This is a genomic window from Nocardia mikamii NBRC 108933 (assembly GCF_001613505.1).
Classification (GTDB): Bacteria; Actinomycetota; Actinomycetes; order Mycobacteriales; family Mycobacteriaceae; genus Nocardia; species Nocardia mikamii.
The window spans coordinates 286391-399594 of sequence record NZ_BDCM01000014.1; the positions used below are offsets into that span (position 1 = coordinate 286391).

Sequence of the window (113204 nt, forward strand, 5' to 3'; positions counted from 1 at the left end):
CGAAGTTGCGGTTCGATGTCGAAGCACACCGCTGACCGGGAGAAAGCTGATCCGGATTCATTCCCAGGCACATCGAGCAGCCCGCCTGACGCCATTCCGCGCCGGCGGCGGTGAAAATCTCGCCCAAACCCTCGGATTCGGCCTGGGCGCGCACCCGCATCGAGCCCGGAACGATCAACATCCGCACGCTGTCGGCCACCTTACGGCCCTTCAGAACGTCCGCCACGGCCCGCAAATCCTCGATCCGGCCGTTGGTGCACGACCCCACGAAAACCGTATCGACGGACACCTCACGAAGCGGAGTACCCGGCTCCAAATCCATATAAGTCAGCGCCTTCTCAGCGGCCGCTCGCTCGTTTTCGTCGGCGAAATCCTCCGGATTCGGCACCGCATCGCCCAACGGGGCGCCCTGACCGGGGTTCGTGCCCCAGGTGACGAACGGCGTCAGCGACGAGGCGTCCAGGTGCACCTCGGCGTCGAAGGTGGCGTCGGGATCGGTCTTCAGCGCCTCCCAGGCGGCCACGGCCGCATCCCAGTCCGCGCCGGTGGGAGCATGTTCGCGGCCCTTCAGGAATTCGTAGGTGACCTCGTCGGGGGCCACCATGCCCGCCCGGGCGCCGGCCTCGATCGACATGTTGCACATCGTCATCCGCGCCTCCATGGACATGGCGCGCACGGCCTCGCCGCGGTATTCGAGCACATAGCCCTGCCCGCCGCCGGTGCCGATCTTCGCGATGACCGCCAGAATCACGTCCTTGCTCGTGACGCCGGGCGGCAACTCGCCGTCGATATTGATCGCCATGGTCTTGAACGGCCGCAGCGACAACGTCTGCGTCGCCATCACATGTTCGACCTCGCTGGTACCGATACCCATCGCCAGCGCGCCGAATGCGCCGTGGGTCGAGGTGTGCGAATCACCACACACCACGGTCATGCCCGGCTGGGTCAAACCCAGCTGCGGGCCGACCACGTGCACGATGCCCTGTTCGATATCACCCATCGGATACAGCCGGACGCCGAATTCCTCGCAATTGCGCCGCAGGGTTTCCACCTGGGTGCGCGAGATCGGATCCGCGATCGGCTTATCGATATCGACCGTGGGCACATTGTGGTCCTCGGTCGCGATGGTCAGATCCGGCCGGCGCACCGGACGGCCCGCCGCCCGCAACCCGTCGAAGGCCTGCGGGCTCGTGACCTCGTGCACCAGGTGCAGATCGATATAGATGAGATCGGGTTCGCGCTGCGCACCCTCCCCCGCACCCCGCGCGACGACATGCTGGTCCCAGACCTTCTCCGCCAGCGTGCGTGGCCGTTCGGCCATGGCAATCACCTCTCTGTGTCATCTGCGACGGCTTCGCCGTCGCGAACTCGCAGGTGAACCTCTTGTCAGAGGTCCACCGGAGGCGCGTACTCGCACTGTCCGATCAGACTTGCCAATCTCACTATGCGAGACGCTAATATCGTTCTATGAGACAGCATAGCGGTATCGGGGTGCTCGACAAAGCCATGGCCGTGCTTTACGCCGTGGCCGAACAACCGTGTGGGCTCAACGAGCTGTGCACCCGCACCGGGCTGCCCCGGGCCACCGCGCATCGGCTGGCCGTGGGGCTCGAGACCCATCGCATGCTGGCCCGCGACGCCGCCGGTTCGTGGCGGCCCGGCCCGGCGCTGTCGGAGCTGGCCACCACCGCCGAGGACCCGCTGCTCGACGCCGCCGCCGTCATCCTGCCCCGGCTGCGCGAGATCACCGGCGAGAGCGTGCAGCTCTACCGGCTCGACGGGCACTCCCGCATCTGTGTGGCCGCGCTCGAACCCACGTCCGGCCTGCGCGACACCGTCCCGGTCGGTGCCCGCCTGCCGCTGACCGCCGGTTCGGCCGCGAAGGTCCTGCTGGCCTGGGCCGACCCGGAACTGCAGCGCGGCGTCTTGGCCGACGCGGTCTTCGGCGAGCGGGCCCTGGCCGAGGTCCGCCGCCGCGGCTGGGCGCAGAGCGCCGCCGAACGGTCCGCGGGTGTGGCCAGTGTCTCCGCGCCGGTCCGCGACGGGTCGTCCCAGGTGATCGCGGCGGTCTCGGTATCCGGCCCGATCGATCGCATGGGCCGGCGCCCGGGTGCGCGCTGGGCCGCCGACCTCGTGGCCGCCGCCGACGCCCTGCACAAGCGACTCTGATCAGCCCGCTCCCGAGCTGTGATGCCGGCCATACGCCGTAAAGTATCGTGACCGCATGGGAGTGAACCAACGCGCGCAGATCGTGATGTCCGAGACGGAGATCACCGAATTCCTGGAACGCAGCCGCATCATCACGCTGGCGACCCTGGGCAAGAACGGAACGCCGCATCTCACGGCGATGTGGTACGGCCTGGTCGACGGTGAGATCTGGTTCGAGACGAAGGGCAAGTCGCAGAAGGCGGTGAATATGCGGCGCGATCCGCGCGTCACCGTCCTGGTCGAGTCGGGCGATACCTACGACCAGCTGCGCGGCGTCTCCTTCGAGGGCCGAGCGGAGATCGTCGAGGACCCGGAGGCGCTGTTCAAGGTCGGCGTCAGCGTCTGGGAACGCTACACCGGGCCCTACACCGAGGAACTGCGCCCGATGGTGGAGGCGATGCTGAACAAGCGCGTCGCGATCCGCGTGGTGCCGGAACGGGTGCGCAGCTGGGATCACCGCAAGCTCGGTATGCCCGCGATGCCGCCGGGTGGATCCACCTGGCCGGTGCAGGACTGACCGCCCGCCGAGAACGAGAACCCGGAAACGAGAAAAGCCCTCCAGCAAGCGCTGGAGGGCTTTCGAATGTAGCCCCGACGGGATTTGAACCCGCGCTACCGCCTTGAGAGGGCGGCGTCCTAGGCCGCTAGACGACGGGGCCAGAGGACTTCCCCGAAGGGAGATCTCCATAGATCTTTCGATCGAGGAGGCTCGGCAAGCTTAACCGGCCGAGTCCCGGCGACCAAATCGCCGGGATGCTGTTCCGTCTCGACCGAACGAAGCGAATCAACATTCTCCGCTGGGGTACCAGGACTCGAACCTAGAATGGCTGAACCAGAATCAGCTGTGTTGCCAATTACACCATACCCCAATGACCTGGGCTTTCAGCCTCTCCCCTGCCGGTTCGAGGCCCTCGTTCCGGGCCGAGAAGAAGAGTACCAAACCCCTCCCCGATATATACAAATCGTCTGGTCAGAGCCACTTTTCAGCGCCGGTGCGGCCCGCCGGGCGGTCACGAAGCCGCGACCGCCCGGCGCACCGGCCGATTCGGGGAGCACCCGGCGCGACTACTGCGCCAGGGCGGCCCGCAGCCGCTGCATGGTCACCTCGCGGCCGAGCAGCTCCAGCGATTCGTACAGCGGCGGGCTGATGTGCGATCCGGTGACGGCCACCCGTACCGGACCGAAGGCCTTCCGCGGTTTGAGCCCCAGATCGTCCACCAGAGCCTTTTTCAGCGCCTCCTCGAGCGTGGGTGGCGTCCATTCGGAAACACCGTCCAGCGCCGCCACGGCGGCCTGCACCACCGGCATCGCGTCGGGGCCCAGATTCTTTTGCGCCGCGGCCTCGTCGACAGCAAACTCCTCGGCGGGCACGAACAGAAACTTCAATAGATCCCACGCATCACCGAGAACCACGATCCGGGTCTGTACCAACTCGGCCGCCGCGGCGAAAACCGCGTCGTCCACTTCGGCGCCGATGTGCCCCTGCGCGGTGAGGAACTCCCGCAACCTGTGGGCGAAATCCCCGGTATCCAGCAAACGAATGTGTTCGGCGTTGATCGCATCCGCCTTCTTCTGGTCGAAGCGCGCCGGATTCGAATTTACTTTCGATATCTCGAACGCATCGACCATCTCCGCCATCGAGAAGACATCGCGGTCCTCGGCGAGGCTCCATCCGAGCAAAGCCAGGTAATTCAGCAAACCTTCAGGAATGAATCCGCGATCCCGATGCGCGAAGAGATTCGATTCCGGATCACGTTTGGACAACTTCTTGTTGCCCTGGCCCATCACGAAGGGCAGATGACCGAACTCCGGGGTGAACTCCGCCACCCCGATCCGCTGCAATGCGGCATACAGCGCAAGCTGCCGCGGGGTGGAGGAAAGCAGATCTTCCCCGCGCAACACGTGTGTGATTTTCATCAGTGCGTCGTCGACCGGATTCACCAGCGTATAGAGCGGATCTCCGGTGCCGCGGGTGAGCGCGAAATCGGGCACCGTCCCCGCCTTGGCAGTGATCTCCCCGCGAACCAGATCGTTCCACACCAGATCGGTGGCGGGCATCCGCAGCCGCACCACCGCCGGGCGGCCCTCGGCCTTGTAGGCGGCGATCTGCTCGGGGGTCAGATCGCGGTCGAAGTTGTCGTAGCCGAGCTTCGGATCGCGTCCGGCGGCGCGGTGACGGGCCTCGACTTCGTCTGGGGTGGAGAAGGATTCATAGGCCTCACCGGCCGCCAGCAACCTCTGGACGACATCGAGATGAAGCTCACGCCGCAGCGACTGACGGTAGGGACCGTAGGGCCCGCCGACCTCCGGCCCCTCGTCCCAGGTCAGTCCCAGCCACCGCAACGCGTCCAGAATCGCGTGGTACGACTCCTCGGAATCGCGTGCGGCATCGGTATCTTCGATACGGAACACGAAGGTGCCGCCGTGGTGGCGAGCGAACGCCCAGTTGAACAGCGCGGTGCGGATCAGGCCGACATGCGGTGTGCCGGTGGGTGACGGGCAGAATCGGACCCGTACGTCAGTCATATTCCTTCTCTCGATCAACGTTTGGCGGCAACAGGATTGGTGAGGGTGCCGATACCCTGAACCGTCACGGATACGGTTTGCCCATCCGTCATCGGTCCTACACCTTCCGGCGTTCCGGTGAGAATGACATCACCGGGCAGCAACGTCATCACCCTGGTGACCCACTCGATCACCGTCGGAATGTCGTGCAGCAGAAGTGAAGTCCGGCTGCGCTGGCGCACCTCACCGTCGAGTTCGGTGGTGATCTCGAGATCGCCCGGATCGAGTTCGGTTTCGATCCAGGGTCCCAGCGGGCAGAAGGTGTCGTAGCCCTTGGCGCGCGTCCACTGTCCGTCGTGGCGCTGCTGGTCACGCGCGGTGACGTCGTTGGCGACGGTGTAGCCGAGGATGACGTCGGCGGCCCGGGCGGCCGGCACGTCCTTGCACGGGCGGCCGATCACCACCGCCAGCTCGCCCTCGTATTCGACCTGAGAGGAATTGGGCGGCAACAGGATCGGCAGGTTCGGCCCGACGATGGCGGTGTTCGGCTTGAGGAAGATCACGGGATCCTCCGGCGCCGGGCCGCCCATCTCCGCGGCGTGCGCGGCGTAGTTCTTTCCGACGCACACCACCTTGCTGGCCAGAATGGGAGCCAGCAGTCGCACATCGGCCAGCGGCCAGGTACGGCCGGTGAATGTCGGGGTACCGAACGGATGCTCGGCGATTTCACGAGCGATCTCGTCGGAACCGTCGGTTTCGATACTCACGAACGCGACCCCATCGGGGCTGGCAACACGACCTAGACGCATGGCGAAGAGTCTATCCACCTGCCCGAACACGGCCGACCACCCGGTCTGCGACGGGCGAATGTGACGAATTTCGAGTTGCCTACCGGGCACATCCTGGGTGTACGGTAGGACTCTGTTCACAGAGTAAGACAGTAATCCCACAATATGAGATTCGAGGTGAGGGTGATGACCACCGTGACACAGGTGCGCACGAACCGGCGGTGGACCATGCTCGCCCTCGGAGTCTTCGCCCAGAGCTCGAGCGCGGTCATCGTGCACGGCACCCCGTTTCTGCTGCCGGCGCTGACCGATCGCGGAATGCCCTTGGCCACAGCGGGTCTGCTGGTCGCGATGCCGACGGTCGGCCTGGTATGCACGCTGATCGCCTGGGGATACATCGTCGACCGCGTCGGTGAGCGCTCGGTCCTGGTCGCCGGTCCGGTCGTGATGTGTGTGGCAGGTGTGGCTGCTGCGACGGTGACCAACTACGGTGCGCTGGGGGCGTTGCTCTTTCTGGCCGGTATGGGCGCTGCCAGCACCAATGGCGCGAGCGGGCGGGTGATCGTCGGCTGGTTCCCGGTCGATCAGCGCGGGCTGGCGATGGGTATCCGGCAGACCGCACAACCGTTGGGTGTCGCGATCGCGGCGATGTCGATACCGGCTGTCGCTGCCGCACACGGGTTTTCCACGGCGATTCTGGTCCCGGCGGCGATGGCGGGCGTCGCGGCGATCGGCTGCCTGATCGGAATCGTCGACCCGCCGCGCCCCGCGAGCAACGGCGAGCATCCCGACAATCCGTATCGCGGCGATTCCACGCTGTGGCGCATCCACGCGGTGTCGGTGCTGCTGGTGATTCCGCAGGCCACCCTGTGGACGTTCGCGCTGCTGTGGCTGCATCGCGACGCCGGGTTGTCGCTGCCGGTGGCCGGGGCGATCGTCACCGCGACCCAGATCCTGGGCGCCGCCGGGCGCATCGGCGCCGGTGTCTGGTCCGACCGCGTCGGCAGCCGCCTGCGTCCGCTGCACACCGTGGCGATCGCGGCCGTGGTCTCGATGGCGGGCCTGGCCGGCGCGGCCTGGTTGCACTGGTGGTGGGCGGCGATCCCGATCCTGTTCGCCGCGTCGGTGATCACCGTGGCCGACAACGGCCTGGCCTTCACCGCCGTCGCCGAGATCGCCGGTCCGTACTGGAGCGGCCGCGGCTTGGGCATCCAGAACACCGGCCAGAACCTGGCATCCGCCGCTGTCGCACCGATTTTCGGCGCCCTCATCACCGCCGCAGGCTTCCCGGCGACCTATCTGGTCGCCGCGATCATCGCCGCAGCCGCCGTCCCCATGGTGCCGATCGCCCGCAACCGCTGACCCCCGGGTTACCCACGGCCGCACCTCTTTCCGTCACAGTACGGAGCGCGCCCGTGGGGAAACCCTACGCCGCCAACGTTTTTCGAGGTTGTACCTACAACCTTAGGTGGCTGATCATTGCTCGGGACGACGCCGGAAAGACATAATCGAACCGTCCTGGGTCGATGCCGCCCCTTGATGCGGATGGCCTTGATCAGAACTCGATCAGCGCCGCGGGATCGAACTCGACCCGAAACACCTTGTCCCCCTCGATATCCGCGCTGAACCGGTTTCCCTCGGCGACCGTCGGCTCCCATCGGTAGCCGTCATCGCCGAGTACGGAACGATGGATTCGGATATGCGGCTGATGTTCGATGATCCAATACTGTCGGATCCCGGCTGCCACGTACTCGTGGACTTTGCGCACCCGATCGGTGCGCTCGCTACCGCTTCCTCGCGACACGACTTCGACTACGAGTAGCAGCTCGGTGCCCGGAATCAGCTTCGGCGTCTCGTCCACCACCGCCGCTCACGCCGCCTCACGCGAGATGATGAAGACATCGGGTTTACGCACGCCACTGGGCGTGCTGATCTCCCACTCCCCGCCGTCCAGCACTATGACCTCAGCGTCACGCGCTGCGGATTCGACGAATCGCGCCAAGGTGCGCGCAATCCAGTTGTGCCGAGCCCCCCCTCGCGACTTCGATCAGCCACCCGTCCTCGAGTTCAGCCCTTTGCCGTCTTCCGGTTGTTCGTGCAAGTCGAGCACAGGGTACGGACCGAATCCGACGGCACCGGTGATGTGGTCCCCCGCCATATCGCCTCCGAGTCTCTGCACACATCGACGGCCTGCATCGGTAGCGATCAATGCCAGCCGGTGGCGATCGACAGCAACCAGCGCGATCCCCGAGCCACCGGGGTCATGTCCGGCCCCTCTGCGCCAACGAGAACTGCGCACGTGTGTGAAGAAGTCGTGGCGCGCATCGCGTAGGAGCCGCACACGCGACAATCCCCCTGTCGCGCAATTCTTTACGCGGCAGGGGGATCGACTGGAGAGCTCAGATCGACGCGGCGATGCGGTCGCCGATTTCGACCGTGGACGCGGTGCCGGTGCGGGCGGCGAGGTCCTTGGCTACCGCCGCTTCGATGCGGGCGGCTTCCTCGGAGCGGCCGAGGTGGTTCAGCAGCAGCGAAACCGAGAGGATGGCTGCGGTCGGGTCGGCCTTGGACTGGCCGGCGATATCGGGGGCGCTGCCGTGGACCGGTTCGAACATGCTCGGGTTGGTGCCGGAGGCGTCGATGTTGCCCGAGGCGGCCAGGCCGATGCCACCGGACACCGCCGCGGCGAGGTCGGTGATGATGTCGCCGAACAGGTTGTCGGTGACGATCACGTCGAAGCGGCCCGGATCGTTGACCATGTGAATGGTGGCGGCGTCGATGTGCTGGTAGGCGACCTCGACCTCAGGGTATTCCGCGCCGATCTCGGTGACGGTGCGCTGCCACAGCGAACCGGCGAAGCTCAGCACATTGGTCTTGTGGACCAGCGTGAGGTGCTTGCGGCGCTGCTGGGCCTTGTCGAAGGCATAGCGCACCACGCGCTCGATGCCGAAGCGGGTGTTGGTGGAGACCTCGGTGGCCACCTCGTGCGGGGTGTTCACGCGGATCGCGCCGCCGGTACCGGTGTAGGGGCCCTCGGTGCCCTCGCGCACGACGACGAAGTCGATCTCCGGGTCACCGGACAGCGGGCTGGTGACGCCCGGGTACAACTTCGACGGACGCAGGTTCACGTGATGGTCGAGCGCGAAGCGGGTGTGCAGCAGCAGACCGCGCTCGAGCAGGCCGCTGGGAACCGACGGATCGCCGATCGCGCCCAGCAGGATGGCGTCGTGCTGCTTCAGCTCCGGCAGCACCGACTCCGGCAGCACCTCGCCGGTCGCGTGGTAGCGCTTGGCGCCCAGGTCGTACTCGGTCTTCTCGACCCCGGGCACGACCACGTCGAGTACCTTGAGCGCCTCGGCGATGACCTCGGGCCCGATACCGTCACCGGCGATGACAGCCAGCTTCATATGACAACGCTCCGTTCGTTCCTGCTCGCGGCTCGCAACGCGTATGCGGCCGAATCAGCCAAGGGCGGTCGATCGGCGGCGTAACGCCCGGCCGGATCGCCGACACCGCCACACTATCGGTCCCCTGGATCACCCCGATAACCAGGGCGAGCAGCTCCCAATGAGTGAGACGGACCGAAAAGCACAGTGCGCGCGAATCCGGTTCCGTGCCGTCACGGATGGATTCGCGCGCACTGTAACGTGCCGCGGCCGAGCCGATTACGGCCGGCCGACTCAGCTCAGGTCGACCTGGGTCACCTTCGCGGCACCGACGGCCTCGGCGATCGCGGACTGCACATCGGCGGGGACGGACTCGTTGACGCGGAGGATGACGGTCGCGCCTTCCTTGTCGACGTCCTGGCTCAGCTGCGCGGCCTGGATGTCGATGGATGCCTCGCCCAGCTTGGTGCCGATCTTGCCCAGGGCGCCGGGACGGTCGTCGTAGTTGAGGATCGCCAGGTTGAGCCCCTCGGCACGCATGTCGTAGTTGCGGCCGTTGATGTTGACGATCTTCTCGACCTGAGCGGGCTCGGTCAGCGTGCCGGCGACGTTCAGGGTGCGGCCGTCGCCGAAGACGGCGCGCAGGTCGACCAGGCTGCGGTGGGTCGGGCTCTCGCTGTGGCTGGTGACGGAGGCCTCGAGGCCCCGCTCCTCGGCCAGCGACGGGGCGTTGACGAAGGTGACCGCATCCTCGATGTGCGCGGAGAACACGCCACGCAGCGCCGAGAGTTCCAGCACCGCAACCTCTTCCGAGGACAGCTCGCCACGCACCTGGATCTCGAGGGAGACCGGCAGCTCGTCGGCGAGGGCGCCCAGCAGCACACCCTGCTTGCGGACGATGTCCAGCCAGGGCGCGACGATCTCGCTGACCGCGCCACCGGCGACGTTCACCGCACCGGGCACGAACTCGCCGGCCAGGGCGAGCTGCACCGACTTGGCGACATCGGTGCCGGCGCGGTCCTGGGCCTCGGCGGTGGAGGCGCCCAGGTGCGGGGTGACGACGACCTGCGGCAGCTCGAACAGCGGGCTGTCGGTGGACGGCTCGGTCTCGAACACGTCGATGCCGGCGGCGCGCACATGGCCGGAGGTGATGGCGTCGGCCAAGGCCTGCTCGTCGATCAGACCGCCGCGGGCGGCGTTGACGATGATGACGCCCTTCTTGGTCTTGGCCAGGGTCTCCTTGTTCAGCATGCCCTTGGTCTCGGGGGTCTTGGGCAGGTGAATGGAGATGAAGTCGGCGCGCTCGAGCACCTCGTCCAGGCTCAGCAGCTCGATGCCCAGCTGGGCGGCGCGGGCCGGGGAGGTGTAGGGGTCGTAGGCGATGACCTTGGTCTCGAAGGCGGCGAGGCGCTGCGCGAACAGCTGGCCGATGCGGCCCAGGCCGATGACGCCGACGGTCTTGCCGAAGATCTCGACACCGTTGAACTTGCTGCGCTGCCAGGTGTGCTCGCGCAGGGTGGCGTCGGCGGCCGGGATCTGGCGGGCGGCCGACAGCAACAGGGTGACGGCGTGCTCGGCGGCGGTGTGGATGTTGGAGGTCGGCGCGTTGACGACCATGACACCGCGCTCGGTGGCCGCGGGCACGTCGACGTTGTCGAGGCCGACGCCGGCGCGGGCGACGATCTTCAGGTTCTTACCGGCCTCGAGCACCTCGGCGTCGACGGTGGTGGCCGAACGGACCAGCAGCGCGTCGGCCTCGGGCACGGCGGCCAGCAGCTCGGGTCGATTGGGGCCGTCGACCCAGCGAACCTCGACACCGTCACCGAGCGCATCGACGGTCGACTGGGCGAGCTTGTCGGCGATCAGAACAACAGGACGGCCATTTTGGCTCACTGTGGGGCACTCCTGGGGAAAGAGGTCGGCATTTACCGCGAACCAGCTTAGTGGTCGCGCTTCGGCGCCGGTGTACCGCCCGGTAGGCAGGCGCCCTCACACCGCGGCCGAACCTCCGCCGCACCGCATACGGGCCCGGACGCGGAAGGGCCCCGCATCTCCAAAGATGCGGGGCCCCAATGTAAGTCGCGGACAGTTCACGCTACGTAAAGTGGCGCGCAGTCAGCGGACTCGATCAGATAACGCTGACGTTCTGAGCCTGCGGACCCTTCTGGCCCTGCCCGATCTCGAACTCCACGCGCTGCCCCTCGTCGAGGGACCGGAATCCACTACCGCTCACAGCCGAGTAGTGCACGAACACATCGGGACCACCGTCATCCTGAGCGATGAACCCGAAGCCCTTCTCGCTGTTGAACCACTTCACTACGCCTTGCGCCATTTCATACCTTCTGTAGACGAGCCGAACCGACCAACTTCACGGTCGGGCCGGTCTCGATGTTCAAGCCTGCCATGGACCGCGCCCTCGCGCCACCACAGCGGTCCTCCCGCGGGCTGGAAACCGCGCGTGAACCGGAAATACCGCTTTTCGAACGATGCCCGCCGTGATTGTCCCGTGATAGCTCGGACGGAACCGCTCGTCGCGCCGCCCCGGGCGCCCGGAATCGCGCGAGCGGGCCGTCCGGCCGGAGAAATGGGTCGACCCCGGACACCGCGGTCCGGGGTCGACCCGAGGTCGCGTCGAGCGACCGAAATCAGTGATCAGCCACCGAAAGAGCCGGTCCACAGGGTGTTGACCAGGCCGTGGAAGGCCGCACCCAGGGTGTCGAACAGGCCGTTCACAGCAGCACTACCGGTGTCGATGATAACGGGGATCATAAATACCTCTTCGTTGTTTCAATTCAGTCGTACAAACTGACGATCAACATATCGAGTGCTCATAAAGGCGCGTTAACCCGATTCGGGAAAAGTGATCTGCCCGACAGGTCACAGTTCGTGTGGGTCGGGCCACAGTCGGCGCATCGGCTCGATTCGGACGCCCTTGGCTTCCGGGCCCGCCTTGGTGTGGCGCACGTCGAACTCGACCCGCTGGCCCTGGACCAGTCGCCGGAAACCATCGCCGTGAACCTCGGTGTATTCGACGAACACTTCGGCGCCGCCACCATCCGGGATTATGAAACCGAAGCCTTTCTCACTGTCGAACCACTTCACCGTGCCGTTCAACTACGCTTCTCACTCACTTCTCGACGTCGGGGCAGGCAGAGGGTAACCGGACCCTCACCGACAGTCCAGCGCCGGCGGCCGGCTCGCACACCGGCGTTCACTCGGGCGGCGGACGACGCAATTCATGTTGCAGCGCTTCCAGTTCCGCGCCACCGGCCATCTGCCGGGTGAGCTCGTGAAGATCGATCTGCGACTTGTCGTAGCCGCCGAGTGCGCGCCCCCGCCGCAGCAGCAGGAATCGGTCGCCGACGGGGTAGGCGTGATGTGGATTGTGCGTGATCAGCACGACTCCGAGACCGCGATCCCGGGCCTGCGCGACGTAGCGCAGCACCACGCCGGACTGTTTGACGCCGAGCGCGGCGGTCGGTTCGTCGAGAATGAGGACCTTCGCGCCGTAGTGGACCGCGCGGGCGATCGCGACACATTGCCGCTGGCCACCCGACAGCGTGCCGACGGGCTGTTCCAGATCGCGAATCTCGATTCCCATGTCCGACAACGCCGTCCGCGTGATGTCGCGCGCGGTCGCACGGTCCAGCAGGCGACAGGGGCCGGCGCCCCGGGTCGGTTCCGAGCCGAGGACGAAATTGCGCCACACACTCATCAGCGGCACGACCGCCAGATCCTGGTAGACGGTGGCGATACCGCGGTCCAACGCCTCGAGTGGCGAGGAGAACCGGGTCGGTTCACCGCCGATGCGCAGTTCACCGGCATCGTGGCGGTGAACGCCCGCGAGAATCTTGATCAGCGTCGACTTCCCGGCGCCGTTGTCGCCGAGCACGCAGGTGACCTCCCCCGCCCGGACGACCATCGAGATGTCGGCGAGGGCGACGACGCCGCCGTAGCTCTTCCCGATGCCGATCGTTTCGATCAGCGGCGCGGAGGCGGGCCGTTCGGTTTCGCTCTGTCGAGTGGTCATCGGCGCAACCTTTCCGCACGCTTGGCGAAGGCGTTGTTGACCAGTACCGCGGCGAGCAGCAGCACACCGAGGAACAGCATGAACCAGTCGCTGTCCCAGCGGGCGAACACGATTCCCTGCCGGGCCATGCCGAAGATCAGCGCGCCGATGGCCGCGCCCAGGACCGATCCGAATCCTCCGGTGAGCAGGCAACCGCCGACGACCGCGGCGATGATGTACTGAAATTCCAGTCCCACACCCTGATTCGCCTGCACACTGGCGAACCGCAGCAGATTACAGGAGCCGACGATCCAGCCGGCGAAGGCGGTGCCCATGAACAGCAGAATCTTGGTCCGTGCCGCCGGTACGCCGACGGCACGAGCGCTGGGCAACGAACCGCCGACCGCGTAGATCCAGTTGCCGAAGCGGGTGCGCACCAGCACGAGCGTCGCCACCGCGGTGACCGCGATCCACCACAGCACCGAGGCCTGGATGCGGGCGTCGCCGAGATTCGTCGTCGCCGCGAAAACCCAACCGGCCGAGGCGTATCCGGGCGCAGACCGGATGCCCGACACCTGCACGGTCCCCGTGACCAGCCGGGTGACGCCGAGGTTGAGACCTTGCAGCGCCAGAAACGTGCCCAGGGTGACGATGAAGCTGGGCAGGCCCGTTCGCATGACCACCCATCCGTTCAGCGCGCCGATCGCGAGGGCGAAGAGCAACGAGGCACACAGCGCGAACCACACGTTCCATCCCGCGTGCACCGCGAGCATGGCGGTCACCAACGCCGTCGACGCGGTCATCACGCCCGCGGACAGGTCGAATTCGCCGCCGATCATCAGCAGTGCCACCGCGACGGCCATGATGCCGAGTGTCGAGGCGTCGTCGAGCCAGGTGGCCACGCCGAGGGGACTGAGGAACCGTTCGGTGATCACGGCGAAGAAGACGAAAACCACCAGCGCGCCCAGACCGGCGCCGATCTCGGGCCGGACGATCAGCCGGTTCAACAGAGACGGCCTGATCGCGGCGGGTGCGGTGGATTCGGAAACCGTTGCGGTGTCGGTCATGACAGCTCCCTGCTCAGCGCGTGCCCTGCGCCACCAGGGCGGCGATGGCGTCGACGTTGTTCTTGTCCACGAAGGCGGGCCCGGTCTGCACCGGCATCCCGCCACCGACCGTGTTGAGATTGCGCCGGTACAGCTGCAGCATCACCACCGGCAGATATCCCTGTTCGTACTGCTGCTGGTCGACCGCGAACAGCAGGGTCCCGGCCCGGATCGCGTCCACCACATCGGAATTGAGGTCGAAGGTGGCGACGGCGGCGCGGGAGTGGGATTCGCGGACCCCGTCGACGGCGCGGGCGGCGATCTGCGAATTGAGGGTCAGCACGGCGTCGATCGAGCGATCGGCCTCCAGGGCTCCCTTGATCCGTGACTGCGCATCGGCCGGATTGTTGATGTCGACCTGCAGGGTGGTGGCGTTGTCACCGAATCCGCCGATCGCGCCGGCGCAGCGGTCGTTGGCGCCGATATTGCCGGCCTCGTGAACGACGCAGAGCATCCTGGTCCTGCCGGCATCTCGCAGGCGCTTCCCGGCGGCCGCCCCGGCCTGGCGCTCACTCTGCCCGACGTGCCCGATCGCGCCGGCGGCCGCGCTGTCGGCTTCACCGGAATTGATGGTGACGACCGGGATTCCCGCCGCGACGGCGTGCTCGATGGACGGGCGCAGCGCCTGCGGATTGGCCATCGACACCACCAGGCCGTCCACATGCTGTGCGACCGCGTTGTCCACCAGTTTGGCCTGCTCCCCGGGGTCGCCCGAGGAGTTGTAGTCGACCCGGATTCCCAGATCCTTCCCGGCCGCCTCGGCACCGTTCTTCACCACATTCCAGAACGCGTCGCCGGGGCTGCCGTGCGTGACCACGGCGACCGCGCTCAGCGGAGCGGTCGAAACCGTTGCGGGAGCGTGTGATTCGGTGACATCGGCGCCGGGACCACTGCACGCCGCCACTATCGTGGTGAGAGCCAGCCACGGCGCGAGCCGATGCACGATTCCGCGACGACGTCGCGGCGCGCGAGGTTGGTCGGGAATCCGGTGTGGCCGGGTGGTCATCGCGCCTCCGGGCATTCGACAGAGCAAAGCGGGCTCGTTTCCGAGCACTCCAGGTGTATTGAACACCACCGGACCGGCCGCGACCGGTGACACGCGCCCACGGACGGCGTCGGCATACCCTTCTCCGCCGCTGGACTACCCTCGTCAACATGGTTGTCGGAAAGCGCGGGACGGCCCCGATCGACAGCCCCGGATTCGAGCTGCCGTTGCTGCTGTTCGCGGGGTTCCGCTCGCTCATCGACGAATTGCACGCCGAACTGGCGCGGCAGGGACACCCCGATATGCGTCCGGCCCACGGATTCGCGATGCAGGCGATCGGCGTACAGGGCGCGACGGCCAGCGATATCGGCCGCAAGCTGGGCGTATCCAAACAGGCGGCGGGTAAGACGGTGGAGCGGCTGACCGCGCTGGGCTATGCCGAACGCGTCGAGGATCCCGAGGATGCCCGGCGCAAGATCGTCCGCCTGACCCCGCACGGGATCGACGCACTCCGGCAGTCGGCCCAGATCTTCGAGCGGCTGCGACGCCGCTGGGTCGACGAGCTCGGCGCCCGGCGCGTGCGGGAAATGGAGTCGGCGTTGCGCACGATGATCCCGCCGGAATCGTTCCGGCTCGATGTGGCGGGGTGGTTCGGAAGCTGACCGGCTTCGCCCCAGCGGTCCCGAGGCTTGCCCTATTAGACAACCAGGTTTACTATTTAGACAACTTGGTTGTCTACATTGAACGGATCGCCCCATGCATTTCCCCACCCACACCCTCGACTCCGCACCCGCCGAAGCCCGGCGCACCATGACCGCGAGCGCCGCCCACTTCGGCTACCTCCCGGCCGCATTGGCGAAGATGGCGACATCACCACGACTGCTCGACGGCTTCATGAAACTCAACGCTCTGTTCGAAGGCGGCGCACTCGACGAACTGTCGCGCGAAGTACTGGTCATGACGATGGCTACACGCAACGAATGCCACCTGTGCGTCGCCATGCACACCGCGAAGCTGACCGCGATCGGCGCCGACCCGGAACTGATCGCCGCGCTGCGCGACCAGCGCCCCCTCCCCGACCCGCGCCTGGCCGCACTCCAGGAGTTCACTCTCACCGTCGTCGAAACGGCCGGCAATGTCCCCGACGAGCGCGCGAGCGATTTCCTGTCCCACGGCTACACCCCCGAACAAGCCCTCGAGGTGGTGCTGGGTATCGGCACCTACACGCTGTCCACACTGGGCAATCGACTCACCGCGGCACCGTTGGACCCCACCCTCACCGCATTCGCCTGGTCGGCGGGCCGGCACACGACCCGGACAACTGATTGCAATTAACAAGCACCGCGGTTAGAGTGCTGAGCAATTGCAAACAGCAAGCACTCCGTGAAAGGACCCGTCATGCCCCGTCTCCGCGTCCACAACTTCTCGATCTCGCTGGACGGGTACGTCGCGGGTCCCGGCCAAGGTCCCGATCATCCGCTCGGCGTCGGCGGTGAACGCCTGCACGAATGGGTTTTCGCCACCCGCTTCGGCCGGCGGATGATCGGCCAGGAAGGCGGCAGCACCGGAATCGACGACGAACATCTCGCCGCCGGTGAAGCGAATATCGGCGCGACCATCATGGGCCGCAACATGTTCGGGCCCGTACGCGGGGAATGGCCCGACCATTCCTGGACCGGCTGGTGGGGCCCCAACCCGCCCTATCACCACCCGGTCTTCGTGCTCACCCACCACCCGCGCCCGTCACTCGAGATGGACGGGGGCACCACCTTCCACTTCGTCGACGACACGTCCGAAAACGTTCTGGAACAAGCCTTCTCCGCTGCCGGTGGCAAGGACGTCCGTCTCGGCGGCGGCGCCGCGACAGTCCGCCGCTTCCTGCGCGCCGGCCTCGTCGACGACCTCCACCTGGCCCTCGTCCCCACCCTCCTCGGCACGGGCGAACACCTCTACGACGACCTCGGCGCCCTTCCGGGCTACACCGTTGCCCCCGCCCGTCCGGGCGACAAGGTCACCCACATTCACCTCACGAAAGTGGCCGCCTGACCGGACGGCGCGGCGTTTGACCTCAACCGCACTCGAGCTCTTAGCGTGGCGGCATGACTTTCACCGCGGCCGAACACGCATATCTGACTTCCCAATCGCTGGGCCGGCTGGCCACCGTGACGGCGGACGGACGGCCCCAGTTGGTGCCGGTCGGGTTCCGGGTGAACGAGGACGGCACGATCGATATCGGCGGCCCGAGCCCGAATGCGCAGCGGTACCGCAACGTGCGAGGTAACCCGAATGTGAGCCTGGTGGTCGACGATATGACACCGGACGATCCGGCCGAGGTGAAGCCCGGCTGGGGGCGCGGGGTCGAGATCCGCGGCGTCGGCGAGATTCTCGATGTCGATACGCCTCCGGTGGCGCCGGACTGGTTCGCGCACACCATCATTCGCATCCATCCGCGTCGGATCCGCAGCTGGCATATCGATCCCGCGAATCCGGAGGGCGGGGCGCGGGATGTGAGCTGAGTCTCTTCTCAGCCCTGGGCGTATCGCGGCCGTGACGTTCGCGCCGATATCGGCGAGGGTTGCGGGACAGGCGAGTTGAAAGGGGCTGGTCGTGTTCGCGACTGCCGCATCCGTCCGGGTACGCCGAATCCTGGCGAGGACGGTGATAGCGGGACTGATCCTGATCGGGATGGTCACCGCGACCGCCGGGCAGAGTTCGGCGCAGACGCCGGCAAGCGAGCCGAGCTCGGTCGGCTGGTACTACCCGGGAATCACACCGTTCGATCCGATGCCGCTGGAGCTCTGGTACGGCTGGAATCCGTGGTATCGGCCGTACCACTCCTGGTATAGGCCGGTTTACCCGCCGGGATGGTTCGGCAGCAGCTGAATCGCAGGACTCAGGGGTAACCCCGAGTTCCCGTCATCCGCGCGGCCGATTCGGCCCTGAACCTCGTGCCACCACCCGTGACGCGGTGTCCGATTTGCGAGAGACTGCGTTCGGTGTAACTGATTGGAAGGATTCACCGTGATTGCCAGAACCGAACATCGCACCAAGCGCACGGCGGCGCGAATCGCCGTTGCCGGCGCCATCGTCGCGGCGCCGCTGGCCGCGCTTGCCATTCCGGCCCAGGCCGACGTGGTGAGCGCCCCGGCGGCCACCGACATCGCACACCCGGGCCACGGGCACGGCCCCGGCGACTGGGACCGTCGCGGCGACTGGGACCACCGCGGCGACTGGGACCGTCATCGCCGCGGCAACGACTGCAACCCGTGGGACCGGCACGGCAACGGCTGGAACGGTTTCCGCCAGGTCGTTCCTCCGGGCTGGTTCGGCAGCAGCTGATCCGATGAAGTTCACGGCCCGGCGCCTAGCACGGCGCCGGGCCGTTCGTCGTCACCGGCCGTTTGCGGCTATCGTCGCCGCCACACCGTCGAGGATCAGGTCGAGGCCGAAAGCGAAGTCCGAGTCTGGTTCCGCCTCGGCGGGTTCGATGGCGTCGAACAGCCCCGAGGCCAGCAGTGCGGCCATATCCGGCAGCCGCTCTCGATCCACCAGCGCACGCAGATGACGGCTGTAGTCGTGCAGGGCGGCGGCAGGATCGAGATCGGCTGCCGCCATAGCGTGTTCGAGTTGGCGAGCGGTGACGAAGGCCTCGCGGACGTATCCGCTGACCACCATGATGGCCCCGACCTTCGCCGGCCAGTCCAGGGAGGTTTCACGCACCGCGCGCAGCCCCGCGTCCATCCAGGCCACGGTGTTCGGCCCACTCGGCGGCCCGGTGACCGGCAGCTGGGTCAGCCAGGGGCGGGCGCGATGCACCTCGAGTTGTGCGAGTGCCCAAGCACGCAGCATCGAACGCCATGGGCCGCTGGGTAATTCGGGGGGTGCGCCCATTCCGGCATCCGACATCAGGCCCAGTAGTTCATCTTTCGACCCGATGTGACGGTAGAGCGACATCGGCGTAACCCGCAGCGCGGCAGCGATTTTCGGCAGTGTGGCGGCGGCGAGACCATCGCGGTCGGCCAGCTCGACCGCCGTCGCGACCACCCGATCGACATCGAGCGCGGCCGGGCGGCCCAGCTTGACGTCCACCGGCAGCCGCCACAGCCGGCCCAGATGGTCGGGCACCTCCCGATCGGTCATCAGTGCGCATCCCGTCGTCGACAATTCGTCCTTCCGCAGTTTAGTATGGTCAGTATAGTATAAGTCATATACTTACTGTTGCCGCCGATCGGAAGGACGATCCGTGCACACCGAAACCCTCCGCCGGACCGCGGGTATCGCCGCGGTCTGCGGCGCCGCGCTCATGCTCGTCGAACTGCCGCTCTACTTCGTCTACGAAGGACCGCCGCCGGACTGGAACATCCTGACTCGCGGCCTGATCGGTCTCGTCGGGCTCCTCGGGACGGTGGTGTTCATGTCCGCCTTCGGGCACCTGGTGAAGGCCGCCGACCGACGCTACGAATGGCTCGGTTCACTGGCATCGACCGCCGGTTTGATGTGGGCCACAGTCGCTTTCGTGTCCATGGGCCTCGAGATCGGCGCCACGATCCAGGCGCCCGAGCCGATCGATCCCACCGTCACCGTGTCCGGTACCTATGTGCTGTACGGAACGGTCACCCGGCTCCTGACCGCTTTGTTCATGACCACGGCCGCGGTCACGATCCTGCGCACGCGGATTCTGCCCACGTGGGCGGGGCGCTCGGCCGCGGTCCTGGCAGTGGTGAACGTGGCGTTCGCGCCGTCGTTGTTCTTCGGGAACACTCCGGCGAACTTCTACGCGGCGAACGGATGGGGCACTACCGCAACGGTTTCCGGATTCACGATCATCTGGTTGCTCGCGGCGGGAATCGCGCTGCTCACCTCGGCATCGCCGCGAGCGGTTCCCGGCAGTTCCCGAGCGGTGGCACCACAGTTGATCGACTGACGACCCCGCCGAGACACCCGGATCGGCTCTATGCCGACAGGCGCTGCGGGAGAGGCTAGTTCACTGCCGGAGATAGTCGGCCGCCGTAACACCGATCGTCTGCGCGACGAGCGCGAGGGCCGGTACATCCAACTTCCACTGCTGCCAGTAGAGCGGCACATCGACCCACTGCTCCGGCGCGAAATTCCGCAACGCGCCCGTCCGCAGCAGTGGGTCGGCGTGCGTTTCGGGCACGAGCCCCCACCCGAGCCCGGCGACGATGGTGTCGCGGAACCCTTCCGAGGTGGGTACGTAATGGCGGAGCCGGCTCGCTCCCGCCTTGCCGGAGGTGACCGTGCGGACGTAGCGATCCTGCAATTCGTCCCGGCGATCGAAAACGATGACCGGCGCGTCGGGAAGCGACTTTTCCAGAGGTCCGGCCGCGAGATGACGCTCGACGAATTGCGGACTCGCGACCGGCAGGTACCGCGCCAGGCCCAACGGCCGTGCGGTACATCCGGTCACCGGCTCGGCCAGCGACGTCACCGCCGCCATCACCGTGCCCTCCCGCAGCAGTGTGGCGGTGTGGGATTCGTCCTCGCGATGCAGATCGAAGCAGACCGGCGGATCCTGCGGCACCCGCGACAGCGCGGGCAGAAACCAGGTCGCCAGCGAATCGGCGTTGACCGCGATGGACAGCGTGGTGGACTCGGAATCTCCGGCGATCCCCAACTCTCGTTGCGCCGCCTCCTGCAGCGCGGCCAGTTGGCGCGCGAAACGCACGACCGCCCGGCCGGATTCGGTCGGCCGGACGGGTTTCGTGCGCATCAGCAGGACACGGCCGGTGCGTTGCTCGAGCGCCTTGATCCGCTGACTCACCGCCGAGGGCGTCAGATGCATCGCGGCCGCGGCGGCGTCGAATGTGCCTTCGTCCACGACGGCGAGCAATGTGCGGACCTGGTCGACCGGAAGTTCGGACATCACGGTCGCTAATGATAGTTAAGGAACTTTAGCTGTACTGATTCTGTCAGGGCCCATACCGTCGGCGGCGTGAACAGCGGTATCTTCTCGGCTGCCCTGGCCGGATTCGGTGCCGGCTTATCCCTGATAGTCGCCATCGGCGCGCAGAACGCCTTCGTCCTGCGCCAAGGCGCACGCCGGCAAGCCGTTGCGGCGGTGGTCGCCATCTGCGTGATCACCTGCGGCGCCGTCGCGGCCCGCCGCGCACTGCGCCCCGCCACCGCCGCCCTCGAGACCACCGGCGACGCCACCGCGTCCATCCGCACCGCGATCCTGGTCTGTCTAGCGATGACCTGGCTCAACCCTCACGTCTACCTCGACACCGTGCTGCTGCTCGGCTCGGTCGCCGCCGGACACGGATCCTTGCGGTGGGCCTTCGGCGTCGGCGCGATGGTCGCGAGCGGAGTGTGGTTCGCCGGGCTGGGATACGGGGCTCGGCTGCTCGCGCCGGTCCTGTCGCTGCCCGCGGCGTGGCGAGTGCTCGACGTCTTCGTGGCGGCGACGATGTTCACGCTGGGGGTGGTGCTGATGGCGCAGCTTGCTCGAGGACCGGGCTCGATTCGCCGAGCGGCTCGCCACGTGCGCCGCAGTACGCTCGATACCTGAATCCCGAGGCGAAACGGATGAGCTCGCGCGGGTGATCGCCGGCTACGATCTCGCCCACCTCATCAGCACCGGCGACAATTCCCTTCCGCGCGTAGTGCCGGGTCCACCCGGTCCCGCACTCCGGCCGCCCGGCAGCCACACCCGGGACAACGTCTCGGCCCGCCCGGCGGTCAGTCCGGTGTGGGCCGCGAGAACCGACGGATTACTCGTTGATCGTGGACGGTCTCGGCACGCTGGAAAACGACCGGCTCGTCATCGCGCCCACGCGGGCGATCCCGCACCGCGTCGCCGCGCCCGGGCAGGTCTTCGCCGATGGCGGGCGCAGTGACGACTGCCGCGCGATTCCGCTCTGAGCAACGTAGAACTCGGCCGAGTTCACCCAGCACGTAGGCCGGTCCGGTCTGCACCGGCGAATTCGCCTGCGACACAATTTCTTTCGGTCGCTTGTTCAAAATGGGTTTCACAATTCGAACAGACCGAAGGGGTGCACACCACCACCCCTTCTTGGTAGAATTCGAACATGCATTCGAACAGTGGAGAGGGCGCGGAGCAGGTCGCGAGACCGCTCCTCGCTGCGGTCTCCGAGCTGTTCGAACGATCGCTGACACCGCTGTCGGATGAGCAACTGGTAGAGGCGATGCGTGATGTGGAGAGTTGCACGCGCCGACTGACTGCGATGCAGCATCGACTGCTGATCGAGGCCGAGGAGCGATCCCTGCCGTCACGGACCGGCGCGAAGACGATCAAGCGGTTCCTGATGGAGACACTGCGCATATCGAGCGCCGACGCGGGCAGCCGCGTGAACTCGGCGCGCTGGGTGGGGACGTTCCACGATCTGGACGGTGAGGTCCGCGACCCGCAATTGCCCCGCACCGCAACCGCTTTGACCCACGGCGAGATTTCCGCCGACCACGTCCGCGGAATCGCGCAGATCATGAACCGCGTGCCGCGAGGCGTATCCCACGCGGATCGCGAAGCCGCCGAACAACTGTTGGCGGAGTTCGCACGATCGGGCTCACCGGACGACATCGGCAAGGTCGGCGATCGAATCCTGGCCCACCTGGACCCCGACGGCCGCCTCACCACCGAGCAGGACCGCGCCCGAATGCGAGGCATCGTCGTAGGCCGGCAACGCCCGGACGGCATGTCCCCCGTGCGCGGCGACATCGACCCGGTACTCCGTGCCCTACTGGACCCACTCCTGGCCAAGTACGCACGCCCCGGCGTCTGCAACCCGGACGACCCGAACAGCCCCGCCGTCGATATCGACACCACCGACCCTGCGATGCTCGCCGAGGCAGCGCGAGCCGATCACCGCAGCGCCGCGCAACGCAACCACGACGCACTCACCGCGATCCTGCGCTCGGGCCTGATCGCGGAGGACCTCGGCCGCCACCGCGGCATGCCGGTAACCACCGTGCTGACGATGAAACTCGAAGACCTGGAAAAGGATTCGGGCGCCGCGACTACCGCCACCGGCGGCGTCGTCCCGATCCGCGAGGCGCTGCGACTGGCCGAACGATCCCGCCCCTATCTGGCGATCTTCGACCAGGCCGGCCTCCCCCTGCACCTCGGCCGCATGAAACGGCTCGCCTCCCCAGCGCAACGCCTGGCACTCATCGCCGCCCTCCGCGGCTGCTCTCGCCCCGGCTGCGACGCCCCCGCCAGCCTCTGCGCCGCCCACCACATCCGCGACTACGCCAAAGGCGGCCCCACCGACATCACCAACCTCGTCCTGGCCTGCGACGCCTGCCACTCGTTGATTCACGACGGCCCGGGTGGCTGGAAAACCGTTGCACAGAACGAGCTTTCCCCGTTCGCCGGCCGCACCGCCTGGATCGCACCCGAACACATCGACCCCAGTCGGACACCCCGCATCAACCACCGCCATCACCCCGACGAACTCCTGGCAGCGATACTCACGCGCATCCACCTACGCGACGAACAGGAACGACTGCAACGCCGACAACGCGAACGCGAACAGCACGAGCGCTGGTTGCAGTCGCATTCGCATCCACCCGACACCAGCGCAGCCTGACACCCGACCACCGGCCGGGCGCACCGCCGTGCGCGAAGCAAGACGCCGACTCTCACAGCCGCCGGGATCGGTCCGGCCTCACCCGCCCGGCGGCCACGAGAGTCCTCATCGCTACCGCCTTCGCAGCGCACAGGGCGGGATCACATTCCAAGTGCAGCTGCATATCCTCGTGCGCCTCCACCACCGTCGGCACCGGCGACCGAGCGGCGTGCGTCAGCGAGAGCGACAGAAGACGCGGGCGCACAACGGCTTTCACAGCAGGACGTGCGACTTCGCCGAACCTCTGATCGCCCCCCACATCCGGCCAAGCACAGGAAACACCTGCCACCGCCAACGCCGCCACACCGACAACCGTCACCACCGAAGCGACCAGCCCCCAGCCAGACATCTCAATCACCCGCCTCGACCCTCGGATCACGCGGAGCCGAGGCGGGATCCGAAGGAATAGTGGGCCGCGCCCGCGCATAGGTTGCCTCCGGCTCAACCGCCTCCACATCGCATGCCGCGCAAACAATTCGGAGCCGCTCCCCGAGATGCTCGACGCTCGGAACCACAACCGCCGCCACGTTGTACCCACCGATCCGATCGAGCAGCCGCATGATCGGATCATCGATATCCCCAGCCGTCCGAAACACCACCCGCACCAACGCGTACCCCAACTTCACCGCATGCGCGAGCACACGCTGCTCATTCGCCGGCCACCCCGGTAAGGTCCGGTCGATATATCCGAGAGCGCGAGGCGGCCCCTTCGGCAGTTCACCCGGCGCAACATAAGCGGTAGGAAGCGTCATAGCGACCTCCCAGTCGTCACAATGAGATACATTCGGCTCCTTCAGTTTTCGTTGGCAGGCACCCGCCGCCGAGAATTACTGACGTTGTGGATGGCGTCACAGATATCCGGGCATCGACCCGGCGGCGGGGCCGATTCGAGCTTCACGGAGAAACGACGCAAACCGAAGGCATGGAACCGCTACGGCGCCGCTACGCTGCAGGTACGGACCGTCGAGCCAAAGCGAGGGGGATCGCAGTGAGGGTGACGAAGTGGACCGGACGGGAGGTACGCGCCTTGCGTACCGAGGCGCTGCGGATTACTCAGCGCGAATTCGCCGAGCGGCTGGGATTCAGTGAAGCTGTCGTCCGGAAATGGGAAAGCCGCGGAGAGACAATCACTCTCGTTCGGCAGTTTGCAGACGCCATGGACACCATCTTTCGGCGTCTCGACGACAACCAAGCCGCTCGCTTCCACGACGCGCTGCCGACCCGTCCGCCCGTAGTCGGTGCGACAGAGACTGCGGCAACAGCGGTACAAATCCGCCTTCCTGATCTACGGAAGGCGCTCGACACTCACGACGCCCCGCCCGATGGACCGATCCGTTCGCTCGATCTGCTGCACGCGGCTGTGGCGTCGGCTGTCCGCGACCGCCTCGATTCGAACTATCTCCGCCTAGCCATCGAGCTCCCGGCCCTGCTGGACGAGCTGCACCGAGCCCGCCTCTCCCCAGAACTACTCCGAAACGATGTGAATAGTCTTCTCGTCCAGGCTTATCGAGCAGCCGACGCGATCGCGGACAAGTATGGATTCGCGGATCTGTCCGCCCGCATCATCGGCATGATGGAGACCACCGCACGCGACGGCGACGACCCACTACTCGCTGCGGCGACCGCCTACGTCCGCACCGAACTCTTCTTCAACAACATGGACCTCGCGACCGGCCGGAAGCTACTCGAACGGGCAGCAGATCAAATCGACCCGTCCCAATCGTTCCGCGCCGCCGCAACCTACGGCTCACTACACATGCGCGCCGCTGTCGTCGCCAGCTGCGAGTTCCGCGCAGACACGGCTCACGACCACCTTGCGGAAGCAACCCGCGCTGCGCGAATGGTCCCGGAATCGACCTATTTGGGTACAGCGTTCGGGCGCTCGTCCGTCCGTATTCACCAGGTTTCCTTGGGCGTGGAACTCGGTGACATCGGTGGGGCGCTCAGAACCGCCCAGAACTGGACCCCGCCCGACGACATCCCCGCCGAGCGCCGATCGCACTTCCACATCGACCTCGCACGGGCACGCATGCAAGCCGGAGATCGGGACGGCGCCATGCAGTCCATCCACACTGCCCACTCCATCGCACCCCAACACACCAACTGTCATCCCCACGTGAAGGAAATGCTTGCGCGCCTTAGTGTTTAGGTGATCGCTTCCACCAACTCGGTGAGGGAGCCGACAACCCAGTCGGCCTCCCCCGCCGCGATGACATCATCTGCCCACAGATATCCCCACGGCCCGCGCCGGATCAGCGCACACCGCATGCCGGCCCGGCGTGCTGGAATCAGATCGCTGTCGCGGTGATCACCGACGTAAAGAATCTCCTGCCGGCGGCCGGGCGCGAACTCGGCGACCCGATCGAAGAAACTCGAGTCAGGCTTAGCGACTCCCCATTCCCCTGACGTGGCGATCTCGTCGCACGGAAGATTCAGCGAGCGCAGCAACTGCGCCGCTCGCCCGGTCTGATTGCCGGCGATACCGACCCAAATCCCACGCTCCTGCAAGGCAGACAACGCCGGTCGCACGTCCGGATACAGATCGCTTTCCTCGATGTCCTCTCCACGGCCCGCGGCCTCTCGCAACTGGCGTTCACGTTCGAGATCGAACCCTGGCCGGAAGTACTGGAACGTCTCGGCATTGTTCCGCCCAGCTGCAGTCACCGCTCCCAGCACTGCGGAAAAGGTGTGCCGTGGAACGCCAATCCAATCAGCCCACGCAGCGTACTCGCGAGTGTCATCTAAGAGTGTCTCGCCTACATCGAAAACGACGGATTGGATCAATCGGCTCCTCCATGTACCCAGCCCGGCTGCGTCGGATTAGTCAATCAGATTCTCGCCGCAATCCGACGATCAGTCTCAATCTGCCCTAACTTGTGCGGTTTGTTCGCCAGCGCTCGGTAACCGCAATCTCGCCGAGCTGGATCCGATCGTTTGTAATCACATTACATTAGCCGTCAGGTAATCTACCGCCCCGTTCTTCCGATTCCGCTCGTCAGCCTCATTCAAAACCTTGATAATAGATTCCCCTACAGCCTTGGCAACCGGCGGCGGAAACGCGTTTCCTACCTGACGATATTGCGCAGTCTTACCGCCCGAAAACTCCCACTCGTCAGGGAATCCTTGAACAATGGCCGCCTGCCGAACAGTGAGCATAGGGCCATCCGGCCGAAAAAGATCACGCTCTTCGGTACCCTTCTTCAAACAGGTTTCAATGTCATTGGCAACACCGATGCCTGAGATCCCGAGTTGCTTCCATGCCGCTCTTGCCCGGCTCGGACCAAGGTCTGCGCCGCCATGCTTCTTCGACCCCCCGACCAGGGTAGGCGCAACTCCGCCCCCCTTGCCCTTGAGCTCCGAGGCACGATTGCGCGCGGTATCACGCCACCGTTCAAATGCTTGACGGGCGCGCTCCGAGTTTTCTGCGTCGACGTTGTCGAAGCGCTCCCGCATCGAAGGCTCCAATATTTCCGCAATACTAACAGGATCATCGCAGGTTTTTTTAGGCATTTTATATGCAATATCACGGATCACGTCGTTACGAAACGCCACTAGAATCGCCCTCGGCCGGAGTTGCGGTACCCCGAAATTACTGGCTTCGAGTATCTCCCATGCACCGAGATTGTATCCGAGATCCGCAATCTGGGACTTAATCCAAGCGCGGTAGGTAGAGAATTTCGGATCCATAAGCCCGCGCACATTTTCGATCAAAACTGCTCGCGGATTCAGGATATCAACAAGCTCCAACATTCGCGGAAATAGATCTCGTTCATCGCGCTCTCCGAGCTGCTTACCGGCGTGCGAAAATGGAGGACACGGAACACCCCCCGCAAGAAGATCCAAACCGCTCTCTTTCAGAATTTTAGAACTCTTATCGAGGCCATTAACTGGATCGAACTCTTTGACATCCGCCGAAATAATGTCGCAATTATCTCTTTCCCATGCCCACAACTCGTGCTTTTCGATATTGAGCCTCAACGTACCGACCGCGTACTCGTCGATCTCGATCAATGCCAGATGACGAAAGCCAGCCTGGTGAAGTCCTACTGCTTGGCCGCCGGCCCCGGCACAGATCTCGATCGACGTGAAGTCGCGCTCAGCCGTGACCAGGCCGGCACTGCGCAAGTCGGTCGTCTTCCGTGTGCCGCGCGCACGCTTGCTGCCACCAGAACGGCGTTTGGAGCCAGCACCGCTTCTCATCGGTGCCGCGCTTGGCGTATCGGGTTCCACCAAGTCGAAGAGCGCCCCGGACTCCAACGAACTCGCCCCTGCCTGCACTTCATCGTCTGAAGTGGTCTCGATGACACGAAGCTCGGTCACGCGGTTACCTTTCGATGCAGAGGCCGAGGCCGGGCCGACGTGGGTGCGGGAGTATTTTTCCGTATGCCATGCCCCAACTTCGAACTGGGACCGCCGTGACCGGAAGCCGATCGGAAGACGCCCGTCGAAAAGCCCACGAGCTGGGCTTGTACCCTGCCCCTCTCAACGAAGGGCGCTCTCGGAACATGCGAGCGAACCGCCGATCGGATACGAAGCCCGAAGTTGCTTTGCGGAGTGCGTTGCACAGACTTGGGTATCGCTACCGGAAAGATCACAGACTGGATCTCGGTTCGCTCAAGGTCAGGCCGGACATCGTCTTCACGAAACGAAAAGTGGCTGTCTTCGTGGACGGCTGCTTCTGGCACGTCTGCCCCCAACATGGCCGCCAGCCGACGACGAACGAGTGGTACTGGACACCCAAACTCCGCAGGAACATGGAACGCGACCGAGCTACAGATGCCGCTTTGACAGCTGCAGGCTGGCGGGTGATTCGCCTGTGGGAACACGAGCACCTGGACAGCGCCCTCGCCACTGTAACCGGCGTCCTGAACGACAGCCTCGAACATGTGAGCGATACTAGGGGAAACTCGTGAAGCTCGCTGTCAGGCGCACCGAACAGACTAGATTTGGCGAACGTGACGACTCCGTTTCGGACCGAACTGCTGGGCTGGAGGCCGAGCAAGAAGAACAAGCTCGGCTGGAAGTGGGTTCCGAACTCCGCCGATACTGACAACGTGACAAGCCTTTTGATGGCAGCGCACATCCTCGAGCAGATCCGTCAACCCAACCCGAACCCGGGTTCCGAACCTGTTGCGGCGCCTGATAATCCGGGTGCTTTGCTCGAAACCCTGGTGCTTACAGACTTGGCCAGCCAGCTCCCAGATCTGGACCCGCGCCGGCAGTGGGACTTCGACAGAGGAAAGAGCATCGTCGGATACGCGCAGTACCAGCACCTGGCCGGCATAGAAGCCGCTATCTCCAAGGATCCGAATCTGCGGGTGACGCTTGGCACCGACTACCTGATCAAGCCCGATGTGCTGGTCGGTCTACGCGGGACACCCACTAGCACGTCGCATCCCTGGCTCCACGCCGCAATTGCATGCAAATGGACCATCCGCTCCGATCGAGTCCAAAATATCCGTCACGAGAACGGGAACATGATCAGGCACAGACGGGGTCGGCTGCCGCACCTCGTGACAGTCACCGCCGAACCCCTTCCGACACGCCTCGCGTCCATCGCTCGTGGGACCGGCGAGGTTGACGCGACCTACCACATCGCCTACGAAGAACTCACGAAAGCCGTTGCAATACATGGAAGTTCAGAACAGCACAACGCCTGGGAGGAGGTCACGAAGCAGGGTCGGCTCCTCGATTACAAGAATCTCGCGCAGTCACTGGTGGACTGGTGAGCCCGCTCATCGCCCCCCCGCATCTCGCTGAACGTTCCTGGCTATCAAGCGAAGTCAAAGCAAGCTAAGAAACCCTGTTCTGAAGCGCGTGCACGAGCAGCGCGTCGCTATCCGCACGTCTGTCCCGCTCGTTGAGCGACTTCAGGATCTGCATGACATCAAGCAGCTCTTCTCTTGCGCCGGCGTGGCTGATGATCGTGTCGACCGCATCAGGCAAGTCCACATCTCTGCACGCCACGATGGCGTCAGCGGTCTCCAGAGGCTCGGCCTCGGTACCGACGTGACGCATCAAGCTATTCGCGTTCTCAAGCTCGCCGGTGGAAACGTAACCGACCAACTGGCTGACCGGGCGCCACACCACCTCATCTGTAGACGGCCATGCCACGTCGAGTCGGTTGTTGCGCCGGTCCCCCAGCAAGGGGGGGACCGGCGCGTTGTCCAGCGCCCTCGCGGTTCCACTTTCGGCCGGCTTGCTGTTCGTAACGCTCTCGCTCGGTAGCCTCGTCGCGCCGAAGCTTGGGCGCACGGTCACTGGTTCCGCTACCAGCCGCCCAGCAAGGGCGCGATTAACTCTCTTCAGCTCCTCCCACCCCTCGTCGGACCCGCCACCGCCATGCGCTACGTCATATAGCCCCTTGAGCGCGACCTCCGCGAAGGGGACCTTGCGGCCCCTTACTACTACACGCTGAAGAGCCGACTTGCTGAGAACCGTCCCGGGCTTGGGCCGCTTCATGGGCCCGGACAGTTCCAACGCACGAAACTCGTGCATTTCCTCCTCCGTGAGCCCCCGCTCAACCTTGAGTTTCTCCAGTTCAGCTTGCCGACGCCACATCCATCTCTCTAGCTCCTCAGCGATGGGCCTTAGCCCGCAAGTACGGCTCCCACCATCTAACAAACGTTCAGCAGCCAGTTGGATCAGCTCACGCACATGATCGGCAAGGTCTCGGCTGGCATTGATGTCAATGCTGCCACCGTTTTGGCCGGTTCTTACCACGTCTGCCCGCCCCGTCGGAGTAGAGATGCCACGAATCCAGTAATTCTGACCGTCACAGGCTGAACCTGTACAGGAGAAGACTGTCCCGCACTGTCCCGGATAGGCCCAAGAGATGGATGCAGAGTCGCTGTGCCCCAAGCCGATCCGGGACAGTGGCGGGACAGCAAGGCACTTCCCATCGCCGACCTTCTGGTGTTCTCTGGACTCCCGACCGGGCCGATGCATTTGGCACCCAGCAACGCTCGGATAAGCATGCCTTACCTGAAATGGCCGGAGAAAGGAAAGCCATATGACCACCCCAGCTTGGACAGACAGAGCACTCGGAGGTAAGAAGCGCGTGGCACTGTGGCTTTTGCAGGAGGTCGGCGAAGGGGAATGCTTCACTAAAACGCAGCTCCGGAACGCGTTCCCCGACACCCAGCAAATCGACCGCCGGATGCGGGAACTCCGTGACGCCGGCTGGCGCATCGATACCAACCGCGAGGATCCCTCCCTCGAGATGCATGAACATCGGTTCGTCAGCCGTGGGAAGCCGGTCTGGGAACCAGGGCAGTCATCGAGAGCGGACATCGCCGTCACGGCTACGGAGCGGTATGCGCTCATGACGCGGGACGGGCACAAATGCCGGTCCTGCGGAATCGGACCGGGTGAGAAGTATGCCGGCACCTCCGTAACATCACAGCTCGATGTAGCCCGGCGCGCGGTGCGAATGCCGAACGGCGACACGAGGACACAGCTGGTCATCGAGTGCAATCGCTGCCGGGTCGGGAGTCGCGACCTGACGGCCAGCTTGGCGGAGGTCATGGCACGGATCGAGCGCCTGCCCGTTTACGAACGGAAGATGCTCGCTTCGTGGGTGCAACAAGATGCCCGAAGCTTCAGCGAAGTCGAGGAGCTGTGGGCGCACTACCGGACCCTGCCGGCCGAGTCTCGGCATGAGGTTCGTATGGCACTGCAGTAGCTACTCCGGTTCGCCCTCCAAGGGGATTGGGGCCGTTGGCAACAGGGCCCCCTCCCGTACACACCTGACTTCCTTCGAGGAGGATCTCCCATATGTTCACCGATTTCGGGACGCCCCCGACAGCCGAGACCACGCGATCGCTGGTTGAAGAGCGATTGAAGGAGCAACTCGAAAGCCGCGGCGTTGCCGAGACTTTAACGGTCGAATGGCGCGACCGGCCCCTCCACGTGCCAGTCATCGATGTACCGCTCGAAGTCTTGTTCTATAACCCTGGCACACACCGCATCCGGGCACAGCGCAGTCTGGATCCAGCACGGGATGCCGCGCTCACAGAGGACCCTTGGTCGCCTAAAAGTCAAGACTATCTTCAGCATTTGCTGACAATCCGGCCCTCAGAGCCCGACCATCGGGACCCTGACTTCGACAAATTGAAAGACAGCCTCGAAGAATACAAACAAATCGAGGCCGGCCTGATCACCCGTGATGGGATCCTCGTCAACGGGAACACCCGCTGCGCCGCGCTGCGAGAACTTAAGACCGGCACGACGATGCGTGTCGGCGTCCTACCGGAATCATGTACTTGGACCGACATCAACGACGTCGAACTGGCGTTGCAGCTCCGTCCCGATGAACGGCGCAAGTACTCCTACATCAATAGGTTGCTCGCAATCGAGGAACAGCGGGTTCAGCTCAACCGCACCCCCGCGGTTATCGCAAAAGCCTTCCACACCAACACGAAATCCTGCGAGCGTGACCTTTGGGTTCTCGCCCAGCTACGAGAACTGATCGACCGCAGCACCACTGCTGACGGCACCTCCCTGCGGCTCGTCGACTTTGAGGACTCTCAAGAAAAGCTCGCAGAGCTGTATCGCGTCTACATCAATGAGCATTCCAAGAGCCGGGAACGAGCAGATCTGCTGAAAGAGGCTCGGCTGGCCGCGATCGTACTGGACTTCTCGAAAACCGATGTCCGGTACATCGAAGCTGATTTTCAGAATCGATACCTGGACAAGGCATTGCCCGATGATCTCAAGCTAGGCGAGCCCGCCGCTGCGCCGGCCGCGGTCACCATCCCCGGCTTGAACCGGTCAGTGAAGGGCGCCGGAGCGAGTGTCGCATCCGCCCGCGCCATGACCGATCGAGTGCTTCAAGCCAAAGCGATCGGGTCTGACCGCAATACCGCTTCTCCTGCCGACAAAACTGCTGCCTCGTCAACGATCGCCTCCTATAAAGAGGCTTTCGAGGACGCGATCGATGTCGCCGGCCGTACTGCCCGGCTGAAGAAGAAGCGGCAGGCCGCCCCGGACCGGATCAACGATGCCTGCAAAGACCTCGAACAATCCATCACTGATCTGGTGCTGTCACGCGGCAGTTCGAGCCTCGACGAGGGGGCCCTGGACGACGCACTCGAGAAGCTGCGCGACGTCCTCGGCAGGCTGGAAGCAGAAGCGCAGCGCACAATCGAGTTGCCAGGAGACGGCCTGGCCTGGCTCAGTGCCGCTGTCCACGTGATGTGGGCGCAGCCATGAGCACTACCGATAGCACGCCATCGCTCCGACTGGGGCTTGCGGCAAACCGTACTCATGTGGAGCTTCACACGACCCCAGCTTTTCAGCGCGACTTCGCGCAATTGTCAGCCCGAATGTCTGCCAATGGCCGGAATGGCCCACTGTCAGCGGAAATTGATCTCGACGACTTCTTGGTCAATCTCGATCAACTCGCCAGTTGGCCACATCCAGACGTCGACTGGGGGGCAGACCTTGCAGCCCTGGTCAACGGCGTGCTCGACGACGCGGAATCAGTGGACCGCTCGCTTCAGGACACGGTTCCCGGCGGCACAGCCGAGGATGTACGGCCTTCCGATGTCTACAGTTTGCTGGGTTCGGACTGGATCGCCGATCTGACCTCATTCCAGCAGCGCGATATCGCCAAACTCCTTTCCCTGCGCCACGGCGCCAACTTCAGCGTCCCCGGTGCAGGTAAAACCCGCGTCGCACTCGCGGTGTATGCCGCGATGCGCAACCGCGGAGAAGCAAAGCGGCTCTTGGTAATTGGACCCAAATCGGCCTACGAAGCATGGCAGTACGAAAGTTCGGTCTGTTTCGAGGAGCCGCTGGTTGCAGATGTGCTGGGTCAGTCCACGCATCCGCTCGCAGAGCTGCGAATCGCGAACTATGAGCGGCTGGACCGATCGCTGAGTACATTGGCGGACTGGCTGAAGGCGGGACCGTCGATGATTGTGCTGGATGAGGCCCATCGTATGAAGCTCGGGGCTCGCGGCACCTACGGGGCAGCTTGCTTGGCATTGGGCCCCCTGGCAGCCAGACGGCTTATCCTGACTGGTACGCCCGCTCCGAACGGGGCACGAGACTTGGAGAGTCTTCTATCGTTCGTCTGGCCTGGCCACGGCAAAAGGGCAGTCACCGAGGCTGTCGCCGGCGGCGATCTGGCGCATGCAAGCACTGTGCTACGTCCTCTCTTCACTCGCACAACCAAGCACGAGCTTGGGCTACCGCCGTTCGAACCTAAGGTCCGTTACTTGGAGATGCCCCCTGTTCACGCCGAGGTCTACCAGGCGCTCAAAGGCAACTTCTCCGCTCGCGCAGAAAGCTCACGCAGTAGTATCGAGGCGCTCGGTCGCGCGATGCTGCGCCTGCTGATGGCTGCCATCAGTCCCGCCTTGCTGCTCGAGGGGGCCAGCCCATATGAGCCACTGGAATATCAACTGCCGCCGTTGGACCCGCCTCCTGGCGATTCACTGTTCGAGCTCCTACAGAAGCTTCCAAGCCTGGAGCTTTCCCCGAAATACCAAGAGACTGCAAAGATCGTTGCCGACAATGTCGCTGCAGGTCGAAAGACATTGGTGTGGACCACATTCGTTCGCAGCCTCACGACACTGGACAGGTTGCTAGAGGGCTACAACCCAGCGATGGTTCACGGCGGAACACCCGATCGCGACGAGCAACTGCGCCGGTTCCGCCAAGATCCCGACTGCCACGTCCTGATCTCCAACCCCGCGACACTCGGCGAGGGGATCAGCCTTCATCAGGTCTGTCACGACGCCGTATATGTCGACCGTGATTTCATGGCCGGGCGGTTTCTGCAGAGCCTGGATCGCATTCACCGGCTCGGCCTGGCGCCAGGCACCGAAACCAGGGTCACCGTACTCGCGACTCGCGGCACCGTGGACGAGGTGGTCAGCATGCGGCTCGAGCAGAAATTGGAATTCATGGGGCGCATCCTCGATGACCCTGGCGTCCAACAACTTGCGGATCTGCAAGAGGAACCGGCAGCCGGCGTCGGCATGGACGCCGCGGACGTACGTGCATTATTGCGACATATCGATGCATCAGCTGTCCAAGCATAGCGTCAGCCACCATGTGTATTGCGCAGAGGTGGGCGCCAAGTTCGTTTCGTTGTTGCGTAATGCGTTTCGGCTGCCGAAGCACCGGAGACTCGCGATGATTCCTCGGCGGCAAACGCCATCGGGCTGTCTGCGCCCCGATGGAGTTCGCGAGGCACGCGTGGGACCTGAGCTCTATGCGATGCGCGGGCGCAACACCACAATGCCCGGGACACTCTGCAAATACTCGGCCAGCGGGGTGTCCACAACCTTGCGGTTGGCGGCGAGGGACGACGCGTTTCGGAAGACTGGGCCGCTCGGCGTGGTGATGAGGATTCCGACATGGGTGACGTCCAGTCCGGGCTGGTCGGCGTAGGCGCCGATGTAGTCGCCGGTTCGTAGGCCGTTGATGACACTCTGGTCTACCGAGGCACTGGGGATGTAGGTGATGTCGCGGTCGACAACTGGGATGCCCGGTAGATAGACGCCGCCGTCACCCTGTGCGTTGAGGTGTTTCGGAACGGTGGCTGCGGCGGGCGACAAACTCGCGGTGATGTCTGTGGCGGCGGTGTCGGCGACTTGCGCCCAGTCGGTGAAGAAGTGTTTGCGGTGGGTGTAGTCGACTTGGGCGGCGGCGTAGCGGGTGTCGATCAGGTTGGCTTCGAAGCGGTTTCGGTCGGTGGTTCGGCTCAGGGCTTCTACGTAGTCGAGGAAGGTGAAGCAGTCCACCTGGCGGAAGTCGGCGACGAGTTGTTCGGGCTGGGTTGCCGAGCCGATGAGGGTGTTCGCGGCGTAGGGGGTGCCCAGGAATTGTCGGGACAGCAGGTCCAGGAGTTCGCCTTTGCTCGCTCCGGTCGCGCCGGCGCGCAATGCGACGAGTTCGTCGATGCGGTGCGATGTGGTGTCGTCGATGGCGGCGTCGGCGCTTGCGCGCGTGGGCAGCAGGAGTGCTGCGGCGACCAGGACGAGCAGGACCGGCAGTATGCGGGTGGAGCGCAAGGACACCTCCCGGGTGCGGAGTGGAATGGCCGGTATCCACCGTAGACCAGGGGGCTGCCGCTCCGGGCTGCTGTTCTGCTCAGGCGATGCCAAACGGAATGGGGCTCGTCACCGCACGGGAGTAGAGCCTGGCTCGCCCGCGGCGGCGGCTCTGCGTCTCCACGTTTCGGCCGCGTCGACACGGCCGGCCATCGCGAGTAGGTAGGCCAGGCCGGACATCGCCGCGGGGTGGCCGGCGTCGGCCGCTCTGCGCCACCAGGTTTCGGCCTCGTCGGTTCGTCCTCGATGCTCGAGGATGCCGCCGAGGAGAAACATCGCTCCGGGATGACCGGACTCGGCGGCGCGGCGGTACCACGTTTCGGCTTCCGTCATACGGCCGGTCTTTTCCATCGCTACGGCCAAGCCGCACATCGCGACGGGGCGTCCCGCCTCGGCGGCTTTGCGGTACCACCACTCGGCCTCCTCGGGCCGGTCCGATTCCATCAGCAGTGCGCCCAGGTTGGTCATCGCAACGGCTTTGCCCGCCTCGGCGGCTTTGCGGTACCACGACTCGGCCACCCCTACCTCGCCAGAGGCTTCGAGTAACGAGCCCAGGTTGAACATCGCGGACACGTTCCCGGCATCAGCGGCCTTTCGATACCAGGTCTCGGCCTCTCCTTGCCTGCCCGCCTGCTGCAATGTGCAGGCCAGATTGAACATCGAGGCCGGATGTCCGGCTTCACCGGCCCGCCGAAACCAGGTTGCGGCGTCCTCCGACCTACCCGCCTCCTCCAATGTGATCGCCAGGTTGAACATCGCCTTGGGGTGCCCGGCGTCGGCGGCCTTGCGCCACCAGATTTCTGCCTCTTGCGTCCGGCCCGAGTCGGCCGCGAGCACGCCCAGGTTGAACATGGCAGCGGCGTGGCCGGCGTCGGCGGCGCGGCGCATCCACAGTTCGGCCGGCTCGACCTTGCCGGCGTCCTCCAGAAGCAACCCCAGGTTGAACATCGCTATGGGCTCGCCGATGTCGGCGGCTCGGCGGTACCAGGCCTCGCCTTCCTCGACCTGTCCCCGCTTCTCCAGCAGAACTCCCAGCGTGGTCATCGCGCCGGTGTGCCCGGCGTCGGCGGCCTTGCGGAACCACTCCTCGGCACATTCCGGACGTTCCGTCGCCTCGAGGAGTAGTGCAAGGTTGTTCATCGCCATCACGTGGCCGAGGTCTGCGGCGCGGCGAAACCACCTCTCGGCATCCGACATCTGCCCGGCATCACGCAACCCCACCCCCAGGTTCGACATGGCGTTGGCGTTCCCGAGGTCGGCGGCGCGGCGAAACCACGCCTCGGCCTCGGACGCCCGACCCGTATCGTCCAGAAGTAGCCCGAGGTTGTTCATCGCACCGGGGTGCTCATTGTCGGCGGCGCATCGGTACAGGGCTTCTGCCTCCTCTACATGCCCCGCGTCTTCAGCCGCGACGGCCCGCGCGAACAGAGCGGCGGCATCGGATGCTGCCGACTCCTCTGCTCCGGCGAGCGCTGTACCCGGAAGTTGCGGGGGCGCCGCCTCCGACCCGTGCACCGCGCGCAGAACGCGCAGGGCCGCTGACGCCAACGCACGATCATCCGACGCACCGGCGTCGCCGAGATCTTCGGCCAGCGACGCCTTCTTGGCTTCGGAATCCGGCTTGCGCTCCAGCGCCGAAACGTCGACGTCCGGATATCTGTCGGCGAGCAACCGCTTCAAATCGCTGTACGCTTCGGTGACCCGTTGTGCCACAACATCTTTAAAGCTCACCGACGCGATCACCGAGACCACGAGTGTAATTACGAAGTTCATGTCGAGTCCTCCCGCCTCACCCCACGATCAGTATTGCCGAGCCCACCGACAACTCCGCGGGCGCGAGTCGCCCGACGTCGGTCTGCCGAAGGTGCCCGGAAACTCGGACGGGGGCCGACAGGGCGAGAACGTGGTCCTGGGCGGCGAGCCCTCTCGTTCGGAACACACCGCGCGACTCGCCTGATAGAACTGACTGCGACCGTTGTCAGTTCTGCTCGGCAGAGCGACACCAGCAGAGAGGCTCATCCCGTGGACCGCGACTCATTCCAGAAACTCTTCGACCTCAGCGGGCGGACCGCGATCGTCACCGGGGGCACTCGGGGTATCGGGCTGGCACTGGCCGAGGGGTTGGCGTGTGCGGGGGCGAATGTTGTTGTGGCCAGTCGGAAGCCGGAGGCTTGTGAGAAGGCGGCGGAGCGGTTGCGGGAGTTGGAGGTCGAGGCTCTCGGGGTGCCGACTCATCTCGGGGAGATCGACGCGTTGCAGGCGTTGGTCGCGAAGACGGTGGAGACGTTCGGCGGGGTCGACATCGTGATCAACAACGCCGCGAATGCGCTGGCCCAGCCGTTGGAAGTCATGCAGAAGGCGGCGGTGGACAAGTCGTTCGCGGTGAATGTGCAGGGGCCGTTGTTCCTGGTGCAGGCGGCGTTGCCGTATCTGCGGGCGAGCAAGCATGCGGCGGTGTTGAATTTCGCGTCGATCGGGGCGTTCGGGTTCTCCGGCGGACTGGCGATGTATTCGGCGGGGAAGGCGGCGTTGCTGTCGTTCACTCGCTCGATGGCCGCCGAATTCGCCGGCGACGGGATTCGCGTCAATGCCATCGCTCCGGGAGCGGTCGATACCGATATGGTGCGCAACAATCCGCAGGAAGTGGTGGACGCGATGGCCGCGGCACCATTGCTGCGGCGGCTCGGTGAGCCGGACGAGCTGGTCGGGCCCGCACTGCTGTTGTGTTCGGACGCAGGCAGTTTCATTACCGGACAGACGTTCGTCATCGACGGTGGCACCGTTCCGCGCTGAGGAGGAGGCAGGCATGTCCGCGCTGAATATCGAATACCGGCCCTCGGGTGTCGTGGTGTTGACCATCGACCGGCCGCACCGGCGCAATGCGCTGGACAATCAGACGGTCGCCGAATTGCATCGGGTGCTCGACGAGATCAACGGGAAGCCGGAGGTGCGGGCGCTGGTCATCACCGGTGCGGGGGCCGGGTTCTCCTCCGGTGCCGATCTGAAGTCGAAGCCCGAAGATTTCACTGCCACCGATGCGAGTCCCACCGCGGCGCTGCTCGGTGCGGTGCAGTCGCCGGTCGCACGGATCTATGCGAGCCAGGAATTGATGGCCTCGGCGTTCGAGAAGATCCATCGGTTGCGGCAGCCGGTGATCGCGGCGGTGCACGGGGCCGCGGTCGGTGGTGGGTTCGCGCTGGCGCTGGCCTGCGATATCCGGTACGCGAGTCGTAGTGCCCGCTTCGGTGCGGTGTTCATCCGGCACGGGATCTCGGCCTGCGATATGGGTACCAGCTATCACCTGCCACGATTGGTGGGTGCGTCCCGGTCGGCTGAATTGCTGCTCACCGGAAGGGTTTTCGACGCCGACGAGGCCGAGCGGATCGGGCTCGTCCTCGAGGTCGTCGACGAGGACGAGCTGCTGGACCGGGCGATCGCCAAGGCCGAGGAGATCGCCGCCCACTCCCCGCTCGCGGTGTGGATGACCAAGGAGACGATGTGGCAGACGGTGGATGCGCCGAGCCTGCGCCACGCTCTCGACATCGAGAACCGGACGCAGGTGATGTGCAGCGCTACCGGAGAGCTCGCGGAATCGTTCGGAGCGTTCCGGGACGGGGACGAGTTCCGTTGGCGCCCATTGTGAATCGGCGGCGACCAGTCACTACGAGCGCCTGAGAGCGAGGTTCTCACCGGCGGTTGGGCGACGTCCGAGGTTTCCGCCATTGTCGCGGAGGTTCGCACGGAAAGTTCAGGATGAGCGACGCCACCGCGGGCTACCGCATCGGCGTTCCCGGACTCAGCAGCGACTCGGCGTGATCCGGAAATGGTTCGGCTCGGCGTCCTCCGGAACCGCATCGGCGGGCGTGAAATCCTCTACCAGCGAACGTAATCCGATCAGGTGGCGGGCGTGGGCGTCCAGGGCGATGTCCTCGTCGGAGGCCGGGATCCACTGCCGGATCGAGCGCGCTTTGGCGTCCGGGTCCAGGGCCACGACCACGGCCAATCCGTGGGCCGCCAGCTCCGGTTCGCCGGAATGCGGGTCGGTGGAGGTGACGTGCACGCTGATGTGCATGCTGCGGGGGCCGGTGTGGATCAGCCGGGCCGTCGCCTCCACGGCGTGGCCGATGACGATCGGGCGGTAGAAGCGGATGCCGCCGAAGTACGAGGTCAGGACGTGCTGGCCGGCCCACTTCGCGCCGCAGACGTAGGCCGCCTCGTCGATCCACTGCATGGTGCGGCCGCCGTGGACCTTGCCGCCCCAGTTGATGTCGGAGGGGGCGGCGAGGAAGCGCAGGGTCGCGCTGGGCGCTGTGCCTTCCGCCGTGTAGCGCTGGGCGGCCATCGCGGCTTCGATTTCCTTGCGGACGGCGATCCTGACCTTCGCCTGCCGGTGCCGCCGCAATTCCAGAGCGGTCGTCGGATGCCATTGCGGCACTTCGACCGTGCGGCGCTCGTCGTCGACGGCGACGAAGATGGTCAGGCATTGGGCGCTCTGGACCGGCTTCACACGGGTCGGGTCGGTCGAATAGACGGTGACCAGGATGTGCATGCTCGTGCGGCCGGTGTGAACCAGGTTGGCGTGCAATTCCACCAACTCGCCGACCTCGATGGGACGGTCGAGGTGGATATTGCCGACATAGGCGGTGACGCAGTAATGACCGCTCCACTGGGCAGCGCCCGCGTAGGCGACCTTGTCGATCCATTCGAGCAGCTTGCCGCCGTCCACCGTGCCGACGATGCCGGCGTCGGCGGGTTTGACCAGGAAGCGGTGGATGACCTCGGCGCGAGATCCGATCGAGTGGGCGGCGGGCGCGGGAGCGGTGAGTGTGTCGGGCACAGCGACAATTCCGTTCGGGGATATGCGGTCGATTCGCTGACACCGTTGTCCTGGAGCACAGTAGAGGCCACATGCCATACGGGCGAGTAACCGGCTTCCCAGGCGAAACACACACCGACGGCCCACGTCGGCCGCGCTGGGACCTCGAACAACCCCCGATCAACACAGCCGGGCGCGCCGTCTCAATACGGATTCGCCGCCGCTCGCACCCGTCCGGAGTCGATGGCGCGCAACAGTTCTCGATGGTCGGCGGCGGTCTGATCGGCATAGGTCAGGGCGAATTGCGTCATCGCCTTGTCGAAGGCCTCTCCCCCGCCGAGGTAGTCGGCGATGGCGATGCGGTCGCCCGAACGGGCGTGGGCGCGGGCGAGGGTGTGGCCGCAGATTCCGGCGTAGTCGCGCAGGGCGGCCTTCGACAGCTGGGTGATGTCGGCGGCGCCCTTCATATCGCGCAGCTGCCGGAAGTAGTAGTTCCGGTCGTACGGGCCCGAGACCCAGCCCAGGAAGATGTCGCTGGAGGTCTGCAGCAGACGCTGGCCGTGGACGACGCGGTGGCCCTGGTGCTGGAAGCGGCTCGGCGCGAGATACGGCTCGAGCACCGACTTCTCGGCTTCCTTCATCTGCAGGAACAGTGGGCCGCCGGTGTCGCGGTCGACGGTCAGGATCACGTAGCAGCGGGTGCCGACGCTGCCCACGCCGACCACCTTGTGCGCGTAGTCGACGATGCGGTAGCGATCGGCCAGCACCCGCCGCTCCTCGGGCAGCGACCGCCGGTAGGCGAGGAACACCTCTTCGACGGTCTGCGCGTCGACGTAATCGACCGGTGTCAGCAGCGGTGGCTGATGCTGGATGCGCAGCGCTCCTTCGGCGTCGGTGTAGGTGAGTTTGCGCAGCGCGCCGAGGCTGGTGCGTTTGCGGGCCGCCTCGAAGGTGCGGTCCACGCCCTCGCGAAACTTGGGGCGGCTCACCATATTCGCCACCGTGTCCTCGTCCACCTGCTCGTACCAGACGTCGAGGGAGTCCATGCCGGCCAGACGCCGCATACATTCCCGGTAGGCCGTGGCGGCGGTCCGGGCGGACGCGGTGGCCTCCTCGTCGGTGTAGCCCTTCTCCCTGGCCGCCACGGCCACACTCGCCACCAGCCGCTTGACGTCCCATTCGAACGGGCCGGACAGGGTTTCGTCGAAATCGTTGAGATCGAACACCAGCGACCGTTCCGCTGAGGCGAAGATGCCGAAATTCGACAGGTGCGCGTCCCCGCACAACTGAACGGTCAACCCGGTGTGCGGGATCGTGGCGAGGTCGGCCGCCATGATCGCGGGAGCGCCGCGCAGGAACGGGAACTGCCCCGCCGCCATTCGGGCATAGCGAATCGGGACCAGGTCGGGCAGCCGGGTCTCGGCCTGCCGCTCCAGAATCGCGATGGGATCGCGATCGGCGGCGGGGCGGAATTCGCCGAGCGACGAGCGGGGGACGGCGGCGCGCACCGCACGCCCCGTGGAGAGGGGTTCGCCGGGAACGGGGTCGGCCACTGTTTTCGTCATGCCCCAAGTTTTGCCCCGGCACACGTATGCGGCAACCATCTGGCGAACAACGTGATCCGCTTGCCGCCGACACGACAGTGCCGCCCTTCGCAGCGCAGGTCCTGCGAAGAGCGGCATACCGGTGTCGTTCATGCGTTGAGCGGGATCGCGATGACCACCTCCTGCTCGTTCTCCGGAAGGTAGTGCACCTGCACGATCCGTCCGACCTGCACGTTCGAGACGCTGGCCGGTGGGAGGAACTTCTCCGCGTGAGTGCTGAAGGTGCTGCCGTCGGGCCGGGTGATCGCGAGTCGGAGATCGATCTTCGCGTAGCCGTTGCGGATTTCACCGGGCACCGACAGCGACTGCACCACCGCCTGCGCGGCCACGCCACGGCCGGCGATGTCGATCTTGGCCCGCGTGGTCACTCCCTTGCGAATCAACGATTCGTTCATCGCCTGCTGCGCCGACGCGCTGTCGCCGGACCGATCGACCTCCACCTTGTCGGTCCGTCCGGGCACGTAGCGCACCGGAAGGACGACGCCGGGGCGCAGCAGGGCCAGTTCGGCGAGGGGCACGATCATCTTGGCGCTCGAATCGAAGACCTCGCCGTGGGCGCCCTCGACACTGAACTCGATGCGCAGCTGCGGCTGATCGTTGACGGTGAGCCCGGTTTCGCGAGCCGACTTGACGGTCCCGAGACCGAGCAGGCCGTTGCGGAACTCCGCGCTGTTGCGGCCGGTGAGCGCCGACAGCACGCCCTCACCGGTGAACGCGAACACCATCACCACCGTGGTGAGCGCGATGATCGGCAGTGCGAGAAAACCGTTGAGCCAGGCCACGAAACCGGGCTCCCATGGGCTGTCCGCCCGATAGGTGAAGCCGTGCCAGAGGTAGGCGCCGACCGCGAGGGCGGCGAAGGCGACGGCCCCGGTACGTACTGTGGTGCGCATGACGGTTGCTCCCGGCTCAGCCGTTGACGATGGTGGGGCAGGCGAAGGTGATCTCGAACTTCGCGGTGGCGGGGCCGGCCATCGGGTTGGTCATATCCGGGGCGGCGACACCCTCCCCGGTGACCTTGTAGGTCTTGCCGTCCTTGGTCACGGTGGCCGAGCCGCCGGGCTGGCCGTTGCCGAAGCCGACGGCATACGGCATACCGGAGGCGCCGCCCTTGCTACCGCCGATGGCGACCGCCTGCACGGTGCCCCCCTGTGCGGTGAGGGTGGCGCTGACGCTCAGCTGTCCGTAGGTGGGGTTGGCGGTATCGGTCAAGGCCAGCGCGAGGGTGCCGCCGCGCTGGGCGCAGGTGGTGTCGAAGTTCGCGCTCAGCGCCTTGCCGTCCACGAGGGCCGCCGACTTACCGCCCGACGGGGCCTGGGTCGCCGGTGCCTCGGTGGTCGATGCCGGGGCGGCGGTGCCGGAGTCGTCGCCGCAGGCGCCGAGGGCCAGGGTCAGGCCGGCGGCGGCGAGGGTGGCGGCGGCGATCCGGATCTGCTTGGTGCGCATGGTGTTCGTTCCTTCGTTCTCGGTGAGTCCGGCCCTGTGATCGGGCCGTTGTTCACAAGGTAGGAACGGTTCATCGCCTACCGATCCCAGGTTTTCGGGCGCCGGCGCGGCGGCATTCGGGCGCAGGCCGCGGTGGTGGCGTTCGGGCCCAGGCCGCGGTGGTGGCATCGAGCCCCGGCCACGGTGGTGGTATTCGAGCCCCGGCCATGGTGGTGGTATTCGAGCCCCGGCCACGGTGGCGGTATTCGAGCCCGGCCACGGGGGCGGCAGTCGGTTAATCTGACCGAATGCGACGACCGCGCGCCATGGTGCTCGACGAGGTGTGGCGCGGTATCGAGGGCGTCGAGGCGCTCAGCGGCGCCCAAGGCGGACCGTTGCGCCGCACCGTGAAACTGATCCTCGACCCCCTGGTGATCCGGCCTGTCCAGCATCCCGCCTGCGCGGGGCCGATACTCACCGCGGACGGCGCCACGCTGCTCGCGGCCCGCGTCCATGCCGCCGCCGACGTCCTGCGGGCGACCGCGGCGTGGTTCACCCTCCTCAAACAGGTCCGACGGGCACTGCGCATCACCGACGGCAATCCGCAGGACCTGTATTTCCAGCGCTGTTTCGAACTCGCGACGGTGTCCGGAGCACCGGACCCGGTACGCGACCGGCCCACCGCCACAGCCACATTGCACGACATCCATCACCTCGCGGCCGGGCGCACCACGCAGGCGTTGAAGGACCATCTCACCGATCGCTCCACGGCCGGCGAACTCGCGGCGCTGATCGATACCGCGTGGCGCCGGCGACCGCAACGCGCGCCCGCGATCGCCGGCCACACCACCGCCCTCGCCGCACTACTCGATTCATGCGCCACCGGCCGAGCCGGTGACGCCGCCCGGGAACTGCGCACCCTGATCACGGAGCGCGCCGGAACTCATTCGGGAATTATGCTGTGGCACAACACTTCCGCGGATTCAGCACAGGAGCTGGGCCTGACTGTGCACCCCCTGCCGGTCGCTCCCGCACTCGGCGCCGGGGCATCGACCGCGACGCTGGCACTGCCGTTCGACCGCACCATCTACGAACGCGTCTTCACGGTGTTGCAGGCGTCCACCGAGCGCTCGGACCTGCCCACGATCCCCGAATTGGTGACCGAGGAGATCGCCCGCAGTTGCGCGCCGTGGGCGCTGCTCGACGAATCGATGCGGGTGACAGCGGCAGCGGGAGCGGAACTGGCACGGGGTCTCGCACCGGTCGCCGGATCCGGTCGGTCGCCCGCGAGCGAACCGGTGACCTCGAGCCACGGCGACTGCGTCCGTGAGATGAAAAGTTCCGCACACCAAGGTAGTTCCGTTCCGCACCGCAGCACCGCCGCGCATCGGGCGATCAACGGGAGGTGGCGGCGCGAGGCCTATGTACTGCAGGCACGCCGGCTCGCCGTGCACGACACCGGGGAGCCGTCCGATCCACTCGCCATGATCGCGGCCGAGCTTCGCCGACCCTGGCGTTCGTATCTGCGGCGGCTGTGGGTTCGCCTGCACGGGCGCGATGTTCGCGGCGCGTCCATATCGCCGACCGCGCCGGAGACAGCCGAGCTGTGGGATCTGCTCGACGGGGTCGCCCGCTCGGTCATCCTCGATCACCGAGCCCGGGTGCGGAAGGCACTGACCGCCAATTCCTTTGCGACAATGGCCGATTCGCTGGAATCGAGGGCCGGGTGATGCCCGAGACCGTATTCCTGCACCGTGACGACGAGACCGTGATCGTCGCACCGGCCGGTGCTCCCACCGTTCACGACGCGATGCCCGGACTCGATACGCTGGTTCTCGAGGTGATCGGCGGTCACCTGTCGTGGGGTTTGCTGTCCGAGCGGACAGCTCCGGCGGCGGTGCTGCACGATCCGGACACCGCACAGCAGTGGCTGTGGGCCGTGTACGGCGAACCTGTCGCGCTCGCTGTCACCGACGGGCGGTCGGGAGAGCTGTTCGCGACGCCCGCGCGTCCCGAATTGACCGACGCGGCACGGCAACTCGGCTATGCGCACTGGGCCGCGCACTGGTGGCCCGCCTCCACCATCGACGGCATTCCCGCGCTCGATCCGGAGGTGCTCGGCAGCGATATCGCGTCGCTCACCGAAGTCTGCGAATCGATCGTCGACGGGGCCGATGCACAACCGTCGCCGGTGGGTCCCCCGTTCGATGTGGCGGAGGCGCGCCGGCGGGACTATGCCTTGGCGGCCGGTCCCGCCGACGCCGGGCGCACCGGATTGGTGCTGGCCACGGGCACGTCGGGCTGGGACTGGCGCCGGTGTCCTCCGGGCGTGGTGGATGCCTCGGAGTTCGCCGTTTCGTGGCGGCTCACCCGAGAGTCCGGGAGCACGTCGGTCGAGGTGCGCGCGGCGGCGGCTCCGCATCTCGATGCCGGTCTGCCGGTGTATCTGTGGCCGCACGCTCGTGTCGTGACCGACTCCGTACCAACGCATCTCGCGCTGCAGCCCGGCGGCGATACCTGGGTCGGTGCGGCGCTGATCGACGCCGACAATGTTGTGCGCGTGGATATCTACGTGCCCGGGGTGGGGCCGGTTCTGGACGAGACATCGGCATCGGAGAACACTTACGGGCCGAGGCAACGGCAGCGGATCAGGGAATTCGTGATCGACCGATTGCGGTCGCCCCAGCCGGCCATGCCGCTGCTCGAGGCCGAGAGCGCGGCTGCCGCATCGGATACGGACTTCTGATGGCCGACGCCGTTCCTCCCGGCCTCGAACTGCTCCACGAGGGCGCCGCGGCCCACGCTCGCGGCGACGTCACCGAGGCACTGCGGATATTCGAGCATGCCGCGCACACCACCACCGGAGGCGTGCGGGTCAGCGCCCTGATCAATGCGGCGAGTATGCGCGACGAACTCGGCGATCACACCGGCGCGATCACCGGATTCCGCGCCGCGCTCACCGAAATACCCGACGACGCAACCGCAAAGCGCGCATCCACACTCGTCAACTATTCGCAGGCACTACAACACGTGGGCGATCTCGACGCCGCGCAGACGGCGCTGGAGCAGGCGCGTGATCTTCTCGCCGGCCACAGCGAGTTGTCGACATTGCGGGTGTCGTGCCTGATCTCGCTGACCGCCGTCGCAATGCATCGCAGCCAGTGGGCGCGGGCCATCGAGCTGGCCACCGAATCATTGGAGTTCACCACGCGATTCGCGCCGCCGTTGCGCGGCCACCCGCTCGCCAATCTCGCTGCCGCCCACTTCGAGTCCGGGCGTGGTGAGCTCGGACTCGACTTCGGCCATCAGGCCCTGACCGCATTCGAGGCAGCGGGCGACGGGAACGGCGCGGCCGAATCCCAGCAGACGCTCGCGATGATGTACGCCCGGTTGGGCCGTCCCGACGAGGCCGAGCCGTATCTGCGTGCCAGCCAGCAGTATTTCGCCCAGGCCGGTCTCGGCTACCGCGCCGGGCTCGGGCTACAGCTGACGGCATATCTCGGCGAACGACACGGCGACCTCGACCACGTCGAACAGCTGTATCGCCGCGCGCTGACGTCTTTCGAGGAATCCGGTGCGGCGCTCGAATCGGCCGGAGTTCGAATCCGTTTGGCGACACTGGATTTCGTACACGGCCGCGTCGGGGACGGGCAAGCACAGCTGGCGGCCGCCTACGAGATCTATGCGGCGCGCGGTCTCGGCCTGCAGTGCGCGCGGGTCGACTATTGGCATGCCGCGCTGTGGGAGTCGGTCATCGCCGACATGGTCGCGCCGCCGCCCGCGGAGGTACTCGCCCTGGCTCGGGATCTGGCCGTCACCTCCGCCCTGGCCATCGATGCGGTGCGCTACAGCTTCACCAACGGGACCCAGCGTGAACAGTGGAACCGCGAGATCGCCACACCCGCCGTGCGGCTGGCGTTCCGCTTCGCCCACGTGTGCGGTAACGTCGGCCTGATCGCCGATCTTGTCGAGACTGTGTGTGCTGGAACAGCTTTCGACACCGATGCGGCAATCGGAAGTGAACCGCCGCGGCTTCCGTTCGACCCGGTACCGACACCCGACGCCGCTCTCGACATTCCCGACGCCGGTTCCCTGCAACTCGGGTCGGCGCTGGCCCAGGTCGCCGCGGCGGCCGGACTGCCCGTCGCCCCGCCGCCGCGGCTGTCGGTGTCCCCGGACGGCCACATCGCCTTGGATGCGTACATCACCGCCGCCGAACAACGCTACGGCCGGACCGTCCGGGAGGATCGGGTGCTGGCGGTATGAGCGAGACGGCACCCGGCGCACAACCGACGGTGATCGTGCGCATGGCCGACGCGGGCGACCTGTACATGTCGTGGCGCTGGGTCGGGGATACCGCGAGCCCCGGCGTGGCCGCGCTGCCCGGCGCCGACATCGACGCCGTGGTGCGGCGGCTCGCGGCGGCACTGCCCGACCCCACCCGTCCGGGCGGTCTCGAAACAGCGCTCACCACAGGGGATTTCGCCGCGCGCGAATCGGAATACGCACTGGCGCAGGCACTCAGCCGCGCACTGCTCCCCCAGGCCCTAGCGGTCCAACTGCACGACCTGCTCGTACGCGGTGTCCGTCCGCATATCCGGTTACAGCCGTCGCCGCGAGTCGCGCAGGTGCCGTGGGAGATCATCGCCCCCGATCCGGACCTGCGGCTGATCGATATCGCGGATCTCAGTCTGCTCGCACCGGCGAGCATCGTCCACGCGCCCGGCCGCACCGCGCGCAGGTGGGCCGACGACCGCGAGCTGCCGGTGGTCGCGGTGCTCGATCCGCGCGTGCCCGGATTCCGGGCCGATTCGGAACTCGGATCGGTGCTCGGGCGGATGAGCTCCAGCTCGCCACTTACCGAGAGAGTATCCGAATACATTGCGCAGCAGCGGCTTCGACCGCTCGTAGACGATCCGCTACACGCATTCCGGCGCACCGATCTAGATAGGTCCCGCCTGGGCACGCTGCTACGGGACGGGGCCGCCCGGCTGGTCTACGTCGGCCACGTCACCGCCGAACGCCCGGAATCCGGTCTGAGCGAGAACGCCGAACTGCACCTCGCCTGCACCGCCGACACCACCGGTTTCGCCCGGCCGCTACGCACCCATCGCCCGCTGTCGGCCAAGGATCTACTGCTGGGCACCCACACCTTGGAGCCCGAACCCGTTGCCGGACCGCAACTCTGGCCGATCCCGAGCCGAGTCGCGCTCATCGCCTGCGAAAGCGGAGGCGATCTGCGCTTCACCGAAGCGCTGGGGTTGGTGGCGGCGATGATCCACGGCGGCGCCGAACTGGTCACCGCCACCCGCTGGCCACTACCCACCGATCTGGCATTCCAGCGATTCGCCGGCGCCACCGACGCGGCGCCGCTGCAAGAGGTAATCTGCGCGGTCGACGAAGGGCACGAAATGACCGATCCCGTTGCCGCCCTGGCGAAGTGGCAAAGGGGGCGGCTTGCCGTCTGGCGGGAGACGGGTGCTGTGGCGGATTCACCGGTCTTGTGGGCGGCCTTGGCCACCATCGACGCCGGGAGCTGAGCGGGCAGTACGACGAACCGCGCCGGAACTGGCGATGCGGCGCCGCCGTAGAACGTCACCCACGCACCGGCCGATTGCACCGCGGGCAGAGCACCGCACAGACGCAACGACCCGCCGGACAAGAGTGCCCGGCGGGTCGTTCCGCAGCGTGAAACCTTACGCGGTTTCGGTGATCGGCCGGTCGACCCAGCTCATCAGGTCGCGCAGCTTCTTGCCGGTGACCTCGATGGGGTGCTCGGCGTTCTGCTTGCGCAGGCCCTCGAGCTCCTTGTTGCCGCCCTCGACGTTGGCGACCAGGCGCTTGACGAAGGTGCCGTCCTGGATGTCGCGAAGGATTGCGCGCATCCGTTCTTTGGTGTCGGCGTCGATGACCCGCGGGCCCGACAGGTAACCACCGAACTCGGCGGTGTCGGAGACCGAGTAGTTCATGCGGGCGATGCCGCCCTCGTACATCAGGTCGACGATCAGCTTCAGCTCGTGCAGCACCTCGAAGTAGGCCATCTCCGGCGCGTAGCCGGCCTCGACCATGACCTCGAAACCGGTCTTGACCAGCTCTTCGGTACCACCGCAGAGGACGGCCTGCTCACCGAACAGGTCGGTCTCGGTCTCCTCCTTGAAGGTGGTCTTGATGACGCCGGCGCGGGTGCCGCCGATGCCCTTGGCGTAGGACAGCGCCAGGGCCTGGCCCTCACCCTTCGGGTCCTGGTCGATGGCGATCAGGGCCGGGACGCCCTTGCCGTCGACGAACTGGCGGCGCACCAGGTGGCCGGGGCCCTTGGGGGCGACCATGCCGATGGTGACGTTGGCCGGAGCCTTGATCAGGCCGAAGTGGATGTTCAGGCCGTGGCCGAAGAACAGGGCGTCGCCGTCCTTCAGGTTCGGCTCGATGTCCTCGGTGAAGATCTTCGCCTGCGCGGTGTCGGGGGCGAGCAGCATGATGACGTCCGCCCACTCCGAGACCTCGGCGGGAGTGCCGACGGTCAGGCCGGCCTCTTCGGCCTTGGCCCGCGACTTGGAGCCTTCCTTGAGGCCGATGCGCACCTCGACGCCGGAGTCACGCAGGCTCAGCGAGTGTGCGTGGCCCTGGGAGCCGTAGCCGATCACGGCGACCTTGCGGCCCTGGATGATCGACAGATCGGCGTCGTCGTCGTAGAACATCTCGACTGCCACTGTGGTTGTGTCCCTTCGTTGATTCTTCTGAATAAGTGTTAGCGGGTCGCGGTGATGGACTTCGGCCCGCGGCCGACGGCCACCACGCCGGACTGCACGATCTCACGGATGCCGTACGGTTCCAGCATCCGCAGCAGCGCCTCGAGCTTGGACCGGGTGCCGGTCGCCTCGATGGTCAGCGCGTCGGGCGACACGTCGATGACCTTAGCCCGGAACAGGTTGGCCGATTCGATCACCTGGGTGCGCACGCTGGCGTCGGCGCGCACCTTCACCAGGATCAGCTCGCGGGCCACCGAGGCGTCGGCGTCCTGCTCCACGATCTTGATGACGTTCACCAGCTTGTTGAGCTGCTTGGTCACCTGCTCCAGCGGCAGATCCTCCACGGTGACGACGATGGTCATCCGCGAGATCTCCGGAACTTCGGTGCCACCCACGGCCAGGGATTCGATGTTGAATCCACGCCGGGAGAACAGACTCGCCACCCGGGCCAGCACGCCGGGTTTGTCCTCCACCAGCACGCTGAGGGTATGGGTCGTGCTCACAGGTTGGTCTCCTTCTGCGAGGCCCGTTCGTGCGCCGACAGGGTCGCCTTGTCGTGGGACATGGCCTCATGGATGACGGCGGGCTCGGCGGCCTGCTCGTCCTCGTCGAACAGCGGGCGGATGCCGCGGGCGGCCATGATCTCGTCGTTGGAGGTGCCGGCGGCGACCATCGGCCACACCTGCGCGTCCTTGCCGACGATGAAGTCGATCACCACGGGGCGGTCGTTGATCGACTGCGCCTCGCGGATGGCGGCCTCGACGTCCTCCTCCTTCTCCACCCGGATGCCGTGGCAGCCCAGCGCTTCGGCGAGCTTCACGAAATCGGGGATGCGCAGAGTGTGGGTGCCCAGGTCGGTGTTGGAATAGCGCTTCTCGTAGAACAGGGTCTGCCACTGCCGGACCATGCCCAGGTTGCCGTTGTTGATCAGCGCGACCTTGATCGGCACGCCCTCGACGGCACAGGTCGCGAGCTCCTGGTTGGTCATCTGGAAGCAGCCGTCACCGTCGACCGCCCACACCTCTTTGTCCGGCGCGCCCATCTTGGCGCCCATCGCCGCGGGCACGGCGTAGCCCATGGTGCCCAGGCCACCGGAGTTGAGCCAGGTGCGCGGCTTCTCGTACTTGACGAACTGCGCGGCCCACATCTGGTGCTGGCCGACGCCGGCGACGTAGATCGCATCCGGTCCGGCGAGGCGGCCCAGGGTCTCGATGACGTACTCCGGCGAGAGCGAGCCGTCGGAGGTCGGGCCGTAGCCGAGCGGGTACTGCTTGCGCACACCGTCGAGGTAGGTCCACCAGGACGCCAGATCCAGCAGCGGAGCCTCGGCATTGGTGAAGGCCGGATCGGACTTGAGGGTCTCGATCAGTTCGGTGATGACCTCACGGCAGTCACCCACGATCGGCACATCGGCGTGGCGGTTCTTGCCGATCTCGGCCGGGTCGATATCGGCGTGGATCACCTTCGCGTGCGGGGCGAAGGAATCCAGCTGGCCGGTGACGCGGTCGTCGAAACGGGCGCCGAGGGTGATCAGCAGGTCCGACTTCTGCAGGGCCGCAACGGCTCCCACGGTGCCGTGCATACCGGGCATACCCATGTTGAGGGTGTGGCTGTCGGGAAACGCGCCGCGCGCCATCAGGGTGGTGACCACCGGGATGCCGGTCAGCTCGGCCAGTTCCAGCAGCTCCGGCGAGGCGTCGGCCTTGATCACGCCGCCGCCGACGTAGAGCACGGGAGCCTTGGCCTCGGCGATCATCCGGGCCGCCTCGCGCACCTGCTTGCCGTGCGGCTTGGTCACCGGGCGATAGCCGGGCAGCCGCATCTCCGGCGGCCAGCTGAAGGTGGTCTGCGCCTGCAGCACATCCTTCGGGATGTCGACCAGCACCGCGCCCGGACGGCCCGACGATGCCAGGTGGAATGCCTCGGCGATGATGCGCGGAATGTCGATGGCGTCGTTGACCAGGAAGTTGTGCTTGGTGCACGCCATGGTGATGCCGGAGATGTCGGCTTCCTGGAAGGCGTCGGTACCGATCAGGCCGCGGCCGACCTGGCCGGTGATCGCCACCAGTGGCACCGAATCCATCTGCGCGTCCGCGATCGGGGTCACCAGGTTGGTCGCACCCGGACCGGATGTGGCCATACACACACCGACCTTGCCGGTGGCCTGGGCGTAACCGGTCGCCGCGTGTCCGGCGCCCTGCTCGTGCCGGACCAGGACGTGGCGCACGCGCGTGGAGTCGAAGAGCGGGTCGTAGACGGGGAGAATCGCACCACCCGGAATGCCGAATACCGTGTCGACGCCGAGCTCCTCGAGGGAGCGGACGACGGACTGGGCGCCGGTCACCTTCTCGGGCGGGACCTGGCGGCGGTTTCCGGTCGCGGCGGCAGCCGCAGGGGTCGGCTGGGAGGCCGAGGGCGCTGGCCTGCGAGCCGAGGGCCCGGGCCGTGCAGTTGGTGCGCTCACCGTCTTTTTCCTTACTGCTTGTCGTTCACCGCTTCGCTCTCACGCGGCGCCTACGCGGCGCTCGAGCGAACATCGAAGCCGTGAACACAACTTGTCCGAACACAAAAAAGCCCCCGTCAGCCGATGGCTGAGCGAGGGTGGCGCGTCGCAGTTGCGAGCTGACGTAGTCGACCTCGAGTCGTCAGGCTCAGCGCTGGACGCGCCGGCCGATTACGAGAAGCTCGTTTCGATTCACGCGCTCGACGGTATGCGCGCGAGAGTCGATGAGTCAAATTACTTGACGTGCGGTGTCTCATTATGTGAGACGGGGCGGTTCGAGTGTCGCTTCACCATGATGCGAGGATGGAGGTGTGTCATCGCCGCAGCAGTCCGTGCCACCAGCTCAATCGTCCCACACCGCCGAGGGCGGAACCGATACGGGGCGTGTGATCCGTATCCCCCGGCTGGCGCATCTCGGGGTGTTCATCCTGCTGTTCTGCGCGGCGTTCCCGTTCTTCGGCTGGCCCGCGGTGCTGTGGATCCTGTTCCTCATTCCGATCGCGGCCGCGTGGTGGGTCGAACGCTCCCGCACCACGGTCTCGGCCGGCGGGCTCGATCTGCGGACGATCTTCGGTTCCCGGCACGTCGACTGGTCGCAGATTCAGGGGCTGCGGATCCCCAAGCGCGGCTGGGTGCGCGCGCATCTGAGCGACGACTCCGAGGTGGCCCTGCCGGCTGTGGGCTACGACCGGTTGAAGGATCTGGTCGCGGCCTCGGACGGGCGGATTCCGGATCCGTTCGCGCGACCGGAGAAGAGTGCGGCGAGCACGGAGGAGAAGAGCGAGCAGGACCCGGGCGCCGGCGCGGGCACCGCGGACAGCTCGTCGAGCGAAGCGGAAGACAAGCCGGAGGCCTCCCCGCAGGACTGAAGGGCTCGCTCCTGGGTTCAGCTCCCGCGCATCGGACAGGCTGCTCACCTCGCGCACGATGTCACGTCACGGCCGGACCTCGGAACCGATCGGGTGTGGGGCGCGTCCGAGCCACTCCCGCAGGTTGTTTCGGTCTGCCGGGCGACGATCGAGTGGGATGTTTCACACTCTCGCGCCGACCCCGAACGGCGGGAACAAATCCGCGCTTTCGCGGCGCTGCCCTGAGGACGTCCCCACTCGGGGCGCAGTCGCCGCGATCATCGCGTCGCGGTGCGGGTCCGTGGTCGAGACCCCATCCGGTGACGGCCGCTCGGACCGGCTCGACGTGCGTCGTGCTGCCGCGCCACCCCGCGGCCGCACGACCACCCGCCTCCGGTGAGCACGCTCCGGTGGCGGGAGTAACGTTGAAGCGCCGAACAGACACTCTGCTCTTGCGAACAGACACCTCTGCCGACGACACCACTCGCCGAAGAGACGCTCCGCACGGCGGCCGAACAGCCCTCGGGCCCGGCCCCGGCGACCCACCGGACGATGAGCACCGACGAGCAGAGCCCTGCCCGAGTAGAGCCGCTCCGGCCACCGCGCCGACCACCGAGGACCGAATTCATGCCACCGCTTCGCTCACGCACCACCACCGCCGGACGCAATGCCGCAGGCGCCCGCGCACTCTGGCGGGCCACCGGCCTGACCGACTCCGATTTCGGTAAGCCGATCGTCGCGATCGCGAACTCCTACACCCAATTCGTGCCCGGCCACGTGCATCTCAAGGACGTCGGCGAGATCGTCGCCGACGCGGTGCGCGCCGCCGGTGGTGTGCCGCGCGAATTCCACACCATCGCCGTCGACGACGGTATCGCGATGGGTCACGGCGGCATGCTCTACTCGCTGCCCAGCCGCGAAATCATCGCGGACTCGGTCGAATACATGGTCAACGCGCACACCGCCGACGCGCTGGTGTGTATCTCCAACTGCGACAAGATCACTCCCGGCATGCTCAACGCGGCCATGCGGCTCAACATCCCGACCGTGTTCGTCTCCGGCGGTCCGATGGAGGCCGGTAAGGCCGTGGTCGTCGGCGGTGTGGCCCAGGCGCCCACCGATCTGATCACCGCCATCGCCGCCAGCGCCTCCACCGAGGTCAGCGACGAGGGCCTCGGCGAGGTCGAGCGCAGCGCCTGCCCGACCTGCGGTTCCTGTTCCGGTATGTTCACCGCGAACTCCATGAACTGCCTCACCGAGGCGCTGGGGCTGGCGCTGCCCGGCAACGGCTCCACCCTCGCCACTCACGCGGCGCGGCGGGCCCTGTTCGAGCGCGCCGGCAGCACCGTCGTCGACATCGCCAACCGCTGGTACCGCGAGGACGACGAATCCGTCCTGCCGCGAAACGTCGCCAACGCCAAGGCCTTCCGCAACGCGATGGCTCTCGACGTCGCGATGGGCGGTTCCACCAACACGGTGCTGCACACCCTGGCCGCCGCGCAGGAAGGCGAGATCGATTTCGACCTCGCCACCATCGACGAGATCTCGCGCCGGGTGCCCTGCCTGTCGAAGGTCTCCCCCAATTCCGACTACCACATGGAGGATGTGCACCGGGCCGGTGGCATCCCCGCCATCCTGGGCGAACTGCGCCGCGGCGGACTGTTGGACACCGATGTGACCACCGTGCACACCGCCTCCTTCGACGAGTGGCTCGACACCTGGGACATCCGCTCCGGCAAGGCGTCCGACGAAGCGATCGAACTGTTCCACGCCGCGCCCGGCGGCGTGCGGACCACCGTGCCGTTCTCCACCGAGAACCGCTGGTCCTCGCTCGACACCGATGCCGAGGGCGGCTGCATCCGCGATATCGCGCACGCCTACACCGTCGAGGGCGGGCTGTGCGTGCTGCGGGGCAATATCGCCCTCGACGGTGCCATCCTGAAAACCGCCGGTATCGACGAGGATCTGTTCACCTTCGAAGGACCGGCCGTGGTGCTGGAATCGCAGGAAGACGCGGTCTCGGCGATCCTCGGCAAGAAGATCACCCCCGGCGACGTCGTCGTGATCCGGTACGAAGGCCCCGCCGGCGGGCCCGGTATGCAGGAGATGCTGCACCCCACCTCGTTCCTCAAGGGCCTCGGCTTGGGCAAGGTGTGCGCGCTGATCACCGACGGCCGCTTCTCCGGCGGCACCTCCGGCCTGTCCATCGGGCACATCTCCCCCGAGGCGGCCAGCGGCGGCGCCATCGGCCTGATCGAGAACGGCGACCGCATCCGCATCGACGTGCATACCCGCGCACTCGAACTGCTGGTCGACGACGAGGTGCTCGCCGAGCGCCGCGCCAAGATGGAAGCGCGGGAGCGGCCGTGGCAGCCGGTTCAGCGCGACCGGCCGATCACCACCGCGCTGCGGGCGTACGCCGCACTGGCGACCTCCGCCGACAAGGGCGCAGTCCGCCGCGTGCCGTGACCGCCTCTCCGGGCCTCTGTGTGTCGTTGGGCGCGGGGAGGATTGGGCGTCGGTCTTGCGTCAGGTGATGGGCTGAGTTCCGGCCGTGCCCGGTGAGTTACCCAAGTTCATCCGAAATCAGTTGTCGCTTCGGGTAAACGAGCAGGGCGCGTAGGTGATGGATGGGTCCGGCACACGAGAACGGCCGCTCCGATCGGAGCGGCCGTTTCCGTTCGAGGGCCGATGGGGCGCGGAGTCAGATGGGGCGCGGAGTTATCTGCGTAGGTGATGGCTCACGTCGCCGATGAGGTCCATGGTGACCGCGCGTTCGGCGAATGCCCACTGTCCGCCGGCGCGGTGGAAGCGGTCGTCGTAGCGGCCGCTCACGATGGGTTGCAGTGGCAGGTCGGGGGTGGCCTGCAGGACTGTGAAGTACGACCTGCCGGTCGCGGCGCCCTCGTCCTCGTCGACCTCGATCACCAGGTTGGTGACCAGGTGTTTCGTGCGGGGAGTGCCGTCGTCGTAGCGGATCACGGTGGCGGACAGCATCTTCTCCACGGCGGCACTGCCCTCGATCATTCCGGCGCTGCCGCCGAAGGAGCCGGTGGCGAACAGGGCGCCGACGCGTGCGAAATCGCCCTGGTCGACCAGGAGGGCGTAGTCGGCGATCAGGCGTTCGATCGCGCGGTAACTCGGTAGTGCGGAATCAGGCACGGTTCAGAAGATTCCCACGAACGGGTTGCCGCCGTGCAGGAAAATCCACCCGGCGGCCGCTGCACCGAATGCCAGGACCAGGCAGACGAACGAACCCCAGGACGGGCGGACGGCCCAGCCGCGGTTGCGGTCGAACGACAGGCGGCCGGGGCCGGTGAGGATCAACGAAGCCGCCGCGCCGGCGAGGATCGACTCCAATTCGACCGGGCGGTACTGGAAGTCGGGAGCCATGCCCTGCTTCCACAGCCACGCGGTCGAGATCGAGGCCAGGACCGCGCCGGCCGCCAGCGGGGTGGCCAGGCCGAGGATGATCAGCGCGCCGCCACCGACCTCGGAAACGGTGAGCATCGCGGTGGACAGTTCGATGTGTTTCCAGCCGCCCTGCTCGAGCATGTGCCGGGTGCCGTCCAGACCGGGGCCGTGGAACCAGCCCGCCAGCTTCTGCAGGCCGTGGTACAGGAAGGTGAGTCCGACGGTCAGGCGCAGCCCCAGCAGACCCAGATCCAGTGTGCCGCGGCGATATTCGCGCGGGCGACGGAGACGTTCGGTCTCGCCGTTGGCCCGAGCGGGCGGGATCGTGGCGAAAGCGTAGGTGGGCGCTTCCGCATCGGCCGGCGCGGCGCCGGCCGGCACAGTGCCGGGATGCTCGGCGCCGGAGTGCTCGGGGGCGATGTGCTCGGAACCAGGGTGCTCGGTGCCGGAGTGTTCGGCGCCGGTGGGCTCGGCGCCGAGGTGTTCGGTGCCCCGGGCAGCACCGGGATGCGCAGCGGCAGCGCCGGCGGTGCCGGCGGCAGCGGTGCCGGTGGGTCCCTTCGCCGCCTTCGTGGCTCCGGTGTGCTCGGCACCCGCGGCCGGTACGTCCGGGGCCAGGCCCAAATCGTCCTCGGTCCGCGGAACATCCTTGCCCACCGCGGGTTTCACCGAGGGAAATTCGCCGGTCGGATTGTCGTAGGGGCTGCCCGCCGTCGGTCCGGAGCCCGACGGCCGCCCCGACGGCTGATTCGATTCCGGTGTTTGATTCGGCTTGTCCGTCACGGGCACAGAGTATGACGTCGAACGAGCGGGCGCGTGGTCTGTTCCCGGCGTGTCAGCCGCACCCGGCAGGTCCTGCGGCGCGCCCCGCCAGCGCGAACCGCGCGTGCCGGGACGGCTCGCGCGATGCGGCCCGGACCCCTGCGAGCGCGCGCGGCGGTATTTCCGTAACGTTTGGGCAATGAGTGTGGTTGTCGTCGGCCGTGTCGCGTCGATCCTCGCCGTCACCGCCGGCCTGGTGGTCGGCTGTGCCCGCTTCGACGATTCCGCGTCCAAACCGTTCACTCCCGCGCCGACCATCGAACCCGAGGGGCAGGGCCCCACCAGCGAACCGAAAACGCCGCCGCCGACCGGGCAGCGCCCCACGGGGCCGTGTATCGATCCCGATCCGGCGGTCGTGGTGTCGTGCCTGGACACCACCGGCGGGCTGACGGTGCTGCCGGACGGGCAGCAGGCATTGGTCACCGAGCGCACCACCGGGCGCGTCCTGAAGGTCACCGCCGTCGATCCGAGCCAGGCGCCGCCGCAGCCGCTCGAGGTCACCCGGGTCGATGTCGACGCGGCCGGCGACGGCGGGCTCAGCGATGTCGCGCTCTCACCGAGTTACGGCGAGGACGGGCTGGTCTACGCCTACATCACCACCGCCTCGGACAATCGCGTCGTACGCATCGGCGCGGGCGGCGATCCGAAACCGATCCTCACCGGAATTCCCAAGGGCGCCAACGGAAATCACGGTTCACTCGCGTTCGTCTCACCGACCAAACTGGCGGTGCTGACCGGTGATGCCGGTAATCCGGGCGCGGCCAACGATCCCGGATCGCTGGCGGGCAAGCTGCTCGAGATCGATGATCCGGCGCCGGGCAACGCCAATCCGAAGGTGGTGGCGTCGGGCATCGGCACCGCGGGCGGGGTGTGCCCCGACCACAAGGACACCATCTGGTTCACCGACCGCACCGCCACCGAGGACCGGCTGCAGCGCCTGGGACCCGACGGCGCCGTCGCCACCGCGTGGACGTGGCCGGACAAGCCGGGTGCGGGTGGCTGCGCGGCCGCGGTCGACGGCGTCGCGGTCTCGATGTCGGGCGCCAAGGCGCTGGCCTTCGCCGACGCCGACCCGACCACCCACGCGGTGACCACCGCCCCGACGATGGTGGCGCAGGACAAGTACGGCTCCCTCGGCGGCGCCGCGCTGGGCGCCGACGGCAACGTCTGGGTGGGGACGGTCAACAAGCCCGCCGCTGCGGGCCCGCTGGACGACCGCATCGTGCGCATTCCGCCGCCGAAGGGCGGCGCGGGCGGCGGACCGGACTGATCAGCGGGGCCTTCCCGGCCCGGCCGTGCACATCCGGCCGAGTGCGTGTTGCGGCTGCGCGAACCCCGAGGCCCGGCCGCAGTGGACCGGGCCTCGGGGTTCGCGAACTCAGGCGGCGCCGCAGGCGGCGAGGACCAGTTCGCGGACGCGGGCAGCGTCGGCCTGGCCTCGGGTGGCCTTCATGACGTCGCCGACGATCTTGCCGGCGGCCTGGACCTTGCCGGAGCGGATCTTGTCGGCGATGTCCGGGTTGGCGGCCAGGGCCTTGTCGACCTCGGACTGCAGGGCGGAGTCGTCGGACACCATGCCCAGCCCCTTGGCCTCCACGATCTGCCCCGGATCGCCCTCACCGGCCAGCACGAAATCGACGACCTGGCGCGCCACCTTGGAGTTGACGGTCTTGGCGTCGACCAGCGCGACCACCTCGGCGACCTGCTTCGGTGTGATCGGCAGGTCCTCGAGTGCGACCTCACGCTCCTTGGCCTGCTCGGTGAGGTAGTTGACCCACCACGCGCGGGCGGCGTCGACCGTGGTGCCGGCGTCGACGGTGGCGATGATCAGGTCCAGCGCGCCGGCGTTGATCAGATCGCGGAACACCTCGTCGGACAGACCCCATTCGGCCTGGATGCGGGCGCGGCGCAGCCACGGGTATTCGGGGATGGTGCCGCGCAACTTCTCGACCCAGTCGGCGTCGGGCGCGATCGGCTCGAGGTCGGGCTCCGGGAAGTAGCGGTAGTCCTCGGCGGTTTCCTTGACCCGGCCCGGGGAGGTGGAACCGTCGCCCTCGTGGAAGTGCCGGGTCTCCTGGATCACGGTGCCCCCGGAGCTGAGCACCGCGCCCTGGCGGCGCATCTCGTAGCGCACCGCGACCTCGACGCTGCGCAGCGAGTTCACGTTCTTGGTCTCGGTGCGGGTGCCGAATTGCTTGGCGCCCTTGGCCATCAACGACACGTTGGCGTCGCAGCGCAGCGAACCCTGCTCCATCTTCACGTCGGAGACGTCGAGCGCCTTCAGCAGATCGCGCAGTGCGGTCACGTAGGCGCGGGCCACCTCGGGGGCGCGTTCCCCGGCGCCGGTGATCGGCTTGGTGACGATCTCGATCAGCGGCACGCCGGCCCGGTTGTAGTCCAGCAGCGAATGGCTCGCGCCGTGGATGCGGCCGGTGGCGCCGCCCACGTGCAGGGACTTACCGGTGTCCTCCTCCATGTGGGCACGTTCGATGTCGACCCGGAAGACGGAGCCGTCGTCGAGCACCACATCGAGGTAGCCGTCGGTGGCGATCGGCTCGTCGTACTGGCTGATCTGGTAGTTCTTCGGCTGATCCGGGTAGAAGTAGTTCTTGCGCGCGAACCGGCCCCACGGGGTGATCGAGCAGTTCAGCGCGAGACCGATGCGGATCGCCGACTCCACGGCCTGCTGATTGACCACCGGCAGTGAACCCGGCAGGCCCAGACATACCGGGCAGACCTGCGTGTTCGGCTCGGCACCGAAGGCCGTCGGGCACCCGCAGAACATCTTGGTTTCGGTGCCCAGTTCGACGTGCACCTCCATGCCCAGCACCGGCTCGTACCGGTCGATGACGTCGGCATAGTCCATCAAGTCCACCGTGGGTGCAGTCATGGCCACCAGTTTATGTAAGGGCACCGACGACGCTGCGCCGACCCGAGTCACGTCCGCCAGACCACGGTGAACTCATACCACGGTCCGCCCAGGTGCGTCGCCGAGAAATCGTCGAAGCCCAACGTTCACCGGCCGCCGCGCCGACCGACTTTCGGCCCGAAAGCGAGTAGTCCCACGCGCCCGGCCGCGTGGGACTTCCCCTCCTGATTCGATCAATCGACGGCGATGGCCTCGACGATCGGCATGCGGGCCGCGCGCAGCGACGGCGGAATCGAGCCGAGCAGCGCCAGCACCAGCGCGGCGACGGCGTAGACCAGCAACATGGGGCTCGGGCGGTACACCACGTCGATGGTCATCGCGTGACCCATCGCCATGGTGGCCAGGTATTGCACCGCCGCCCCGGTCACCAGCCCCAGTGCGGCACCGGCCAATCCGATGCCCGCCGCCTCTGTGAGCACCGTGCGCAACAGGAATCGGCGGCTGGTGCCCATGGCGCGCAGCACGCCGAGTTCGCGGCGGCGTTCCAGGACCGACAGCATCAGCGTGTTCAGCAGCGCGGCGGTGGAGACCAGCACCACGATCCACAGGATCGAACCGGACAGCGACGTACCCTGCTGCACCCCTTGCGATACCGCCGCGAGCGCCTGCGCCCCGGTGTCCACGTGCAGACCGGACGGAACCACCGCGCGGATCGCGTCGATCACCTGGGCTTTGTCGGCATCGGGTGCGCAGTTGACGCCGAGGATCGTCTCTCCCGGGCGGTCGTACCACTGCCGCAGGACATCCAGATCCATCAGCACGATTCCCGACAGCGCCGAGAAGTACGGGATCACCCGCAGGACCCGCACCGAATGGATGCCCGTCGGTGTGGGCAGTTCGAGCCGCGCGCCCGCGCCGACGTCCAGTGAGCGTGCCACATCCCGCGAGAGCACCACGCCCTCGCCGGTCGACATCTGCTGCAACACATCGGGTCCCAGATCCGCGAGGATCGACGACCGGATATTGGACTGATAGGCCTGCAACATCACCCGATCGCTGCCCACGGTGGCGAAGGCCATCTGCGCCGATCCCACATCCGCGACCCCGGGAATCCTCCGCACGGCCTCCTTCAGATCGGCCGGAAGTAATGGCCCCGTGGGGAATTCGGCCAGTGAGGTGGGGCTGATGTAGGCGTCGCGGCGGCCGAGATCGGAGAACGAGTCCGTCGCCGAATCGACCAGATTGCTCGACGCGCCGCCCATCGCGACGGTCGCGGTGACGCCGATCATCACCGTCATCGCTGTCGCCCAGACGCGACGCGGAGCCCGCTCGATGGTGGTGGCCCCCAGCGCGCCGGGCGCTCCGAAGATCCGGGCGACCGCCGCCGCCAGGCGCACGATCGGGCCCATGGCGGCGAAACACAGCCCGACCGCGCCCGCGATGGACAGCGAGATCGCGGCGAGCGAGGCCCGCCCCAGATCGGCGCGGGCGATGAAGATCGCCCCACCGACCATGGCCAGGCCGCCCGCCAGCGCACCCCAGCGCAGCCACGGCCCGACCGCGTCGGCCTTCGACACTCCGACCGGCGCGAGAGCTTCGATGGGTTGCACCTTGTAGACCTGGCGAGCCGCGATCGCCGCGGCGGCGACGCTGGCGAGCACGCAGGCCGCGATCGCGAACGGAATCGCGTATCCGGGCACCATGTATTCGGTGCGGGTGTCCACCGCCGCCACCATGGCCGAGGGAATCGTGTCGATCGACATGCGGCCGGCGAAGATTCCGACCACCGAACCGATCGCGCCGCCGATCAGCCCGATGACGGCCGCCTCCACGATGAGATCACGCACCATCGGGCGCCGCCGCCCGCCGATGGCGCGCAGCAGCGACAGTGTCGGGCGGCGTTGTGCCACTGCCATACTCATCGCGTTGTAGATCAGGAAGCCCGAAACGATCAGCGCCGCAGCCGAAGCCATCGTCGTGGAGAAGCGGACGAGCTGGATCGCGCCGCTCGCCTGGGCGGTGCGCAGACTCGGGTCGGCCACGACGGCACGGCCGTTCACCAGTGTGGTCAGCGCCGAACGCAGCTGTCCGACATCGGTTCCCGGCTTCGGCACGATCTGGATGGAGTCGAGCATGCCCGCCCGGCCGGCGAGTTGCTGGGCGACGGGCAGAGTGGCGATGACGATGTGCCCGCTGTTGAGTTTGTGCGAGGTGGCGTCGTCGAGCACCCCGGCCACGGTCACCTGCCGGTTGCCCAGCGTGAAGGTGTCGCCCTCGTGCCGGCCCAGCCCCGCGCCGACGAGAACTCCGCCGGGGACCGACAGCAGTTTCGCCGCCTGCGCGCTCATCGCCCCGTTGAGATCGCTGCCGAGTGCGGAAACCGATGCGTCGGCGCCGATGAGCAGCGTGCGGTCGGCCGGATTGCCGACCCCGGTGCGGATCATCGGCACCGCGGCCTCGACGCCGGGCACCGCCCGCACCTGCGGTACCAGGTCCTGTCCGAATCCGCTCTCGGTGACGCCGGAGATCTCGAGTTGCGCCTTGCCGCCCAGCGCCGAGGTCAGCCGGTCCACCGAACCGGTCACCGAGCCGGAAATGCTGAGCACCGCCACCAGCAGTCCCGCCGAAACCCCCATGACCGCCATCGACATGGCGGTGCGGCCCTTGTGGGTGAACAGCTCTCCGATATTGAACAGCCGCAACCGATCCCAGCCGGCTGTGATCACGCGCGCACCACCTCGTCACCGTCGTGCACCTCGCGGCCGCGTGCGGAAACCAGTTCGTCGGAGCCGATGCGCCCGTCCCGCAGGGTGATCACGCGATCGCAGTATTCGACGGCCCCCATGTCGTGGGTCACCATCACCACCGAATTGCCCGCGCCGGAGATGTCGCCGAGCAGCTCCAGAATCGAGGCGCCGGTCTTGGAATCCAGATTGCCGGTGGGTTCGTCGGCCAGGATCAGCGGCGGGTCCATGATCAGCGCGCGAGCGACGGCCACCCGCTGCATCTGGCCGCCGGACAGTTCGGCGGGGCGATGGTCGGCGCGATCGGCCAGGCCGACCCGGTCGAGCAGTTCCAGCGCCCGCGGCTTGGCCTTGCGTAATCCGGTGCCGTCCAGCAGTTTCGGGACCGCGACGTTCTCCCACGCCGAGAGAGTGGGCAGCAGGTTGAAGAACTGGAAGACGAAACCCACACGGTGGCGGCGGAATTCGGATTGCCGGTTGTCGTCGAGGGAGCCGATCTCCTCACCCCGGAAGGTGATGGAGCCCGAATCCGGTGAATCCAGCGCGCCGAGCAGATGCAGCAACGTGCTCTTGCCGGAGCCCGACGGGCCGATGATGGAGGTGAATTCACCCGCCTCGATGCGCAGGCTGATGGCATCGAGGGCGCGAACCCGCTGTTCACCCACCCGGTATTCCTTGACTACGTCGGTCAATTCCAACATGGCGGTCGCCCCACCCTCTTTCTGCTGTCGGTCGCGGTGACGGCGCGGGTCCGACTGCGCCGCAACCGGGTCGGATCGTCGCTCAGCGTGCCAGGGCCGGCTCGCGATGCCAATGCCGGACTTCGTGTGCGTCGAGCACGGCGCGCAGTACCGGTTGCTCGGCGGCCAATTCCAGGTAGGCCTCGCTCGGGGACTGTCCCTGCAGCTGGGCCTGGTCGAGTTTGGCGTGCAGGTGGTTGTCCCACCGATACCGCAGGGCGGCAAGCACTCCGGCGGGCCCGCCGAAGAGCCGATCGCACTCGGGCAGGTCGTAGAACAGGCCCGGAGTGGCCGGATCGACGGCCGCGCGGGCGAGCACCTCGTGCAGGATTTCGGTACGAGCGTGCTGGTCTTGCCAAGTCATCGCACCCATCTCCTCGGGCCGGGTGTCCGAACCTCTCCGCCGGACACTGTGCGACTCACGCTACGGAGGCGCCGCCGCGGATACGTCGTGCCGCAGACGAGACTTCGCGTCCTACCACGGTAGGAGCGTCGGCCCGTTCCGGGAACGATGCAGCGACCACCCGCCGGCGACTAGCCTGACTGTTATGGACCTGACCAGCGCCGACGACCGTGCGGAGGTATCGCCGCACGTACCGCGGCGCCCGGGGCGGGCACGCCTTGCGCTGGGACGGGTCGCCCGGCGACTCTTGGACCTCGCGCACGATCCGGCCGGCACGCTGCGGCAGCGGGTCGAGGAGATGTCCTACGGCTATCCCGTCTCGGTGGTCGTCACCGCGGATGTCGCCGTCGTGGTCTCGGCGGTCGCGGCCGCGTCGCTGCGCAGCCAGTACTTCTCGACGGGGGTGCCCTTCCTCGCGGTGGCGCTGCTGTTCGCCTGCTATCCGCTGCTGTTCTTCTTCGATCTGCCCCCGAAGCCGGCGGTGTTCGGCCTGTCCGCGCTCACCGCCCAGGCGCTGTTCCTGCTGCAGCCGGTCTCGCCCGACTGTTCACCCCTGGTGTTGACCGTGATGGTCGGCATGATCGGGGCGATCGCGCCGAAACGGGTCAGCCTGTTCTGGATGATCGCCGCGGTCGCGGAGATGCTGATCTTCTACGCCCTGGGCTACGGCGAACTGGTGCAGGTGTACGTCGTCGCGATCGTGCTGGGCTGGATGGTCGGTCTGATGCTGCAGTTCCAGCGGCAATCGCTGGATCAGGAACGCGAGAATCAGGCCATCCGCTCCGCGCAGGCGGCCGACGACGAACGCCGCCGGATCGCCCGCGAGGTCCACGACGTGATCGCCCATTCCCTCAGCGTCACCCTGCTGCACCTGACCGCGGCCCGGCACGCGCTCGAGACCGATCGCGATGTCGACGAGGCCATCGACGCACTCGGCGATGCCGAACGCCTCGGCCGCCAGGCGATGGCCGATATCCGGCACACCGTCGGCCTGCTCGATCAGCGCCCCTCCGCGCTGACGCCCGAACCGGGGCTCGAGGACATCGCCGATCTGGTCTCCGATTTCGTCGGCGCCGGGCTGCCGGTGACCTACCACCTCACCGGCGACACCACGGCGGTGTCCGCGTCGACGGGTCTGGCGCTGTATCGGATCAGCCAGGAATCGCTGTCGAATATCGCCAAACATGCTCCCGGCGCGCAAGCGTCCCTCGATATCGCCGTGACTCCGGGCGAAGTGACCGTGCGCGTGCGCAATACGCTGCCGCAGGGCCCGGCCCCGCGCACCGGCCGCGGGATGGGGATCAACGGCATGCGCCAGCGCACGGCCACCCTGAACGGCAATCTCTCGGCCGGCCGATCGGGCGAGTACTGGCAGGTGCGCGCTCGCATCCCGCTCGCTCCCGACGAGGTGTGCCCGGTGAGCGGACTCGACGATCCTTTGGCGATGGTGCGCGATGCGATCACCTCGCTCACCCGCAAACGCCAGGAGGACCGGTGAGAGATGCCCGCGCCGGCCGGGTGCGGACGTCCCGCAGAACACAGGAGGGCTTGTGAACCCGGGTCAGACCCCGCTCACCGAGACCGATACCGCCACCACCACTGTGCTCGTCGTCGACGACCAGGAACTCGTGCGGGGCGGACTGCGCAGGATCCTGCGCCGCCGCGACGGCTTCGTGGTCGCCGAATGCGGCGACGGCGACGAGGTGCCGGCCGCCTTGACCGAACACCGTCCGGACGTGGTGCTGATGGATCTGCGGATGAAGCGGGTCGGCGGCATCGATGCGACGCGACGGCTGCGGTCCCGTCCGGACGCGCCGCCGGTGCTGGTGCTCACCACCTTCGACGACGACCATCTGCTCTCGGGTGCGCTGCGGGCCGGTGCGGCGGGATTCATCCTCAAGGACTCCCCCGCCGAGGATCTGATCCGCGCGGTGCGCACCGTGGCCGAGGGCGGCTCCTGGCTCGATCCGTCCGTCACCGGCCGGGTGCTCTCGGCCTATCGGACGGCGCGGCCGGTCCCCGCGGACACTCGCTCGCGCATGGCGGAGCTGACCGCCCGCGAACTCGAGGTGCTGAAACTGATCGGCCGCGGGCGGGTCAACTCCGAGATCGCCGGCGAACTCGGCATCTCCGAAGTAACGGTAAAGAGCCACGTCGGACACATTTTCGGCAAGCTCGGGTTACGGGACAGGGCCGCCGCGATCGTGTTCGCGTTTGACCACGGCGTGGTCGCACCCGGAGAATCGGCGTTCTGAGGGGCAGGCAACCCGGTGCGGCGCCGGGCAGGTTGGCCACCTTGCCCAGGAGTTGGAGGTTCACCGGTGGATGTGCCGAGGTCACGGGTCGGCACCAGATTCGGCCCGTACGAGGTGCGCTCGCTGCTCGGTCGCGGTGGTATGGGCGAGGTGTACGAGGCGTTCGATACCGGTAGGGATCGCGTCGTCGCGCTCAAGATCCTGCCCGAACAGCTCGCACAGGACGCGACATATCAGGAACGCTTCCGCCGCGAATCGCAGGCGGCGGCGCGGCTGGCCGAACCGCACATCATCCCGATCCACGACTGGGGTGAGACCGGCGGGTCCCTCTTCCTGGATATGCGGCTGGTGCGCGGTGAGAACCTGCGCACCCTGCTGCGCCGGCAGGGCAAGCTCGATACCGACCGCGCGGTGGGAATCGTCGAGCAGCTGGCCGCCGCGCTGGATGCGGCCCATGCCGCCGGGCTGGTCCATCGGGATGTGAAACCGGGCAATATTCTCGTCACCCCGGCCGACTTCGCGTATCTCACCGACTTCGGCATCGCCCGCGACGAGGGTGACAACCCGCACACCACGGGCAGCCACGCCGCCGGTTCCTACACCTACATGGCGCCGGAGCGATTCGACTCCGGGCCCGTGACCGCCCGCGCCGACATCTATTCGCTGGCCTGTGTCCTGTACGAATGCCTGACCGGTGCGACGCCGTTCCCCGCCGAGAGCGTCAGCGTGCTGATCCGGTCGCATCTGTCGGAACCACCGCCGCGGGCCAGCGCCGCACGCGCCGGCGTGCCCGAGGCGATCGACGACGTGATCGCGCGCGCGATGGCGAAGGCGCCTGCCGACCGGTACCAGACCGCCGGACAGTTCGCGGCCGCCGCCCGCGCGGCGCTGGGACTGGGCGGCCGTATGCCCGCCGAGCCGAGTACCGCGGGGACACCGTTCGATTCCGGGACACCGAAGGTGTTCGGCGCGGAACTGCTCGCGAACAGTCCGCGCGGCGGGAACCCGTCCGACGGTCCCGACCCGGTGTCCGTGGCGGCGGCGCGGGACAACGACTACCGCCGCACGCCGGAACCGACGACGTTCCAGCCGTTCGGACCGGACGGCCCGACGATCGCCGCAAACTTCCAGCCACGCAGCTCCGCCGCCGCGGCCGGGGCCGCCGCGGCCACCGACACCGCGAATGCCGGTGCGGCACAACATGATTCGTCCGCATCGGGAGCTGGCCCGGTCCAGGGCTCGGCCGATGCGGACCGGCCTACCGAGTCGAACCGCCCGGCCGGCACCGACGCCCCCGCGGCCACGTCTCGCGCGTACGAGACCACGGGCACGCTGCGCATTATTCCGCCGCCGAGCAAGGATGAGCGCGACACGTCCGGCGATCTGCCGATCATCCGGCCCGCCGACCCGACGCTGGTCGAACCGGGCGAATTCCACTTCACGCTGCCCGCCGAATCCGCTGCGACCCAGCCGAAACCGGCGACGCTGCCGAGCCTGCCGATGCGCAAACCGCCCGCGGCCGGGGCGGCCCGATCGACACGGCAGGCATCGGAACCGGTCGTGCCCCGCGCGGCCGAACCGGCCCGCCGACCCGCGGTCGAACCGACCCGCGCGTACGGCGTGATCGGGAGCGAGGAGACTCGCGACCGCACCGAACGGCCTGTGGCCGAGCAGGATGCGACACCGGGTTCCGACTACCGCACCCAGCTGCTCGACCCGGCGCAGTTCAGCAACGATCCCGAGGTGACGGCGCGTTCCGGTGCCGACACCGCCCTCGGATCGGACGCGGATCTGCAGCCCGGTGAGAAGACCGAACTGATCGACGTCTCCCAGTTCCGCAACGGCGGCACCGATCGCACTCCCGGCGCCGAGGACAACACCCGTTTCCTCGACGTCTCGCAGTTCGGCACCGCCGCGCAGGCGGCGGGCGATACCCGGTTCCTCGACGTCGCCCAGCCGGGCGACGAGGACTACGGCGACGACACCCGCTACCACGACGATCTGCGCTTCCGCGACGACGCTCGCTACGACGAGGACGACCGGTACGACGACGAATACTCCGACGACGACCGCTACGCCGACGACGACTACTCCGATGACGAATACGCCTTCGCGGCAACGGGTTCGGAAGAGGCGCGCCCCGCGAAGCGTTCGCGATCGGTCGCGGTTCCGGTCGTGCTCGGCGTCCTGAGCGCGGCGGTCCTGGCCGGCCTCGGCGTCGTCGGCTGGCAGGTCTTCGGCTCGTCGGGCGGCAACGATCACCCGGCCACGGCGGCGGGCCCGGCGGCCCCGGCGGTGACCGCCCAGCAACCGGCGACCAGTTCCGCGCCGAGGACGACCGCGGCGCCGACCACGACCGGCACGTCGGCCAACCTTCCGGTGGGCGCGACCCCGTGCTCGCAGACATCCACGTCGCAGGACTCGTTCGCCAAGACCGCAACCGGATCCGCGGTGACCTCCTGCGGTTTCGCGGAAGCGGTGCGCAAGGCGTACGCGCAGGCGGCCGAATCACACGGCGCGACCAGCGCGGCCACCGCCGAGGCCAGCACCTCGATCATCGCGGTGAGTCCGGTGACGGGCCGGTCCTATCCGATGACCTGCACCAGCTCGGGCAAGGTCGTCACCTGTACGGGCGGTGACAACGCGGTGGTCTATGTCTACTGACCCGACGCCCACCGGGCGCCAGGGTCGGCGGCGGTTGTTCTTGGCAGTTGTCACACTTCTCGTTTCGGCGTGCGCGGCACACGGTGCCGCGGTCAGCACCGACCCGGGCCTGGCCCGGCCGGCGGCCACCGAAATGGTGCATCCGGCGCCCGTTCCCCGCTCGACGCTCACCCTGCCCAGCGGTCTGGTGGCAGGCTTCGCCAACCTGCGCGCGCAGCTACCGGGCCGCATGGGACTGGCGGTGATGGCCGTGGGCGGTGACCACGTGATCACCCTCGGCGACTGGACCACGGGGGTCGCCTGGTCGACGATCAAGGTGCCCCTCGCCCTCGCGGCGCTGCGGCGGGACCCGGTCGGGCTGGCCGATGTCGCCCAGGCCGCCATCACCGCCTCGGACAACGATGCGGCGCAAGCACTCTGGATCGCGCTGGGTGGCGGTGAACCCGCGGCCGAAGCGGTCGAGGCGGTGCTGCGCGAGGCCGGCGACACCACCACCGATGTCGCCGACCGGCACAATCCGGATGCGCGCCAATCCATCGACGACCCGATGGTTTTCGGCGCCACCCCATGGAGTCTGGTCGATCAGCTGCGCTTCGCCGCCCGGCTGCCGTGCCTGCACAACGCCTCGCGGGTGGTCGATCTGATGCAGCAGATCACCGACAGCCAGAGCTGGGGCCTGGGTTCGTTCGTCGGCGCCGAGTACAAGGGTGGCTGGGGACCCGACGACGACACCGGAGCCTATCTGGTCCGCCAGTTCGGCCTGGTGCCCACCTGGTCCGGGCAGCTCGCGGTAGCCCTTGCGGCACAACCGGATTCGGGATCCTATGATGACGCGGTCGAGATGATGGACCGGATGTCGGCGCTGCTGTCCGAACACGTGCACGAACTGCGCGGCGGAGAATGCGAGCGGTGAGTGCGCAGTCGTCTCATATGCGCCGCCGACGGTCCGCGCATTTGACCCGCGGGCCGCGACCGCACACAATTCCTCGTCTGACGGATGGTGCCGTGCGGGGCCGTCCGCACGATGTGGAGGTGAACGGGTGCACGCACCACTCCGGCCGAGCACGAAGCGGGCCATGGCTTTTCGAGTGTGCCGCGGCGCGGCAGCGCTGCTCGGAGCGAGCCTGTTACTGAGCCCGGCGGCCTGCTCGAACGCCACCGACACCCCCGCAGCGATCACGACGACCCGGGTGAGCACCTCGTCCGCTCCTGTCACGATGTTCGCGCTGCCGGGTTCGCTGGCAGCCGATTTCACCGCGCTACGACCGAGTCTGGACGGACGCGCCGGCCTGGCGATCATGCCGGTCGGCGGCCAGCGCACCGCGCAGATGGGCGATTGGACCACCGGGCCGTCCTGGTCGACGATGAAAGTCCCACTGACCCTTGCCGTTCTGCGCACCAACGGCAACACCAGTACGTATCAGATGTCGGCGGCCATCACCGAATCCGACAACTCCGCAGCCGATGGGCTGTGGCAGGCGCTGGGCGCTCCCGACGCCGCGGCCAAGGCAGTGCAGTCGGTGCTGCGCGAAGGCGGCGACACCACCACGACCGTCCCCGCGACCCGCTCCCGTGCCGAGTACTCCGCGTTCGGGCAGGCCGACTGGTCGCTGGCCGACCAGGTGCGCTGGGCGTCGCGGCTGCCCTGCCTGCCCGACGCCGACACTGTGACCACGCTGATGGGCAAGGTGGTCTGGGGCCAGCAGTGGGGCCTCGGACATCTGGACAACACCCGTTTCAAAGGTGGGTGGGGGCCGGATCCGAGCGGCAACTACCTCGTCCGCCAATTCGGCCTGCTGACCACACCCAACGGCGACGTCGCCATTTCCCTTGCCGCCCAGGCGACCTCGGGCACCTTCGACGACGGCACCCAGATTCTCAACAAGATGGCGGGGCTGATCACCAAACATCTCGACGACCTTCCGGCCGGTCACTGCGCGCCCGCGCAATAGCCTCACCACGCGACCGAAACGACCACTGTCCGTGGTAGCCGGTTGCTGTAACCGCCGGTTAACGGGGGCGGGGCTGCGCCGCGCGGCCGGGCGCGGCAAGATAGCGGCATGCGCATCGGAGTCTTGACCGGAGGCGGGGACTGCCCAGGCTTGAACGCGGTCATCCGAGCTGTCGTTCGCACTGCGAACGGCCGCTACGGTGACGCGATCGTCGGCTTCCAGGACGGTTGGCGCGGGTTACTGGAGGATCGCAAGATCCACATCCACAACGACGACCGCACCGACCGGCTGCTCACCAAGGGCGGCACCATACTCGGCACCGCCCGCACCAATCCCGACGTGCTGCTCGAGGGTTTGGGCCGCATCAAACGCACTCTCGACGACAACGGCATCGACGCCCTCATCCCGATCGGCGGGGAGGGCACCCTCACCGCCGCGCACTGGCTCTCCGACGAAGGTGTGCCGGTGGTCGGCGTGCCGAAGACCATCGACAACGACATCGACTGCACCGACACCACTTTCGGCCACGACACCGCCGTGACCATCGCCACCGACGCCATCGACCGGCTGCACACCACCGCGGAATCGCATCAGCGCGTCATGCTGGTGGAGGTGATGGGCCGCCACGCCGGCTGGATCGCGATGAATTGCGGCATCGCCTCCGGCGCCCACCTCACCCTCGTTCCCGAAGTGCCGTTCGACGTCGACGAGGTCTGCACCATGATCAAACGCCGCTTCCAGCGCGGTGATTCGCATTTCATCTGCGTGGTCGCCGAGGGCGCCAAACCCGCCGAGGGGTCGTTCCACCTGCGCGAGGGCGGGGTCGACGAATACGGCCACGAACGGTTCACCGGTGTGGCCCACCAACTGGGCGTGGAGATCGAACGCCGCATCGGCAAGGAGGTCCGTACCACGGTGCTGGGCCACGTCCAGCGCGGCGGCACGCCCACCGCCTACGACCGGGTGCTCGCGACCCGCTTCGGCCTGCACGCCGCCGAAGCGGTCCACGACGGCCAGTTCGGCCAGATGGTGGCGTTACACGGCACCGAGATCTCCCTCGTGTCGCTGGCGGAGGCCACCAAACAGCTCAAGCTGGTGCCGACCGACCGGCACGGGGAGGCCGCCGCGTTCTTCGGATGAGTGAGGCCGGCGTGGCGGTGACCCGGCTCTATGCCATGGGCATCTCGTTGCACCAGGTGTCGAACTCCTGGTACGTCTTGCCCTCCTGCAAGCTGGGCCAGTACTGGTTGTGGGCGACGATCAGATACCGCGACCGCGTCGAATCCCGGAAGGCGATGACCTTCCAGAATTCGTTCGGGATCGCGGAGTCGGCCGTCTTCCACATGTAGCTGTCGTATTCGACGTCGCTACCCGTGACGCCCGCTCCCTTCCGGTTGGCGGGCAACCCCGCGATCACACGCTGCGCATCCGAGGACGAGTCGTAGGACAGGACGGCGTATTCGGGCTTGTCCACCGCTCCCCAGCAGTCCCACGCCGCTGTCCACATCCCCAGACGGAGATCGGCGGTGTCGCCCGGCGTGCGCAGAGTCTTGCCGTCGGTCTCACGGAAACAGGACTGGCCGTCGTATCCGTCGCCGCTGCTTCCCGTCCCCGAGGGCTTCACCAACTGCGGAAAGGTCGACTTCATGGCGGCGAAATCATCGCCCTTCGAGTTCTTCTGCAGCACCACCACGACAACCGCGACGACGACGGCCACCACCAGCAGCGCGGCGACGATGATCGCGGCCACCATCGCTCCCGAGCGCTTCGGCGGCTGCGGCCGATATCCCTGGGCGGGTGGGTAGCCCGGCGGTGCGGAATAGCCTGCGGGAGAAGGGCTCGCGGGCGAGGCCATCCCAGGAGGGGGTACTGCGGGAGAGGGTGTCGCGGCCGGCATCGGCACCCGGGCGGACGCGGCATTCACGGGGCCGACGGCGTTCGCGGCCGACGAATAACGCTGTCCCCCAACGGGAACCACAGTGGGCACGCGAGCACCGTTCGCCGGCGGGTACCCCTGCGTAGGGGTGCCGGGTCGCGGTCCGGCGGGCGCGCTAGCACCGTTCGCGGGCGGGTATCCCGCCGTGTGGGTACCGGGATACCCTCCGCCGGGCACTCGCGCCGAGTTCGGCTGCGCGGGCGACGGCCCTCCCGGCCGGATGAGCGTCGGAGCCGCACCACTCGCCGTCGGCATCCCCGCGGGCGCGTTCAAGGCCGCCCGCGCCGCGGCCGCGAATTCCATACAGCTGCCGAATCTTTCGGATGCCCGCTTCGCCATCGCGCGAGCGATCACCCCATCCATCGCCGGGGACAGCCCGGCGCGCCGCGCACTGGCGGGCGGAACCGGCAGCTGCAGGTGACCGCGGATCACCTCGGTGGGATGTTCGGAGTCGAACGGCCCGGTTCCGGTGAGCAGCCAGTACAGGGCGCACGCCAGCGAGTACTGATCGGAGCGGTGATCGAGTTCGACACCGGTCATCTGTTCCGGTGAGGCGTAGGCGAGGGTGGCGGTGAACATGCCGGCCTGGGTCAGGTGCGTGGAATCCTCACGCAGCCGGGCGATTCCGAAATCGGTGAGAAAGACCCGCTCGCCCTTGCCACTCACCGCCCGGGCCAGCAGGATGTTGGCGGGCTTCACATCTCGGTGCAGCACCCCGTTGCCGTGCGCGTAATCCAGTGCGTCGGCGACACCTTCGACGATCTGCACCGCCCGCTCCGGCGGCAGCGTCAGCGGATTCACCGTCGCGGCGTCGACACCGTCCACGTATTGCATGCAGATCCACAGCTGATCGTCCTCGACGCCGCGGTCGTAGACGGCGACGATGCCGGGATGGTCGAGTTGTGCGCACAGGTCGGCCTCGCGTTCGAAGCGGGCGCGGATCTCGGCATCGGTGTACAGCTCGCGATTCAGCAGTTTCAGCGCGGTCAACCGGGGCAGACGCGGATGCCGCGCCAGATAGACCGATCCCATCCCTCCCTGACCGAGCAGTCGCTCCACGGTGAAGCCGGCGAACACGTCACCGTTGTTCAACACCTACGTTCCCCCTTCCGGCGACGTACCAGGTGGCGATCCTACCCGGATCGCTCAACCCGGCGTGACCAGGCCGGATTCGTAGGCGATCACCACCGCTTGCGCGCGGTCACGCAGATCGAGTTTGGAAAACACCTTGGACACATGGGTTTTCACGGTCTGCTCGGCGACGAACAGCGCCTCGGCGATCTCGGTGTTGGACATGCCCTTGGCGATCAGCTCGAGCACTTCGCGTTCGCGCGGGGTCAGCGCGTTCAGGGCGGGGGCGGGTTTGGGGCGGGCGCGACGGCGAGTGACATCGGCGATCAACCGGCGGGTGACCGTCGGCGCCAGCAGCGCCTGCCCCTCGGCCACGACGCGCACCGCGCGCACCAGTTCGTCCGCGGGTGCGTCCTTGAGCAGGAATCCGCTGGCGCCCAGGCCCAATGCCTCGTACACGTAGTCGTCGATATCGAAGGTGGTCAGCATCAGCACCCGCACCGGCGGATCGAATCCGGCGGCCAGGATGGCGCGCGCCGCCTCGAGCCCGTTCATCTCCGGCATGCGCACATCCATCAGCACCACATCGGGTCGCAGCCGTTTGGCCTCGGCCACCGCGATCGCGCCGTTGGCCGCGTCGCCGATGACGCTGATATCGGGCTGGGCGGCCAGCAGCGCGCCGAACCCCTGCCGGACCATCGCCTGATCGTCGGCGATCAATACGGTGATGGGCATACCCGCCTCAGAGGAATCTGATGATCGACAGCAGCCCCGCCACCAAGCAGTAGACCGCGAACGGCAGCAGCGTGCGGGACTTGAAGAACCGCTCCAGGAATCGCACCGCGAGCCACGCCGCGCCGCCGGCGACGATCGCGCCGACCAGCGCCTGTCCGTGGATTCCGGCGGCCTCCGGACCGGCCAGTTCCGGCAGTTTCAGCACACCCGCGGCAAGGATCACCGGCGTGGCGAGCAGGAAGGCGAATTTCGCGGTGTCCTCGTGGTCGAGTCCGCGCAGCAGACCGCCGACCATCGTCAGGCCGGAGCGGCTGAATCCGGCCAGCAGCGCACCGGATTGGGCCAGGCCGATGCCGAGGGCATCCTTGACCGACAGTGCCGCCAGCCGCTCGTCGGAGGGGACCTCGAGATCCTCCTGGAGCGCCACGCCCCGTGCCTGCGCGTCGGCGCGGGCCTCGTCCGCGGCGAAGCGGCGACCGTAATCGGCCAGCGACGGTGCGTTGCGCCGCCGCAGGCCCTCGCCGACGATCAGCACCACGCCGTTGAGGGTGAGGAAGATGCTCGCGTAGATCGGCGTCGCGAACATCGTGCGCAGCGGATGTTCCAGCAGCAGGCCGAGCACACCGACGGGAATGGTCGCCAGCACGATCAGCCAGGCCAGCCGCTGCGACGAGGTCTCGATGCGCCGGGTGCGCAGCGTGGTCACGAAGCCGACGATGATGTCGCGCCAATCCCGCCAGTAATAGCCCAGCAGCGCGATCGCGGTCGCCACGTGCAGGGCGACCACGAAGGCCAGGTACGGGGTGCCGTTGTCGGAGTCGCCCTCGGTGACCAGTTTCTCCCAGCTGCCGCCCAGCCAGGCCGGCACCAGCACGGAATGGCCCAGGCTGGAGATGGGAAACAATTCGGTGACGCCCTGTAGCGCGCCGATCACGATGGCTTGGAAATAGGTGAGCATCGCCGCTAAGTCTTACACGACGGCCGGCTCAGTTCCGCGCGCCCGGCAGGGCGGTCGCGGCGGGTGCCTCGACGGTTCCTTCCGTGATATGGATCGGTAACCGCGCATACACCTGGAAGCCACCTTCGGAGCGCGGTCCGGCGGCCAGCGAGCCGCCGATGGATTCCGCCCGGGCCCGCATACCGGAGATGCCGCTGCCGTCCGAACTGCCCACCGGCGCCCCGCCCGTCCCGGCGTCGTTGGCCACCAGCACCTCCACTGCCTGCCCGGTCACCGTCAAGGTCGCGGTGACCGCCGCACCCGGCGCGTGCCGAGAGACGTTCGACAGCGACTCCTGCACGATCCGGTACAGCGCGAGCCCGACGGTATCGGGGACCGCGGCGAGTGGACCGTCGATGGTCCAATCGATGTGCACACCCGCGCGCCGCACGCCGTCCAACATCGCGACCACGTCCGCCGCGACCGGCTGCGGGGCGTGTTCGGGCAGCTGACCGTCGCTGCGCAGCACGCCCAGCATGCTGCGGATCTCGTTGAGCGCCTCCCGGGCGGACGCGCCGATGGAGTCGAATTCCGCGCGGGCGGCCTCGGACACGTCCGGCACCCGGTAGGGCGCGGTCTGTGCCTGCACCACGACCATCGACATGTGGTGAGCGACCACATCGTGCAGATCGCGCGCGATGCGGGCCTTCTCCTCGAGGATCGCGCGGCGGGCCCGTTCCAGTTCGTTCTGCTCCTCCTGCCGCACCAGCGCCTGCCGCGACAGCACCAACCAGCGCACCAGCAGGCCGAATCCGACCAGCCCGGTCATCGCCAGCGGCCAGCCGAACCCCGCCTCCGCGAACGAACCGGCTCCCGCCATGGTGGTCGCGAACAGCAGTGACGACGCGATCCACGCGATCAGCACGATCTGCATCGGCGCCCGCACCGCCACCGCGAACAGCAACGCGAACAACACCAGGATGTGGACGACCTGGAACGGCAGATCGTTGCCCGGCTGATGTGGGATGGCCAGTGCGATCAGCAAGGCCGCGCCGGCGGAGATGGCCCAGCCCAGAGCCGGATTGACGCGGATCAGTGCCAGCGGGAATACGGCCAGCGCGGCGATGAACGGCTGCGCGGCGGCGGGCACCTGGTGGGTGAGGTGCAGGGTGGGCCAGCCGACCGCGAACAGCGTTCCGACGACCACCACCGTCGCCATGTCGAACCACAGCCGCGTCCGGCCCGGAGTTCGCGCCGCCGCCCGCGCCTGCCGCGCCACTCGTATCGCCCGTGTCATGGTGACGAGCCTAGGAAGTCGCCGCCGATCCGTCCTCACCCCCGGGATCGACATCCCACCCCCTACCCGGGTATGAGACCGCTGGCCGCGCGCACCCCGGTAGCGGTGCCGAAATCGATCCGCAGCGGGAGGTGTGCGCCGGTTCCCGATTTCTACCTTCAACCGCCATGAGCGATATTGCGGATGCGGGTGGGTCGCCACGCGGGGACAGCGCGATCACGGTGGTCGTCGCCGGGCCGGGCCGCGACGGCCACCGGGCGGGGCGCGGGCACGACGGTGAGTCGTCGCCGGTGCTGCCGGGGCGGACCGGGACGCATGAGGGCGGCGAAAGACGTTGGCGGCGTGGATATGTGCGCGCGATCCTCGGATTCGTCGCCCTTGCCGCGGCGGTGATCGCGATACTGGTGTCGTTGTCGCCGGGGGCAGGGGCGGCCGAGGCCGCGCCCGCGCCGGAGAACACGGCCGCACGGGATGCGGTGCGGACGCTGACCGGTGACCGGCCGGAGCTGGCGGTGATTCCCGCGGATTTCGCTGCGACACAGGGGTATCGGCCGGTGCAGCTGGCCGGTATGCCGGTCGACCCGTCCGGTGAGTGCTCCTCGCCGGTTCCGCTACCCGCCGAATTCGACACCGCCTGCAAGGCCCACGACCTCGGCTACGACCTGCTGCGCTACGCCGAAGCTCGCGGCCATCCCCTCGGTCCGTGGGCGCGCCGAGCCGTCGACAACGCTCTCGAAACCCGCATGTTCGCCGCCTGCGAGACGCGCGGCGATCTGCTCGCCCACACCCGCTGCACCACGATGGCGACGATCGCCACCGCGGCGGTGGATCTGAACTCCCGCCGCCAGCACTACGCCGCGCCGATGCCCGAATACCTGTTCGGCCGGCAGCTTTCCGGAACGGATCTCGGACCGCAGGTGGTCCACGTCCTCGCCCGGCTCGCCATGGTGCTGCTGATGGTGGCGGCGTTGTTCGCCATCGTCCGCCGCACCATCCGGCCGCGTCGAGGAGGACAACATACAGCGCCACCGGCGACTCGGTGGTCGCCGTGGTCGGATTCTCGTGGCGCATCGGCCGGGCGCATGTGGAACCGGCGCTCGGGTGGGAGTACCGGCAATCGCGACGGGCGCGTTTTCCCCGCACCCATCGGTGCAGCGGCATCACGGACCGCACGAGGGGCGCGCGAATGGTTGTCGCGCAACGCTGTTCAGCTACGCAGCGTTACCGTGCGAGGTGTCGACGGGATAGGCCTGTGGCTCGGCACTCCGGCGACAGTGGTAGCGGGAGGCGGTGCATGGGCGCCGGAACAGGCGCGGCTGGCCGTTACGGCGCTGGAACTCTCACCGTTGCGGCGTCCGGGTTCGCGACGAGAGATTTCGCGAATACAACCGGCGAGCGACCCACGAAAGACAGCGACGCCGGGCACGGGCAGTGGCACGAGCCCCGACGCCACCGTCCGAACATGTTTCGCACCACCGTCGCCCGGCGGGACGACCGGCACAACACCGTCTCGCCACTCTTTCGAGCGGGCGCGGAATGCACTCGGCGCGGTTATCCGCCGCCTCGTCACCATCGGCAAGCCCCGGACCGGAACCCTGGTGGCCTCGGCGGCGGGGATTTCCGCCTCGCTGGCGCCGGGGCTACTTCCGCGCACCTCGGTCGCGCAGGCGTTGCTCACCGCCTTGCTGGTACTCATCGCGCTGGGTGTGGCGGGACTCGGTCGGAAGGTGTTGGGGCACTGGGCGTTCGACATGGAGGCGCGGATGAGGCGGTTCCGGAGTGCGATCGTGATCGCATGCTGTGCCGCGGCCGGTGCCGCGCTCACCCATGCCTGGTACTGGCAGAACCGGCTGCGGGCGGCCATGGATTTTCCGCCGGTCGGTGTGCGGTACTGGCTGCACTGGGCGATCGGCGTCGTCGCGGTGGTCGTTCCGATCCTGCTCATCCTGCGTGGATTGCGCTGGGCGGCACGGTATGTGGGGCGACTGCGGGCGGCGGCACTGGTCACTGCCACCGTCCTCGCATGCCAGTTCGCCCTGCTTCCGGCCGTCGTGAATTGGCAGCGGTCGGCATTCGCCTCGGCCGACGCCGCCATGGACCCGACAGTGGTGCGGCCGGTCTCCTACACCCGCTCGGGCAGTCCGGAATCGGCGGTGAGCTGGGCCTCGCTCGGAGCGGAGGGGCGCAAATTCGTCGCCGAACGCGGCCGATCGGTCCGCGTCTACATCGGTGTGGATTCCGCACCCGATCTCGATTCCCGTGTCGCCCTGGCCATTCGGGAGATCGAGCGGTCCGGCGGATTCGATCGCGGACACCTCGTGGTGATGGTGCCGACCGGTTCAGGGTGGCTCGACGCCGGCGCCGCACGCGGCCTGGACGAGCGGTTCGACGGCGATGCGACGCTGGTCGGCATGCAGTATTCGCAGGCTCCCAGCTGGGCGACCTTCCTGTTCGCCCGGGCCGACGCCGAGCGCTCGGCACGGGCCCTGTTCACCGGAATCGAACGACACCTGGCCGGCCTGGCCCATCCGCCGAAGCTCTACGTCTACGGCCAGAGCCTGGGCGCGACCGCCGGCAGCGCGATCTTCGCCGACGATGGCGACGAACGCGCCCGGGTCTGCGCCGCACTGTGGGCGGGCCCACCGGCGTCGGCGGTGCATCGCGGCGGCGCGACCGTCCTCGCCAACTCCTCCGATCCGGTGGTGCAGTGGTCGCCGCGATTGCTCTGGCGCGCACCCGATCTCACCGGGACCCGCCCCGACGCACCACACCCTGTGTGGCTGCCGGGACTGAGCTGGGTGCAGACCACCGCCGATATGCTCTCCGCCCTCGCCCCGGGCCCGGGCCACGGCCACCGCTACGGATCGGACCAGGGCACCGCGCTCGGAAGCTGCTGACGGCGATGACGGCGGCCGGGGCGGCCACGGCATCGGCTCCCACCCAGCCGACCACCGTGCCCGCCCGGCCCCGGCCGTGTGCTATACCGGTTCTCGCAGGTCAGAACTGTGAATCGGCGGAAGGACGGCATGGACAAGCCCACGAATCTGGTGGAATTCGAGACCATGCTGCTCGGCCGCTACACCATTCACCCGCGCTATCGCCGCGACGGCACTCGCCTCGATCGCAGCGCCTACCTGCTGCTCAGCCGGCTCGCCATCGAGGGCCCGATGTCGATCGGTCAGCTCAGCGAGGCGTTCGGCCTCGACGCCTCCACGCTCAACCGGCAGACCGCGGCGTTGCTACGCGCCGGTCATGTCGAGCGGATCCCCGATCCCGAGGGCGGGATGGCCCGCAAGTTCCGCATCACACCGGCCGGCGAGGAGAACCTCGACGCCGAACGCAACGCCAATATCGAAGGCCTGGGCCGCGTTCTGGAGGGCTGGTCCCCCGACGACGTCACGCGCTTCGCCGACTATCTGCAGCGCTTCAACACCGATATCGAGCGGCTCGACGGCCGCCCGTGGCCGCGGCCGTAACCCGCCGATCGGCTGCGCTCAGGCGATCGGACCGCGCGCGGCCTCGTAGGCGGCGCCCACGCGGTAGAGCCGGTCGTCGGCCAGCGCCGGCGCCATGATCTGCAGGCCCACCGGCAGGCCGTCGTCGGCGGACAGTCCCGACGGCACCGACATCGCGCAGTGGCCGGCCAGGTTGGTCGGGAGCGTGCACAGGTCCGACAGGTACATCGCCAGCGGATCGTTCACCTTCTCCCCCAGCTTCCACGGCGTGAACGGGCTGGTCGGCGAGACCAGTACATCGACACTCTCGTAGGCCTTGTCGAAGTCCTGCGCGATCAGGGTGCGCACCTTCAGCGCCTGACCGTAGTAGGCGTCGTAGTATCCGGCCGAGAGCGCGTAGGTGCCGATCATGATGCGGCGCTTGACTTCCGGACCGAATCCCGCCTCGCGGGTCAGCGACATGACCTGCTCCGCGGAGTGGCTGCCGTCGTCGCCGACGCGCAGGCCGTACCGCATGGCGTCGAACCGGGCCAGGTTGGACGACACCTCGCTCGGCAGGATCAGGTAGTAGGACGCCAGCGCGTATTCGAAGTGCGGGCACGACACCTCGACCACCTCGGCGCCCAGATCCTTCAACTGCGCCACCGCGGCGTCGAAGGAGGCGAGCACACCCGGCTGGTAGCTGTCGGAATGCAGTTCCTTGACCACACCGACCCTCACCCCGGCCAGATCGCCGCGCGCACCCGCGCGAGCGGCCTCCACGAGCGCCGGAACCGGCACATCGCGCGAGGTCGAGTCCTTCGGGTCGTAACCGGCGATCACCTCGTGCAGCAATGCGGTGTCGAGCACGGTGCGGCCGCACGGGCCGCCCTGGTCCAGCGACGACGCGCAGGCGACCAGGCCGTAGCGGGACACGGTGCCGTAGGTCGGCTTGGTGCCGACGGTCGCGGTGACCGCGGCGGGCTGACGGATGGAACCGCCGGTGTCGGTGCCGATCGCCAGCGGCGCCTGATAGGAGGCCAGCGCCGCCGCCGAACCGCCGCCGGAACCGCCGGGGATGCGGCTGGTGTCCCACGGGTTGCGGGTCGGGCCGTAGGCGGAGTTCTCGGTGGACGAACCCATCGCGAACTCGTCCATGTTCGTCTTGCCCAGGATCGGGATGCCGGCGGCGCGCAGCTTGGCCGTCACGGTCGCGTCGTAGGGCGACACCCAGCCCTCGAGAATCTTCGACGCGCAGGTGGTCGGCATATCCGTGGTGGTGAAAACGTCCTTGAGCGCCAACGGAACTCCCGCCAGCGGCGAGGCCACGGTGCCCGCGGCGATCGCGGCGTCGACCTCGGCGGCGGTCGTCAGCGCCTGCTCGCCGGCCACATGCAGGAAGGCGTTCAGTTCACCGTCGACCTCGGCGATGCGCTGCAGATGCGCCTCGGTGACCTGCACCGAGGACACCTCGCGGCCGTGGATCTTCTCCGCCAGCTCGGCCGCGGACAGTTTGGTCAGATCGCCGCTCATCACTCGCCTTCTCCCAGGATCTGCGGAACCATGAACCGCTGCTCGTCGACCGCGGGGGCGCCCGACAGCGCCTCGTCCGGGCTGAGCCCGGGGACGACCACGTCGGGGCGGGTGACGTTGGCGGTCGGGTTCGGCGACGCGGTGGCCGGTACGTCGGCGGCGACCTCGGTGATGACCTGCACGTGACTCAGGATCGAATCCAGCTGACCGGCATACAGATCGAGCTCTTCGTCGGTGAGGGCGAGCCGGGACAACCGGGCGAGGTGTGCGACCTCGTCGCGGGAGATGGCGGACACCGCGAATCCCCTTTCGGCAGGTTGGTGCGTGTCGATGGCGCAGGGTGCTGCGCATGGGACAGCCTAATGGGGTCGAGGCCCGGAGGCGGCAGCGGATGCGTAACCACGCGGGGCCTCCCCATCAGGCCCGGACAACACAGCCTGATGGGCCGCGGTTGTAGCCATCCGTTCACGGTCGGGCTGCGCTGTTCGTTCCGGTGCTCGCCGGACACACGGTTGACATCACAACGTCATCGGAACGGCACTGGCACGGCACCCGGTGTTCGGCCGACAATGGATGTGGCATACCTCACTGCTCCCACTTCGAATCGTTTGCTGGAAGCAGTGGGTGTAAGTATTGCGAGACTCGGGTATACGTCCGAAAGTCTCGGTCGCACAGGAAAGGAAGGCAAGCACGTGTCATATCTGCTTCGCGTGCAGCTTCCGGATCGCCCAGGAAGTCTCGGTTCACTCGCAGTAGCGCTGGGCTCCGTCGGCGCCGACATCCTCTCGCTGGATGTCGTCGAACGCGGCGCAGGATATGCGATCGACGATCTGGTGGTGGAAGTTCCGTCGGGTGCACTGCCCGACACGTTGATCACCGCGGCCGAATCCCTCGCCGATGTGCGAGTCGATTCGCTGCGTCCCTATTCCGGCATTCTCGACACCCATCGTGAACTGGAGCTGATCGACCAGGTCGCCACCGCGCGCGACGACCGGCTGCAGGTGCTGGTCGACGGCGTCCCGCGCGTCCTGCAGGTCGGATGGAGCACCGTGATGGATCTGGGGCCGCACGGTGGCGGCCAGCGTCTGGTCGGCAGCACCAGCGCACCCGAGACGCAGGCCGGCAGTGTGCCGTGGATGCCGCTCGAGAAGCCGACGGCCCTCGATCCCGAGGCCGACTGGGTCCCGCAGATCTGGCGGGACATGGACACCAAACTGGCGGCCGCCCCGCTCGGCAACACCGGTAAGGCGCTGCTGCTCGGCCGCCCCGGCGGGCCGGATTTCCGTCCGTCCGAGATCGCGCGGCTGGGTTATCTGGCGGGCATCGTCGCCACCGTACTGACCTGAACCGGTTGCGGCGCAACGTCTTCGGCGACCGGGAGCTGCGGATAGCGGCTCCTGCTCGCCTCGCGCCGGGTACGCCTACGCGCCGGGCGTGAGTTCCAGCCGCATCACGGTGAGGGGCAGCCCGGCGTCGGTGTGCCAATCCCGTTGCGGCACATGACCGAAACCCATTCGCTCGTAGATGCGCCGGGCGTCGGCCATCCCGGGCATCGTGGTCAACACGACGGCGGCGAAGCTCTCCGCCCTCGCCGTCTCGACGACGGTGCGGACCAGGGCGGTACCGACACCGGCGCCGCGGGCGCGCTTGGCGACCGCGAGCATGCGGAACTCCAGCTCACCCGCCCGCGCGATATCCGCGTACGGGGTGCCGGGCCGCGCGATGGTCAACGAACCGAGCAGGTCCCCGTCGCGCTCGGCGACGAGGACCTCGGCTTCGCGCGCTCTGGTCTCGGTATCGGAAAGTTCGGCCACGTAGGGGCTTTCGGGATGCACATGCCCCTCGCCGACGTAGGTGTCGACCGTCAGCTGTGCGATCGCCGCGAAATCGTCCGGGATGGCGCGGCGAATCCGCACCCGCGAATCCCACTGATCCATGCTCAGTCCGATTCGTCTTCGGTATCCGACTCCGGCCGCACCGCATCGGGCCCCTCCGCGAGCAGCGTGCGGAACCCGTCCTCGTCGAGAATGGTTACGCCGAGCTCCTCCGCTTTGGCCGCCTTGGACCCTGGGGAGTCACCGATCACCACGAAAGCCGTTTTCTTCGAGACGGATCCGGCCGCCTTGCCGCCGCGCACCAGGATCGCTTCCTTGGCCTCGTCGCGGGAGAAGCCCTGCAGGGAACCGGTGACCACGATCGACAACCCCTCGAGGTTGCGTTCGATCGATTCGTCGCGCTCGTCCTCCATCCGCACCCCGGCCGCACGCCACTTCTCGACGATGGTGCGGTGCCAGTCGACGGTGAACCATTCCTTCACCGCGGCCGCGATGGTCGGGCCGACGCCGTCGACCGCCGCCAGCGCCTCGGCCGACGCTTCCTCGATCGCCGCCATACTGCCCAGCTCGGCAGCCAGGGCGCGCGCCGCGGTCGGCCCGACGTGGCGGATGGACAAGGCCACCAGCACCCGCCACAGCGGACGGTCCTTCGCGGTGTCGAGATTCTGCAGCAGACGTTTGCCGTTGGCCGAGAGCGTGCCGCTCTTGTTGACGAAAAGCGTTGTGCCGAGGAGTTTCTCCTCGCTCAGGTCGAACAGATCACCCTCGTCCGAGATCGCGCCCGACTTCAGCAGGTCGATCGCCGCCTCGTAGCCCAGCGCCTCGATATCGAAGGCGCCGCGCCCGGCCATGTGGAACACCCGCTCCCGCAATTGCGCGGGGCAGTGCCGCTGGTTCGGACAGCGGATATCGGCATCGCCCTCCTTCTCGGGAGCGAGTTCGGTGCCGCATTCCGGGCAGTGGGTGGGCATGACGAAGCGCCGTTCGCTGCCGTCGCGCACGTCGACCACCGGGCCGAGTACCTCGGGAATGACATCGCCGGCCTTGCGGATGGTGACGGTATCGCCGATCAGCACACCCTTGCGCTCGACCTCCGAGGCGTTGTGCAGCGTCGCCATCGCGACCGTGGAACCGGCGACGGTCACCGGTTCCATCACCGCGAACGGCGTGACCCGGCCGGTGCGGCCGACATTGACCTGGATGTCGAGCAGGCGGGTGGTGGCCTCCTCGGGCGGGTACTTGTAGGCGATGGCCCAGCGCGGGGCGCGCGAGGTGCTGCCGAGGCGGCGTTGCAGCGTGAACTCGTCGACCTTGACGACCTGGCCGTCGATTTCGTGCTCGATGTCGTGGCGGTGCTCGCCCCAGTAGCGAATGCGCTCGATCACCGCGTCGGCGCCCTGCACGCGCACGGTGTGCGCCGAGACGGGCAGCCCCCAGGCCGCCAGCGCCTGATAGGCCTCGTACTGCGAGGACGGGCTGAATCCGACCATCCGGCCGAAGCCGTGGCAGATCATGCGCAGCCGACGCCGGGAGGTGACCGCCGGATCCTTCTGCCGCAGCGATCCGGCGGCGGTGTTGCGCGGATTCGCGTACGGCGGCTTGCCCTCGGCGACGATCGCCGCGTTCAAATTCTCGAAGTCCTCGAGCCGGAAGTACACCTCACCACGAACCTCGAGCAGTTCCGGAATCGGGAATTCCGTTGTGGGCGTGAGTTGTTCGGGGATGTCCTCGATCGTGCGCGCGTTGAGGGTGACGTCCTCACCGGTGCGTCCGTCGCCACGGGTGGCGCCGCGCACCAGACGGCCGTTCTCGTAGACGAGGTTCAGCGCCACACCGTCGATCTTCACCTCGCATACGAAGTGCGTATCGGCGCCGGTTTCGGCGACCACCCGGCTGATCCAGGTGCGCATCTCGTCCTCGTCGAACACGTTGTCCAGCGAGAGCATGCGCTCGAGATGGTCGACCGCGGTGAATTCGGTGGCGAAGCCGCCGCCGACCAGCTGCGTCGGCGAATCGGGCGTGCGCAGGTCCGGATGCGCCTCCTCCAGCGCCAGCAGCCGCTGGAACAGCGCGTCGAACTCGCCGTCGGAGATGATCGGCGCATCGCGCACGTAGTACCGGAACTGGTGTTCGCGGACCTCTTCGGCCAGCTGCTGCCATTCGGTGCGCTCGTCGGCCGTGGCCGCCTCGGCGGCGTCGGCCGCCTCGGCGGCACGTGCGTCCTCGATCCCGGTTTCGCTCACCTCTGGCACATTAGCCCAGCCCACCGACATGCTCGCGGACCGTTCGGGCACGTCGGAATCAGGCGTTCACGGCGGCCCGGACGTCGTCCGGCCAGGACGGCGGCGCCGACTCGAAGGTGCGATCCGCGTTCGCGAGCACCGCCCGCCCGAGCGCGTAGTTACCGGTGCCGCCGATGATCGCGCCGAGACCGGCGGGCAGCGCCCGGCCGAACAGCAACGCGCCACGCTTGGCGATGAAGCCGACGATGAATTTGCGCGCCATCGGGTTGTCGATCGAGCGGACCACCGGAAGTTTGTCCGCCACCGCCGAGGCCCAATCCTTGGCCGACTGCCCGGCGCCCTTCCCGAGCAGCTGCGCCCCGCCCTCGCCCAGGACCACGGCCGCCACGAGCGCGCGGCGCTGCTGCTGCGACATCGCCCGCATCCCGTGCAACTCCCCCACCGAGACCGCGTAGAACGCCGAGGCCTCCATGAAGAAGATCGACTCCACGCCGCTGGCCGCCAGCCCGACGATCGTGCCCACACCGGGCACCGCGGCCGACAGACCCGCGAGTGTGCCGCTGACGGTCACCGCGCCCAGATAGCGCCACCGCAGGCCGGCCTCGATGTCCTCCGGCGCGCGCTCCGGATGCTTGCGCCGCAACCGGTCGACGTACTTGGCCGCCAGCGGCTCCTGCACGCCCGTGCCCGCCCGCACGAAGGTCTCCACCGACTTCTGCACTACCCGCTCGAACATCCCGGAGGGTTCCTTTCGTCGACACCGGCGACCTTACGGAGTTCGCACCGATTCGCGTCCTACCGACACGAACCGGGCGAACGTCACCGCCGGCCGCCGCACTTTTCGCACCGAAGCCGTCGCGACCGCCGGGTCCGAGGGCGCGGCATCGCGACAACGTCGCTCGGCAATGCGATTACCCGCACACCGGGCGTTCACGCGCGCGATGTGCCGATGCCCATGCTCGGGCTCCGCCCGGCAGCTCACGACCGGGCTCACCCCGGCGGCACGGCCGGGCGCCGAGGCACTCGTAGAAGCCGTTGCACCCGGAGAAGCCGTTGAACTCGGAGGAGCCGAAGCATCAGAGCAGTTGACTGTCCCGGCAGAGGCTGGAACCGCGCGCGGAGGGCGGGGCCCGGTGGGTGCCGGGGTCGAAGGCCCACGAATCCACGGCCGCGACCGGCCGCCAGAACAGCAGACCGTCCCCGCTCGCGGCGACTTCGTAGACGGTGTCGCGTCCTTCGATCAGCTGGTCGCCCACGCAGTAGTCGGTGTATTCGGTTCCGGGTTGCCGTGCCCCCGCGCTGAAATGCCCGGCGGGCGCGGTCGCGGCACCCGGATCGGGCACCGTGCTCGGACCGGCCGCAGCCGTCCCCCGGATCCACCGCGCCGCGCCGCGGGCGTCGGTTTCGCACCTGTAACTCCACCCGCCCGCGGTGACGATGTCTCCGCGCGGATGGGCGGTGTCGGCCCAGAGGCATTGCGCGGCAACCGGTTCGACGGGCTCGCGGGCGAGCGACCCGGCTGCGCCGGCAGGGGCGGCCGCCGCGAGCGCACCGGCGAGCGCGACGCCTGCGGCCGCTACTCGTGCGCACTGCACACCGAATGCCACGTTCATGTTCTTCACTCCTCGCAGTCGTGGTGCCCGTAGATAGGAGTGGTGGTTACGCGCGGCCGTACTCGATCCGATTCGTGGCGCGTAACCGGTGGTGTGTGTAACCGCCCTGCTATCTAATTGATGGCGGCACAGTTCTCGGCCGGCACAGTCTCCGCGGACCCGGCCGGTCCTGGATCGGCCGCACCGAGCGCGGCGGCATCGGAGAGGAGGACGGCGGCAGATGAGCGGGCAGCCCGAGCCGGCGCCCACACCGGCACCGCCGTCCCTTGACGACCATGCCGGCTGGGAGGTGATCTTCCACGGCAATGTCGACTGGGTGTACGCGCTGATGCTCGCGAAGGTGGGCGCCGCGCCCGACGCCGAGGAGCTGACGACGGAGGTGTTCATGACGGCACTGGAACCATCCCCCCTCGGTGCGGAACCGTCGCGGATTCCGGCGCTGCTGCGGGATACCGCGCGCTCGGTGCTGGCCCGCTACTGGCTCTCGCGGGTGGGCCGGGAGATCACCGTGATCGACGCCGAGCCCCCCGGCACCTCCTCGGCCACGCCGGCCGCGGCGGTCGGTGATCTGCTCGCCGAACTGCCGGAGCCTTATCGCCGCATTCTCGAATTGCGCTTCCTGCAAGGACTTTCGATGGCCGACACCGCGGCGCGGCTCGGTGTCAGCGTTGCCGAGGCCGAGGCACGCCAGCGTCTGGCATTGCGATCGGCCGCCCGTCCCGGATCAGGAGGCTCGCTGTGAGCAGCAAAGACGTGGAGCGCTACGTCGACGACATCCTGGCCGGCCGCAGCCCGCGCGGTTTCCGGCCCGACGATGACGACGCCGCCCAGATCCGCGCCGCGATCGCGCTGCGGTCGGCCCGGACCGGTGCGGGCGGCCCCGACGAGGAGTTCATCGCCCGGCTGCACCATCGCCTGTCCGAGGACCTCGACGAGCCCGCCGCCGATCCGGGCGCGCGCACGCGGCGTCCCACCCGGCGCACCGTGCTGATCGGCACCTCGGTGGCCGCCGCGGCCGCGGCGGGCGGGGTCATCGACCACACGCTGCTGAGCGGATCCGGCGAGCCGGGAGTTCCCGCCGCACAGCAGACGCTCGTACCGTCGCACGGAACCTGGCAGCCGGTCCTCGCCAGCACCGAACTTCCGGACGGCGCGACCACACCGTTCGAACTCGGCGCGGTCAACGGCTTCCTCCGCCGCCGCGACGGGGTCGTCTACGCGCTGTCGGGAATCTGCACCCACCAGGGGTGCAAGTTGTGGCTGGACGCGGCCGCGGCGCGCCTGCGCTGCCCGTGTCATTCGACCTCCTTCGGTTTCGAGGGTGAGGTCGTGACCCATGAGCTGCCCCGCACGCCGGCTCCCCTGCCGCGGCTGCAGGTTCGTGAATCGAACGGCTCGATCGAGGTGTTCGCGCCGGAGAAGCCGGCGTGACGGCGCGCGCCGAACCGCGTGTAACCACACCACGTATCTATTCCTGACGGGCGCGTGCGTCACCGGGCTGCAGGAGGGTGGTTGGGATGGCAGGGCGATCCACGGCCGGGTCGCGGTCGCCGGAGGAGCCCGGACGCCGCGACCTGCGATTGGTACCGCAGGATCGCTATCCCAGCTGGGACGAGGTGTACCGGGACAATGTCGGCTGGGTCTACGCGCTGATATTCGGGAAGGTCGGCAACAAACCGGACGCGGAGGATCTCACCGCGGAAGTGTTCGTGGCCGCGCTGAAACCGCTGCGGATCACCGCGAGCGTCGCCGAGGTGCGCGCCTATCTGCGGACCACCGCCCGCACCGTGCTCGCCGGGCACTGGCGAGCACGAATGGGCCGGGAGATCACGGTCATCGACGACGATATTCCGGACGAGAGCGGTTCGGCGCCAACCGATTCCGCCGAGTCCCGGGCGCCGGAGCATGTGCGCGCGGTATTGAGCGAACTGCCGGAACGCTACCGCCGGATTCTCGAACTTCGTTTCCTGCAGGGGCTGTCGGTGCGCGAATCGGCCGCCGCACTCGCGATCAGCGTGGCCAACGCGAAGGTGCTGCAGCATCGCGCGCTGCGGGCGGCGTCGGCACTGAATATCGACCTCGGTCTGTAACCCGGTCACCTATCTGTCGGTGAAGCCCCGCACTCCGCGGGGTCCGCATGGAGGCCGGATCCGATGCACCGACATCTCGTTCTGAATCGCACCGCCGCCGCGATGGCCGCCCTGGGCGTCATGACGCTGACGGCCTGCGCGACATCTGCCGACAAAGGCGCGAGCCCACCCGCTCCCACCGTCCGCTCCGACGACCCCGGCCTGGGCATGACCCCGGGCGCACTCGCACCCATGCCGGACATGCCGGGAATGTCGAGTGCGCCCCGGACGCCGGCGGTCGCGTCCGGGCCGAACGCCGTCACCATCGACAACTTCGCCTTCGGCCCGCAGACCGTGAGCGTGAAGGCGGGCACGACCGTGATCTGGACCAATCGCGACGAGGAACCGCATACGGTGGTGGCGCGCGACGGCTCGTTCCACTCCCCGGGAATGGGCACGGGGGCCACGTTCAGCTTCACCTTCGCCCAGCCGGGCACCTTCCCCTATTTCTGCTCGATCCATCCCTTCATGCACGCGACCGTGGTGGTGACCCCGTGACCGAACAACATCCGCAGCACACCGATCCGCATGACCCGCACGCCATGACCCGGCGGCAACTGCTCCGCCACAGCGCCTGGTTCGGCGCGGCCGTCGGACTGACCGTGGTCGGCGGCGAGGTCATCTCCCATGTGGCGGGCGCGGCCCCGGCCACGCCCGAACGGCCCACCCTGCGCTTCGCGCAGATCAGCGACAGCCACATCGGTTTCCAGGGCACCGCCAACGCGAATGTCACCGACACCTTCACCGAGGCGATCGATCAGGTCAATGCGCTGGGGTACACACCGGATTTCGTCATCCACACCGGGGACCTGACACATCTGGCCACGCCCGCGCAATTCGATCAGGTCCGCCAGATGATGTCCGGATTGTCCACGCCACATATCTTCACCGTGCCCGGCGAACACGATTCGACCGACGACGGCGGACAGCGATACCGCGACGTGTTCGGACAGGGCACCCGCGGGGATGGCTGGTACAGCTTCGATATCGCCGGCGTGCACGTCATCGGCCTGGTCAATACACTGCACGCGCGGAATCTGGGTCATCTGGGGCAGGACCAGATCGACTTCGTCCGCAACGATGTGGCGGGATTGTCGGCAGACACACCGATCATCGTCTTCAGCCATATTCCGCTGTTCGCCATGTACCCCCAATGGGGTTGGGGCACAGACGATGCCGCGCAGGTCCTGAGCCTGCTGCGGCGGTTCTCCTCGGTCACCTGTCTCAACGGCCATGTGCATCAACTCTTCACCAAGACCGAGGGAAACATCACCTTCTTCAGCGGGACGACCACCGCCTATCCCCTGCCGCATCCCGGTGACGGGCCCGCACCCAAACCGGTGACGTTGCCGGCCGGAAAACTGCACGACGCACTGGGAATCCGGGAAGTGAGCTACCAGCAGGGCCGGCAGATGCTCGCGATCAAGGAGCAGACACTGCGATGACCACGATCTCTTCCACCTGGTCGCGATTCCCGTCGCGCGTGGCGATCAGCGCCGGACTCGTCACCACCGGTGTCGTGCATACCCAACTCTACGGACGGGGCTATCGCTATATCGAATACGTGGGCCCGTCGTTCGCCGTCCAGGCCGCCGCCGCCTTCGCGCTGGCCGCACTGGTTCTCGTCGGTCCCTGGACGATGCGCGCGGCGGCGGCGGTGCTCAGCGCCGCCGCCCTGGGCGGTTTCGTGCTGTCGCGGACGAGCGGGCTGTTCGGATTCACCGAAATCGGCTGGCAGCCGGCCCCGCAGGCGATGATCGCCGTCCTCGCCGAGATCTGCACCCTCGTGGTCTGTCTGGCCTCGCTGTTGCACAGGCAACATCGCACCTGATGTCGCGGCGCGGCGCGGCGGACGGCAGGATGGCTCGGGTGCTGCGTAGTTTTCAGGTGACCAATCACCGATCCCTGGCCGAATCACAGGAGCTCCGCCTGGTCTCGAGCCGGGCCGGAGCGCTGCCCGCGCCCGTCACCGCCGTGCACGGCGCGGCCGCCAGCGGCAAATCCGGTCTCGTCGACGCCCTGGCCCACATGCGCGACGCGGTGCTGCATTCGGTGACCGGCTGGGACCCCTACGCCGGGCCCGTGCGTACACCGCATCTCGGATTCGCCGATCGGCCTTCGGAATTCGCCGCCACCTTCGTCGCGGAGGGCACGCCCTACACCTACGGGTTCCGGCTCGACAATGCCGATGTCACCGCCGAATGGCTGCATACGCATCCGCACAACCGCAAGCGCATCATCTTCGAGCGCGAGGGCGAGCAGATCCGGATCGGGCCGATGTTCGAACCGGTCCGCTTCGGCATCAGTGCCCTGGTGCCGCTGGTGCGGCCGAATGCGCTGCTACTCAGCCTGACCGGGCAGATGTATGCCGAGGCGCTGGTACCCGCCTATCGCTGGTTCTCCGCTCAGCTCGACGTCCAACGCGGGCCCGCCGACCCGCACAGCATCGCCGAGCGCCTCGGCGGCCACATCTCCCGCTCCGCGGACAACGCCGCGCGGTTGCTGATGCTGCTGCGCTCGGCCGAACTGGGCATCGAGGATCTGCTGCTGGCCGAGAACGATCCGATGTACGCGGACTACCTGCGCGACATCGACGGTGAAATCGCCGGTATGGCAAAGGAATTGGATGCCTGCGCCGCATCGCCGGCGCACGCGCTGCAGGTGCGCGAAACGCTCGGTGTGGAACCCGTCGCCCTCGAACGGGAACTGAGCAATCTGCGCGCGGCCCGCGACACCCTCTACGCGCGTATGGTCGCCCGCCGCGGCGTCGGGCTCGGGGTGGTCCACGAGGGCATCGACGCCGCCTTCGACATCGCCGACGAATCCACCGCCACCCTCGCCCTGCTGCGCCTGCTGCCGACCGTCCTCGACGCGCTCGACACCGGCCGGGTCCTGGCGGTCGACGATATCGACACCCATCTCACCGGTGACACCGCCGACCGCGTGATCCAGCTGTTCCAGAACCCGGAGACCAACTCCCGGGGCGCGCAGTTGATCTTCACCACCCGCAACCGCACCCTCATCGACCGCGGCAACGGGCGATCGCAGTCCCGGCGCACCAAGGTGTGGCAGGTACGCCGCACCTCGACCGGCACCAGCGAGATCACCTCGAACTGAGTCATGCCGGCGGCGGCCGGTGAGGCTGTCCCGTTTGTCCGCCTAGCATGGAGGCATGCTGCTGCAGATCGTGTTCATCGTGTTGATCGCCGGCGCACTGGTCGCGCTGCTGATGAACTTCCGCGGCCGGGGTCGTTTCGGCGGATTCCAGCGTGCCGCGCAGGAGGCCGGGACGCTGCGCATCACCGGTGTGAGCCCGCGTCCGGCCGGCCAGGGCGAGCAGTTCGTGACCATCACGGGCACGCTGTCCGGCCCGAGCGTCGCGGCCGAAACCGTGTACGGCCGCTTCGCGTGGGACGTCAACCAGTGGCCGTTCCCCGGTGAAGACCTCCCGGTCGTCTATCCGCCGGGTAAGCCGCAGCACTGGCAGATCGGCCATCCGGACCCAGGACCATCCGCGGGATTGTGATCCCGGCCGGGGCTCGCGGCGCCCCGGTCCTACCGCCGCGTCGCGAACGCGGCCGCCGGCGGACCCGGGATCGTCCACAGTTCACCGCGCCGAAACCGGCGCGAGGCACACCGAAGCGCCCTATTCGAAGGTGAGGGAATCCGGGTCGTCGGCGTAGGCGCGGGCCACGTCGGACGACAGGTTCAGGGCGCGCCGTGCCCACGCCAGCGGTGCGGAGCCCAGGCCGCACGCGGGGGTGACCAGGATCCGATCGGTGAGGGTGCGGCGCGGGAAGCCGAGGCGGTCGACCAGGCGCACGCCCGGTTCGGCGAGCTGCCGCCAGGCGGGCGGGGACGCCGGAGCCGCCGTGGGGACCAGCCCCAGCACGAGGTATTTGCCCGCGTCCAGTAGTTCACCGACGGCGTCCAGGTTACCGGTGGCGACGGCCGACATATCGAAACCTATTGCGGCAGCGGCACTTCCGCGCAGAAGCGACAGGGGCGGCGCGTCGGCGCAGCTGTGGATCAGCACCGGCCCCGGCTGGGCGGTGACGACCGTGTCGAGGATGTGCAGAGCCTCCGGTTCGGGAACCGCGCGCACGGTATTCAAGACGCTGGCACCACGCAGGCTTCCTTCCAGTACCGCCGCCAGCGACGGTTCGTCCAGTTGCACAACGACATCGGCGCCCAGCCGTTTGGCCACCTCGGCGGCATGCTCGGTCAAGCCCTCGGCCAGTGATTCCGACAGGTCGCGCACCGCACCGGAATCGGTGAGCACGCGATGACCGTTCGCCAGTTCGACCTGCGCCGCGAGCGTCAGCGGTCCGACCGACTGAACCTTGAGGGTGCGGCCGGTGCCGGTGAGACCCGCTGTCTCCCACGCCTCTTCGAGCGCGTCGAGATCGGTGCGGAGCAGGTCGTGAGCGCGGCGTGCGGTCGCTCCGGGGCGGGCGCTCAGCCGGTATCCGCGAGTGGTGGTGTCGAACTGCATATCGACCAGCAGCGCCGAGGCGCGCCCGACCATATCCGAACCCGCACCACGCCCGGGCAATTCGGGCAGATGCGCGAGTTCGGGCAGCTCGCCCACGATGGTGGCGGCGGCCTCCCTGGGGTCGGTGCCCGGCCAGGAACCGACACCCGTGGCGATACCTCCCCGCAGGGCAGCTCCCGCGTCGGAACGGTTCTCGCTCGTCATATCTCACCCATCTCGCTCACCGCGCCGACGGTCCGCGACCGCGGTCACACACGACGCCACCGGTATCCGCGCACTCGGGTCGGCCGTCTCCCCATGGTCGTCCCGATCGGGACGACACCCGCGCTCACCGCGCGGAATCCGCGACCAGCTCCCCCGCGTCGGAGGTTCGCTCACGTCCGGTGCCGCTGATGGTCGCGCTGCCGATCACCCGGTCTCCCTGCGGATCCGGCAGATAGGCGACCACGGCCTGCCCGCGCGCCACACCGGTCAGCGGCTCACGCAGCCGGGCGACCAGCCCGCCGTCGACCGCCTCCACGACGGCCGGGGCGATCCCGCCGTGCGCGCGCACCTGGACGACGCAGTCGAAGGGTCCCGACGGCTCCTCACCCGAGGTCCACACGGCCCGATCCGCCCGCACCGTCCAGACATTCAGATCTTCCGCGGGGCCGACGTGAACGGTCCCGGAGTCCGGGTCGATCTCGGTGACGTAGCGCGGCCGGCCGTCCGCGGCGGGGCCGGGCAGCCCGAGCCCCTTGCGCTGGCCGATCGTGAACCCGTGCACGCCTTCGTGATCGGCCAGTTTGCGGCCGTCGCTGTCGACGATGGCGCCGGGGCGCACGCCGATCGAGGCGCCGAGGAATGCGCGGGTGTCGCCGGAAGGGATGAAGCAGATGTCGTGGGAGTCGGGCTTGTTCGCGACGGCGAGACCACGCTCGGCGGCCTCCTCGCGAATGCGCGGCTTGGGGGTGTCACCGACCGGGAACATCGCCCGCGACAGCTGGTCGGCGGTGAGCACGGCCAGCACATAGGACTGATCCTTGTCGGCGTCGACGGCGCGGCGCAGCACACCGTCGGACAGCTGCGCGTAGTGGCCGGTCACCACGGCATCGAAACCCAGCGCGGCGGCGCGGTCGGCCAGGGCCGAGAACTTGATCTTCTCGTTGCAGCGCAGGCACGGATTCGGCGTCTCACCGGCCGCGTACGCGGCGACGAAGTCGTCGATCACGTCCTCTTTGAAACGGTCGGCGAAATCCCAGACGTAGAACGGGATTCCGAGTACATCGGCGGCGCGGCGCGCATCGCCGGCGTCTTCTTTGGAACAGCAGCCGCGCGACCCGGTGCGCAGCGTTCCGGGGGTGGCCGACAGGGCCAGGTGCACGCCGACCACCTCGTGACCGGCGTCGACCGCACGCGCGGCGGCCACGGCGGAATCGACGCCGCCACTCATCGCTGCCAGCACTCTCATCGCGAACCTCCCTTCGCACCGGCCAGTCCGGCCGCTTCGGCCCGTTCCACCACGGACGGCAGAACTTCCAGCACTCTGTCGATCTCGGCCACGGTCGTGGTGTGACCGAGTGAGAATCGCAGGGAACCGCGCGCCTGTCGCGGCTCCACACCCATCGCGAGCAGGACATGACTCGGCGCGGCCACCCCGGCGTTGCACGCCGATCCGGTCGAGCATTCGATTCCGGCGGCGTCGAGCAGCATCAGCAGGGAATCGCCCTCGCAACCGGGGAAGGTGAAGTGGACGTTCCCGGGCAGGCGCCGATCGCCGGTGGCGCCGTTGAGGACGGCACCGGGAATCGCGTCGCGCACGCCGGCGATCAGGCGGTCGCGCAGGTCGATCAATTCCACTGTGCGCGCGGGCATTTCCCGTACGGTCTCCCGCAGTGCCGCGGCGATTCCGGCCGCGGCCGGCACATCCGAGGTGCCCGATCGCAGATCGCGCTCGTGGCCGCCGCCGTGCAGCAGCGGCACGCAGCCCACCTGCCGGCCCAGCAGCAGGACACCGCATCCGTGCGGACCGCCGACCTTGTGCCCGGCGAAACTGGCCGCGGCCAGGCCGCTCGACGCGAAATCGATGGGCAGCTGGGCCGCCGCCTGCACCGCGTCGCTGTGCATCGGAATGTCGAATTCCTGTGCGACGGAAGCCAATTCGAGGATGGGCTCGATCGTGCCGACCTCGTTGTTTGCCCACATCACGCTGACCAGGGCGGTATCGGCGGCGTACGCGGACAACGCCTCGCGCAGCGCCCCCGGCGACACGACGCCCTCGGCGTCGACGTCGAGCAGGGTGACCTGCGCGCCCTCGTGCTGCTGCAACCAGTCCACCGCGTCGAGCACCGCGTGATGTTCGACCGAACTCACCAGGATGCGGGTGCGGCGCGGATCGGCGTCGCGCCGGGCCCAGTAGATGCCCTTGACCGCGAGATTGTCGCTTTCCGTGCCGCCGGAGGTGAAGATCACCTCCGAAGGACGCGCCCCGAGATCGGCGGCGACCGATTCGCGCGCCTCCTCCAGCAGCCGCCGCGCGGTGCGGCCGGACCCATGCAGGGACGAGGCGTTACCCACCGTGCCGAGCACAGCCGTCATCGCCTCGACGGCGGCCGGGAACATGGGTGTCGTGGCCGCGTGATCGAGGTAGACCGTCTTGGGCGCCGCTGCGACCGGACCCGGGAAAGCCGACATCATGACCGATCCAGCCTATCCCACCGTTGACCTGCACACCTTGGGGGTATCCTTCCGCTTTCCGCGCACCACCTACGCTTCACCCCCATCGGCAACCCGGCGGCCCGCCCCCGATATTCCCGATCGGTGCCGAAGATTTCCGGCGCCCCGATTCTCCGTAGCGACACCCCGGCAGTCGACGACCAAGCATATGCTCGATATTTGCCGAGGCTTGCTCACGACTTATGTCCGATGCCCGAACGCGTCAACACTACCATTCGAAAACGACTGGACTCCAGGTATTTTCGGGCCACCGACCAGCTCGCGGGAAGTTTGCGGATAACGGCTTTTCTGACTAGGCTCTCGTGCAACGATCACCACGGCGGGGTCCCGACAGCTCGAACGAGAGCGATTCCGATATCTCCCGCTCGCCGTGGATGTGTTGGGGGTTATTCGCAGACATATGACGGTTCGGCCCGGTATGCGGCAGATCGTGTCCGGGCTGTGAGGTGAGGAGAACGGTGAGCGGCAAACTGATCACGGCAACTCCGTCGGCGGCCCTGCTGGTCGAGGAGATCGTCGATCGCTACGGCTCGGTCGAGCAGTTCTGCAATCAACTCCGCCGGGATCTGGACGACCCGACCGTGCAATTGCCGCGCCTCACCCATCTGATGGCCCCGGGCGGCGGCCAGCCCCAGGCCCATCTCGCCTGGTCACGGGCCGCGTGCCCGGAACCCGTGCCGATCGGCGAACCCGGCACGCCGCCGCCCGGTCCGTACGGCGGCGCCGAGACGACTGTGACCGGCCCCCATTCGGGCCCGGCACCGACCGCCGGCCCCGGACCGATCACGCCCTCGCGCGCCCAGCCCAGGACCGGCGAAGCGCACGTACGCCGCCGCCTGTGGCACCGATTGCTGCGCTGGTTGTGATTCGCCTCACCGAGCGCTGGACGAGGCGCGGCGCACGGTCGAAATCAACTCTCGAGTCCGCTGCTGCGCCGCGGCATCCCCACGCACACTGACGATCAGATCGGTGACACCGGCGCGGGCGTATGCGCTGATACCTTCTGCCACAACATCTTCGGGTCCGAGCAGGGCGGTCTCGTGCACACCGGTCAGGTGCTGGCGATCCAGCAGAGCCCGGTAGCTCGGCAGCCGGGACGCCGGGGCCAGCGCCTGCGCCAACTCCTGCCTGAGATCGTCCGGAGCGTGGGTCACGGCCGCCGACACCACAACGACTGTTCGCGGTGCCGGCCGGCCCGCCGCGGCGGCCGCCGCCGCCAATCGCGGGCCGATGTGCTCGGCGATGATGCCGGGGGTGGTCCACGTGGTCACCGAACCGTCGGCCAGTTCCCCGGCGACCTTCAGCATCGCCGGTCCCAACGCCGAGACCACGACCGAGGGCGGCGTCGCCCCCGCGACCTCGATCGTCGCCGCCGCTCGCAGCGTCTCGCCGCGATAGTCGGTGGTCTCGCCGCGCAGCAGCGGAGTGAGCGCCGACAGATATTCGCGAACGTGCCGGGCCGGCCGCTCGTAGGACAGCCCGTACGCGTCCTCCACGATGTGCGGATGGCTCGGCCCGATCCCGAGGGTGAACCGATTCGGCCCCAGCGCGGTGGCCGTCAACGCCTGTTGCGCGAGTGCGATCGGATGCCGGGCGAAGGTGTGGGTGACCGCCGTTCCCACCTCGATATCGGTGGTCTCCCGCAGCGCCAACGTGGCGACGGTCAGGGCATCCCAGCCGAGCACCTGATTGAGAAATACACTGTCCAGCCCGGCCCGCTCCGCCCAGCGGATCCGCTCGACAACCTCGGTGACCGGCGCCGTTCCGCCGACATAGAGACCGATGCGCACCATGAACCCCCATCCCACAACGGGGCTCTCACATTATTCGGGCGAGTGCTGCCGCGACAGAGTTCGAATCACATCGATTCGATCGCACGCGATCGCGCCGCCGGTTGCCCGGACCTCTTCGGTCGCGGCCATCCTTCACCGACCCCGGACGTGGTCGCCGGCTCCCGGCCGTCGATGATCAGGGTTGCCCGGCCGTCGTCGGCCGCTGAGGAAGGAGTTCGGCCATATGAACAGTGCGTTCTTCCGCGTCAAGCACGAGGACACCGAGGAACTGCATCCCGAACCCCGCGCGGGCAGCGGCTGGGGGGCGGATCAGATGCGCGGGCCGGCCGTCAGCGCCGCACTGGCGCGGGCGGTCGAGCGGACGGTCGAGACCCTGGGCCGTCCGGATCTGCAGCCGGTCCGGTGGACGCTCGATCTGTTCCGCGCGGTGCGGATGCGCCCCTCGGTGACCGCCGCGACGATCGTCCGCGAAGGCCCCCGTCTCTGCTTGGTCGACGCGGTGCTGACCCAGGACGGCGAACCGGCGGCTCGCGCGAGCGCACTGTTCCTGCGACCGAGCGAGGCTCCGCCCGGGCACGTGTGGTCCGGCGGCACCACACCCACCGCCCCCGGCGCGGGTCTGCGGCCCACACGCGACCCGGAACGGCTGTACCACACCGAATCCGAGGGCTGGGGCGAGTGGACCGACGCCTTCCGCGACAGCCCTCGAAAACGCATCTGGCACTTCGCCATTCCGGTGGTCGAAGGCGAGGAGCCGACCCCGTTCCAGGTCGCGGCTTCGGTCGCCGACGTCACCAATATGGTGTCCAATCTCGGCAGCGCGGGCCTGGAATACATCAATCCCGATGTGACGATGGCGATTACCCGCCTGCCGGCCGGGAGGGAAGTCGGTCTCGCGCTGACCGAACGCGTCGAACACCACGGGCTCGCCGTCGGCACCGCGGTGATGTTCGACCGCGACGGCGTCCTCGGCACCACCACCGTCTCCGCCATCGCCAACGCCCGCCGCGCCGTCCGCCTCGATCGCGGACGCGACTGAGAGCGAACGTTTCCGGTGCGGTATCGAACAGCCGGTGTCGATCGCGCCCGCACCGACAGAGCTCGGCTGAACGCGCCACTCCGCCCTCCGTCGCCGGAGCGAGTCCCGGGCGTAGGGTCGCCGCATGCGCCTGAGCACCCGGAATCAACTCGACGGCACCGTCGTCTCGGTCACTCGCGGTGAGGCCATGGCGGTCGTTCGGGTCCGCCTCACCGGCGGGGACGAGATCACCTCGTCCATCACCCGCGACGCCGTGGACGATCTCGACCTCGCCGAGGGATCGGTGGTCAAGGTGCTGATCAAATCGACCGAGGTCACCCTCGGTATCGAATAGATCCACCGGCCACGGCCTCCGGCCACACACGTAGCCTGGTCTGGTTCGTTCCGGACGCGGCCGCACCGGCCGGGTCGTGCCGATGGAGGATGTGCCGTTGTGACCGTCACGCTGCGGCCGGACGCGCGACTGCGGTCCTCACCCGACGGCCGAGTACTGCTCGGCGGCAGTCCGCTGCGAATGCTGCGCCTCTCCCCCGCCGGTGCCCGCCGGGTGCGGGCGTGGTTCGCGGGCGAACCGGTGGGCAGTGACCCGGGCGCACAGGCGCTGGCGCAGCGGATGCTGGCGGCGGGCGTCGCACATCCGACGATCGATCGGGGCGGTCACACCATCGCCGATGTCACTGTCGTCGTCCCGGTCAAGGACAACCTCGCCGGGCTCACCCGACTGCTCGCCGCCACTGGCGACGTGGGCTCCCGCATCGTGGTCGACGACGGTTCCGCCGTGCCGATCACGGGCCATGTCGCCGAGGACGGGAAACCACCGCCGACGGTGACGATCGTCCGGCACGCGTCCGCGCGCGGCCCGGCGGCGGCACGCAACAGCGGATACCGGGCGGTGCGCACCGAGCTGATCGCCTTTCTGGATTCCGATATCGTCCCCGATCCGGGCTGGCTCGACCCGCTCCTGCCGCTGTTCGACGATCCGGCGGTGGCGGCGGTGGCCCCGCGGGTGCGCACCTTCGAGCGCGGCGTGCTCGGCAACTACGAGGCCCACCGGTCGAGCCTGGATATGGGCGGCGAACCGGCGGTGGTGCGGCCGGGTGGGCGCATCTCCTACGTCCCGACCGCGGCGCTGGTCGTGCGCCGCGCGGCCGTGGATCGGGCCGGCGGATTCGACGAAGCCCTGCGCTACGGCGAGGACGTCGATCTGATCTGGCGGCTCGTGAGCGACGGGAAACTCGTTCGCTATCAACCCGATTCGGTGGTCCGGCACGAGCCGCGCACCACGCTGCCGGCGTGGTTGCGGCAGCGCTACGACTACGGCACCTCGGCCGCTGCGCTGGCGCGGCGGCATCCGGGGCACTTGCACTGTGCGCGCCTGCCCCGCACCACCGCGTTCCGCTGGGCGGCGGTCGCGCTGGGCCGCCCGTGGCTCGGCATCGCGACGGCCACCGAACCGGTGCGGCAGCTGCGGCGGCTGCGCGCCGCCGGGCTACCGGCGTCGATGGCCGCGATGGTGGTCGGCGAGGCCGAACTGGCCGCCGTCCGCCAGCTCGCCGATGCGCTGCGCCGAATCTGGTGGCCCGCAGCGCTGTTCGGCCGCCGGGGACGCCGGTTGCTGCTCGCGGCCTACCTGCCGGTGGTGGTCCGCGCGGTGACGGCCGGACGGGATCCGCGGGCCGGGCTGTTGCGCGTCGCCGACGATCTCGCATACGGGCTGGGAGTGTGGTCCGGCTGTCTGCGGTCGCGGACCGCGGAGCCGGTGCTGCCGCTGCTGTATCGAACCGACGGAGACGGTGATGCGCCTCGCTGATCTGACCTCGGGCGACCTCGCCACGGCCGATCGCGCGCCGCTGCTGGCGATTCCGCTCGGCGCGACCGAACAACACGGACCGCATCTGCCGCTGGGGACCGATACCGCCGTGGCGGTGGAACTGTGCCGCCGCTTGGCCGGCACCCGTCCGGATATCGTTGCGGCACCGGCGATTCCGTACGGATCCAGCGGTGAACACGCCGGATTTCCGGGAACACTGTCGATCGGGCACCGCGCCCTGGAACTGCTGATCGTCGAATTGGTGCGCTCGGCAGACGAATTCGCGGGAGTGATCCTGGTGAACGGGCACGGCGGAAATCTCGAGCCGCTGCGGGCCGCCCAACGCCTCCTCACCACGGAAGGCCGATCGACCCTGGTGTGGTCACCGACCGGCCCCGCCGACGACACGCACGCCGGACACGCGGAAACGTCGGTCATGCTCCATCTGGCGCCGGCACGGGTCGCGATGCACCGCGCCGAACCCGGCACGACCCGACCGCTGCGCGAGCTGATGCCGCGCCTGCGCTCGGGCGGTGTGAAAGCGGTGAGTGCCAACGGAATACTGGGCGACCCGACCACCGCCGACCCCGCCGAGGGCGCGCGGATACTCGAACGCTGGACAAGCGCCTTGATCGCCGCGGTCGCCGAAAGTTTTCCCGAACCGCGCTGAGGCAGCCGCACCACGGCGAGGAATCGGCCTAGCCTGGGCGAACCCACTGCATCGCGATCGATGGAGGTAACGACATGGCCTGGACCGCCGCTCAGCTCGACCGGATCGGATCTTCCGAGGAGCTGGAGATCACCAGCTACTACGAGAACGGCGCACTGCGGGACTGGACCACCATCTGGGTCGTGCGCGTCGACAACGATCTCTACATCCGCTCCGCGTACGGGCAATCCGGAGGGTGGTACCGCCACGCCATGCACACCCGCGGCGCGCGAGTCCGCGCCCACGGCGTGGAAACCGACGTGACCCTGCACCCGGTCACCGAGTCCTACATCAACGACCGCGTCCGCAAGGCCTACGAGTCGAAATACCGTGACCAGCCCAGCGCCCTCGAACCGATGCTGGCCCCCGCCGCCGAGAACACCACCCTGCGCGTGGACCCGGTCGGCTGAAGGGCAGACGCGGTCGACGCCTGGTGGGCCGCCGGTCCGCCGCCGCCGCTGGTTACTGCCCGGTGAAGTAGTGCCCCTCCTCCAGATCCTCGATCAGGTTGGGGTGCAAGGGTTTCCACCCGAGCAGAGCGGTTGTGGCCTCGGCCGTGGTGGGGTTGTCGAGCTGGACCATCGGGGCGAGGAAGCCGAAGTGATCGGGCGCGTCCTCGGCGGGGATGCTCACGACCGGGACGTCCAGGTGACGGCCGATCACCTCGGCGATGCGGCGCAGCGGTATGCCTTCGTCGCCGACGGCGTGCAGGCGGGTACCGGCGGGGGCGGATTCCAGAGCCAGCCGGTACAGATAGGCCGCATCGAGGGTGTGGCCCGCCGGCCAGAGGTTGACGCCCTCGCCGACGTAGGCGGAGACCCCCTTCTCACGCGCGATGGCGATCAGGGTGGGCACGAAGCCGTGGCGGTCGAGGGTGCTGTGCACGGTCGGTGGCAGCCGGACCACACTGGATCGGATTCCACGCTCGGCGAATCCGATCACCTCGTTCTCGGAGTCGATGCGCGGACCGCCCGGTAGCGAGTCCGCTTCCGTGCCGATTCGCCCCAGGGCCGCGAGCAGACCCGTTCCGGATGTGCTGACCAGCGGCTTACCCGACCCGGCCAGGGCGTCGCCGAACGCCCGGACCACTCGCAGATCGGTGTCGGCCGCGCCGAGGAAGTCGCCGGCGATCATGTTCTCGTGTTTGAACGCCAGGTGGATGACGCCGTCGGCTGCGGCCGCCACCTCGGCCAGCGCCTCCGGATCGTCGAGATTTCCGCGATGCACCTGCGCTCCCGCGGCCTCCAACGCCGCGGCCGAGGCATCCGATCGGGCCAGCCCGACCACCTCGTGCCCCGCCGACAGCAGTTCGGGAACGACCGCGGACCCCACATGTCCCGACGCCCCGGTGATGAATACGCGCATGGAAAGACCTTCCCGCGAGGAATACGCCGCATCGTGCGCGACGGCCGCCGATGTCAGCGACTGCCATCACGCTACACCGCGATGTCAGCCGCTGTCATCACCTGAGTCCAGACGGACCCGGAATCGTCCGACACCCGGGTACTTCTCGCCCCGCCAGCAGAGCGGTCGCCGGATCGTCGCGATAGCGGCGCATCACCGCATCGAGGCGGGCCTCGCCGCCACCCACGGCCGCCGACAACAGCGAACGCACCCGGATATCCGCCGCCAGATCGCGATCGGTTCGAAGCGTCGTCATCCGGGCACCGTATCCCCGGAACATTCCGCGCACGGCCCGTGCCGCGAGGGAGCTCTCAGGCCGAATTCGCCGCGCGGCGTTCGATTTCCGCCTCGCTCCAGGCGCCGATCATGCGGGCGGTCATGACGATGGCCTCGCGGCGTTCCTCGGGGTCGACCTCGAGCGCGGAGGCGCGCAGGACTGCGGAGAAACCGGTGTTCACCAGGACGAAGGCCATGACGTCGAGCTCGTGGTCGTCGCCGGGGCCGAGGATCTGGATCAGCAGCACCTTCACCAGCAGGCGCAGGCGCGGTTCGAATTCGGGGATGCCGCTGTTGTAGAACTGCACCCCGGCGGCCAGGGCGCGAACGAGTTTCGCGTTGTCGACCAGTTCGTCGCAGATGGCGGCGAGGATGTCGGCGGTCATATCCTCCACCGACCGCTCCGCGCGATCCAGCCGTTCGGTGAAGCGGCGCTCGATGCTCTCCAGCAGTCGTTCGAGCAATTCCTCGACGATGACCGTGCGATCGGAGAAGTAGCGGTAGACGGTGCCGATGCTGAGCCCGGCCTCGGCGGCGATCCGATTGGTCGAGGTGTTCTCGATCCCGCGCTCACCGAACAACCGCGCCGCGGTGTCCAGGATGTGCTGGCGGGTTTCCTTCGCACGCTCCTGCGTCGGGCGTCGACGCTGACCGACCGCCTTGGACGGCATCACGCACTCCTACCTGATCTCGCGCCTGTTGGTCGGTTGCTCATCCTAGGATGGCCGCGAACGATATCTACCCTGTTCGGCGGCTCGCCACGACGAATTGGCCGAGTCCACAAAGGACCGGCATTTCCGCTATTACATTGGCGCGACAGCGCATTTCCCCACCGAGAGGCCGCCCATGCCGGACCGCGTAGTCGGAGTCGTACTCGCCGCCGGGGCGGGCCGGCGATTCGGCCGCCCCAAGGCCACGGTCGGTCACTGGCCGGCCACGGCGGTGGACGCGCTGCGCGGGGGCGGATGCGCGGAGGTCGTGGTGGTGCTCGGCGCCGCCCTGATTCCCCCGATTCCCGCGACCACCACCGTGGTGGCACCGGAGTGGGCCCAGGGAATGAGCGCGTCGGTGCGCGCGGGAATCGGTGCGGCGCAGCGGCTCGACGCCGCGTACATCGCATTGCATGTGGTGGATACGCCCGATGTCGGCGCGGATGTGGTCGCCCGGGTGATCGAGGCCGCGATGGCCGACCCGTCCGGTATCGCGCGTGCGAGTTTCGCCGGACGGCCCGGCCATCCCGTGGTGATCGCACGCCGGCACTGGGCCGATCTGCTGCCGACCCTGTCCGGTGATCGCGGCGCCGCCGCCTATCTGCGTAGCGTTTCCGCGCCCACCGTGGAATGCGGCGATCTGGCCACCGGCCGCGATATCGACGAACCCGGCGACCTCGAACGCTGACGCGGCCCGCTCAGCCCCGCCGCGCTCGCCGCCGGATGACGGCCACCAGCACCACGAGCATCAGCGCCGCCGCGAATCCGCTGTAGCGCAGCACCTGTGCGGATCCGGCGGCGGCGAGCAGATCCAGCGGCTCGGCCGGGGTGCGCGAGGCGGTGGCGCGCTGCGGGTGGGCTGTGACGGTAGTCGCGCCCGGGTCCGACTCCTGCGTCACGGCGCGCGGCGGTTCGGCCGGCCGCGCCGAGGCGGTGATCTCGTCGGCGAGGTTGGTGGCGAACTGCCCGATCAGGGTGCCCGCGACATCGGCCAGCGCGCCCCGGCCGAATTGGGCGGGCTTGCCGGTGATCGCCAGCTCGGTGTCGACGAAAACGTCTGTGCTGCCGTTGTTCTCGACCAATCGGCAGGTGATGGTCGCCGTCGCCGTGCCGTTGCCGCGTGCCTCACGGCCACGTCCCTCGAGCACCGCGACCCCGGCCTGTTCGTCCCGCGAGACGACCTTGATGATCCCGTTGTAGCTCAACCCCACCGGACCGAGTTTGACCTTGATTCTGCCGTGGAAATCATCGCCTTCGCGCGAGGTGATGGTCGCCCCGGGCACACACGGCGCGATGCGTTCGAGGTCGAGCAGTACCGGCCAGGCCTGCGCCGCCGGAACGGGAATGGTGAACGTGTTGTCGAGTTTCATGACGGTCCTCGGTCGGATCAGGCCCGCCGCGCGGCGGGTGCGGCGATATCGGCCTCGTCGCCGGTGGAGGATTCGGCACCGGACTCGCGCGCATCGGCGGCGGCGCGGACCGCGCGCACGATGCCCTGATATCCGGTGCAGCGGCACAGATTTCCCGAGATCGCCTCGCGAATCTCGGTGTCGGTGGGATCGGGATTCTCGCGCAGGAAAGCCGTCGCGGAGACGATGAAGCCGGGCGTGCAGAAACCGCACTGCAATCCGTGTTCGGCGCGGAATGCCTCTTGCACCGCCGACAGGGTCCCGTCGGGTTCCGCGATGCCCTCGACGGTCGTGATCTCGGTGCCGTCGGCCTGGACCGCGAAGATCAGGCAGGAGCGCACCGCGGCACCGTCGAGCAGGACCGTGCAGGCGCCGCATACGCCGTGTTCACATCCGAGGTGGGTGCCGGTGAGCCCGCAGCGGTCGCGCAGATAATCGGCCAGCGTCAGCCGGGCCGGCACGGCGTCGCGGCGGCGAAAGCCGTTGACCCGCACCTCGATATCGACCTCAGTCATCGCTCGCCTCCTCTATCGCGCGGCGCCATGCCCGCGCCACCATCGCCGCACCGAGCCGGCGGCGATATTCGGCAGAACCGTGCACATCCGACGAGATCGCCGTCAGATTCGCGGTCGCCGCGGCGCCGACCTCCTCGGCCGCCACCGCATCGGCGGGACGGCCCAGCAACTCGGCCTCGGCCTCGTGCGCCCGCACCGGGGTCGGCGCGAGGCCGAACAGGCCGATCGCGCAGCGGTCGATGCGGCAGTCCCCGTCCAACCGGACCGCGATCGCCGCCCCGGCCATCGCGAAATCGCCGCTGCGCCTGGTGAATTCCTCGATCGCGTAGCCGCTGCGTCCGGACCGGGCCGGGAAGGTGATCGCGGTGACCAGTTCGTCGGGTTCCAGCGCGGTCGTCCACATACCGGTGAAGAAATCCGCGGCCGCGACGGTGCGCCGCCCGCGGGGCGACAACGCCTCGATCTCGGCGTCCAGAGTCAGCGCCACCACCGGATATTCGGCCGCGGCGTCGGCGTGGGCGACGGAACCGCCGATGGTGCCGCGGTTGCGGATCTGGAAGTGCCCGATCAGCGGTGTCGCCCGGTGCAGCAGTGGAACCGCCCGGCGGATCTCCGCGCAGGCGCCGACCGCCGCGTGGGTGGTCCCGGCGCCGATCCGCACACGCGACGCACCGGCCTCGATTCCGCGCAGGTCGTCGGCTCGCCGCAGGTCGACGAGGTGGTCGAAGACCGCCAGCCGCAACGCCAGCATCGGCACCAGGCTCTGGCCGCCGGCGATGATCTTGGCCTCGTCGCCGAGTTCGGCGAGCAGTGTCACCGCCTCCTCGGCCGAGGCGGGGGCGTGATAGTCGAAGGCGGCCGGTTTCACGCCGACTCCTTCCCGGCGGCGCGTGCCCGCTCCACCATGTCCACGATCCGTGCGGGTGAGAGCGGCAGTTCCCGGAGCTCGATCCCGAACGGCGACAACGCATCCGCGACGGCGTTGAGCACGGCCGGCGCCGCGCCGATCGCCCCGCCCTCGCCGACGCCCTTGAAACTGCCCGGCCCCGGACTGGGCGTCTCGACGTGACCGACCTCGATGACCGGCACTTCCATGGCGGTCGGCAGCAGATAGTCCAGGAAGGTCGTCGCGACCGGATTGCCGCTCTCGTCGTAGGCGAGGTGTTCGTAGAGCGCGCCGCCGATGCCCTGCACGGTGCCGCCGTAGATCTGGCCCTCCACCACATTGGGGTTGATCATCGGCCCGACGTCCTCGCTGACGATATAGCGCAGCAGCGTCACCGCCCCGGTCTCGATGTCGACCTCACACGTGCAGATGTGGGTGGCGTTGGCCCAGATCGCCATCTGCGAGGTCTTGTGCCGGCCGTTGGCCTCGAGTCCGGGTGGGACTCCGGGCGGCAGGCTGTCGGCCTGGAAGTAGGCGATATCGGCGATCTCGGCCAGCGTGAGCCCCTTGCCGGGAGCGCTGCGCACGCTCGCGCGGCTGTCGGCGATATCGATCTCCTCCGGCGCGACGTTCAGCCGGTGGGCGGCGATCGCGACGATCCGCTCGCGCAGGACGGCCGCGGTCTGTCCGATCGCGCCCGCGGTCATCGATCCGGAACGGCTGCCCCCGGTGCCGCCGCCGAACGGCGTCACCGCGGTATCGCCCTGAATGGTCCGCACATCCGACAGCGTGACCCCGAGCGCGTCGGCCGCGAGCTGAACGACGGTGGTCTCCAAGCTGTTTCCGGCCGAACCGCCCGCCACGTAGACGTTGACCTTGCCGCTGGGTTCGATGCGGATGGTGGCGCCCTCGGTGCTGAGGAACGGGCTCGCGCCGGTGGTCGGTTCCACATACGTGCAGGTGCCGACGCCGAGGTAGCGGCCCTGCGCGCGGGCGGCGCGCTGTTCGGCGCGGAAGGCGTCGTAGTCCAGTTTCTCGACCGCCTGCTCCAGCGTCTCCAGCGGCGAGATGTTGTCGTAGGACATGCCGTTGGGATTCGCCCACGGTAATTCGTCGCGGCGCACCATGTTCCGGCGGCGCAACTCGATCGGGTCGATACCGATGTGCCGGGCCGCGTGGTCGAGCAGCACCTCGCGAGCCACCGATTCGAACTGCCACGGCCCCCGATAGGCGACGCGCCCGACGGTGTTGGAGTAGAGGAACTTCGCGCTGAACGAGGCGTCGGTGATGCGGTAGGGGCCGGGGAACAGGATGCCGACGACCACGCCACCGGTGATCGGCGAGGGCGTCGGATAGGCGCCGACGTTCTGCACGTGATCGATGGACGCCGCGACGATCCTGCCGTCGGCATCGAATGCCATTGCCACATCGGCGTTCTCGTGCCGGGCCAGGCCCGAGGCCATCAGATTCTCCTGGCGGTCCTCGATCCATTTCACCGGGGTGCCGAGCGCGCGGGAGGCGAGCATGACGCAGGTCTCCTCGCGCAGCGGGAGCTGTTTGAGTCCGAAACCGCCGCCGGTGTCGCGCGCGATCACCCGGACCTGGTGTTCATCGATGCCGAGCAGCCGGGCGCAGAACGCCCGGACCTCGTGCGGCGACTGGGTGGCGATCCAGATCGTCATCTCCGCCGTCGAGGCCGTCCATTCGGCGAGGATGCCGCGAGTCTCCATGGGCACCGGCAGATACGCCTGCTGAAAGATCCGCTGCCGCACCACATGTGCGGCCGAGTCGAACAACGGTGCCAGGTCGGAGGCCGGGCGCCCGCCCATCGCCCCGGCCGAATTGCCGGCGAATCCGGCGTGCACCAGATTCGGCGACTGTTCGGCGGTGGTGTAGTCGACCACCGGATCCAGCGGTTCGTAGTCGATGACGACCAGTTCGGCGGCGTCTTCGGCGATATAGCGGTCCGCGGCGATCACCAGTGCGACCGGATCGCCGACGAATCGGACCTCCTCCTCGGCCAGCGGCGGACGCGGCACCGGCGGCATGCCGGCCATGTCCAGGTCGTAGGAGATCTCGTGCGCACCGGGGTTGAGGTTCGCGGCGGTGTAGACGGCGAGCACCCCGTCGAGTTCCAGTGCCGCCGAGACGTCGATCGTGCCGATGGTCGCGCGGGGCAGTGGGCTGCGCACGAAGCAGGCGTGCACCACGCCCGGGCGGGTCACGTCGTCGACGAAGGTTCCGGCGCCGGTGACCAGGCGCGCGTCCTCGATGCGCGGCACGCGGGCGCCGACGACGGAGGCGCTCGCGGTGGTGGTCGTCGAGGTCATCGGGCGGCTCGCATCGCGGTCATCGGACTGATCCCCTCTTGTTCGCCGTCGGACAAGGACCGGCACCTCGCGGTCGGTTAACAATATATGCCGAAAGTGAGTATGTCGCTACAGTACAAGGAGAATGGGATTCTCACAGGAGGGCGGCGTGCGCGAACTCGGCGAGCACCTGCGGCACTGGCATGCCGCCGCGACGACCTATGCCCTGGCCACCGTGGTCGGGGTGCGCGGCAGTGCGCCACGAGCAGTGGGCACCACCATGGCGGTCTCGGCGTCGGGGCAGGTGCGCGGCAGCCTCTCCGGCGGCTGCGTGGAGGGCGCGGTCTACGAGGAATGCCTGCGAGTACTCGAATCCGGGGAGCCGGGCCGCCACACCTTCGGCTACAACGCCGACGACGCCTTCGCCGTCGGGCTCACCTGCGGTGGTGAACTCGACGTGTTCATCCACCGGGTCACCGCGGCCGAATACGACACGATCGCCGCGGCGCTGGATCCGGATCGGCCCGTCGCGCTGGTGCGGGATCTGGAATCCGGCGCGATGGTGGCGGTGCGAGCGGACCGCACCATCGGCGGGCCCGCGGACGCGGCGGTGATCGCGCACGCTCGTGCCATGCTCGAGACCGCTACCAGCGCGGTCCGCACCATCGGGTGCGCGGATCGCGAACGCACGGTGTTCGTGGCGTCCTTCGCGCCGGCGGCGCGCATGATCGTCTTCGGCGCCACCGATTTCACCACCGCGCTGTGCCGGGTCGGGCGGCTGCTCGGCTATCGGGTCACCGTCTGCGAACCGCGGCCGGTCTTCGCCGACCGGGCGCGCCTGCCCGAGGCCGACGAGGTGGTGCGTGATCGGCCCGACCGCTATCTGGCCGGGACGCAGGTGGATTCGCGCACGGTGATCTGCGTGCTGACCCACGATCCGAAATTCGATGTGCCCGTTCTCGCGGCGGCGTTGCGGCTGCCGGTGGCATATGTGGGTGCTATGGGGTCGCGGCGCTCGGATCGAGAGCGACGTGAACATCTGCGCGACAACGGGATCACCGATCGGCAGCTGTGTCGGCTGCATTCACCGATCGGCCTGGAACTCGGCGGCCGCACGCCGGAGGAGACCGCGGTGGCGATCGGCGCCGAGATCGTGGCGGTGCGCCGCGGCGGTTCCGCACAACCGCTCTCGGCGACCGACCGGCCGATCCACGCCGATCCCGGACTCGCCTCGTAGCCACCGGCAGGTGTGCGAATCACCGGCGGTTACCATCCACGCGTGGCGAAACTGACAGTCTCGGTGGACGTCCCGATCCCTCCCGATCGGGCCTGGTCGCATGCGGCGAATCTGGGCGAACTCGACCAGTGGCTGATCATGCACGAGGCGTGGCGCGGCCGGGTGCCCGAGGAGCTCACCCCCGGTACCGAACTGGTGGGCATCGCCTCGGTGAAGGGTCTGCGCAATCGCGTGCGCTGGACCGTGCGCACGGCCGAACCGCCGCGCCGGCTCGTATTGAGCGGCGCCGGCAAGGGCGGCACCAAATTGGGATTGGAACTGCTGGTCGCGCCGAACGCCTCGGGTTCGGCGGTCACCGTCGACATCGACCTGGGCGGGCGACCGCTGTTCGGCCCGATCGGGGCGACGGTGGCACGAGCGCTGCGGGGCGATATCGAACGCTCACTCGACCGGTTCGTCGACCTGTACTGCTGAGTGCACCCGTCATCGCGGTTCGAGGACGACCAGCGGGATCGTGCGACCGCCCGCCTGACGCCGATAGAACTCGTAATCCGGTGTCATCGTGACGAATTCGCGCCAGAGGTCCGGATATTCGGCGGCGGTCGCGACTCGCGCTCGCACCGGGCGCACCTCGGTTCCGATCCGGATCGTGGTGTCGGGATGGGCGAGCAGGTTGTGATACCAGGCGGGATGGTGCGGCTGACCCGCCTTCGACGCCGCGATCGCCACCGCGGCCCCCACGTCGACATATATCAGCGGTGAGCTCCGCAGGATGCCGGATCTCGCACCCACGTGGTCGAGCAGCAGTATGCGCGCGTGCCGACGGCCCGGCATGCGCCCGCCGATCCGCCCCCTTGACCATCGGTACAGCGCCACATGGACTTTCGTCGCCCGCCGACCGGCGTAGACACCGTGACGGTTGGCGAATCGCGTCGTGACGGAGACGACTGCGGCGAGCCAGGGCATACCGCCGAGCATGCATCATCGCTCGCGTTCCCGCCAGGAGCCGATCCGCACGAACGCCGTCCCGTCCCGGTGAGAATCGGGTAACCGGCCCGCAACCGCAGACGGGCTTGCGAACCGCATCCACGGCAATATGCTGTCGATTGTGACGAATCTGCGGATCAGTGAGGCGGCGGCGCTGCTGGGGGTCAGCGACGACACGGTGCGGCGCTGGATCGATCAGGGACGGTTGCCGGAGATCCGGCTCGACAGCGGACGCAAGGGGGTGCGCGGCGCGGACCTGGCCGAGGTATTGCGCGCTCAGCACGCCGAGGCGCACGAACCCGGTGTCACCGTCGCCGCCTCGGCCCGCAACCGGCTGCGCGGCATCGTCACCCGCATCCTCAAGGACACGGTCATGGCGCAGGTCGAGATGCAGGCCGGACCGTTCCGGCTGGTCTCGCTGGTCAGCCGGGAATCGGTGGACGAACTCGGTCTCGAGGTCGGCAGTATCGCCGTCGCCTCGGTCAAATCGACCCACGTCGTGGTCGAAATCCCAGAAAGTTGACGAGCATGCAGATCCTCCGGACCGTCGTCGCCGCGGCGGCCGCCGTCGCCGTCACCGCCGCCCTGGCCGGATGCGGGTCCGACGACGCGACAACCACGTCCGCAACGGGCGAACTCTCGGGCACGGTCACGGTTTTCGCGGCGGCCTCGCTCACCGAG

General features: G+C 67.9%; 110 protein-coding genes and 2 tRNA genes (2 of these 112 running past the window's edge). 56 read left to right on the forward strand and 56 right to left on the reverse strand.

Annotation, left to right across the window (positions count from 1 at the left end; translation table 11 throughout):
* Positions 1-1321 carry the 5' portion of a 3-isopropylmalate dehydratase large subunit gene (gene leuC, locus NMI01S_RS22855; RefSeq protein WP_063000324.1) on the reverse strand. It extends 104 nt beyond the left edge of the window, so 1321 of the gene's 1425 nt are visible here — the first part of the coding sequence; it begins with the start codon at positions 1319-1321; its stop codon lies off the left edge, out of view.
* Between the two features lie 146 nt (positions 1322-1467).
* On the opposite strand from leuC, the gene NMI01S_RS22860 reads away from it, so the two are divergent.
* Both NMI01S_RS22860 and NMI01S_RS22865 read left to right on the forward strand, forming a co-directional pair.
* Complete coding sequence (locus NMI01S_RS22860) at positions 1468-2169, forward strand: IclR family transcriptional regulator (RefSeq protein WP_030512998.1); 702 nt, start codon at positions 1468-1470, stop codon at positions 2167-2169.
* A gap of 55 nt (positions 2170-2224) precedes the next feature.
* Positions 2225-2725, forward strand: a complete 501-nt coding sequence (locus NMI01S_RS22865; RefSeq protein WP_063000327.1) for a pyridoxamine 5'-phosphate oxidase family protein — start codon at positions 2225-2227, stop codon at positions 2723-2725.
* 69 nt (positions 2726-2794) lie between these two features.
* Here NMI01S_RS22865 and NMI01S_RS22870 read toward each other — a convergent pair.
* The 4 genes from NMI01S_RS22870 to NMI01S_RS22885 all read right to left on the reverse strand — a co-directional run bounded on the left by NMI01S_RS22870 (position 2795) and on the right by NMI01S_RS22885 (position 5522).
* Positions 2795-2867: transfer RNA gene (locus NMI01S_RS22870), tRNA-Glu, on the reverse strand.
* A gap of 138 nt (positions 2868-3005) precedes the next feature.
* Positions 3006-3077: transfer RNA gene (locus NMI01S_RS22875), tRNA-Gln, on the reverse strand.
* Between the two features lie 196 nt (positions 3078-3273).
* Positions 3274-4734: a glutamate--tRNA ligase gene (gene gltX, locus NMI01S_RS22880; protein WP_063000329.1), complete on the reverse strand. Its 1461-nt coding sequence runs from the start codon at positions 4732-4734 to the stop codon at positions 3274-3276.
* Between the two features lie 14 nt (positions 4735-4748).
* Positions 4749-5522 carry a fumarylacetoacetate hydrolase family protein gene (locus NMI01S_RS22885; RefSeq protein WP_063000977.1) on the reverse strand — a complete coding sequence of 258 codons (774 nt, stop codon included), beginning with the start codon at positions 5520-5522 and terminating at the stop codon, positions 4749-4751.
* A gap of 165 nt (positions 5523-5687) precedes the next feature.
* Between NMI01S_RS22885 and NMI01S_RS22890 the strand changes: the two genes are divergently transcribed.
* On the forward strand, positions 5688-6863 hold the full coding sequence (locus tag NMI01S_RS22890; RefSeq protein WP_063000331.1) for an MFS transporter: 1176 nt from the start codon (positions 5688-5690) through the stop codon (positions 6861-6863).
* A 193-nt stretch (positions 6864-7056) separates the two neighbouring features.
* Here NMI01S_RS22890 and NMI01S_RS36020 read toward each other — a convergent pair whose 3' ends face one another.
* The 8 genes from NMI01S_RS36020 to NMI01S_RS22930 all read right to left on the reverse strand — a co-directional run bounded on the left by NMI01S_RS36020 (position 7057) and on the right by NMI01S_RS22930 (position 15008).
* Positions 7057-7365 carry a Uma2 family endonuclease gene (locus NMI01S_RS36020; RefSeq protein WP_063000332.1) on the reverse strand — a complete coding sequence of 103 codons (309 nt, stop codon included), beginning with the start codon at positions 7363-7365 and terminating at the stop codon, positions 7057-7059.
* A 535-nt stretch (positions 7366-7900) separates the two neighbouring features.
* Positions 7901-8908: a 3-isopropylmalate dehydrogenase gene (locus NMI01S_RS22900; RefSeq protein ID WP_063000333.1), complete on the reverse strand. Its 1008-nt coding sequence runs from the start codon at positions 8906-8908 to the stop codon at positions 7901-7903.
* Positions 8909-9181: 273 nt separating this feature from the next.
* Positions 9182-10780: a phosphoglycerate dehydrogenase gene (gene serA / locus NMI01S_RS22905; protein WP_063000334.1), complete on the reverse strand. Its 1599-nt coding sequence runs from the start codon at positions 10778-10780 to the stop codon at positions 9182-9184.
* 235 nt (positions 10781-11015) lie between these two features.
* The gene (locus NMI01S_RS22910) at positions 11016-11219 is read right to left on the reverse strand and encodes a cold-shock protein (protein WP_025351824.1); all 204 of its coding nucleotides are present in this window, start codon (positions 11217-11219) and stop codon (positions 11016-11018) included.
* 545 nt (positions 11220-11764) lie between these two features.
* Positions 11765-12001 (reverse strand): cold shock domain-containing protein, encoded by a 237-nt coding sequence (locus NMI01S_RS22915; RefSeq protein ID WP_063000335.1) that lies wholly within the window; start codon positions 11999-12001, stop codon positions 11765-11767.
* Between the two features lie 97 nt (positions 12002-12098).
* Positions 12099-12917 carry an ATP-binding cassette domain-containing protein gene (locus NMI01S_RS22920; RefSeq protein WP_063000336.1) on the reverse strand — a complete coding sequence of 273 codons (819 nt, stop codon included), beginning with the start codon at positions 12915-12917 and terminating at the stop codon, positions 12099-12101.
* The gene (locus tag NMI01S_RS22925; protein ID WP_063000338.1) at positions 12914-13963 is read right to left on the reverse strand and encodes an ABC transporter permease; all 1050 of its coding nucleotides are present in this window, start codon (positions 13961-13963) and stop codon (positions 12914-12916) included. Before NMI01S_RS22925 ends, NMI01S_RS22920 begins: the two co-directional genes overlap by 4 nt.
* A 13-nt stretch (positions 13964-13976) precedes the next feature.
* Positions 13977-15008 carry a sugar ABC transporter substrate-binding protein gene (locus tag NMI01S_RS22930; protein ID WP_084513184.1) on the reverse strand — a complete coding sequence of 344 codons (1032 nt, stop codon included), beginning with the start codon at positions 15006-15008 and terminating at the stop codon, positions 13977-13979.
* 149 nt (positions 15009-15157) lie between these two features.
* Between NMI01S_RS22930 and NMI01S_RS22935 the strand changes: the two genes are divergently transcribed.
* From NMI01S_RS22935 to NMI01S_RS22960, 6 genes are all read left to right on the forward strand, one after another.
* The gene (locus NMI01S_RS22935; RefSeq protein ID WP_063000340.1) at positions 15158-15649 is read left to right on the forward strand and encodes a MarR family winged helix-turn-helix transcriptional regulator; all 492 of its coding nucleotides are present in this window, start codon (positions 15158-15160) and stop codon (positions 15647-15649) included.
* Between the two features lie 94 nt (positions 15650-15743).
* A complete protein-coding gene (locus tag NMI01S_RS22940) occupies positions 15744-16322 on the forward strand; it encodes a carboxymuconolactone decarboxylase family protein (protein ID WP_063000342.1) in 579 nt (192 codons plus the stop codon).
* Between the two features lie 63 nt (positions 16323-16385).
* Positions 16386-17033: a dihydrofolate reductase family protein gene (locus NMI01S_RS22945; RefSeq protein WP_063000344.1), complete on the forward strand. Its 648-nt coding sequence runs from the start codon at positions 16386-16388 to the stop codon at positions 17031-17033.
* Between the two features lie 53 nt (positions 17034-17086).
* Complete coding sequence (locus tag NMI01S_RS22950) at positions 17087-17503, forward strand: PPOX class F420-dependent oxidoreductase (protein WP_063000346.1); 417 nt, start codon at positions 17087-17089, stop codon at positions 17501-17503.
* A gap of 91 nt (positions 17504-17594) precedes the next feature.
* On the forward strand, positions 17595-17870 hold the full coding sequence (locus NMI01S_RS22955) for a hypothetical protein (RefSeq protein ID WP_157126314.1): 276 nt from the start codon (positions 17595-17597) through the stop codon (positions 17868-17870).
* Positions 17871-18008: 138 nt separating this feature from the next.
* Positions 18009-18326 carry a hypothetical protein gene (locus NMI01S_RS22960; RefSeq protein ID WP_245716984.1) on the forward strand — a complete coding sequence of 106 codons (318 nt, stop codon included), beginning with the start codon at positions 18009-18011 and terminating at the stop codon, positions 18324-18326.
* A gap of 51 nt (positions 18327-18377) precedes the next feature.
* Here the strand turns inward: NMI01S_RS22960 and NMI01S_RS22965 are convergent, their stop codons facing one another.
* A complete protein-coding gene (locus NMI01S_RS22965) occupies positions 18378-19127 on the reverse strand; it encodes a TetR/AcrR family transcriptional regulator (RefSeq protein WP_063000351.1) in 750 nt (249 codons plus the stop codon).
* 103 nt (positions 19128-19230) lie between these two features.
* Between NMI01S_RS22965 and NMI01S_RS22970 the strand changes: the two genes are divergently transcribed.
* Positions 19231-19911 (forward strand): hypothetical protein, encoded by a 681-nt coding sequence (locus tag NMI01S_RS22970; RefSeq protein ID WP_218021088.1) that lies wholly within the window; start codon positions 19231-19233, stop codon positions 19909-19911.
* A 60-nt stretch (positions 19912-19971) separates the two neighbouring features.
* Here NMI01S_RS22970 and NMI01S_RS22975 read toward each other — a convergent pair whose 3' ends face one another.
* Positions 19972-20871 carry a LysR family transcriptional regulator ArgP gene (locus NMI01S_RS22975; RefSeq protein WP_063000353.1) on the reverse strand — a complete coding sequence of 300 codons (900 nt, stop codon included), beginning with the start codon at positions 20869-20871 and terminating at the stop codon, positions 19972-19974.
* A 69-nt stretch (positions 20872-20940) separates the two neighbouring features.
* On the opposite strand from NMI01S_RS22975, the gene NMI01S_RS22980 reads away from it, so the two are divergent.
* The 3 genes from NMI01S_RS22980 (at position 20941) to NMI01S_RS22985 (ending at position 23554) form a co-directional block, all read left to right on the forward strand.
* Positions 20941-21516 carry a LysE/ArgO family amino acid transporter gene (locus NMI01S_RS22980; RefSeq protein ID WP_063920821.1) on the forward strand — a complete coding sequence of 192 codons (576 nt, stop codon included), beginning with the start codon at positions 20941-20943 and terminating at the stop codon, positions 21514-21516.
* Positions 21517-21725: 209 nt separating this feature from the next.
* Positions 21726-21869: a hypothetical protein gene (locus tag NMI01S_RS35010; RefSeq protein WP_157126315.1), complete on the forward strand. Its 144-nt coding sequence runs from the start codon at positions 21726-21728 to the stop codon at positions 21867-21869.
* A gap of 167 nt (positions 21870-22036) precedes the next feature.
* On the forward strand, positions 22037-23554 hold the full coding sequence (locus NMI01S_RS22985; protein WP_063920822.1) for an HNH endonuclease signature motif containing protein: 1518 nt from the start codon (positions 22037-22039) through the stop codon (positions 23552-23554).
* 389 nt (positions 23555-23943) lie between these two features.
* On the opposite strand, the gene NMI01S_RS22995 is transcribed toward NMI01S_RS22985, so the two are convergent.
* Entirely contained in the window at positions 23944-24234 is a 291-nt protein-coding gene (locus tag NMI01S_RS22995; protein WP_063000357.1) for a hypothetical protein, read from the reverse strand.
* A 386-nt stretch (positions 24235-24620) separates the two neighbouring features.
* On the opposite strand from NMI01S_RS22995, the gene NMI01S_RS23000 reads away from it, so the two are divergent.
* Complete coding sequence (locus NMI01S_RS23000; protein WP_218021089.1) at positions 24621-25742, forward strand: helix-turn-helix domain-containing protein; 1122 nt, start codon at positions 24621-24623, stop codon at positions 25740-25742.
* On the opposite strand, the gene NMI01S_RS23005 is transcribed toward NMI01S_RS23000, so the two are convergent.
* Complete coding sequence (locus NMI01S_RS23005) at positions 25739-26377, reverse strand: HAD family hydrolase (protein ID WP_063000359.1); 639 nt, start codon at positions 26375-26377, stop codon at positions 25739-25741. The genes NMI01S_RS23000 and NMI01S_RS23005 overlap by 4 nt on opposite strands.
* Before the next feature lie 156 nt (positions 26378-26533).
* Positions 26534-27913, reverse strand: a complete 1380-nt coding sequence (locus tag NMI01S_RS34340; protein WP_245716985.1) for a DNA cytosine methyltransferase — start codon at positions 27911-27913, stop codon at positions 26534-26536.
* Positions 27914-28059: 146 nt separating this feature from the next.
* On the opposite strand from NMI01S_RS34340, the gene NMI01S_RS34345 reads away from it, so the two are divergent.
* Positions 28060-28506, forward strand: a complete 447-nt coding sequence (locus NMI01S_RS34345; RefSeq protein WP_281186750.1) for a very short patch repair endonuclease — start codon at positions 28060-28062, stop codon at positions 28504-28506.
* Between the two features lie 42 nt (positions 28507-28548).
* The gene (locus tag NMI01S_RS23010; protein ID WP_063000361.1) at positions 28549-29322 is read left to right on the forward strand and encodes an NgoMIV family type II restriction endonuclease; all 774 of its coding nucleotides are present in this window, start codon (positions 28549-28551) and stop codon (positions 29320-29322) included.
* 64 nt (positions 29323-29386) lie between these two features.
* Here NMI01S_RS23010 and NMI01S_RS23015 read toward each other — a convergent pair whose 3' ends face one another.
* Positions 29387-30154 carry a hypothetical protein gene (locus NMI01S_RS23015; protein WP_063000363.1) on the reverse strand — a complete coding sequence of 256 codons (768 nt, stop codon included), beginning with the start codon at positions 30152-30154 and terminating at the stop codon, positions 29387-29389.
* Positions 30155-30605: 451 nt separating this feature from the next.
* On the opposite strand from NMI01S_RS23015, the gene NMI01S_RS23020 reads away from it, so the two are divergent.
* The 3 genes from NMI01S_RS23020 to NMI01S_RS23030 all read left to right on the forward strand — a co-directional run bounded on the left by NMI01S_RS23020 (position 30606) and on the right by NMI01S_RS23030 (position 34644).
* The gene (locus tag NMI01S_RS23020; RefSeq protein WP_063000365.1) at positions 30606-31277 is read left to right on the forward strand and encodes a KpnI family restriction enzyme N-terminal domain-containing protein; all 672 of its coding nucleotides are present in this window, start codon (positions 30606-30608) and stop codon (positions 31275-31277) included.
* A gap of 92 nt (positions 31278-31369) precedes the next feature.
* The gene (locus tag NMI01S_RS23025) at positions 31370-32806 is read left to right on the forward strand and encodes a ParB N-terminal domain-containing protein (RefSeq protein ID WP_063000366.1); all 1437 of its coding nucleotides are present in this window, start codon (positions 31370-31372) and stop codon (positions 32804-32806) included.
* A 56-nt stretch (positions 32807-32862) separates the two neighbouring features.
* Complete coding sequence (locus tag NMI01S_RS23030) at positions 32863-34644, forward strand: DEAD/DEAH box helicase (protein ID WP_245716987.1); 1782 nt, start codon at positions 32863-32865, stop codon at positions 34642-34644.
* A gap of 171 nt (positions 34645-34815) precedes the next feature.
* Here NMI01S_RS23030 and NMI01S_RS23035 read toward each other — a convergent pair whose 3' ends face one another.
* A complete protein-coding gene (locus NMI01S_RS23035) occupies positions 34816-35619 on the reverse strand; it encodes a DUF1460 domain-containing protein (protein WP_063000988.1) in 804 nt (267 codons plus the stop codon).
* Positions 35620-35727: 108 nt separating this feature from the next.
* Positions 35728-37431 (reverse strand): tetratricopeptide repeat protein, encoded by a 1704-nt coding sequence (locus NMI01S_RS23040; RefSeq protein WP_084513186.1) that lies wholly within the window; start codon positions 37429-37431, stop codon positions 35728-35730.
* A gap of 249 nt (positions 37432-37680) precedes the next feature.
* Here NMI01S_RS23040 and NMI01S_RS23045 point away from each other — a divergent pair, with 249 nt between their 5' ends.
* Complete coding sequence (locus tag NMI01S_RS23045; protein ID WP_063000370.1) at positions 37681-38451, forward strand: SDR family NAD(P)-dependent oxidoreductase; 771 nt, start codon at positions 37681-37683, stop codon at positions 38449-38451.
* Between the two features lie 13 nt (positions 38452-38464).
* Positions 38465-39301 carry an enoyl-CoA hydratase/isomerase family protein gene (locus NMI01S_RS23050; protein ID WP_063000372.1) on the forward strand — a complete coding sequence of 279 codons (837 nt, stop codon included), beginning with the start codon at positions 38465-38467 and terminating at the stop codon, positions 39299-39301.
* A 153-nt stretch (positions 39302-39454) separates the two neighbouring features.
* On the opposite strand, the gene NMI01S_RS23055 is transcribed toward NMI01S_RS23050, so the two are convergent.
* The 4 genes from NMI01S_RS23055 to NMI01S_RS23070 all read right to left on the reverse strand — a co-directional run bounded on the left by NMI01S_RS23055 (position 39455) and on the right by NMI01S_RS23070 (position 43524).
* Positions 39455-40453 carry an acyl-CoA thioesterase gene (locus NMI01S_RS23055; protein ID WP_245717005.1) on the reverse strand — a complete coding sequence of 333 codons (999 nt, stop codon included), beginning with the start codon at positions 40451-40453 and terminating at the stop codon, positions 39455-39457.
* A 224-nt stretch (positions 40454-40677) separates the two neighbouring features.
* Positions 40678-42039: a DUF2252 domain-containing protein gene (locus NMI01S_RS23060; protein WP_063000374.1), complete on the reverse strand. Its 1362-nt coding sequence runs from the start codon at positions 42037-42039 to the stop codon at positions 40678-40680.
* Between the two features lie 128 nt (positions 42040-42167).
* Complete coding sequence (locus NMI01S_RS23065; protein WP_063000376.1) at positions 42168-42971, reverse strand: hypothetical protein; 804 nt, start codon at positions 42969-42971, stop codon at positions 42168-42170.
* 16 nt (positions 42972-42987) lie between these two features.
* On the reverse strand, positions 42988-43524 hold the full coding sequence (locus tag NMI01S_RS23070) for a lipoprotein LpqH (protein ID WP_063000377.1): 537 nt from the start codon (positions 43522-43524) through the stop codon (positions 42988-42990).
* 305 nt (positions 43525-43829) lie between these two features.
* On the opposite strand from NMI01S_RS23070, the gene NMI01S_RS23075 reads away from it, so the two are divergent.
* Genes NMI01S_RS23075 through NMI01S_RS23090 form a run of 4 tightly spaced genes read left to right on the forward strand, consistent with a single transcriptional unit; the run spans position 43830 to position 49043 of the window.
* Positions 43830-45233 carry a hypothetical protein gene (locus tag NMI01S_RS23075; protein WP_063000379.1) on the forward strand — a complete coding sequence of 468 codons (1404 nt, stop codon included), beginning with the start codon at positions 43830-43832 and terminating at the stop codon, positions 45231-45233.
* Entirely contained in the window at positions 45233-46249 is a 1017-nt protein-coding gene (locus NMI01S_RS23080; RefSeq protein ID WP_063000381.1) for a hypothetical protein, read from the forward strand. The genes NMI01S_RS23075 and NMI01S_RS23080 overlap by 1 nt, the downstream gene beginning before the upstream one ends.
* The gene (locus NMI01S_RS23085) at positions 46249-47769 is read left to right on the forward strand and encodes a tetratricopeptide repeat protein (RefSeq protein WP_063000383.1); all 1521 of its coding nucleotides are present in this window, start codon (positions 46249-46251) and stop codon (positions 47767-47769) included. Before NMI01S_RS23080 ends, NMI01S_RS23085 begins: the two co-directional genes overlap by 1 nt.
* On the forward strand, positions 47766-49043 hold the full coding sequence (locus NMI01S_RS23090) for a CHAT domain-containing protein (protein WP_063000385.1): 1278 nt from the start codon (positions 47766-47768) through the stop codon (positions 49041-49043). Before NMI01S_RS23085 ends, NMI01S_RS23090 begins: the two co-directional genes overlap by 4 nt.
* A 156-nt stretch (positions 49044-49199) precedes the next feature.
* Here NMI01S_RS23090 and ilvC read toward each other — a convergent pair whose 3' ends face one another.
* The 3 genes from ilvC to NMI01S_RS23105 are packed head-to-tail and all read right to left on the reverse strand — an operon-like array spanning position 49200 to position 52716.
* Positions 49200-50201, reverse strand: a complete 1002-nt coding sequence (gene ilvC / locus NMI01S_RS23095; RefSeq protein WP_174554569.1) for a ketol-acid reductoisomerase — start codon at positions 50199-50201, stop codon at positions 49200-49202.
* Positions 50202-50251: 50 nt separating this feature from the next.
* Entirely contained in the window at positions 50252-50755 is a 504-nt protein-coding gene (ilvN, locus tag NMI01S_RS23100; protein WP_036503889.1) for an acetolactate synthase small subunit, read from the reverse strand.
* On the reverse strand, positions 50752-52716 hold the full coding sequence (locus tag NMI01S_RS23105; RefSeq protein WP_063000389.1) for an acetolactate synthase large subunit: 1965 nt from the start codon (positions 52714-52716) through the stop codon (positions 50752-50754). Before NMI01S_RS23105 ends, ilvN begins: the two co-directional genes overlap by 4 nt.
* A gap of 425 nt (positions 52717-53141) precedes the next feature.
* On the opposite strand from NMI01S_RS23105, the gene NMI01S_RS23110 reads away from it, so the two are divergent.
* Positions 53142-53624 (forward strand): PH domain-containing protein, encoded by a 483-nt coding sequence (locus tag NMI01S_RS23110; protein ID WP_063000391.1) that lies wholly within the window; start codon positions 53142-53144, stop codon positions 53622-53624.
* Positions 53625-54230: 606 nt separating this feature from the next.
* Positions 54231-56072 carry a dihydroxy-acid dehydratase gene (gene ilvD, locus NMI01S_RS23115; RefSeq protein WP_063000393.1) on the forward strand — a complete coding sequence of 614 codons (1842 nt, stop codon included), beginning with the start codon at positions 54231-54233 and terminating at the stop codon, positions 56070-56072.
* 252 nt (positions 56073-56324) lie between these two features.
* Here ilvD and NMI01S_RS23120 read toward each other — a convergent pair whose 3' ends face one another.
* Entirely contained in the window at positions 56325-56765 is a 441-nt protein-coding gene (locus NMI01S_RS23120; RefSeq protein WP_084513188.1) for a nuclear transport factor 2 family protein, read from the reverse strand.
* A gap of 3 nt (positions 56766-56768) precedes the next feature.
* The gene (locus tag NMI01S_RS36025) at positions 56769-57800 is read right to left on the reverse strand and encodes a DoxX family protein (RefSeq protein ID WP_063000395.1); all 1032 of its coding nucleotides are present in this window, start codon (positions 57798-57800) and stop codon (positions 56769-56771) included.
* A gap of 178 nt (positions 57801-57978) precedes the next feature.
* Here NMI01S_RS36025 and NMI01S_RS23130 point away from each other — a divergent pair, with 178 nt between their 5' ends.
* Positions 57979-59109: a PQQ-dependent sugar dehydrogenase gene (locus NMI01S_RS23130; protein WP_063000397.1), complete on the forward strand. Its 1131-nt coding sequence runs from the start codon at positions 57979-57981 to the stop codon at positions 59107-59109.
* Between the two features lie 108 nt (positions 59110-59217).
* Here the strand turns inward: NMI01S_RS23130 and gatB are convergent, their stop codons facing one another.
* The 4 genes from gatB to NMI01S_RS23150 form a co-directional block, all read right to left on the reverse strand.
* A complete protein-coding gene (gatB, locus tag NMI01S_RS23135; protein ID WP_063000399.1) occupies positions 59218-60729 on the reverse strand; it encodes an Asp-tRNA(Asn)/Glu-tRNA(Gln) amidotransferase subunit GatB in 1512 nt (503 codons plus the stop codon).
* A 212-nt stretch (positions 60730-60941) separates the two neighbouring features.
* Positions 60942-63434, reverse strand: coding sequence for an ABC transporter permease (locus NMI01S_RS23140; protein ID WP_063000400.1), 2493 nt, complete (start codon positions 63432-63434; stop codon positions 60942-60944).
* Positions 63431-64153 (reverse strand): ABC transporter ATP-binding protein, encoded by a 723-nt coding sequence (locus NMI01S_RS23145; RefSeq protein ID WP_063000401.1) that lies wholly within the window; start codon positions 64151-64153, stop codon positions 63431-63433. Before NMI01S_RS23145 ends, NMI01S_RS23140 begins: the two co-directional genes overlap by 4 nt.
* Positions 64154-64235: 82 nt before the next feature.
* Entirely contained in the window at positions 64236-64556 is a 321-nt protein-coding gene (locus tag NMI01S_RS23150; RefSeq protein ID WP_063000992.1) for a hypothetical protein, read from the reverse strand.
* A gap of 184 nt (positions 64557-64740) precedes the next feature.
* Here NMI01S_RS23150 and NMI01S_RS23155 point away from each other — a divergent pair, with 184 nt between their 5' ends.
* The 6 genes from NMI01S_RS23155 (at position 64741) to NMI01S_RS23180 (ending at position 72606) form a co-directional block, all read left to right on the forward strand.
* On the forward strand, positions 64741-66093 hold the full coding sequence (locus NMI01S_RS23155; RefSeq protein ID WP_063000402.1) for a sensor histidine kinase: 1353 nt from the start codon (positions 64741-64743) through the stop codon (positions 66091-66093).
* Between the two features lie 103 nt (positions 66094-66196).
* Positions 66197-66850 (forward strand): response regulator, encoded by a 654-nt coding sequence (locus tag NMI01S_RS23160; protein ID WP_063000998.1) that lies wholly within the window; start codon positions 66197-66199, stop codon positions 66848-66850.
* A gap of 66 nt (positions 66851-66916) precedes the next feature.
* Complete coding sequence (locus tag NMI01S_RS36565) at positions 66917-69514, forward strand: serine/threonine-protein kinase (RefSeq protein ID WP_439956292.1); 2598 nt, start codon at positions 66917-66919, stop codon at positions 69512-69514.
* A 40-nt stretch (positions 69515-69554) separates the two neighbouring features.
* Positions 69555-70427 (forward strand): serine hydrolase, encoded by an 873-nt coding sequence (locus NMI01S_RS23170; protein ID WP_157126318.1) that lies wholly within the window; start codon positions 69555-69557, stop codon positions 70425-70427.
* A 163-nt stretch (positions 70428-70590) separates the two neighbouring features.
* Complete coding sequence (locus NMI01S_RS23175) at positions 70591-71466, forward strand: serine hydrolase (protein WP_063920826.1); 876 nt, start codon at positions 70591-70593, stop codon at positions 71464-71466.
* A gap of 108 nt (positions 71467-71574) precedes the next feature.
* Complete coding sequence (locus tag NMI01S_RS23180; RefSeq protein ID WP_063000408.1) at positions 71575-72606, forward strand: ATP-dependent 6-phosphofructokinase; 1032 nt, start codon at positions 71575-71577, stop codon at positions 72604-72606.
* Between the two features lie 28 nt (positions 72607-72634).
* Here NMI01S_RS23180 and NMI01S_RS34355 read toward each other — a convergent pair whose 3' ends face one another.
* Genes NMI01S_RS34355 through NMI01S_RS23200 form a run of 4 tightly spaced genes read right to left on the reverse strand, consistent with a single transcriptional unit; the run spans position 72635 to position 77442 of the window.
* Entirely contained in the window at positions 72635-74497 is a 1863-nt protein-coding gene (locus NMI01S_RS34355; protein WP_084513189.1) for a serine/threonine protein kinase, read from the reverse strand.
* Positions 74498-74548: 51 nt separating this feature from the next.
* Positions 74549-75208 (reverse strand): response regulator, encoded by a 660-nt coding sequence (locus NMI01S_RS23190; RefSeq protein WP_036503935.1) that lies wholly within the window; start codon positions 75206-75208, stop codon positions 74549-74551.
* A gap of 7 nt (positions 75209-75215) precedes the next feature.
* A complete protein-coding gene (locus NMI01S_RS23195) occupies positions 75216-76166 on the reverse strand; it encodes an undecaprenyl-diphosphate phosphatase (protein ID WP_063000410.1) in 951 nt (316 codons plus the stop codon).
* A 28-nt stretch (positions 76167-76194) separates the two neighbouring features.
* Complete coding sequence (locus tag NMI01S_RS23200) at positions 76195-77442, reverse strand: sensor histidine kinase (protein WP_084513190.1); 1248 nt, start codon at positions 77440-77442, stop codon at positions 76195-76197.
* A gap of 167 nt (positions 77443-77609) precedes the next feature.
* On the opposite strand from NMI01S_RS23200, the gene NMI01S_RS36430 reads away from it, so the two are divergent.
* Both NMI01S_RS36430 and NMI01S_RS23210 read left to right on the forward strand, forming a co-directional pair.
* Positions 77610-80339 carry an alpha/beta-hydrolase family protein gene (locus NMI01S_RS36430; RefSeq protein ID WP_369689930.1) on the forward strand — a complete coding sequence of 910 codons (2730 nt, stop codon included), beginning with the start codon at positions 77610-77612 and terminating at the stop codon, positions 80337-80339.
* 129 nt (positions 80340-80468) lie between these two features.
* Complete coding sequence (locus NMI01S_RS23210; RefSeq protein WP_063000412.1) at positions 80469-80918, forward strand: MarR family winged helix-turn-helix transcriptional regulator; 450 nt, start codon at positions 80469-80471, stop codon at positions 80916-80918.
* Between the two features lie 18 nt (positions 80919-80936).
* Here NMI01S_RS23210 and gatA read toward each other — a convergent pair whose 3' ends face one another.
* Together gatA and gatC are read right to left on the reverse strand one after the other, a co-directional pair.
* Positions 80937-82409, reverse strand: a complete 1473-nt coding sequence (gene gatA, locus NMI01S_RS23215) for an Asp-tRNA(Asn)/Glu-tRNA(Gln) amidotransferase subunit GatA (RefSeq protein WP_063000414.1) — start codon at positions 82407-82409, stop codon at positions 80937-80939.
* A complete protein-coding gene (gene gatC, locus NMI01S_RS23220; RefSeq protein WP_036503944.1) occupies positions 82409-82705 on the reverse strand; it encodes an Asp-tRNA(Asn)/Glu-tRNA(Gln) amidotransferase subunit GatC in 297 nt (98 codons plus the stop codon). Before gatC ends, gatA begins: the two co-directional genes overlap by 1 nt.
* 396 nt (positions 82706-83101) lie before the next feature.
* Between gatC and NMI01S_RS23225 the strand changes: the two genes are divergently transcribed.
* Entirely contained in the window at positions 83102-83755 is a 654-nt protein-coding gene (locus tag NMI01S_RS23225) for an ACT domain-containing protein (RefSeq protein WP_063000416.1), read from the forward strand.
* Between the two features lie 75 nt (positions 83756-83830).
* Here NMI01S_RS23225 and NMI01S_RS23230 read toward each other — a convergent pair whose 3' ends face one another.
* The 4 genes from NMI01S_RS23230 to NMI01S_RS23245 all read right to left on the reverse strand — a co-directional run bounded on the left by NMI01S_RS23230 (position 83831) and on the right by NMI01S_RS23245 (position 88100).
* A complete protein-coding gene (locus NMI01S_RS23230) occupies positions 83831-84346 on the reverse strand; it encodes a GNAT family N-acetyltransferase (RefSeq protein WP_063000418.1) in 516 nt (171 codons plus the stop codon).
* Positions 84347-84348: 2 nt separating this feature from the next.
* On the reverse strand, positions 84349-86487 hold the full coding sequence (gene ligA / locus NMI01S_RS23235; RefSeq protein ID WP_281186740.1) for an NAD-dependent DNA ligase LigA: 2139 nt from the start codon (positions 86485-86487) through the stop codon (positions 84349-84351).
* A gap of 58 nt (positions 86488-86545) precedes the next feature.
* Entirely contained in the window at positions 86546-87223 is a 678-nt protein-coding gene (locus tag NMI01S_RS23240; RefSeq protein WP_063000420.1) for a hypothetical protein, read from the reverse strand.
* 340 nt (positions 87224-87563) lie between these two features.
* Positions 87564-88100: a hypothetical protein gene (locus NMI01S_RS23245; RefSeq protein ID WP_063000422.1), complete on the reverse strand. Its 537-nt coding sequence runs from the start codon at positions 88098-88100 to the stop codon at positions 87564-87566.
* Between the two features lie 220 nt (positions 88101-88320).
* Between NMI01S_RS23245 and NMI01S_RS23250 the strand changes: the two genes are divergently transcribed.
* The 8 genes from NMI01S_RS23250 (at position 88321) to NMI01S_RS23285 (ending at position 93755) form a co-directional block, all read left to right on the forward strand.
* The gene (locus NMI01S_RS23250) at positions 88321-88842 is read left to right on the forward strand and encodes an RNA polymerase sigma factor (protein ID WP_063000424.1); all 522 of its coding nucleotides are present in this window, start codon (positions 88321-88323) and stop codon (positions 88840-88842) included.
* Positions 88839-89531: a Rieske (2Fe-2S) protein gene (locus NMI01S_RS23255; RefSeq protein ID WP_063000426.1), complete on the forward strand. Its 693-nt coding sequence runs from the start codon at positions 88839-88841 to the stop codon at positions 89529-89531. Before NMI01S_RS23250 ends, NMI01S_RS23255 begins: the two co-directional genes overlap by 4 nt.
* Before the next feature lie 86 nt (positions 89532-89617).
* Positions 89618-90190, forward strand: a complete 573-nt coding sequence (locus tag NMI01S_RS23260) for an RNA polymerase sigma factor (RefSeq protein WP_063000428.1) — start codon at positions 89618-89620, stop codon at positions 90188-90190.
* 207 nt (positions 90191-90397) lie between these two features.
* Entirely contained in the window at positions 90398-90727 is a 330-nt protein-coding gene (locus tag NMI01S_RS23265) for a cupredoxin domain-containing protein (RefSeq protein ID WP_439956297.1), read from the forward strand.
* Between the two features lie 44 nt (positions 90728-90771).
* Positions 90772-91674 (forward strand): metallophosphoesterase family protein, encoded by a 903-nt coding sequence (locus tag NMI01S_RS23270; RefSeq protein ID WP_063001003.1) that lies wholly within the window; start codon positions 90772-90774, stop codon positions 91672-91674.
* Positions 91671-92060: a hypothetical protein gene (locus NMI01S_RS23275; protein WP_063000433.1), complete on the forward strand. Its 390-nt coding sequence runs from the start codon at positions 91671-91673 to the stop codon at positions 92058-92060. The genes NMI01S_RS23270 and NMI01S_RS23275 overlap by 4 nt, the downstream gene beginning before the upstream one ends.
* Before the next feature lie 38 nt (positions 92061-92098).
* A complete protein-coding gene (locus tag NMI01S_RS23280; protein WP_063001005.1) occupies positions 92099-93346 on the forward strand; it encodes an AAA family ATPase in 1248 nt (415 codons plus the stop codon).
* A gap of 55 nt (positions 93347-93401) precedes the next feature.
* Positions 93402-93755 (forward strand): hypothetical protein, encoded by a 354-nt coding sequence (locus NMI01S_RS23285; protein WP_063000435.1) that lies wholly within the window; start codon positions 93402-93404, stop codon positions 93753-93755.
* 120 nt (positions 93756-93875) lie between these two features.
* Here the strand turns inward: NMI01S_RS23285 and NMI01S_RS23290 are convergent, their stop codons facing one another.
* The 3 genes from NMI01S_RS23290 to NMI01S_RS23300 all read right to left on the reverse strand — a co-directional run bounded on the left by NMI01S_RS23290 (position 93876) and on the right by NMI01S_RS23300 (position 97400).
* Complete coding sequence (locus NMI01S_RS23290) at positions 93876-94928, reverse strand: methionine synthase (protein WP_063000437.1); 1053 nt, start codon at positions 94926-94928, stop codon at positions 93876-93878.
* Positions 94929-95052: 124 nt separating this feature from the next.
* Positions 95053-96174, reverse strand: a complete 1122-nt coding sequence (gene mnmA, locus NMI01S_RS23295; RefSeq protein WP_063000439.1) for a tRNA 2-thiouridine(34) synthase MnmA — start codon at positions 96172-96174, stop codon at positions 95053-95055.
* Positions 96171-97400, reverse strand: coding sequence for a cysteine desulfurase family protein (locus NMI01S_RS23300; RefSeq protein WP_063000442.1), 1230 nt, complete (start codon positions 97398-97400; stop codon positions 96171-96173). The genes mnmA and NMI01S_RS23300 overlap by 4 nt, the downstream gene beginning before the upstream one ends.
* A 497-nt stretch (positions 97401-97897) precedes the next feature.
* On the opposite strand from NMI01S_RS23300, the gene NMI01S_RS23305 reads away from it, so the two are divergent.
* Positions 97898-98305 carry a hypothetical protein gene (locus NMI01S_RS23305; protein ID WP_063000444.1) on the forward strand — a complete coding sequence of 136 codons (408 nt, stop codon included), beginning with the start codon at positions 97898-97900 and terminating at the stop codon, positions 98303-98305.
* Between the two features lie 6 nt (positions 98306-98311).
* Here NMI01S_RS23305 and NMI01S_RS23310 read toward each other — a convergent pair whose 3' ends face one another.
* A complete protein-coding gene (locus tag NMI01S_RS23310; protein WP_063000446.1) occupies positions 98312-99232 on the reverse strand; it encodes a TIGR03564 family F420-dependent LLM class oxidoreductase in 921 nt (306 codons plus the stop codon).
* A gap of 223 nt (positions 99233-99455) precedes the next feature.
* Here NMI01S_RS23310 and NMI01S_RS23315 point away from each other — a divergent pair, with 223 nt between their 5' ends.
* The 5 genes from NMI01S_RS23315 (at position 99456) to NMI01S_RS23335 (ending at position 103200) form a co-directional block, all read left to right on the forward strand.
* A complete protein-coding gene (locus NMI01S_RS23315) occupies positions 99456-100271 on the forward strand; it encodes an acyl-CoA thioesterase domain-containing protein (protein WP_063000448.1) in 816 nt (271 codons plus the stop codon).
* Positions 100272-100395: 124 nt separating this feature from the next.
* Entirely contained in the window at positions 100396-100605 is a 210-nt protein-coding gene (locus tag NMI01S_RS23320) for a TOBE domain-containing protein (RefSeq protein ID WP_063000450.1), read from the forward strand.
* Between the two features lie 99 nt (positions 100606-100704).
* Positions 100705-102081, forward strand: a complete 1377-nt coding sequence (mftF, locus tag NMI01S_RS23325; protein WP_063000451.1) for a mycofactocin biosynthesis glycosyltransferase MftF — start codon at positions 100705-100707, stop codon at positions 102079-102081.
* Entirely contained in the window at positions 102068-102751 is a 684-nt protein-coding gene (gene mftE / locus NMI01S_RS23330; protein WP_063000453.1) for a mycofactocin biosynthesis peptidyl-dipeptidase MftE, read from the forward strand. Before mftF ends, mftE begins: the two co-directional genes overlap by 14 nt.
* Before the next feature lie 74 nt (positions 102752-102825).
* Positions 102826-103200, forward strand: a complete 375-nt coding sequence (locus NMI01S_RS23335) for a DUF2255 family protein (RefSeq protein ID WP_039782089.1) — start codon at positions 102826-102828, stop codon at positions 103198-103200.
* Positions 103201-103252: 52 nt separating this feature from the next.
* Here the strand turns inward: NMI01S_RS23335 and NMI01S_RS23340 are convergent, their stop codons facing one another.
* The 3 genes from NMI01S_RS23340 to NMI01S_RS23350 all read right to left on the reverse strand — a co-directional run bounded on the left by NMI01S_RS23340 (position 103253) and on the right by NMI01S_RS23350 (position 105141).
* Positions 103253-104155 (reverse strand): SDR family oxidoreductase, encoded by a 903-nt coding sequence (locus NMI01S_RS23340; RefSeq protein ID WP_063000454.1) that lies wholly within the window; start codon positions 104153-104155, stop codon positions 103253-103255.
* A gap of 97 nt (positions 104156-104252) precedes the next feature.
* Positions 104253-104450, reverse strand: a complete 198-nt coding sequence (locus NMI01S_RS23345; RefSeq protein WP_157126319.1) for a hypothetical protein — start codon at positions 104448-104450, stop codon at positions 104253-104255.
* Between the two features lie 55 nt (positions 104451-104505).
* Positions 104506-105141, reverse strand: coding sequence for a TetR/AcrR family transcriptional regulator (locus NMI01S_RS23350; RefSeq protein WP_063000458.1), 636 nt, complete (start codon positions 105139-105141; stop codon positions 104506-104508).
* A gap of 175 nt (positions 105142-105316) precedes the next feature.
* On the opposite strand from NMI01S_RS23350, the gene NMI01S_RS23355 reads away from it, so the two are divergent.
* Entirely contained in the window at positions 105317-105868 is a 552-nt protein-coding gene (locus NMI01S_RS23355) for a nucleotidyltransferase family protein (RefSeq protein WP_063000460.1), read from the forward strand.
* A gap of 10 nt (positions 105869-105878) precedes the next feature.
* Here the strand turns inward: NMI01S_RS23355 and NMI01S_RS23360 are convergent, their stop codons facing one another.
* Genes NMI01S_RS23360 through NMI01S_RS23375 form a run of 4 tightly spaced genes read right to left on the reverse strand, consistent with a single transcriptional unit; the run spans position 105879 to position 110320 of the window.
* Positions 105879-106550: an SRPBCC family protein gene (locus NMI01S_RS23360; protein ID WP_063000463.1), complete on the reverse strand. Its 672-nt coding sequence runs from the start codon at positions 106548-106550 to the stop codon at positions 105879-105881.
* Between the two features lie 17 nt (positions 106551-106567).
* The gene (locus NMI01S_RS23365) at positions 106568-107104 is read right to left on the reverse strand and encodes a (2Fe-2S)-binding protein (RefSeq protein WP_063000465.1); all 537 of its coding nucleotides are present in this window, start codon (positions 107102-107104) and stop codon (positions 106568-106570) included.
* Entirely contained in the window at positions 107097-107972 is an 876-nt protein-coding gene (locus NMI01S_RS23370; protein ID WP_063000467.1) for an FAD binding domain-containing protein, read from the reverse strand. The genes NMI01S_RS23365 and NMI01S_RS23370 overlap by 8 nt, the downstream gene beginning before the upstream one ends.
* Positions 107969-110320: a xanthine dehydrogenase family protein molybdopterin-binding subunit gene (locus NMI01S_RS23375; protein WP_063000469.1), complete on the reverse strand. Its 2352-nt coding sequence runs from the start codon at positions 110318-110320 to the stop codon at positions 107969-107971. The genes NMI01S_RS23370 and NMI01S_RS23375 overlap by 4 nt, the downstream gene beginning before the upstream one ends.
* Before the next feature lie 124 nt (positions 110321-110444).
* On the opposite strand from NMI01S_RS23375, the gene NMI01S_RS23380 reads away from it, so the two are divergent.
* A complete protein-coding gene (locus NMI01S_RS23380; RefSeq protein WP_157126320.1) occupies positions 110445-111536 on the forward strand; it encodes an XdhC family protein in 1092 nt (363 codons plus the stop codon).
* A gap of 42 nt (positions 111537-111578) precedes the next feature.
* The gene (locus NMI01S_RS23385) at positions 111579-112010 is read left to right on the forward strand and encodes a type II toxin-antitoxin system Rv0910 family toxin (RefSeq protein WP_063001009.1); all 432 of its coding nucleotides are present in this window, start codon (positions 111579-111581) and stop codon (positions 112008-112010) included.
* A 9-nt stretch (positions 112011-112019) separates the two neighbouring features.
* Here the strand turns inward: NMI01S_RS23385 and NMI01S_RS23390 are convergent, their stop codons facing one another.
* Positions 112020-112502 carry a nitroreductase/quinone reductase family protein gene (locus tag NMI01S_RS23390; RefSeq protein WP_084513224.1) on the reverse strand — a complete coding sequence of 161 codons (483 nt, stop codon included), beginning with the start codon at positions 112500-112502 and terminating at the stop codon, positions 112020-112022.
* Positions 112503-112644: 142 nt separating this feature from the next.
* Here NMI01S_RS23390 and NMI01S_RS23395 point away from each other — a divergent pair, with 142 nt between their 5' ends.
* The gene (locus NMI01S_RS23395) at positions 112645-113046 is read left to right on the forward strand and encodes a TOBE domain-containing protein (RefSeq protein ID WP_063001013.1); all 402 of its coding nucleotides are present in this window, start codon (positions 112645-112647) and stop codon (positions 113044-113046) included.
* 5 nt (positions 113047-113051) lie between these two features.
* Positions 113052-113204, forward strand: the 5' end (the start) of a protein-coding gene (gene modA / locus NMI01S_RS23400; protein WP_063000471.1) for a molybdate ABC transporter substrate-binding protein. The gene runs 633 nt beyond the window's last position; only the first 153 of its 786 coding nucleotides appear in the window; the start codon lies at positions 113052-113054; its stop codon lies off the right edge, out of view.

Excerpts from the sequence above, each read along its gene's own strand:
- NMI01S_RS22860 (WP_030512998.1), top strand. The coding sequence starts at position 1,468 with ATGAGACAGCATAGCGGTATCGGGGTGCTCGACAAAGCCATGGCCGTG.
- NMI01S_RS22865 (WP_063000327.1), top strand. The coding sequence starts at position 2,225 with ATGGGAGTGAACCAACGCGCGCAGATCGTGATGTCCGAGACGGAGATC.
- gltX (WP_063000329.1), bottom strand. The coding sequence starts at position 4,734 with ATGACTGACGTACGGGTCCGATTCTGCCCGTCACCCACCGGCACACCG.
- NMI01S_RS22885 (WP_063000977.1), bottom strand. The coding sequence starts at position 5,522 with ATGCGTCTAGGTCGTGTTGCCAGCCCCGATGGGGTCGCGTTCGTGAGT.
- NMI01S_RS22890 (WP_063000331.1), top strand. The coding sequence starts at position 5,688 with ATGACCACCGTGACACAGGTGCGCACGAACCGGCGGTGGACCATGCTC.
- NMI01S_RS22900 (WP_063000333.1), bottom strand. The coding sequence starts at position 8,908 with ATGAAGCTGGCTGTCATCGCCGGTGACGGTATCGGGCCCGAGGTCATC.
- NMI01S_RS22910 (WP_025351824.1), bottom strand. The coding sequence starts at position 11,219 with ATGGCGCAAGGCGTAGTGAAGTGGTTCAACAGCGAGAAGGGCTTCGGG.
- NMI01S_RS22920 (WP_063000336.1), bottom strand. The coding sequence starts at position 12,917 with ATGACCACTCGACAGAGCGAAACCGAACGGCCCGCCTCCGCGCCGCTG.
- NMI01S_RS22925 (WP_063000338.1), bottom strand. The coding sequence starts at position 13,963 with ATGACCGACACCGCAACGGTTTCCGAATCCACCGCACCCGCCGCGATC.
- NMI01S_RS22930 (WP_084513184.1), bottom strand. The coding sequence starts at position 15,008 with ATGACCACCCGGCCACACCGGATTCCCGACCAACCTCGCGCGCCGCGA.
- NMI01S_RS22935 (WP_063000340.1), top strand. The coding sequence starts at position 15,158 with ATGGTTGTCGGAAAGCGCGGGACGGCCCCGATCGACAGCCCCGGATTC.
- NMI01S_RS22940 (WP_063000342.1), top strand. The coding sequence starts at position 15,744 with ATGCATTTCCCCACCCACACCCTCGACTCCGCACCCGCCGAAGCCCGG.
- NMI01S_RS22945 (WP_063000344.1), top strand. The coding sequence starts at position 16,386 with ATGCCCCGTCTCCGCGTCCACAACTTCTCGATCTCGCTGGACGGGTAC.
- NMI01S_RS22950 (WP_063000346.1), top strand. The coding sequence starts at position 17,087 with ATGACTTTCACCGCGGCCGAACACGCATATCTGACTTCCCAATCGCTG.
- NMI01S_RS22965 (WP_063000351.1), bottom strand. The coding sequence starts at position 19,127 with ATGACCGATCGGGAGGTGCCCGACCATCTGGGCCGGCTGTGGCGGCTG.
- NMI01S_RS22975 (WP_063000353.1), bottom strand. The coding sequence starts at position 20,871 with ATGTCCGAACTTCCGGTCGACCAGGTCCGCACATTGCTCGCCGTCGTG.
- NMI01S_RS22985 (WP_063920822.1), top strand. The coding sequence starts at position 22,037 with ATGCATTCGAACAGTGGAGAGGGCGCGGAGCAGGTCGCGAGACCGCTC.
- NMI01S_RS23015 (WP_063000363.1), bottom strand. The coding sequence starts at position 30,154 with ATGTGGCGTCGGCAAGCTGAACTGGAGAAACTCAAGGTTGAGCGGGGG.
- NMI01S_RS23020 (WP_063000365.1), top strand. The coding sequence starts at position 30,606 with ATGACCACCCCAGCTTGGACAGACAGAGCACTCGGAGGTAAGAAGCGC.
- NMI01S_RS23025 (WP_063000366.1), top strand. The coding sequence starts at position 31,370 with ATGTTCACCGATTTCGGGACGCCCCCGACAGCCGAGACCACGCGATCG.
- NMI01S_RS23040 (WP_084513186.1), bottom strand. The coding sequence starts at position 37,431 with ATGAACTTCGTAATTACACTCGTGGTCTCGGTGATCGCGTCGGTGAGC.
- NMI01S_RS23050 (WP_063000372.1), top strand. The coding sequence starts at position 38,465 with ATGTCCGCGCTGAATATCGAATACCGGCCCTCGGGTGTCGTGGTGTTG.
- NMI01S_RS23060 (WP_063000374.1), bottom strand. The coding sequence starts at position 42,039 with ATGACGAAAACAGTGGCCGACCCCGTTCCCGGCGAACCCCTCTCCACG.
- NMI01S_RS23065 (WP_063000376.1), bottom strand. The coding sequence starts at position 42,971 with ATGCGCACCACAGTACGTACCGGGGCCGTCGCCTTCGCCGCCCTCGCG.
- NMI01S_RS23070 (WP_063000377.1), bottom strand. The coding sequence starts at position 43,524 with ATGCGCACCAAGCAGATCCGGATCGCCGCCGCCACCCTCGCCGCCGCC.
- NMI01S_RS23075 (WP_063000379.1), top strand. The coding sequence starts at position 43,830 with ATGGTGCTCGACGAGGTGTGGCGCGGTATCGAGGGCGTCGAGGCGCTC.
- NMI01S_RS23080 (WP_063000381.1), top strand. The coding sequence starts at position 45,233 with ATGCCCGAGACCGTATTCCTGCACCGTGACGACGAGACCGTGATCGTC.
- NMI01S_RS23085 (WP_063000383.1), top strand. The coding sequence starts at position 46,249 with ATGGCCGACGCCGTTCCTCCCGGCCTCGAACTGCTCCACGAGGGCGCC.
- NMI01S_RS23090 (WP_063000385.1), top strand. The coding sequence starts at position 47,766 with ATGAGCGAGACGGCACCCGGCGCACAACCGACGGTGATCGTGCGCATG.
- ilvC (WP_174554569.1), bottom strand. The coding sequence starts at position 50,201 with ATGTTCTACGACGACGACGCCGATCTGTCGATCATCCAGGGCCGCAAG.
- ilvD (WP_063000393.1), top strand. The coding sequence starts at position 54,231 with ATGCCACCGCTTCGCTCACGCACCACCACCGCCGGACGCAATGCCGCA.
- NMI01S_RS23130 (WP_063000397.1), top strand. The coding sequence starts at position 57,979 with ATGAGTGTGGTTGTCGTCGGCCGTGTCGCGTCGATCCTCGCCGTCACC.
- gatB (WP_063000399.1), bottom strand. The coding sequence starts at position 60,729 with ATGACTGCACCCACGGTGGACTTGATGGACTATGCCGACGTCATCGAC.
- NMI01S_RS23145 (WP_063000401.1), bottom strand. The coding sequence starts at position 64,153 with ATGTTGGAATTGACCGACGTAGTCAAGGAATACCGGGTGGGTGAACAG.
- NMI01S_RS23150 (WP_063000992.1), bottom strand. The coding sequence starts at position 64,556 with ATGACTTGGCAAGACCAGCACGCTCGTACCGAAATCCTGCACGAGGTG.
- NMI01S_RS23155 (WP_063000402.1), top strand. The coding sequence starts at position 64,741 with ATGGACCTGACCAGCGCCGACGACCGTGCGGAGGTATCGCCGCACGTA.
- NMI01S_RS23175 (WP_063920826.1), top strand. The coding sequence starts at position 70,591 with ATGGCTTTTCGAGTGTGCCGCGGCGCGGCAGCGCTGCTCGGAGCGAGC.
- NMI01S_RS23180 (WP_063000408.1), top strand. The coding sequence starts at position 71,575 with ATGCGCATCGGAGTCTTGACCGGAGGCGGGGACTGCCCAGGCTTGAAC.
- NMI01S_RS23190 (WP_036503935.1), bottom strand. The coding sequence starts at position 75,208 with ATGCCCATCACCGTATTGATCGCCGACGATCAGGCGATGGTCCGGCAG.
- NMI01S_RS23195 (WP_063000410.1), bottom strand. The coding sequence starts at position 76,166 with ATGCTCACCTATTTCCAAGCCATCGTGATCGGCGCGCTACAGGGCGTC.
- NMI01S_RS23200 (WP_084513190.1), bottom strand. The coding sequence starts at position 77,442 with ATGACACGGGCGATACGAGTGGCGCGGCAGGCGCGGGCGGCGGCGCGA.
- NMI01S_RS36430 (WP_369689930.1), top strand. The coding sequence starts at position 77,610 with ATGAGCGATATTGCGGATGCGGGTGGGTCGCCACGCGGGGACAGCGCG.
- NMI01S_RS23210 (WP_063000412.1), top strand. The coding sequence starts at position 80,469 with ATGGACAAGCCCACGAATCTGGTGGAATTCGAGACCATGCTGCTCGGC.
- gatA (WP_063000414.1), bottom strand. The coding sequence starts at position 82,409 with ATGAGCGGCGATCTGACCAAACTGTCCGCGGCCGAGCTGGCGGAGAAG.
- NMI01S_RS23230 (WP_063000418.1), bottom strand. The coding sequence starts at position 84,346 with ATGGATCAGTGGGATTCGCGGGTGCGGATTCGCCGCGCCATCCCGGAC.
- NMI01S_RS23240 (WP_063000420.1), bottom strand. The coding sequence starts at position 87,223 with ATGTTCGAGCGGGTAGTGCAGAAGTCGGTGGAGACCTTCGTGCGGGCG.
- NMI01S_RS23245 (WP_063000422.1), bottom strand. The coding sequence starts at position 88,100 with ATGAACGTGGCATTCGGTGTGCAGTGCGCACGAGTAGCGGCCGCAGGC.
- NMI01S_RS23250 (WP_063000424.1), top strand. The coding sequence starts at position 88,321 with ATGAGCGGGCAGCCCGAGCCGGCGCCCACACCGGCACCGCCGTCCCTT.
- NMI01S_RS23260 (WP_063000428.1), top strand. The coding sequence starts at position 89,618 with ATGGCAGGGCGATCCACGGCCGGGTCGCGGTCGCCGGAGGAGCCCGGA.
- NMI01S_RS23265 (WP_439956297.1), top strand. The coding sequence starts at position 90,398 with ATGACCCCGGGCGCACTCGCACCCATGCCGGACATGCCGGGAATGTCG.
- NMI01S_RS23270 (WP_063001003.1), top strand. The coding sequence starts at position 90,772 with ATGACCCGGCGGCAACTGCTCCGCCACAGCGCCTGGTTCGGCGCGGCC.
- NMI01S_RS23275 (WP_063000433.1), top strand. The coding sequence starts at position 91,671 with ATGACCACGATCTCTTCCACCTGGTCGCGATTCCCGTCGCGCGTGGCG.
- NMI01S_RS23285 (WP_063000435.1), top strand. The coding sequence starts at position 93,402 with ATGCTGCTGCAGATCGTGTTCATCGTGTTGATCGCCGGCGCACTGGTC.
- NMI01S_RS23290 (WP_063000437.1), bottom strand. The coding sequence starts at position 94,928 with ATGACGAGCGAGAACCGTTCCGACGCGGGAGCTGCCCTGCGGGGAGGT.
- mnmA (WP_063000439.1), bottom strand. The coding sequence starts at position 96,174 with ATGAGAGTGCTGGCAGCGATGAGTGGCGGCGTCGATTCCGCCGTGGCC.
- NMI01S_RS23300 (WP_063000442.1), bottom strand. The coding sequence starts at position 97,400 with ATGATGTCGGCTTTCCCGGGTCCGGTCGCAGCGGCGCCCAAGACGGTC.
- NMI01S_RS23310 (WP_063000446.1), bottom strand. The coding sequence starts at position 99,232 with ATGGTGCGCATCGGTCTCTATGTCGGCGGAACGGCGCCGGTCACCGAG.
- NMI01S_RS23315 (WP_063000448.1), top strand. The coding sequence starts at position 99,456 with ATGAACAGTGCGTTCTTCCGCGTCAAGCACGAGGACACCGAGGAACTG.
- NMI01S_RS23320 (WP_063000450.1), top strand. The coding sequence starts at position 100,396 with ATGCGCCTGAGCACCCGGAATCAACTCGACGGCACCGTCGTCTCGGTC.
- mftE (WP_063000453.1), top strand. The coding sequence starts at position 102,068 with ATGCGCCTCGCTGATCTGACCTCGGGCGACCTCGCCACGGCCGATCGC.
- NMI01S_RS23335 (WP_039782089.1), top strand. The coding sequence starts at position 102,826 with ATGGCCTGGACCGCCGCTCAGCTCGACCGGATCGGATCTTCCGAGGAG.
- NMI01S_RS23340 (WP_063000454.1), bottom strand. The coding sequence starts at position 104,155 with ATGCGCGTATTCATCACCGGGGCGTCGGGACATGTGGGGTCCGCGGTC.
- NMI01S_RS23345 (WP_157126319.1), bottom strand. The coding sequence starts at position 104,450 with ATGACGACGCTTCGAACCGATCGCGATCTGGCGGCGGATATCCGGGTG.
- NMI01S_RS23350 (WP_063000458.1), bottom strand. The coding sequence starts at position 105,141 with ATGCCGTCCAAGGCGGTCGGTCAGCGTCGACGCCCGACGCAGGAGCGT.
- NMI01S_RS23355 (WP_063000460.1), top strand. The coding sequence starts at position 105,317 with ATGCCGGACCGCGTAGTCGGAGTCGTACTCGCCGCCGGGGCGGGCCGG.
- NMI01S_RS23360 (WP_063000463.1), bottom strand. The coding sequence starts at position 106,550 with ATGAAACTCGACAACACGTTCACCATTCCCGTTCCGGCGGCGCAGGCC.
- NMI01S_RS23365 (WP_063000465.1), bottom strand. The coding sequence starts at position 107,104 with ATGACTGAGGTCGATATCGAGGTGCGGGTCAACGGCTTTCGCCGCCGC.
- NMI01S_RS23375 (WP_063000469.1), bottom strand. The coding sequence starts at position 110,320 with ATGACCTCGACGACCACCACCGCGAGCGCCTCCGTCGTCGGCGCCCGC.
- NMI01S_RS23380 (WP_157126320.1), top strand. The coding sequence starts at position 110,445 with ATGGGATTCTCACAGGAGGGCGGCGTGCGCGAACTCGGCGAGCACCTG.
- NMI01S_RS23390 (WP_084513224.1), bottom strand. The coding sequence starts at position 112,502 with ATGCCCTGGCTCGCCGCAGTCGTCTCCGTCACGACGCGATTCGCCAAC.